This is a genomic window from Rhodobacter sp. 24-YEA-8 (genome assembly GCF_900105075.1).
Taxonomy (GTDB): Bacteria; Pseudomonadota; Alphaproteobacteria; order Rhodobacterales; family Rhodobacteraceae; genus Pseudogemmobacter.
On the sequence record NZ_FNSK01000001.1, the window covers coordinates 277,373 to 380,000 of the forward strand.

Genomic DNA, 102,628 nt, shown 5'->3' on the forward strand with positions numbered 1-102,628 from the left:
GATAGCCAAGGCAGATCACGAAATCGGTGATGCCGTGATGGGCATAGATTTTCATGATATGCCACAATATCGGGCGGCTGCCGATCTCGATCATCGGCTTGGGTTTCAGATGGCTTTCTTCGGAGATCCGGGTACCAAAGCCCCCTGCCAGGATAACAGCCTGCATGTCCACCCTCATATCCGTCGCCCGCTATGTACAATATCGCGGCCGCGGATGACAACCTCCGGCGCAGGCAGGGGCGATGTCGGCGGCGGTCCTCAGCTTTTCCGGGGGGAGGCCCCCGTTCATTCGATTGGTAAGCCGGTCGGCGGATATGCGATAGCGTGAACTGGCCTGACCGGATGGGGCGGCCAGGATGGCAGGAGAGGCTCTGATGGGCGCAGTACAAAGACAGGGCATGGCGGCGCTGATCACCCTGATGAGCCTCGCGCTCGCCGCGGGGCTGGCGCTCTGGCTGCCCTGGGGGATCGCCGGGACCGCCGGGTTAGGTGCGTTTTGCATCCTGATGTGGGCAAGCGGCGCGGTGCCGGAACATCTCACCGGGCTTATCTTCTTCGCGGTGGCGATCCTGAGCGGACTGGCAGTGCCCGATGTGGTGCTGGGGGGCTTTTCCTCCTCGACCTTCTGGCTGTTGTTCGGAGGGATGGTGATGGCGGCCTCGATCCGCTTTACCGGGCTCGGGCGGCGGCTGGCGCCGCTTCTGGGGCGGCTGACGGGGCAGAGCCTTGGCGGCATCGTGGCGACGATCGTTGCGGTGGGGGTGGTGCTGTCTTTCGTGCTGCCCTCATCGATGGGGCGGATTGCGCTCTTGCTGCCTGTGGTGGCGGCGCTGGCGGATCACCTCGGATATACGCAGGGGCGACCGGGACGGATGGCCATGCTGATGGCGGCCACGTTCGGGGCCTGCCTGCCGGCCTATGCGATCCTGCCCGCCAATCTGCCGAACATGATCCTTGCGGGCAGTGCCGAAAGCCTCTGGCAATATCACATCGGCTATTTCGACTATCTCTGGCTGCATTTTCCGGTGCTGGGCGCGCTGAAGGCAGCGTTGCTGGTGGTGGTGATCCTGCGCCTTTATCCCGATCAGCCGCCCGGGCGTCCGGAGCAGCATGAGGCGCCATCGGCCATGAGCCGGGCCGAGATCGCGCTTCTGGTGGTCATCCTTGCGATGCTGGGCCTGTGGCTGACCGATGCGCTGCATCACATCTCGCCGGGCTGGATCGCGCTGGCGGGGGCGGTGATCTGTCTCTGGCCGGGCGCGGGGCTGACCGGGCCGAAATGCCTGAATGAAGAAATCGGCTACGGGACCTTGTTCTTCGTGGCGGCGATCATGGGGCTCGGGGCGGTGATTGCGACCAGCGGGCTGGGCGAATGGATCGTCGGTCAGGCATCCCGGCTGATCGGGCTCGCGCCGGGTCAGCCGCTGCGCAGCACCCTGGCGCTTGGCGCGATCGCGACGCTGGTGGCGCTGGTGACCAATCAGCCCGGCGTGCCGCTGGTGATGACCCCCGGCGCCGGCCATCTGGCAGAAGTGACCGGCCTGCCGCTGGCCACGGTGCTGATGACCCAGGCACTTGCGTTTTCCAATGTGATGCTGCCGTTTCAGGCGCCGCCTTTGATCATGGCGGCGCAGACCGGCAATCTGCCGATGCGCGAGATGACCCGGATCTGCCTCATCCTTTTCGGGCTGACGCTTCTGGTGCTGACGCCGCTTGATCTGGTCTGGTGGTGGTGTCTCGGCATGTTTCCGCTATCGTAACCACGATGGATATCCATGAGCTGCGCAGTTTTATTGCCGTGGCGGCGGCGGGCAGTATCACCCGCGCCTCGGAACAGCTTTGTCTGAGCCAGCCGGCGGTCAGCGCCCATATCAAAGCACTGGAGGAGGAGCTGGGCCTCGTGCTCTTCCGGCGCAATCCGCGGGGGATGGGGCTGACCGATGACGGCGCCCGGCTGCTGGCCCAAGCCGAAGCGATCCTGGCGGCGCATCGCGATTTCCTCGCCGGGGCACAGCGGTTGCGCGGAAGGCTCTCCGGCCCGCTGCGGATCGCGGGTGGCGGCAATTCTGATCCGGAGCCGCCCGGCCGGCTGGTCAGCACGCTTTCCTCCCGGCATCCGGAGATCGCGGTGACCCTGGTGCAGGCGAGCAGCGGCGAGGTGATTCGCGGGCTGCGGGAGGGCAGTTTTGACGCAGGGTTTTTCAACGCGCCCGCTCCGGACCGTGCCGGGGAGGATCTGAGCGATCTGACGCAGCGGGTGGTGGGACGGTTCAGCGTCTGGCTTGCGGCACCGAAAGGCATGGTGGCGGATCCGTCCGATCCCGACTGGCAGGCGCTGGCACAAAAGACCTGGATCCTGCCCGACGAGAGCCCGAGCTGTTGCGGCCAGGCCGCCGGGGCGCTGTTCCTGCGCCACCAGTTCCGTCCGCGCCAGGTGATCGGGATCGACCGCGAGGCCGCCACCCGCAGCCTGATCGCAAGCGGGGCCGGTCCGGGCTTTCTTCACGACAAGGCGGCTTTTGCCGCGCGAGACCAGGGCGAGCTGGAGCTGATCTGCCAGGCCGGACAGGGGGGTGATTTGGTTTTCGCAACCCTCGCCAGCCGGGCGGAAGAGCCGCTGATTGCCGCCACGGATACAGTCGCGGCTGATCTCTGGCCATGATCGCGCGCAGCGGCCAGGGCCCGAAACAGATCAGAAATGAAAAAGGCCGGGACATGATCCCGGCCTTTTTCCATAGTCACGACGCTTTGAGGCCGGGCGCTCAGAGGCTGCGCTGGATCTCTTCGCGTTCGAAGATCTCGATCACGTCGCCCTGACGGATATCCTCGTAGCGCTCAAACGCCATACCGCATTCGGTGCCGGACTGGACCTCTTTGACCTCGTCCTTATGGCGCTTCAGCGTTTTCAGCGTGCCTTCATGGATCACCACATTGTCACGCAGCAGGCGCACGCCAGCCGAACGGCGGGCAATGCCTTCGGTGACCAGACAGCCTGCGACATTGCCGGTACCGGTGATGCGGAAGACCTCGAGGATCTTCGCATAGCCGATGAAATGCTCGCGGATCTCGGCCTTGAGCATCCCCGAAGCCGCCTGCTTCATTTCATCCAGCAGATCGTAGATGATCGAATAATAGCGGATCTCGACGCCCTTTTGCTGTGCCGAAGCACGGGCGGTCGCGTTGGGACGCACGTTGAACGCAAGGATCGGCGCGCCCGAGGCATCGGCCAGGCCCACATCCGAATCGGTGATCGCACCGACGCCGTAATGCAGGATCCGGATCCGGACCTCGTCATTGCCAACCTTTTCCAGCGCCTGGACGATGGCTTCCGCCGAGCCCTGCACGTCGGCCTTCACGATCACCGGCAGCACGGCCACATCCTTGTCAGCCTTGGCTTTCGCCATCAGCTGTTCCAGCGTGGTCGCGGCACCAGCAGCCGCACGTTTGTCCTTGGTCGCTTTCTCGCGGTAATCGGCGATCTCGCGGGCCTGAGCCTCGGAGGCCACAACGTCAAGCGTGTCGCCAGCCGAAGGCGTGCCATCAAGGCCAAGCACTTCGACAGGAACCGACGGGCCGGCCTCGAGCACGGTCTCGCCCTTGTCATTCACAAGCGCGCGGACCTTACCCCATTTCTCGCCGACGACGAAGATATCGCCCTTCTTCAGCGTGCCGTTCTGCACAAGAACCGTCGCCACCGGGCCACGGCCGACATCCAGCTTGGCCTCGACCACGGCCGCACGGGCGGCCCGGTTCGGGTTGGCTTTCAGGTCAAGCACTTCGGCCTGGATCGCGATGGCTTCCAGCAGGTCGTCAATGCCCTGGCCGGTATGGGCCGAAACCTCGACATCCTGCACATCGCCCGACATCGCCTCGACGACGATCTCGTGCTGCAGAAGATCGGTACGCACCTTGGTCGGATTGGCCGAAGGTTTGTCGATCTTGTTGATCGCCACGATGATCGGAACGCCCGCCGCTTTCGCGTGGGAAATCGCCTCGATCGTCTGCGGCATGACCGCATCATCCGCCGCGACCACCAGCACCACGATATCCGTCACCTGGGCACCACGGGCGCGCATCGAGGTGAAGGCCGCGTGGCCGGGCGTGTCGAGGAAGGTGATCAGCTGGCCGTTCGGGGCTTTCACCTGATAGGCACCGATATGCTGCGTGATGCCGCCGGCCTCCCCGCTTGCCACGGTGGCCTTGCGGATCTTGTCCAGAAGCGAGGTCTTGCCGTGGTCGACATGGCCCATGATCGTTACAACCGGCGAGCGGGTGATCAGGTCATCGGCTTTGTCGACAACAGTGTCGATCGACTGTTCAACGTCAGCATCCGAGACGCGGACAGCACGGTGGCCGAATTCCTCGATCACCAGTTCAGCCGTATCGGCATCAATGGACTGGTTCATCGTGACCATCATGCCCATTTTCATCAGCGATTTGACGACATCGGCGGCACGTTCGGCCATCCGGTTCGCCAGTTCGCTGATCACAATGGTCTCAGGCAGCTGCACATCGCGGGCCTGCTTCTCGGGCTTCGAGAAGCCCATAGCCTTCTGACGTGCCTTTTCCTGCTTGCGCTTCATCGCAGCAAGGCTGCGCTGACGTCCGCCTTCTTCATTGGTCGCAGCCGAGAGTGTCAGCTTGCCGGCACGGCGGTCGCCTTCGCCGCGACGTGCGGCGCCGCGATCGGTATCGCGATTCTCACGCTCGCGCTCGGTCTTGCGCGGCGTGGTGGCCGGGCGCGGGCCGGTGGCGTCGGTTGCACCGGGGCGCGGACGGCTCTGGCCCGCGCCGCGATCTGCGGGCACGCCCGGATCGGCTTCGGCTGCGGTCTTTGCAGGTGCTTCGGGGGCTGCGGGCTGACGGCGCTGCGTGCCAAGCACATCAGCCTTGCGGGCTGCGGCCCTGGCCTTTGCCTCTTCCTCGGCCTCGCGCTTGGCGCGCTCTTCCTCTTCGGCTTTCGCCCGGAGGGCAGCCTCGCGCTGGCGATCCTCGCGCTCTTTCGCCTCGATTTCCTCGCGGCGGCGCTGGCGTTCCTCTTCGCGTTCTTTTTCCTCGGCAGCCCGTCTGGCTGCATCTTCCTGCTCGCGTGCTTTGGCACTGCGCAGAGCGTCGAGGCGGCGCTGCATTTCGGCATCAGAGATGCCTGCGGGCCGTTTCGACGGGTCGCCCAGATGCGACGCGCCGGCCCCGCCGGCAGCCGTACCGGGCTTTGCCTGGGCAGGCACCACAACGCGCTTGCGTTTGGTCTCTACGACCACCGCATGGGTGCGTCCGTGCGAGAAGCTTTGCTTCACCGAACCGGAACGTGGGCCACCACCGCCAAGCCCGAGGGGTTTTTTGCCGTCAGTATCGCTCATACGTCTTACATATCCTTCCCGGCGGATATCCCGCCGACATGCTCTGCGTCCGGTTCGCCCGATGGCGCCCTGAAGCCGGAGAGCCTTGCCGCTTCCTCTACTATGCGTGGACTGAGTCCACCAGCGGCAAGCGCCGCGTGTATTGCACGTTCACGACCGAATGCCAAACCCAATTCCCCTGCCGAAAGCCAGGAAATCAGGGTGTTTTTGCCTTCCGGGGGCCGCAATTTGCTTTTGCCGCGCTCCGAGCCGTCTTCTGCCTGGATCAGAACGCGTGCGGTTCCCTTCACCAGCCATTCTTTCACCTTCTCATATCCGGTGATCGCATCGCCGGATTTGCGGGCCAGCGAGATCAGTTCGATCACCCGTCTCGTCAGCAGATCATGGACCGTATCCGCCAGGTCTTCCGGTGCCTTCACAGGGGCGCGCGCCGCCCGGGCGAAGAGCCCCTTCTTCGCGGCTTTCGTCACCAGATCCCGGTCGGCCGAGACCCAGATCCCCCGGCCGGGCAGGCGTTCCAGAATATCCGGAACGATTTGCCCGTCAGGTCCGACGACGAAACGGACGAGGCCGGTTTTCGACCCCGTCTCGCCGGAAGCGATACATTTGCGCTCCGGCTCGTCCCTTGATTTATCCCGGCCACCGCGCGTCATCGCGGAAACTCCCGAGGCCTGAGATCAGGCCCCGGTCTCCTCTTCGCCGGTTTCATCTTCTTCGGTCTCTTCTGCCTCTGCCGGCATCATTTCGGTCGGGTCAACCCAGCCCAGCATAACGCGCGCGGTCATGACCAGGTTCTGTGCATCATCAAGCGACACGCCGAATTTCTCGAGCAGGCCATCGTCCTTTTTGCGCTGGCCGTTTTCCGTGGTCCAGCCGCCGGCCAGTTCCCAGTCGGCGCAGGTTGCGAAATCTTCCAGCGTCTTCACGCCGTCTTTACCCAGCACTTCCAGCATCTGGGGAGTGAGGCCCTCGAATTCAATGAGGCTTTCCTCGACACCCATCGCGCGGGCAGCTTCCAGAGCCTTTTTCGCCTGCTCTTCCAGGTAGTCACGGGCGCGGGCCTGCAATTCGTCTGCGGTGCCTTCGTCAAAGCCGTCGATGGACAGAAGCTCGTCCTGGTCGACATAGGCGACTTCTTCGAGATTGGTGAAGCCTTCGGCTACCAGCAGCTGCGCCATCATCTCGTCCACATCCAGCGTCTCCATGAAGAGCGCGGTGCGGGCGGCGAATTCGGCCTGGCGGCGGGTCGATTCTTCGGCTTCGGTCAGGATGTCGATGTCGAGCGCCGTCAGCTGGCTTGCCAGACGCACGTTCTGACCGCGACGGCCGATGGCAAGCGAGAGCTGCTCATCAGGCACCACGACCTCGATCTTGCCGCCTTCATCATCGAAGACAACCTTGGAGACCTGGGCCGGTTGCAGCGCGTTCACGAGGAAGGTCGCCTGGTCCTGGTTCCACGGAATGATGTCGATTTTCTCGCCCTGCAGCTCGTTCACGACGGCCTGGACGCGGCTGCCGCGCATACCGACGCAGGCGCCGACCGGGTCGATGGAATTGTCATAAGAGATCACAGCGATCTTCGCGCGCGAGCCGGGGTCACGGGCCACGGCCTTGATCTCGATGATGCCGTCATAGATCTCCGGCACTTCCATCTTGAACAGTTCCGCCATGAATTGCGGATCGGTCCTGGACAGGAAGACCTGCGGGCCACGGACTTCGCGGCGCACGTCTTTGATATAGCAGCGGATGCGGTCGCCGATGCGATACGCTTCGCGGCCAATTTTTTCATTGCGGCGCAGGATGCCTTCGCCACGGCCGATATCAACGATGACATTGCCGTATTCTTCGCGCTTGACGGCGCCGTTGATGATGGTGCCCTTGCGATCCTTGAATTCGTCGAACTGACGGTCACGCTCGGCCTCGCGGACGCGCTGCAGGATCACCTGTTTCGCCGATTGCGCCGCGATGCGGCCCAGATCGACCGGGGGCACTTCGTCAACGATCTCGTCGCCGATGGCCGGGTCTTTCAGGTAGTCTTTCGCCTGTTTGACAGTCAGCTGGGCGTGGTAATTCTCAACCGCATCATCCTCGACCACGGTGCGCACGCGGGTGAAGGAAGCGCGGCCCGTCTTGCGGTCGATGGCGACACGGATGTCCATATCTGCGCCGTAACGCGATTTCGCCGCACGGGCGAGGCTGTCTTCCATCGCCTGGATCACCAGATCCGGGTCAATCATCTTCTCGCGCGCAACGGCCTCTGCGGTCTGCAAAAGCTCAAGCTGGTTGGCCGAGGTAATCGCCATTTGGGTCTCTCCCGCTCTCGTGTCAGGTTCTGGAAGTCAGAATTCGGTCGCGTCAGTGTTTCGTTTCGGGCGTGTCGGAAATGTCTTCCTCTTCGCCTTCGATTTCTTCGATCTCGTCAAAGCCGCCCTCTTCGGGCAGCGCGACTTTGCGCTGGCGCAGCATCTCTGCGATCAGCTCATCCGTCAGGATCAGTTTCGCGTCCGAAAGCCAGTCGAATTGCAGCCCGATGATCACAAGCTGCCCGTGCTGTTCGATCTCGATCAGGATCTCGCCATCCTCGACGCCTTTCAGCTCGCCCTTAAAGCGGCGCTGGCCCTCGATCAGCTCGGTCGTCTCGATCCGTGCTTCCCAGCCGGCCCAGGCTTCGAAATCCTTTTCCCGCGTCAGCGGGCGGTCGATGCCGGGCGAGGAGACCTCAAGCACGTAATTCTCTTCGATCGGGTCTTCGACGTCGAAAACCGCCGATACCGCAGTCGAGATCTTCGAGCAGTCTTCGACGCCGATGCCGCCCTCGGGCCTGTCGGCCATGATCTGGAGGGTGCGCTGGATCTTGCCCTGGCCGCCCATCAGACGGATGCGCACCAGTTCATAGCCGAGCCCCTCGATCACCGGAGTGGCGATTTCGGCGAGGCGGCGGTCAATGGCGGTTTTTGCGATCAGGTCGGACATGGCGGGCTCGGATATGCCTTTCGGGCTAAGGGTCAGGTGCTGAAACGACAGGGCGGGGCGTGAAACAAAAAAGCGGGCTCAGCGGCCCGCTCATCTTTTCGGTAGCCCCGGGTTTGGACCCCGGCGCAGCTGTTGGAGCCTTATATAGGGCCAGAGGCGGTTTCATGCAAGCGCTCTGTGGTCCGGCCACTGGTGGTGGCGGTGTCCGGGCGGCTCTGCTCAGCAAAACCAGGGCCTTAGCTGCCAGGATCGCGATGCAGCACCGGTGCGGTGGCCGCGAATCGGTGTGACGGTCGGGCAATCGCGCCGGGCAGGGCAGGGGAACAGTTTGGGATAAGCCTGCCACAACACGCTAAATCTGTGGTTCTCCGGTTGCTCTTGGCCAGGAATTGACGATACTTGCCCCGTTGGCGGAGGGTGATGTTTTGCGTAGCTTTTTTCCAGGACTCCCAGGGCGCCGGCTGGCGCGCGTCACGCTGATTGCGGGGGGTATTTCCTGCGTCGCGCTTGAGCCCGGCCAGGCGCTGGACGGGGTCGCGTTTGACGTGGTGGGCGAGAACAAGGATCTCACCAGAACCCTGCGGCAGTCGTCGCTTCTGGTGGCGCAGGTGTCTGAAAAACAGACCGAGGCCGAAGACCTGTTTACCGCCGCGCGGGCCGATTACGGCCGCATCCTTGCCGCGCTTTATGCCGAGGGTTATTATTCGGCGGTGATCCGCATCACTATCGACGGACGCGAGGCCGCGAATATCCCGCCGCTTGATGCGCCATCCTCGGTCGGCGCGGTCAGCGTCTGGATCGATCCCGGCCCGCGTTTCGAGTTTTCCGATACAGTGATCGCCCCGCTGGCCAGTGACACGGTCCTGCCCGAGGAATTCGCTCGCGGCGAGGTTGCCCGCGCCGGGGTGGTCGAGGAGGCGGTCTCGGCCTCGATCCTGCAATGGCGCGAGCGCAGCCATGCGAAAGCCAGGGTCGAGCGCGAGGATATCACCGCCGATCACCGCAACAATACGCTCTCGGCGCGGATCGGGATCCAGCCCGGCCCGTCGCTGCGGTTCGGCACGGTGACCGTCAAAGGCGCCGAACGGATGCGGGTGCAGCGCATCCTCAAAATTGCGGGTCTGCGCGAGGGCGAGAAATTCAGCCAGACCGAGCTGGACCGCGCCGCCAACCGGTTGCGGCGGTCCGGCGTTTTCTCGGCAGTGACGCTGACCGAGGGCGAGACGCTGCAAAATGGCGGTCTCCTGCCCATCGAGATCTCGGTCACGGAACAGAAGACGCGGCGCTATTCCATCGGGGCCGAGCTGTCTTCGGTCGACGGGGTCTCGCTGACCGGCAACTGGATGCACCGCAACCTGCTGGGCGGCGGTGAGCGGCTCAAGGTCGAGGGCGCGATCAGCAATATCGGCTCGGGCGACAGCGGGGTGGATTACGAACTGGGAGTCACCATCGACCGCCCCGCCACGCTGACCCCGGACACCACGGCCGGGCTTCTGGCAAGGGTCGGCCATCTTGATGAGGTGGATTATTACGCCGATTACGCCGAATTCGGCCTGACCTTCACACAGTATTTCTCGGAACAGGTGACATTCCGGGGCGGGCTTTCCTTTGAATATGTGCAGGGTGCGGATCCGACCGGCGATTTCCGCTACCGCAATCTCTCGCTGCCGCTGGGTGTGACCTGGGACCGCCGCGACAGCAGCACGGATGCGCGGAAGGGCTTTTATATCGATGCGACCGCCAAGCCGTTTTACGGGCTCGGCACGACCGGCTCGGGCGCGCGCCTGACCGCCGATATGCGCGGCTATCGCAGCTTTGCCGATAAGAAATACACCATCGCGGCACGGATCCAGGGGGGCGCGATTGTCGGCAGCGAGCTCTTGGAAACGCCGCGCGATGATCTGTTCTTCTCGGGCGGCGGCGGTACAGTACGCGGCCAGCCCTATCGCTCGCTCGGGATCAACACGCCGGACGGCTCCGGCGGCACCTATCTGATCGGCGGCACCGAATTCGCCGCCGCCTCGATAGAGCTGCGCGCGCGGTTCGGCGAAAGCTGGGGAGGCGTGGCTTTCGTGGATGCCGGATATGTCGGCGCCGATGGCGACAGCGAATCCCATGCCGGCGCCGGTTTTGGCGTGCGCTACGAGACGGGCTTTGGCCCGATCCGCTTTGACGTGGCGGCTCCGGTCAGCGGCAAGACCGGCGACGGCGTGCAGATTTACATCGGTCTGGGGCAGGCATTCTGATGCGCTATATTCCTCTTATTTTCCCGGTTGTTGCGCTTACGGTGCTGCCGGGCGCCCCGATCCATGCGCAGGACAGCGCTGCTGATGATCGCGGCTGGCTGACCGCCATGCTGGAAGACAGTCTTTCGGGGGCCGGGCGCAAGGTGACGATCACCGGGTTCGCCGGGGCTTTGTCCTCGCGCGCGACGATCCAGAGGCTGACCATCGCCGATGATGACGGCATCTGGCTGACCATCGACAATGCAGCACTTGACTGGAGCCGCACCGCGCTTTTGTCGGGCGAGGTGATCGTCAACGAGCTTTCCGCCACCTCGATCGTGCTGGACCGTATTCCGGCGGGCGACCCGGATGCGGTGTCGCCCGAGGCGGGGACCTTTGATTTCGCGCTGCCGGATCTGCCGGTCTCGATTGATATCGGCAAGGTTCAGGCCAACAGTATCGTGCTTGGGGAAAGCGTGCTCGGCCAGCAGCTTACCGGTACGCTGGCGGCGGAGCTGCACCTTGCGGGTGGCGCCGGTACCGCCGATGTGCTGATCGAACGTACCGATGACGGGCCCGAGGCGAAGATCGCGCTGAAAGGCAGCTATTCGAACCAGACGAAACAGCTGGCGCTCGACCTGGATGCGCGCGAAGGCGCGGGCGGGCTGGTCGCCACCGCGCTTGATCTTCCGGGCAAACCCGCAGCCGGGCTGAGCGTCAAAGGGCAGGGCACATTCGACGATTTCGCCGCCGATTTCCGGCTGGAAAGCGATGGCGAGGAACGTCTGGCCGGGCCGGTTACGGTGAAAACCATCGAGACGGGCACGGGGTTCGAGGCGCGTCTGACCGGCAATCCGGCGCCACTGTTCCTGCCGGAATATGCTGAATTCCTTGGCAGCAGCCTGTCGCTTGACGTTGCAGGCATCAGCCTTAGCAGCGGCGAGCTGGATCTGGGCGAGGTCTCGCTGAAAGCGCGTTCGCTGAACCTTGACGGCAAGCTGAAGCTTGATGCCGGGGGCATGCCGTCTCTGATCAATCTCACCGGCACTCTGGCCAGCCCCGATGGCAGTTCGGTTCTTCTGCCGATCTCGGGGCCGGTGCCGACACGGGTGCAGGATGCGGCGCTCGGGCTGCAATTTGACGCGGCGCAGGGCTCCGGCTGGACCATGCAGCTGAGCATGACCGGGCTCGACCGCGATGACCTTTCGCTGGCCCGGGCCGGGCTGATTGGCGGCGGCACGCTGGACCGGCAGAACGGCAAGCCCGGGATCGAAGGCACGCTGATGTTCGACGCCGAAGGCATCGGGCGGCTTGACCCCGCGCTGATCACGGCGATCGGCCCGAAAGTCACCGGTCGCACCAGCTTCAAATGGCGCGAGGGCGACCAGTCGTTCAGCCTGCCGGAAATCTCCCTCAACGGCAGTGATTACGGTCTGACCGGCACGGTCGACATCGCGGGGATCGGCGACGCGCTTTTGACCAGGCTTGATATGGTGGTGAAAGCCGGGGATCTGGGGCGCTTTTCGGGGCTCGCGGGGCGCCCGCTTGCCGGTGTGGCCGAGGTCGGGCTGAAAGGCACGGTGACGCCGCTGACCGGGGCGTTTGATCTTGATCTGAACGTGCTGGGCCAGGGGTTGAAATCCGGCATTGCTGAGGCCGACCGGCTGCTCGCGGGGCGTTCGGTCATCACAGCCTCGGCCCTGCGCGATACCACGGGCACCACGCTGCGCAGCTTCTCGGCCCAGGCGGCATCACTGAATGTCAGCGGCTCTGGCAAGCTGACCAGCCAGGGCGCTGATATCAAAGCCGATATCGACTGGAGTAACCTTGCCGATATCGGGGCGAATTATGGCGGCGGGCTGAAGGTCAGCGGCACCTTCACCGGTGATGCGGCCAATGGAACCGCAAGTTTCAGCGGCGAAAGCCAGGGGCTGCGCATCGGCCAGGCCGAGGTCGACCGGCTGATCTCGGGGCGCTCGGATATCAGGGCGACGGTGGCTCTGGTCGGCGGCGCGCCGATCCTGCGGGCGCTGAACCTCACCTCTCCCCATGTCACCGCCGAGGTGACGGGCGAGGGGGATGCCGGAGCGATGCGGGTCTCGGGGCGGCTGAGCGATCTTGGCCTGCTGGTCGCGGAATTCCCCGGACCGGTGACGCTTTCGGGGCGGCTGACGCCGGCGGGAGGCGCGGATTTCGACAGCGACCTGCGGGTCCAGGGCCCGGCGGGGATCGATGCGCGGCTGACGGGGCGTATCGGTCCGGTGCCGGATCTGACGGTCACCGGCAGTGGCGAGGCAGGGGTGGCCAACCCCTTCACCGACCCGATCACCGTGGCGGGGCGGCTGGGCTATGATATCCGCCTTCAGGGTGGCTGGGGTGTGACGAATGCCGCCGGTCGGGTCACGCTGTCAAATGGCCAGCTGGCCGTGCCGGCGCGGGGGATCTCTTTCGAGCGGATGGCGGCGACGGGGGATCTCTCGGGCGGGACCGTGCGGCTTTCGCTGACGACAGATGTGACGCGGGGAGGGCGGATACGGGTCGACGGACCGCTGGCGCTGGCCGCGCCATTCAACACCGATCTGACCATTCAGGCCGACCGGGTCCATCTGCGCGATGCCGAGCTTTACGACACAACGCTTGATGCGGCGCTGGCACTGAGCGGCCCGCTGATGGGCGCAGCGCGGCTTTCGGGCACGGTGCAGATCGGTGAGACCGAGTTGCGCGTGCCTTCGACCGGCTTTGCTTCGGCCGCCGATATGGAAAAGATCCACCATGTCGGCGATACGAGCGCGGTGCGGGCCACCCGCGACCGGGCAGGATTGGGGGCAGTGCCGCCTGGCGGTGCTGCGGCAGAGGCCGGCTCTGGTATGCCGCCCTGGGGGCTGGACCTGTTGATCCAGGCGCCGAACCGGATTTTCGTGCGCGGTCGCGGGCTTGATGCCGAACTTGGCGGGCAGCTGCGCGTTGGCGGCACGCTGAACAATATCGTCCCCGCCGGCAGTTTCGACCTGATCCGGGGGCGCCTCGACATCCTTGGTAAGCGTCTTGTGCTGGATGTCGCGTCGCTGACGATGGAAGGCAGCCTCGTGCCCTATATCAATTTCCAGGCGAGCAACGTTTCGGATGAGGTGACCAGCACCGTGACTGTCTCGGGTCCGGCCAATGACCCGGAAGTGACCTTCTCCTCTGACCCGGAGAAGCCACAGGAAGAGGTTCTGGCCTGGCTTTTGTTCGGGCGTGGGCTGGATACGATCTCGGCCTTCCAGGCGGCACAGCTGGCCAATGCGGTGGCGACGCTGGCGGGGCGCGGTGGCGAGGGGATCGTCAATAAATTGCGGCGCGGCTTTGGCTTTGACGATCTGGATGTCTCGACCTCGGCGGACGGGAATACATCGGTCAGCGCCGGGAAGTATATCTCGGAAAAGGTCTATACCGAGGTCGGCGTTGACCAGTCCGGCAATACGCGGGTCAATCTTAACCTGAGCCTGCGGCCCGGCGTTACGGTCAAGGGCAGGGTCGACAGCGATGGCAGCAGCGGCATCGGTATCTTCATGGAGCGCGATTACTGAGGCCGGCCAGGCCAGCACTGGCGGCCGGAAAGGTCGGGCCGGTGAAAACGGAAAAGGGCCACCCTGCAGGGTGGCCCTTTTTCTGTCCGGCCTCGCTGCGCTACAGGGCAAAGCTGAAGGAGATGCGGCAAAAAAAAAAGAGCCAGCTCGAAGGCTGACCCTTTTAAATTCCTGCGCGAGTTATGCGCAGTTGGCTCAGCTGTCGCTGCCGCAAGCAACGGCGCAAAGAACCGCAGCACCGATCAGCAGCGGGACGAGAACGCCACCGGTGCTCGAGGTGCGCTCGGTAACAACTACCGGTTCAACGTCGTCAATGACGACAACCGGGCCACCAGCGAAAGCAGCCGAGCCCACGAGGGACAGTGCGACTGCAGCAGTCATGACTTTCTTCATCGGAAACCTCCAGAACGACTCCATCTTCGGGATAGCATTTTTCTGCTCAGGACAAAAGCTAATCTCACGCGGTGAGCGGAAACTGTGGCAGCGGTGCAATGAATTCGCCCTGCGGATGCAGAGATCCGCCAATCCTGTCGGGTATTACCCTGAAAATGATGCTGTTTGCGGCCGAAAACGTGGAATTTGCGGGGGCGCTGTTAATCATTGCAAGGCAAAGCCAGGGGGCAGCGGCGTCTGGTCACCAAAACCGGCAGAATCAGGCCTGTGATTGCGGGTATTCCGGGGGCCGGAGGTCAGAATATATGCCGCAATCCCCGAAAACCTGTGATGTGTCGGTTAAAAGAAAGGTATTGTGGGCGAGGCAGGGGCAATTCCCCGTCCCCCCTTCGCGCTTTTGCCCGCGAGCGATCAGTCGACCACGCGTTCGAATTCGATCTGGCCGATGCCCGGGCTGACCCATTCGCGTGATTTGCGGACCTTGCCGCCTTCCAGCCAGTAGTGATTGGTAAGGCGCCCGCCCTCGCGTTCACAGGTCTCGCTGATCTTGCGGGTACTGTGACCGCGCCCGTAGATCGTCACTGTCTCGGACCCGTCGGTGGTGACGATGCAATTGTAATCGCGCCGTCCGGTCTGGTCATCGGCATCCATGTAGAAATACGACCGCCGATAAGCGCCGCCCGAGGCGATCTGGCCGGCCTGGGGCGCAGCAGAGGACATCAGATCAGCGCCAAGCCCCCGGGTCTCGATCAGGACATCGCCACGGAACGAGAACAGCATCCCATCCGCCGAGAACCACTGTGTCACATCACCACGACGGTCGCGGATGGTGAGGAAGGTCTCGATCCCGCGCGAGGGGACGCGCAGTTTCATCACCGGCTCGCGCGATTTCTCGATCGCGGCGCGGCTGACATTGCCGATCGGTGCCAGCTGGCCACCGGCTTCGCCGCCCGTCAGGTCCTTGACCCCGGGGATGAGCTTTTCCAGCTTGCCGCAGCCCGCGAGCGTGGCGAGCAGCACCAGCGCGCCGGTGGTGGTTTTCAGCGCCATACGCGGCTCCATTGGTCATCGACCCGGTCAGAGTGATAATCGCGGATCGTGTCATAGAGCCTGCCCTCGACATCGACACGCGCGCCGCCGTCGCGTTGCAGCGGGCGGATGGTCTGGCTGATTTCCTGGCGGGACGGGTTGCTGAGCATCCAGTTCATCGGGATGGTGATGCGGATCCCCTTGTCGAACCGCCCTTCGCCGACCGCTGCCGCGCTGGCATCGGTCAGAGTGGCAAAAGCGCCCACTTTCCAGCCATTGGCGAATTCGCGGTCCAGCGTCAGCGTCGCGCCGACATCGCCCGCAAGATAGCGCCCGACATCAAGCTGGCCGAGATAGCCATTGCCGAAATCGTAATAGGCCGAGAGATAGCCGGTCGTGATGGCATAGTCATAATCGCCAAAGCCCAGCATACCATCGGTGTCGCGCTGTTTGGTGTAATTTACCTCGACCCCAAGGGCGAGCGGGCTGTCGGCTGGTTTCCAGAGCACCTCACCCGAGACGCCGCCATGCATCCGTTCCAGATAACCGACGGTGACGCGGCTGTAGAAATTCGGGGCGGGGTGGGCATACCAGGCCAGCGTCGCGCGTTCGAACGCGAAATCGGAATCCTCGTTATATTTGCGCGTGTCCGACCGGACATGGGGCAGGGTGCCGCCTTTGGGGACCAGATGCGCTTTCTCGGAATTGCCGGCGATCTTCTGATAGATGGTGCCCGAGGCAACCCAGCCGGGGGCCAAATCATAGCTGGCCGATGCGCGGATACCGACATCGCCATGCGCCGGCGACGTCACGCGAAAGCCCGGCAGGATACGCCAGCGGAGCTTTTGATACATATCCTCTTCGGCGCCCGCGCCACCGGGGATCATCTCGCCTGCATCGGCCCAGGTGACACGCTCCCGCAGGGTCGCGGCATTGTTGGGCGTATGTTCCAGCCGTTCCAGATCCGAACGGCGGATGGTGACTTTCGACACGCCCATGCCTTTGACTACCGGCACGATCTCGAACGTCTCGACCGAGGCCGGCATCACGGCGGCAAGTGCGCGGGCGGTGCGGCCGATGGCCTGGGCCGGCGCGTCAAGCTTGTCATTGCGGATGCGGATCTGCACGCGGTCGGCTGTATAGGCGAAATCCTCGATGCGGATTCCGTCTTTTTCCAGATAGCGGTTCAGGTTCTTGCGCAGGAGACCATTGGCATCGGCCTGAGTAACCCAGCCGCCGTCATATGCATCCGGGTTCGAGGCACGTGACGGGCGGGTGATCACCGGGATCGGCCCGGAACCCAGAACGCCGATGGTGCCGGGGCGGTTTTTCGGATCCATCACCAGATGGAAGGAAAACCCGAATTCGGACCCGTAAAGCGAATAGGCGCCGATGCGGACATTATCGCCCCAGGCATATTCGACGCCGATATTATAGGGGTTCTTGCGCTCGAACACTTTCCGGTCGCCGGATTCCAGATTGTAATTGTCGCTGGAATACTCGGCCTTCACCGTCCATTTGTCGTTGATCTTATATTCAAGGCCGCCAAAGAGTGCGGCCGGGCCGCGAAACCAGTTATCGGCGTTCAGCTCGGAGCCGAGGCCGGTGCTGGAATCCCAAGTGTCGCGCACGCCGCCGAACGGGTTGCCAAAGGACTGGTAGCTGCCATAACGCCCCCAGCCGATGCCGGCAGTGACTTTCAGCCTGTCGTTGAAGGTCTTGGTCGCCACCAGATATTCGGCAGAATTAAAGCCTGTCCCGAGAAAATCCTGCAGCCCGAGGGTAACGGCGGGCATCCATGCGCCCTCTTCCGCGAGGCGAAAGCGCAGATCGAAGCTGCGGTCATTATAGGTCGAATAATCATTCGGGTCAGGCAGAACATCGTTCCATTTGCCGGTCGCCTGCAACCGGAAACTTGCGGCCATCCAGGGGGTGATCTGGAAGCTGAGTGTCGCGCGAGACACCGCGCCAAATTTGGAAACCGAGAGGTTGAAGGTGCCGTCCGGCATCGTATCGCCCGAGGGCATATCAATAAGGCCGGGCACGCCGCTGAAGCTCAGCGTCGGTTTCATCTCTGCCTTCGACTCTCGCACAAAGGGGAACGTCATCACCGATGCACAAACCGTCGCAAGCAGCAGGCTACGTGTCTTGCTTGCCAAAACTGACCCTCCGTTCGCCCCATCTATGCGAAAGCCAGCACCGAACGGCAAGCCCTGCTGTGCGAAGGTGCCCACAGATTGGCAGGAACCGCGTCACTGCGACATCATTGCTGCATTGGGATCCGGCCTCGCCTCGCCAGTGCTGCAGGCGACGCTGATCGCAAGTTCACGGGCTTCCTCGGCATCGCCTGTGGCGGCAATCCGGCCAAGCCTTTGCAGCAGAACCGGAATTTCCAGCCGGGTTTCGTCTTCTTCACTCGCGCGCAGGATCTTGGGATGCGGCGTGCGCAACAGGCCGTCGCCGATCAGCAATTCCTCATGCAATTTTTCGCCGGGCCGCAGCCCGATGACTTTGATTTCGATATCGCCGGTCGGGTTGTTCTCATCGCGTAAGGTATAGCCCGCCGCTTCGATCAGCTGGGCCGCAAGATCGCGGATCCGGACCGGCTTGCCCATATCAAGCACGAAGACATTGGCGCGGCCGCGTGTCGAGGCATCCTCGAACGAGCCCGCCAGCAGCACGAGGCGCGTCGCCTCGGCAATCGTCATGAAATAGCGGGTGACGTCTTCATGGGTCAGCGTGACCGGCCCGCCATGGGCGATCTGATCCTTGAAGAGCGGAATGACCGAGCCCGAAGACCCCAGCACATTTCCGAACCGCACGATTGAGAAATGTGTGCCCTGGTGGCGATGCGCCATGTCCTGGATCACCAGTTCGGCCAGCCGTTTGGAGGCGCCCATCACATTCGTCGGCCTGACCGCCTTATCGGTCGAAACCAGCAGGAAGCGCTTCACCCCCGCTTCGACGCAGGCATCGGCAAGCGCTCTGGTGCCCAGCACATTGTTCACCAGACCCGAGATCGGATTGGCCTCGACCAGCGGGACATGTTTATAGGCGGCGGCATGCAGCACCACCTCGACGCCGTTTTCATGTATGGTGCGGCGCAGGGTGCGGGCATCGGTTACCGATCCCAGCACCGGTTCGATATGGATGTCCTGCGCGCCGGGCATCGCGGCGAGTTCGCGCTCGATGGTGTAAAGCGCCAGTTCGGACATCTCGAACAGAACCAGCCGCACCGGTCCGCAGGACAGCAGCTGGCGGCAGAGCTCGGACCCGACAGACCCCCCGGCGCCCGAGACCATGACCGAGCGGCCGTAATAGGCGTCTGTCCCGTCCGGCAGGCCGACATCAAGCCGGTCGCGGTTCAGGAAACGCCCCGGCGAAACCGATTTCAGCGTATCGACGCGCATCTCGGCCCCGGCGAGCTGCTCGAACGAGGGCAGCACCTGCACCTCCAGCCCAAGCGCCTGCATCTGCCGCACGATCCGCATCTGTTTCGGTGCCGACAGCGACGGGATCGCCAGGATCACCCGGTTGATCTCATGATTGCGGGCAATATCGGAAATCCACTCGGGCGAGAGGATGCGCAGCCCGGCAATGCGCTGGCTGGACAGGTTCGGGTCATCATCCAGGAAGGCGACAACGCGGATCGTCTCATGCGCTTTAAGGGCCGAGGCGAGGCGCAGCCCGGTGGTGCCGGCGCCATAGATCAGCACCCGTACCGGCACTTTGTTATAGCGCAGCGCCGAGAGGTAAAGCTGCAGCAAGATCACCCGCGACCCGATGGCGGACAGAAACAGGATAAGCGCGAAGGCAAGCGTGCCGACCACCGGGAAATAGAGCCCCGGCAGGCTGGTGACGAAAAAGGCGCCGGTCGTAACCATTGCCGCATAGGGGAAGATCCCGATGGTGCCGAAGGTCTCATAGCTTTTCAGCTTGACCCGCAGCAGCCCGAGGGCGATCGAGGCAAAGCCGCCAAACACCGCCAGCAGCGGAAATACCAGTGCCAGCCGCGCAAGCTGCTCGGAGGGCCAGATTGTATTATACGTGAAAATGCAGGCCAGCAAAAAGCTGAATGGTGCGAGGGAGACATCGAGCAGCCAGATGGCCAGTTGCTTGTGCTGCCTGGTCAGAGATTGGGAGATCCAGAACAGCGTCTTGCGAAAAGATGTCATTGTCAGAAAGATCACCAGGTAATTGAACACAGAATGATCATATGCCACCAACCCGGCAAGCATAACATACAAGGCAGAGTATCAGTGGCGCTTACCTGCCTATTTCCGCCGTAAGACCTGCCCGAATGTGCGGCCAAGTATGACAATATCGTAACAAAGACTGCGCTTCGCGCGGTAGATCAGGTCGAGATGCGCCTTTCTGGGTACGCAGCGCCGACGGTAAACCTCGTCGGTCTCAGATGCGTCACGGCATTGCGCAAGCAGCCATGCCTCGTGACGGTGGAAGTGCAGCGTAGCGAGGCCGGTGAGACCAGGACGGCATTGCAGCACCTCGCGGTAAAGATCGGGGAAGGCCTCGGTATATTGCGGCAAGGGCGGGCGCGGGCCGACAATGCTCATATCACCTTTGAGGATGTTCCAGATCTGCGGGATCTCATCAAGCCGGTAGCGCCGCAGGATACGACCTTCGCGGGTGATGCGCGCGCTTTTGTCGCCGCCCGAAACGCCGGTATCGGTGCGGTCCACCGTCATGGTGCGAAATTTCCACAGCCGGAATGGCTGGTCAGGGGTCTTCATCCGCTCGGCAAGGTAGAAGACCGGCCGGCCGGAACGGATCAGGATCCAGATCGCGATGATCAGCGCCGGCAAAGCCAGCAGACAGGCTGCCACCAGTGCGAGCACAAGGTCAAAGAGGCGTTTGCCGGGGGTCATGGTTTATGGCTCCGGCAGGGCGCGCAGCGCCTGGATTTCCGCGATGATCTGTGCGGGTGAGGCAGAAGGCAGCGGCAGCAGCGCGGCAAGCGCTGCATTGTCCTGGGTCGCGATATGCACCACCTTTGGATTGGGCGCGGCCCAGCCCCAGGCGAGGTCCGAGGCGCGCAGGAGATCGGCCATGCCCAAAGGCGGTGCCTGCACGATGTTCAGGACTGGCGGCAGGGTTTCGCCCGCCGCAATCCGCCCCAGCAGCGCGGCCAGTGCCTGGGCGAAGGTGAGGGGGCCGATCCAGGACCGTAATGGCCCGCCCGGCATATCTGCAACCGGGTCCAGTCGGATGTCCTGCCCGGGCGGGCGCGGGGTCAGCAGGGCATCGGCCCCGGCCAGATTGCCAAGCCGCAGGATGGTCAGCGGCAGGCCCGATGCCACAAGCAGACGCTCGGCCTCCAGCTTGGCCGCACCATAGGGGCCCGGCGGCGCAGGCGGGTCGCTTTCGCGGGCCGGCACCGGCCCCGGCGCATAGACGGCCGCAGTCGAGAGACAGACCAGATGGCGGACATGATTTTGGCGACAGGCTTTCAGCACCGGCGGGATCACGCCCGGATTGGCACCCGGATCCCTCGCGCCGGTCGTGCCGGCCAGATGCAACAGGATCGCATCCCGCGGCCAGGCCGGGGCAGGGCCCGCGCCGATCTCCCAGCGGATCCCGGGTGCCGCCTGCCGCGAAGACCACAGAAACTGCAGCGCCGGCGGTGGCGCTGCCGTCCAGACCCGCTTCAGGATCGAGCCAACCCGGCCTGCCGCGCCGGTTACAATAACAGTGGTATCTGACAGAGTTTCCCCCAGGGTTTTTGCGCCGCATTCCCGCCAAATCGTCCGGGCCAATGTCACAGGCAATTGACCGTAGCCGACCAGAGCTTATGGTCCCGGGGGTCGGACTGTCCATATATGGGGATATGCGGACAGGCACGATGCCGGAATTCCAGGGCTGCCGCCGGAGATTTGTATGCGTTCCTCGTCTGTCGTCAGGCTGCTTGTTGCAGCCACTGTCTCTGTGTCACTAGCCGGCTGTACCGCGCCGAGAGGGGCGGGGAAGGCGAGCGAGATCCTGCGCGGCGCAGATGCCGAAGACGCAGATTTCCAGGTGGTGACTGTGTCGCGCGATACTGTGGGGCGGGTCTCGGGCTGGCCCGGCATGGGCGGGGGCGCCGCCACCTCGGGCTGGCTGACCAAAAAGCGCGGGCCTTCGGGCAATACGATCCAGGCTGGCGACAAGATCGATCTGACGATCTGGGAGACCGGGGATGTCACGCTCCTGTCGCAGCCGGGACAGAAACTCGTGGCACTGCCGGGGCTTACCGTCTCGCCCGATGGGTCGATCTACCTGCCCTTCGCCGACAAGGTCTATATCGGCAATATGACCCCCGACCAGGCGCGCGAGGCGGTACAGAAAAAAATCGAAACGATCATGCCCTCGTCGCAGGTGCTGGTCGCACATCAGCCGGGACATAAATCGACCGTCGATCTGGTCTCAGGCGTCAATTCTCCTGGCAGTTACCCGATGCCCTCGCGGGACTTTACCGTCCTGGGTCTGCTTGCCATGGGCGGCGGTATCCCGGCCGCGACGAAGAACCCCTATGTGCGGCTGATGCGCGATGGCAAGCTCTACGGCATTTCTGCCGACCGGCTGCTGAAAGACCCGGCGCAGGACACCACGCTGCGTGGCGGCGACAAGGTCTATGTCGAATCGGATGAGCGCTATTTCATCGCGCTGGGCGCCTCGGGTGCCGAATCGCAGGTGCCCTTCCCGCAAGAGCGGGTGACTGCGCTGGAGGCTTTGTCCCTGACCGGCGGACTGAACGATACGCGCGCCGATGCCAAATCGGTGCTGGTCCTGCGCAATTATCCGGCGACTGCGCTGCGCGCGGCGAACAGTGCGGCTGGCGTGGGCCCGGACAAACAACGCGTGATCTTTGCCATCGATCTGACCTCGGCAGATGGGCTGTTCTCGGCCGGACAGTTCTACATCCAGAACAAGGATGTGGTTGTGGTGGCGGAAAGCCCGATCGGCTCGGCGGCCTCCATCATCGGCCTCGCGGCGGGTGTGATGGGGATCGGGCGCGCGGCCCAGGCGATATCAAACAACTGATTGCGGGACTGAGGCGGCGGGAGGGCGTTCAGCCCTCCTGTTCCAGCCTTGCCCGCATCTCGCGCAGGACCGGCAGGACGGCGCGCACCCGGTCCTGGCCAAGTGCCTCGACCACTTCGGCAATCATCGGCGTCACCGCCTGGACGGCGGCATCGCGGGCGGCGCGTCCGGCGGGGCTGATCGCCACGAATTTCCGGCGCGCGTCATCCCAGTCGGGGCGGATATGGATATGCCCGGCCCATTCCAGCCGCGACAGCGTGTTGGTCATCGCGCCACGCGTTACATGGAAGGCGCGCGCGAGCTGCGCCGGGCTGCGTTCATCCTGCACCCGCGCGAGGTGGTTCAGCACCGAGAACTGCGAGAGTTCCATGCCCTTGGGCAGTGCTTTCGAGATGCGGTTGCGCGCCAGTTGATCGGTCATGAACAATTCGCCAAACAGCGCGACGGCAATGTCTTCGGTGCGATCCTGGCTCATAGGGGTGTATCCGGCCCGCTGAAATCGCGATCATGGGTCAGCGCCGGAACCCGGCCCCTTGCGCGCGCGATCTCGGAAAGGTCGAGATCGGCCAGGGTGACGCCGGGCTCGGTGCCGCCATCGGCAATCACCTCGCCCCAGGGCGCGATGGCAAGCGAATGGCCCCAGGTGCGCCTCCCCCGGCCATGCGCCTCGCGGTGAAATCCGGTCTGGGCAGGGGCGAGAACGAAACAGCCATTTTCAATGGCGCGGGCGCGCAGCAGGGTCTCCCAATGGGCGCGCCCGGTGGTGTCGTTGAAGGCCGCCGGCACGGTCAGGATCTCTGCGCCACCTTTTGCGAGGCGACGGAAGAGATGCGGGAACCGGAGGTCATAACAGACCGCCATGCCGACCTTGCCGAAGGGCGTTTCCGCCACCACCGCGCGGTCGCCGGGCCGATAGCCCGCGCTTTCACGGTAAATCTCGGTTTCCGAGACATTGACGTCGAACATATGAATTTTGTCGTAACGCGCGAGGATGTCGCCATCCGGCCCGATCAGGAAAGAGCGGTTCGCGAACCGCCCATCAGCATCCCCGGTCAACAGCCCCAGCGAGCCGATCAGCAGATGTTTCCCCGCCGCCGCTGCGGCTTCGCGCAGAGCACTGAGTGTCGGGTCGTCGGCCTCATGGTGGTAGACGCGGCTCTGGTGATCGCGCGATGAGGACAGGCAATTGGTCATCTCGGGCGTCAGGATGAAATCCGCGCCCGAGGCCACCGCTGTGCGAATCATGCCCTGGACCGAGGTGAGATTCTCAGCCGGGTCATCCGTCACATTCAGCTGGATCAGAGCCGCGCGCATCAGCCGGCCAGCAGGGGATCAAGCCTGCCCTCATGCTCCAGCGCATGCAGATCGTCCGAGCCGCCGACATGGGTGTCGCCGATGAAAATCTGCGGAACCGAGCGCCGCCCGCCGGCGCGATTGGTCATCGCGATCCGCAGATCGGGGTCACGGCTGACGTCAATCTCGGTAAAGGCCACGCCCTTTTTCGTCAGAAGCCGCTTTGCCGCGAGGCAATAGGGGCAGGTAGGGGTGGTGTAGATCTCGACTTTACGCATGGCTGGTCCCTTATTCCGGATGGAACTATAGGGATTTAACCATTGCGTGCAACGCGTGCGAGGGCGAGAACAGATACCGGCCCTGCGCCTGCTGCATGACAGGCGGCAGTGGCTGCGGAAAATGTCGCACCCGAGGTCATCACATCATCGACCAGCAGCACCGGACGCCCCCGGATCCGCGCGGCCTTGCGCGGTGAAATGCGGATCGCGCCGTCCAGCGCGGCAAAGCGCGCCTCGCGTGAGCGGCCCTCCTGGCTGCCGGTGGCGCGCGGGCGGGTCAAGAGGTCGGGCAGATGGGCGAGCCCGGTCAGCCGGGCCAGCTCCTGCGACAAAAGCGCGGCCTGGTTATATTGCCGCCGAAAGAGCCGCCAGCGGTGCAGCGGCACCGGGGCGATAACCATGCCCTCGGCCAGCAGGGGCCGGGCGGCGCGCGCAAGCCACTCGCCCATGGGGCGCGCCAGATCCAGCCGGTCGCCATGTTTCAGCGCCAGCACGAGGCAGCGCCCGACCGCCTTGTACAGCATCGCCGCGCGCCCGGCCGCCCAGGGGCGGGGGGCGGCATGGCACTCCTCGCAAAGGTGGCCCCCGCCGCCAGCTGCCCCGGAAGCATCCGGATCTGCGGGCACTTCCAGGCCGCAGGTGCTGCAGCAGGCGCCGGTGATAAACGGCGTGTCACGCCAGCAGCAGCCACAAAGCCCGAAATCCGACGAGACCAGCCCGCCGCAGGCAATGCATTGCGGCGGAAACACCGCGCGGATCAGCCCGAGCCCCAGTGTTTTCGCAAGCAAAGCAGGCCGGCCGGACGGCGCCCCGATCACCTTATCTTCGCTTGCATCTTTGCCTGCGCCCCCTATTTTCCGCCATCATGTCCGCACCTGTCCTGACCGATCGCCACGCCCTTTCGCTGCACCGCCGCCGCGCGGTCGCCTCGCCTGATCCGGCCTTCTTTCTGCTTGAAGAAGCTGCCGATGAGATCAAGGAAAGACTGCTTTCGGTTAACAGGAGGTTTACGGCGCCGGTTCTGATCAGCGGTTTCCCGGATTTCTGGGCCGATGCGCTGCCGGATCTGCCGCAATCCCCGGATCTGCCGCTGCTGGACCTGGCCCCCGGCAGCCAGGATGCCGTAATCCATGCAATGAGCCTGCATTGGGCGGATGATCCGGTCGGGCAGATGGTGCAGGGGTTTCGCGCCCTGAAACCCGACGGGCTGTTCCTCGCCCTTTTGTTCGGCGGCCAGACCCTGCATGAGCTGCGCGCCTGTCTCGCCGAGGCCGAGGCCGAAATAAGCGGCGGTCTCTCGCCCCGGATCCTGCCGATGGCCGAGATCCGCGATCTGGGTGCGCTGTTGCAACGCGCCGGATTCGCGCTGCCGGTGGCGGACAGTTTCACCCGCAAAGTAGCCTATCGTGACATTTTCCACCTGATGTCGGATCTGCGCGCCATGGGCGAGACCAATGCGCTGGCAGCCCGGTTGCGCCGCCCGACCTCGCGCGCGCTCTTCCTCAGGGCGGGCGAGATCTACCGGCAGAATTTCCCGGCGGCCGGCGACCGCATCGAGGCCACATTCGAGGTGATCTGCCTGACCGGCTGGACCCCGCATGAAAGCCAACAAAAGCCTTTGCGCCCCGGATCGGCACGCGCGCGGCTGGCGGATGCGCTTCATGCGACGGAACACCGCTTGCCCTGAGGCGGCCTGGCGCTTGACCCCACACGTCAAGCCTGTATCCCGGATCCGCAACCAGAAGAGGGAGCGGCAGGCATGACTGACGCGAGAATCAGCGCGGCGAACGGGCTTCCCGAAGGGCATCCGGTGACGGGCAGCAAGAAGATCGGCGTGCTGATCGCCAATCTCGGCACGCCTGACGGCTATGATTACTGGTCGATGCGCCGCTATCTGAACGAGTTCCTGTCAGACAAGCGGGTGATCGATATCCCGGACTGGAAATGGCAGCCGCTGTTGCAGGCGGTGATCCTGTCGAAACGTCCTTTCACCTCGGGGGCGAATTACAAGCTGATCTGGAACGAAGACCTGAACGAATCGCCCCTTATGACGATCACCAAGGCGCAGACCGCGGCGCTGGCGGCGTCGCTGAAGGCGCAGTTCGGCGACCGGGTCGAGGTCGATTTCTGCATGCGTTACGGCAAGCCCTCGACAGAAGAAAAGCTGAAAGCGCTGATCGCGAAGGGCTGCACGAAGATCGCCTTCCTGCCGCTTTATCCGCAATATGCGGGTGCGACGGTGGCAACGGCGAATGACCAGCTTTTCCGCGCATTGATGCAGGAAAAGCGCCAGCCCTCGGTCCGGATCGTACCGGAATATTACGACAACCCGGCCTATATCACGGCGCTGGCGGGGTCCGTCACCCGGGCCTATGCGGGGCTTGATCACCGCCCCGACCTGCTGGTCGCAAGCTATCACGGGATGCCGAAGCGCTATGTCGAAGAGGGTGACCCCTATTTCTGCCAGTGCCGCAAGACCTCGCGTCTGCTGCGTGAAAAGCTCGGCTGGGAGGCTGCAGAGCTGCATACCTCGTTCCAGTCGGTTTTCGGCACCGAGGAATGGCTGCGCCCCTATACGGTCGAATATGTGGCCGAGCTGGCGAAACAGGGGAAAAAGCGGATCGCGGTGATCGCACCGGCTTTTTCGGCCGATTGCATCGAGACGCTGGAAGAGATCCAGGGCGAGATTCAGGAGGCCTTCCTGCATGCCGGCGGTGAGCGCTTCACCTATATTCCCTGCCTCAATGACGATCCGGCCCATATCGAGGCCCTGACCGGCATCATCGCGGCGAATCTGGCCGGCTGGGTCTGAGCCGGCGCGGCAACTTCCGGGCCGTTCTGCGGGGTGATTCTGACGGCTACTTCCGGCAGGGCGGTCTGGGTTCACCCTGCCTTTCATTGGCGCATCTGTCGCCGGGAGCCGACACAGGCAGAAGGCAGGGGCATTCACGCATCGGCACAAATGAAAAGGGACGGCAGAAACTCTGCCGTCCCTTTCCATGAATTGCTTCAGTGATCAGCTTGCGGCAGCTGCTGCGATCACAACGAGCACCAGCAGCGGAACAAGGATGCCGCCCGAGGACGACGTCGTTTGCTTCACGACTTCCGGCTCCATATGGGGTTCAACAACACCACCTGCGAAAGCCGACGAAGCGGCAACCGAGAGAGCAGCGGCAAGCGCGATTTTTTTCATCTTAGAATCTCCAGTTACAGCATGCCGTGGTATTGCAGAGGTCACGACATGCACCCAAGTGTCCTCGTATCCGTTTGTTAATCAGGAGCCCCTGGAAAATGCAATTCGCTGTAAGCGGGTGCTGTATGTAGGGCTAAAGTGTCGTCAAATTAGCAACACTTGTGTGCCAATTTGCGCCATATCGTAAAGTTCCTGCACGTGTTCATTATACATGCCGATGCAGCCATTGGACGATTTCCGCCCGATCTTGCGCGTGTCATGCGTGCCGTGGATCCGGTAATAGGTCCAGCTCAGATACATTGCGCGGGTTCCAAGCGGATTGTCCGCAGCGCCGCCTTCAACCACATCCGGCCATTCCGGATTGCGCTCTTTCATCGAGGGCGTCGGGCGCCAGGACGGATTGACGACTTTTTGCACCACTTCGGTCCGGCCCAGACGGGTCAGATCATCCGAGAGCGGCACCGAGGTCGGGTACAGCCGGTAGACCGACTGGTCTTCCGACCAGAAATGCAGCGCCCGCGAGGTGATATCGACGAGAATCGCCCCTTTGCGGGTGTTGTCGAAATAGCCCCGCCAGTCCAGCATCCGGAAGCTGGAGGCATTGTTGCGCGGAGTATCCTGGGCCATTGCCGGCGTCAGCCCGGTGCCGAAAGTGGCGGCTCCGAAGGCAGAGGCGCCAAGTGCGGCGGCCCCCAACGCGGCGGCATTGCCAAGCACCCTGCGGCGATTCAGGTGGTCAGCGGACATTTCGTTACTCCTGGAATGGGTATTTTTGTGCGGAACCTAGTGTTTTCCGGCGTCATGCGCAAATCAAACGGTTGTAACTTTCGTGCATGGTGGCGACCTGCGCTGTGCAAAGGCGCGAAAGCGGGCCGGGGCGATGTCTGCAGGCCCCCGTGCATCTTGACCCGGGGCCGCCCGGCGCCTGCGTCACGCGTAGCATTTGCGCCTGCGCCGCAGAACGGATAAAAGGGGTAAAACACCGAAACGGGCAGTAGTTGGTGAGAACATGAACAGACGAGCATTCCTGGCCCTGGGGCCGGCACTTTTGCTGGCGGCATGTGTGGGGGCGGGAACCGAACCGGTGCAGCTTGGTGCGGATGGCAAGCCGTTGCCGCGCATCTATCGCATCACCCCGGCCATTGCCGAACAGATCCCTTATCGCTTCCTCGACAGCGTCAATACGATGCGGCGGGCAAAGGGTGCGCAGCCTCTGGCCTTCAGCGCGGCGCTGAATGCGGCGGCAGAGACCCATTCGCGCGATATGTCGGTGCAGAACCGCCCCTGGCATTTCGGCTCTGACGGCTCTTCGCCGCTGACGCGGGTGCAGCGCGCGGGCTATAACGGGCGGCTTCTGGGCGAGAATATCTCGGAGACCTATCAGACAGAGCTGGAGACGCTCTCGGTCTGGATGGCGGCCAAGGATCAGCGCGATGTGATCCTCGATCCGAATGCGCGCGAGGCGGGCTTCGCCTGGTATCAGGAAGAGGGCGGAAAGATCTGGTGGACGCTGGTAACAGGCGGCTGATCCGGCCGCGGAACCCCGGCGAAAGCAAATGACCAAAGCAAAACGGGCGGCCTGTGCAGGGCCGCCCGTTTTGCTTTGTCTGTTGGCTATGGGGGGAAATTCAGGGCAGGATGTGGATCGGTGTGCCCAGATTGACCATGGAATAGACCTCTTCGATCTGATCATCGGTCACGGCGATACAGCCCTCTGTCCAGTCCCGCACCGAGACTTTGTTGCGCGGCCCGCCATGGATGAAGATCTCGCCGCCGGGTTTCTTATTCTGCAAAAGCGCGAATTCCTTGTCGATGACATTGGGATAATTCACGTAAAGCGACAGATGGTAGCGCGAGTTCGGGTTCTTGAAGGTCATGTAATAGGTGCCTTCGGGCGTCTTGCCGTCCCCTTCGAACTGCTTGTGGCCGACCGGAGCAAAGCCGAGGCCCACATCATATTTCTTCAGCACTTTTTCATTGTGCAGAAGATACATGATTCGGTCGGTCTTTTTGATGACGACCGAAGTGACCTCCGGGCCCTTATAGGTCCGGAATTTGGTATCCTTCTTGCCGCAGGCTGCCAGCGTCACCGCAAGCGCCAGGATAATAAGAAGTCTGAATGCCCGCATGGAGTGTTTCCGCTCGCCTGTTTTTTTACCGGATAGCGGAATCACCTTGCTGAGGCCAGCATTCCCGTCGCCATCCGGTCTCACGGATGCGTTATTTTCAACGCGAAAAACGGGCTGCCAGTTCGATATGGACCGACCAGCGGAACTGGTCGACGACCTGAACATGGTCGAGCCGGTAGCCGGCCTGGATCAGGATCTTTGCGTCGCGCGCAAAGGTGACGGGGTTGCAGGACACCATCGCGATCACCGGCACCTCTGACGCCGCAAGCCTCTGACATTGCGCCTCGGCTCCGGCACGGGGCGGGTCGATCATGACCGCGTCAAAGCCCTTCAGCTCATCGGTCTCAAGCGGGCGGCGGAACAGATCGCGGGTCTCGGTGGTGATCTTTTTCAGCCCCGGCGTGTTGCGCGCGGCTTTTTCAAGCGCGCCTGTAAGGGCAGGGTGGCCCTCCACCGCATGGACCGACGCCTCTGCCGCCAGCGGCAGGGCGAAAGTACCAAGCCCGCAGAACAGATCCGCAATACGCTTCGCGCCCCCGACGGCGGTTTTCACCGCGCTGACCAGTGCCGCCTCGCCCTGGAATGTCGCCTGCAAAAAGGCGCCGGGGGGGAATTCGACCCGCGCCGTGCCCAGCCGGATCACCGGCGCCTCGCGTTGCGAGATGATCTCTTTATCCCAGGTCAGCCGCGCGATGGAGAACCGCTCGGCAAGCCGAGCAAGCTCCATCTGCGCCGGGCCGTCCAGCTTTTTGCCGCCGGTCACAACCACATCCGGCCCCGCGAGGCTTTGCGTTACCTGAAGCTGGATCTCGGATGTGCGCGAGCCCCCGAACTGCACCAGCGCCTCCAGCGCGGGCAGGGTGGCCATCAGGTCGGGATGCAGCAGCTTGCAGCCCGGCATCGCGATGATCAGTTCCTGGCCTTTGGCGTGAAACCCCAGCTGCACACCGCCTTTGGTGCGCCGCCCCGACAGGGTCGCGCGTCGCCTTGTGGCCGGTGGCGAGGTCACAACCCCGGGCAAAAGCGGCGCCTCGATCCCCTGGAGACGCAGCGACTGGGCGACCACATCGCGTTTCCAGCCGGCCACGAATTCGTCCGAGGCATGTTGCAGCTGACAGCCACCGCAGCTTTTCGCATGCTGGCAGGGCGGTTTTACCCGCGCAGGCGACGGCGTCACGATCCGCGCGCCGGTCATACGGTCGCCCTGCAATATGCCTTCGACCTCTTCGCCGGGCAGCATCCCGGCAACAAACACCGCACCATCCGGGCCGGACGCAATCGCGTCGCCCAGATGCCCCAGCCGGTCAATGACCAGCCGAACCGTTTCACCCATTCGCTTCTTCCTGTTCGGTGACGATGAAGCCGCCCGACTGGCGTTTCCAGTACCGCGCATAGCGCCCGTCCTGTGCCAGCAGCGCCTCATGGCTGCCTTCTTCGACAATCTCGCCCTTTTCCATCACGATGATGCGATCCATCGCCGCGATGGTCGAAAGCCGATGCGCGATGGCAAGCACGGTCTTGCCCTGCATCACGCGTTCCAGCGCCTCCTGGATCGAGGCCTCGACCTCGCTGTCAAGCGCCGATGTCGCCTCATCCAGCACCAGAATGGGCGCGTTTTTCAAAAATGCCCGCGCCAGTGCGATGCGCTGCCGCTGGCCGCCGGAAAGCTTGACACCGCGCTCGCCAAGGAAGGCGTCATAGCCCCGGCGCCCCTGGTGATCGACCATGGAGGAGACGAAGTCATGAGCCTCGGCGGCCCGCGCAGCCGCCTCGATCTCGGCCTGCGAGGCTTCGGGATTGCCATAAGCGATATTGTCGCGCGCGGATCGGTTGAAGGTCGCGGTCTCTTGCGTGACCATACCGATCTGACGGCGCAGGCTTTCCTGCGTCACACCGCGCAGATCATGGCCGTCAATGGTGACCGAGCCCTTTTCCGGGTCGTAAAGCCTGAGCAACAGCGAAACCAAAGTCGATTTCCCGGCGCCCGAAGCACCGACAATGCCGATCTTCTCGCCCGCCATGATGGTCAGGCGGATGTCGCGCACCCCGCCCCGGCCTTTCTCATCGGTGCGACCATAGGCAAAGGTCACGTCATTATAGCCGATCTCGCCGCGAATCTGCGGCAGCTGCGCCGCATCTTCAGCATCGGCCAGCGTATGGGGGACAGAGAGGGTCTTCATCCCGTCCTCGACCTCGCCGACCGAAGTATAGATCCCCATCAGCGTGAACGAGACCCAGCCCGACATCTGCGCGATGCGGATCGCGACCGCGCCGGCGGCAGCGATATCGCCGGCAGTGGCCAGCCCTGCCTGCCATTGCAAGAGCGTGCCCCCGATCAGCAGGACCGGCAAAAGCCCTGACAGCGCCATCAGCGAAAAGCGAAACCAGGTCGAGATCTCGCCGAATTCAAGCGAGGCTTCGCGGAAGCTTTCCATCGCTTTCAGCGCGACCTCATCTTCGAACCTGTGATGGGCGAACAGCTTGACCGTTTTGATATTGGTAATGGTGTCGACCACCTGGCCCGAGACCATGGCGCGGGTCGCGGCGCGGGCGGCAGAATTTTTGCGCACCCTTGGCATGAAGAAGCGGATCATCAGCACGTAGAAGATCAGCCAGCCCAGAAGCGCCAGCGCGACCAGCGGGTCAATCGCCAGCAGGAAAATCGCCGACCCGATCACCGAGGCGAGCGCGAAACAGACGGTGTTGATGATCTCGGTCGCGGTATCGGTGACGGCGCGGGCGGCCTGCATCTGCTTGGTGGCGATGCGCCCCGCGAAATCATTGTCAAAGAAGGTGACCGGCTGGCCAAGCGTCCAGCGATGCAGTCGCGACAAGACCAGCGGCATCACATTCGGCCCGATCACCACCGAGTTCGAGGCCGATGACAGGCCGAACGCCATCGGTCGCAGCACGAGGTAGAAGATCAGGAAGATCAGCAAAAGCCCCATATGGGCCTGGAAAAACGCCTCCGGCCCGGCATTGACCGCCGCATCCACCACCCAGCCGAGGATCACGGCACTGACCACCTCGGTCGCGCCGGCAATCGAAGAAATCACGCCTGCGACGATCATCCATGGCCAAGCGCCGCGCAGGCACCAGCGCATGAAGGCGCCCAGGTTTTGCGGCGGCGGCCCATCCGCCGGGCGAAATGCGTCGATCCGTGCTCCGAGCCAGGCGAAAATGCTCATTGCGGCTGATCCTCAGACTGGTCTTCAAGGCCGATGAAGCCACCAGACTGCCGCGCCCAGAACCGGGCATAAAGCCCGTTCTGGGCCAGCAATTCGGCATGGCTGCCCTGTTCGGCCACGCGGCCATCATCCAGGACGACAATGCGGTCCATCTCGGCGATGGTGGAAAGCCGGTGCGCAATCGCGATCACGGTTTTCCCCTGCATCACGCCGTAAAGCGCGGCCTGGATCGCGGCTTCCGCCTCGCTGTCCAGTGCCGAAGTGGCCTCGTCGAGGATCAGGATCGGGGCGTCTTTCAGGATCACCCGCGCCAGAGCCACCCGCTGCCGCTGACCGCCAGAAAGCTTTACGCCACGCTCGCCGACATGGGCGTCATAGCCGCGGCGCCCGGAGGGATCTTCCAGGGTCAGGATGAACTCATGCGCATCGGCGCGTCTGGCGGCCGCGATCATCTCGTCTTCTGTCGCATCCGGCCGACCATAAAGGATATTGTCGCGGACCGAGCGGTGCATCAGCGAACTGTCCTGCTGCACCATGCCGATCAACCGGCGCAAGGAATCCTGGGTGACTTTGGTCACATCCTGGCCGTCGATCAGCACCTCGCCGCCTTCGGGGTCGTAGAACCGCAGGATCAGCTTCACCAGCGAGGATTTCCCCGCACCTGACCGCCCGACCACACCGATTTTCTCGCCCGGACGGATCACCAGATCGATGCCCTGGATGCCGCCCGCCTCGCGCCCATAATGGTGGCGCAGGCCTTTCAGCTCGATCAGCCCCTCGCGATAGTCCAGCGGTTTCGCGCCGGTCGCATCGGTCAGCTGAATGGGCTGGGTGATGGTCTGCATCCCCTCCTGCACCACGCCCAGAGCCTGGACGAGGCCGGAAAACGCCCACATGATCCAGAAGGTCATGTTGTTCAGCCGCAGAACCAGCGCCGAAGCTGCGGCCACGGTTCCGGTCGAGGCCTGGCCCTGAACCCAGAGCCAGACCGCCCAGCCGATGATCGCGATGATCAGGAACCCGTTCAGAAGCGTCAGCGCGAGATCCATCCTGGTGATGATCCGCATTTCCTTCTGGAAGGTTGTACGGGCGTTTTCGATCGCCTCTTTCGCATAGAGGATTTCGCGGTCGTGATGTGCGAAGAGCTTGACGGAATGGATGTTGGAATAGGCATCGACCACCCGCGCGGTCACGGCGGAACGCGCATCCGAGCTTGCCATCGCGGCCGGTCCGGCGCGGCGGATCGTCCAGCGCACCAGCGCCATGTAAAGCGCGAACCACAGGACCAGCGGCACCAGAAGGCGCGGATCGGCCTCGGCCAGCATAAGCCCCGCACCAACCACCGTGACGGCGGCAAAGGCCACCGCGTCAAAGGTCTGGAACACCGCGTCACCGGCGGCGGGCGGGGTTTGCATGATGCGGTTGGCGATGCGGCCGGCGAAGTCGCTCTCGAACCAGCCGACGGGCTGGCGCAGGACATGGCGATGGGCGCGCCAGCGGATCATGGTGCCGAAATTCGGCAGGATCGTATTGTGCAGCAGCGCCACGCTGCCGACCTGGATCATCGGGCGTACCACCAGGACCGCCAGCGCGATCAGCGCGACTTCCAGGCCGTGCTCGGCGAAAAAGGCGGCAGGGCCCGACGTCACCATCAGGTCAATCAGCCGCCCGAGATACCAGATCAGCGCCACTTCGATGAAGGCCGAGGCCACCGACAGGGTGCCGGTGACCGCAAAGACCTTGCGGAAGGGGCGGATATAGTCCCTCAGCCAGGGCCAGAGCTTGCGCGGCGGGGTATCCGTTTCGGAATAGGCGGTATACGGGTCGACGAGACCCTCGAAAAAGCGAAACATTTCAGCACCCGGAATTGTCCGGGGTGTCTATACGGTTTTGCGGTAAAAGGAAACTGCGGCTCAGGGCAGAGCCAGCAGTGCGTCTCTGCCGAGGGTCAGATCCGAGGCGAGCCAGGCCTCTTTCAGCACTGCCAGCCGCCGGCCAAGCGCAGGGCCGCTGAAATCCGTCATCAGGTCTGCAGCGGTGACGGGGAAAGGGGCGGCGGCACCGCGCGCGACCGCGTCTTCCCAACCCGGCGGCGGCGGACTTTCGATCAGCGCCGCGCGGGCGAGGATGGCATCGGTGGCCGTTTCGCTGCCGAGGACATGACCCAGTCGCGCAGGGGCGCCGCCTTCCAGGGTGGCGTCGCGCAGGCGGGTGATCTCTGCGCTTTCGGCGCGTGAAAGGCGCAGGGTCTCGGGCAGGCTCTCGCCGACCATGACCGCAAGGCGGCGGGTCCAGCGCGGGGTACGGCCCGCCTCGAAATGGACCAGCACTGCGATCTGGCGCGCATCCGCCCCTGGCAGCGTGGCCGCAAGGACGCCTGCGGCCTGCATCGCCGCCAGCGCAGGCGCCGGGTCGGGGGCCGCGAGGAGCTTTTTCAGTTCGGCGCCGACCCTTTCGCGTGACAGCGTGCCGATCCCGTCGGCAAGCGCCGCGCAGGCGCCGAGGCTGTCCGGGTCCGGGCCTTCATCCGGGTCGCCATACCAGGCGTAAAAGCGGAAGAAGCGCAGAATGCGCAGGTAATCCTCGCGGATCCGCGCCTCTGCCGCGCCGACAAAGCGGATATGGCGGGCCAGGGCATCTGCGAGGCCGGTGCCCAAAGGGTCGGTCACGGTGCCATCTGCCCGGGCGTAGAGCGCGTTCATGGTGAAGTCGCGCCGCATGGCATCGTCTTCGATCCGGTCGGAAAAAGCCACCACGGCGCGGCGGCCATCGGTTTCGACATCGCGCCGCCAGGTGGTGATCTCATAGGGCTCGTCCCCGATGATCACGGTGACTGTGCCATGGTCGATCCCGGTCGGCACGGCGCGAAGCCCTGCCGCGCGGGCGAGCCCGATCACCCGGTCGGGATGCGCATCGGTCGAGATGTCGACATCGGCGACAGGCGCGCCGATCAGCGCATTCCTGACGCAGCCGCCCACTGCCAGGGCCTGATGGCCCGCGGCTTCCAGCAGGTGAAACACCTGCTGGCTTTCGGCGCGGGTGAGCCAGTCGCCGGTAATCTTCATACTGCGGCGCTCTTCATGTTCCGTCCCGCCCGGCAGCGCGCCCGGCAAGGCCGCGCAGGATGCGGGCGGTGGCGCCCCAGATATACCACGGCCCCCAGGGCACTGTGTAATAGCGCCGCCAGTCGCCGCGCCACATCCGCCGCTCGATCGAGTAATGCGGGATCGACAGAAGATGCGCCAGCGGTACGGTGAAAACCTCTGCGACCTCACCGGCCTCGGGGCGCGGGGTAAACGGGGCCGCGATCAGCCCCAGAACCGGGGTGACCTGAAAGCCGGTCACCGTCTCATGGTCCGGCAGGCGGCCAAGGACCTCGACCGCGCCGGGGGCAAGGCCGGTTTCCTCCCATGCCTCGCGCAGGGCGGTGGCCTCGGGGCCGGCATCCCCCTCGTCGGCCTTGCCGCCCGGGAAGGCGATCTGGCCGGGATGGTGTTTCAGCTGCGACGAGCGTTTCGTCAGCATGACCCGCGCACCACCCTGCGCCAGCAGCACCGGGATCAGCACGGCGGCGGGGCGCAGTTTGCGCCCCTCGGGCAGGCGGATGCCTGGATTCAGGTCGTAATCCGAGGATGGCCGGGCGGCCCCTGGCACAGCCAGGAGCTGCCGCAGCGTTTCGGGCGAAGGGTCAGCCGTCATTGCCGGTGGCGCTGGCCGCAGCTGTGCCCTCAAAGCCGAGCGTGGCCGGATCCATCTCGTAATGCGCGCCGCAGAACTGGCAATCGGCGGTGACCCGGCCCTCCGGCGTCGTCATATGGGCGATGTCTTTCTGGCTGTAGATCGAGAGCGTGTTGCGCACCTTTTCTTCCGAACAGGAACAGCCGAACCGCAGCGGCTGAGCATCAAATACCCGGGGCTCTTCCTCATGGAAGAGCCGCACCAGCAGTTCCGTCGGCGCGACATTGGGGCCGATCAGCTCCAGCGTCTCGACAGTGTCGAGAAGGTGATTGGCACGGTTCCAGTCTTCGGCCGGTGCGCCGGAAAGAATATCGGCATGGGTCAGAAGCCCGCCTTCGCCCGAACCCTCTGCCGCCGCCACACCGCCGGTTTGCGGCATATGTTGCAGCATGATGCCGCCCGCGCGCCAGCCGGCCTCACGCCCCGGCTCGTGGCTTTTGCCAAAGCTCAGTGCAAAACGGGTCGGGATCTGTTCGGATTGCGCGAAATAGGTTTCGGCACAGGATCTCAGGCTGCCACCGGCGATGGGCGTAAAGCCCTGATAGGGCAGCATCCCTTCCCCCTGGTCGAGCATGACCGCAAAATACCCTTCGCCGATCAGCGAAAAGGGGTCATCGGTTTGAGAAACCCGGTCAGCGTCATAGCTGGCATAGGCGCGGATGCGGGCGGGTTCGCCCTCGGCGGTCGGGCCGTAATAATCGGTGGCGATCAGCCGGGCCGCACCATTGCCCCGGATCTGCAGCGAGAGCTTCCAGCGGAGTTTGATCGTCTGCCCGATCAGCGCGGTCAGAAGCGCACATTCCGCCACCAGCGCCTCGATGGCGGGCGGGTATCTGTGTTGCGAAAGGACCTGGTCAAGCACCCCGTCCAGCCGCGCCACCCGGCCACGGATGCCACTGAGGTCAAGCTGGAAGGGAAGGACGGTGTCATCCCACGCGATTTTGGAGCCGATCTGGGTCCCGGTTGCCATAGATTTATCCTCGGGCGCGGAATTTGCGCATGTCTTAAGGGCGGAGACCCGGGCAGGGCCTGGGCTCTGCACGCGCATGCCATGAGCCTTGCCCATCAGGGCGGGCTCTGGCAAGGCTGAAGGCAGAACGGCGCCCTGGCCGGGACTGGGTTCGACGGCCTATATAGGCGCGACAGGGCGGGTGACCAAGGGGGGCCGTTTATGGGGCGCTTTGTGGGGATGCGATGATCAGGCGGTATGGCGAGGCGGTGAAACCCGGGCAGCAGTATCGCCGGCGACCAGGGGCCTATGCGGTTCTGTGGCGCGCGGGCCGGATCCTGACCACCTTCCAGCAAAGCCCGGTGCCGGAATTCCAGCTGCCGGGCGGCGGGATAGATCCGGGCGAGAACCCGCTCGCGGCGCTGCATCGCGAGGTCTTTGAGGAGACCGGCTGGAAGATCGATGCGCCGCGACGGATCGGGACCTATCGGCGCTTCACCTTCATGCCGGATTACGACTTCTGGGCCGAGAAGGTCTGCACGGTCTGGCTGGCGCGGCCGGTCCTGCGGCACGGGCCGCCAGGCGAGCCGGGCCATACGGCGGTCTGGCTGACCCCCGGAGAGGCGCTGGAGCTTCTGGGCAGTGAGGGTGACCGCGCCATGCTGGCACGGGTGCTGGCTGGCCGGTGACGGAAGCGGGGGGTATCTCCCTCCGCATCCCCGGTAGTATTTCGATCAGGAGGCAGGGGCGATCAGAGCCCGGCCTCATCCTCGGTCAGCAGGTCTTCCGCGACGAGACGACGGGCGAGGCCTTCCCAGCTTTCGACCTGATGGGTGCGCCAGCCGCGCCTGGCGGCGGCGGTGATATTGTCGGCGCGGTCATCGGCAAAGAGCAGCCGGTCGGGGGCGATGCCGCAATCCGCCTCGACATGGGCGTAGAGCGCGGGGTCCGGTTTCACCAGCCGCAGGCGGCCCGAGATATAGAGCCGGTCGAAATCGGCGAGGAAGCCGTAGCGCAGCAGGGCATGGTCCCAGGAACCGTCGCCGAAATTCGTCAGAGCAAAGACCGGGATGCCTTTGGCGCGCAAAGTGTCGCGCAGCCGGATTGCTCCGGTGATCGGCGGCGAGGCGAGATCGTGCCAGCGATCATGCCAGAGCATGATCTCGGCCGCCCAGGCCGGATGATGTGCGGCGAGATCCTCGATCGAGGCGCGGAAAGGCGCGCCGGCGTCGATCGCGTCATTGACTGCCATGAGGCCGGTCTGAGCAAAAAGCGCGCGGCGGCGGTCCTCGCCGATTTCGCGGTCATAAAAGCCCTCCGGATCCCAGCGGAGCAGCACATTGCCGATGTCGAAGATGACGGCTTCGGGTTTCACGTCTTTTTCCTTTTGCCGATGATCGCCTCGCGCCAGACGATATAGATACCCGAGCCGCAGATCAGCGCGATGCCGCCCCAGGAGGTAAGGTCGGGCCAGGTGCCGAATATGGTGACGCCCCAGAAAATCGCCATCGGCATCCCGGTATAGTCGAAGGGGGCGAGGATGGCGGCTTCGGTGGTGCGATAGGCCTGGGCAACCATAAGCCCGCCGGTCACCACGCAGCAGCCGGTCAGCAAGAGCCAGGGGATATCGGCAAGCGGCGGCCAGATCCAGGGGCGCAACAGAAAGCTCCAGAGTTCATCGCCGGTGTCGAACCGGCCATCACCGCAGATCAGACCCATAAGCGATGACAGGATGATGAAACCCGAGATGACATAGAAGGAAAATGTCATCGCCGTCTCGGTTTCGCGCATCGAGCGGGTCATCAGATTGCCGATTGCATAGAGCAGCGAAGACAGGAGCACGAGGAGGGCGGCGACCTGGATGACCCCGGCGCCGGGGCGCAGGATCAGGATGGTGCCGATCAGGCCGAGGAATACCGCGAACCAGCGTCGCGGCCCGACACGTTCATGCAGCGCAAGGACGGAAAGCGCCGTCACCATCAGCGGGCTCGTATAGGACACCGCCGCCGCATCGGCCATCGGCATCACTGCGAGGCCCGTATAATAGACCGAGTTCGAGATCAGGATGACGAAAACCCGGATCAGGTGGCCCAGTGGCCTTCGGGTGCGCAGCTGGGCAAAGCCGCGCGAGGAGCGCGCGATCAGGAACAGAAGGACCGTCATCCCGATCAGCGAACGGATCAGGATGATCTGATGCAGCGCATAGCCGCTCGAAAGCTGCTTGATCGCCATATCATTGACCGAGTAAAGCGCGGTTCCGCCTGCCGCGAGCAGGATGCCGGTCAGAACCGGCGCGGGGCCGGACGGGCCGGCATGGTGTATGGGCTCAGACATAATGGCAGCAGTTTCAGCCTGCTTTCCCGCCCGCGTCTGTCCTGCCCGCGACATCGGCGCGGCGCATCACGCGATCCAGCGCTTCCAGAAACCGCGAGCGGTCGGCTTTCGAGAAGGCGCGGCCCCCCCCCTGGCGGAACGGATCGGCCGAGCGCAGGTCTGCCATCAGATCGCGGGTGGCCAGAACCGAGCCGATATTGCGCTCATGCAACTCTTCCCCATTGGGTTTGACGACAAAGGCGCCGCCTTCGATCACGCGCGCGGCCAGCGGGATATCCGAGGTCACCACCACATCACCGCGCCCCGCGTGGTCCGCAATCCAGCGATCAGCCTCGTCCAGGCCCTGACCGACATAGACCGAGGAGACCAGCGGATTGGCCGAGGGCCGGATGCCGCCATTCGAAACCAGCACCATCGGCTGGCGCAACCGGGTTGCAACCTGTTCGGCCTCGGCTTTCACCGGGCAGGCATCGGCGTCGATATAAAGCGTCATCGGGCATTCCTGACATGCATTGTCATCTCTGGCCGGCCGGGGAAGCCTCCGGCGGGGATATTTAAGGACAGATGAAACACGGATATTTTCATCTGTCTCTAAATATCCCGGGGGAGAGGCCCTGAAAGGGCCGAGGGGGCAGGGCCCCCCTCTTTGTCTTCAGCCCCTCAGCGCGTCGACATGGAAGGAGATGTGATCTTCGATGAAGGAGGACACGAAGAAATAGCTGTGGTCATAGCCTTTCTGCATCCGGAAGGTGCCGCCCTGGCGGCGTTCTGTCATCGCGGCGGCAAGGGCTTCGGGTTTCAGCAGGTCGATGAACTGATCAGAGGTGCCCTGGTCGATCAGCACCGGCCCGTCAAAGCCACGTTTGCGCATCAGCGCCGAGGCGTCATGCGGCGCCCATGTGCTCTCATCCGCACCGAGATAAGCGGTGAACTGTTTGCGGCCCCAGTCTGACGCCATCGGGTTGCAGATCGGCGAAAAGGCCGAGACCGAGGAAAAGCGGCCCGGGAGGCTCATCGCGATGGTCAGCGCGCCATGGCCGCCCATCGAATGTCCGGTGATCGCCTGAAGGCCTTCCTCCAGCGGGAAGGCGCGGAATACGAGGTCCGGCAGCTCATCCGTCACGTAATCCCACATCCTGTAGTGTCTGGCCCAGGGGCCTTCGGTCGCATTCACATAGAAGCCGGCGCCCTGACCCAGATCATAGGCCTCATCATTGGCGACCGCCTCGCCGCGCGGGCTGGTATCGGGGAAGATCAGCGCGATGCCGGCCTCGGCTGCCCAGCGTTGCGCGCCGGCTTTCACCATCGCATTCTCATGCGTGCAGGTCAGGCCCGAGAGATACCATAACAGCGGCACCGGCCCGTCTTCGGCCCCTTCCGGCAGGAAAAGGCCAAAGGTCATATCGGTCCGCGTGGTCTCCGAGGCATGGCTATAGACGCCCTGCACCCCTCCAAAGCAGCGGTTTTCCGAAATCGTCTTCATGGTCTCTCCTCCTTCGTCTCCGGATGGGGCGGATCCCGGCCCCCTCCGGCTTTGGCGCCACCATGGAGTTATTGCCGCGCCGGAGCAAGGGGCGCGGGCGCACCTAGCCGCCGCCGATCAGCACACCGGCGGCAAAGACCAGTGCGCCGCCCAGCACCACCTGGAAGGCCGCGCGCAGGAATGGTGTCTCCATATAGCGGTTCTGGATCCAGGCGATGGCCCAGAGTTCGAAGAACACCACGATCATCGCAATGGAGGTGGCCAGGTGGAAATTCGGGATCAGATAAGGCAGGGCATGGCCAAGCCCGCCAAGGGCCGTCATCACCCCGGTCGCGATCCCGCGTTTGATCGGGCTGCCGCGCCCCGAGATCCGGCCATCATCGGCCGCGGCCTCGGTAAAGCCCATCGAGATCCCGGCGCCGACCGAGGCGGCCAGCCCCACCAGAAAGGTCGTATGGGTGTTTTGCGTCGCGAAAGCCGTGGCGAAGATCGGCGCGAGGGTCGAGACCGAGCCATCCATCAGCCCGGCAAGGCCTGGCTGCACCCAGGTCAGGATGAACTGGCGCTTTTCCGTCTGGCTCTCGGCCGCACTGGCATCGTCGCTCAGATGGGTTTCTGTCAGCTGATCGGCCGCCCGTTCATGGGCTGATTCCGCCTGGGCCAGATCGCCCAGCAATTTACGCGTTGCCGCATCGGTGATATGGGCGGCGGCGCTTTCATAAAAGGCGCCGGCCTCGCGTTCCATCTTGGCCGCCTCGGCCCGGATTACGTCCAGCGACATCTGCGCCTTCAGCCAGACCGGCCTGCGCATATGGAACCCTGCCACATGTTCGCGCCGGATCAGCGGGATCACCTGGCCGAACCGGCTTGTGAAAAGGTCGATCAGCGCGCGGCGATGGCCGTCTTCCTCAAGCGCCATCCCATCAAACACCGCCGCGCTGGCGGGGTATGCCTCCCGGAGATGGTCGGCGTAATGGCGGTAAATGCGGGCGTCATCTTCTTCTGACGAGATCGCCAGAGCGAGGATCTCTTTCTCCGAGAGGTCCCGGAGCCGGCGGCGGGATGAGAGCGCGGTCAACATCTCGGACCTCCATCACAGCGGCATCACTTAAGCCCCCCGGCACAATCTTCGCGCGACAGGCTGCATAGCGGCCAGCTAGCCTGCTGCGCCGCCGGAAGGCCAGCCGGAAATTCCGGCCCGGGGGCGAATTGACAAGCCTCATGGTTGCCAATGGCCCGACCGGCGGCCATGATGCTGCTGTTATGACATGTATTTCCGACTCCGAGGTCCGCAGAGGCCGAAAATTTGATCAGGTTCAGGAAGGCGCATTGCGTGTTTTCCTGCGCGATGGGTTTGAAGGCGCATCGGTCGATGAGATCGCCCGCGAGGCCGGGGTTTCCAAGGCCACGCTCTATTCCTATTTCCCAGACAAACGCGTGATGTTTGCCGAAGTGTTCAGCGTTGAATGCCAGCGCCAGGCCAGGTTTGCCGAGGCCGATATGACGCAGACCCCCCCGGCGCGCGAGTTTCTGGCCCAGTCCTCGCGGCGGGTGATCCGCTTTGCGCTGTCGGATTTCGGGCGGCAGCTCTTCCGGCTTGTCGTCGGCGAAGTGTCGCGCTTTCCCGAACTTGCGCGGCAGTTCTATGTGAACGGGCCGGGGATCGTCAGGGGGCGGCTGGAGACCCGGCTGCGCGAACTGGCGGCACGCGGCGAGCTGGAAATCGCGGATTTCGACCTTGCGGTGGATCAGTTCGTGCAGCTGGCGAAATCGACGGTGCATGACCGGGCGATGCTGAACCTCGTCGATGACATTCAACCCGAAGAGATCGAGCGCGCGGTCGAGGCCACGGTGGAGATGTTCATGGCGCGCTACGGCGCGAAAGGCTGAGGCGCCTGTCCCCGGGTCGGGTACGCTTTCGGGTCATCAACCCTATGGCCTTAATTCAGCGCAGGGGACGGGCAGACAGAAGAGTGGCCCCTGACGAGATCGGTTCTGCCAGAGGGCAAAGGGGGCGGGTGGTCTCCGGGCGACCCATGGGCCGGTCATAATCGGCAGTCAGGCCCGCCCCGCCGCCGCTGGGCGCGGCGATCTGTCAGCCGCAAAGCGTCCGGGCCGCCATCACCTGAGTTACACAGGGTTGCGCTTACGCAGTATTACAGGCCTGGCCTGGGTGCCGCTCAAGGTGACGGGATCCCGCCCGACTCAAGCAGCACATAATCCTGACCATTCGCATGGCCGTCACCGGCCTGCGTGAACTGATTTGCCCGATAGAACGCAAGTGCCGGGGTGTTCAATGCGACGCATTTGAGACGGTAGCGGGCAGTCGGCCAGCGAGGCAAGGCCCGGAGAAGGGCTGACCCGATGCCACGGCGTGGAAGGTCTGGGTCAACATGCAGGTGATGGATGAAACTGTCGGCTTCCCAGACCGAGATGAAACCCAGAATCCGACTGGCCTCCACAGCGACAAATTTCAACTCATCGACTGTCTGGAGGTCGAAATCCTCGGCACGCAGCGAGGACGGTTCCTCCCAGACGAAGGCCGAGCGTCTGGATCGCAGGAACAGGTCTCGCAAGGCTGGCACGTCTCGGGCGTCGGCAATTCGCGTTATCAGGTTCGCACCCTTTCCTGGGCTGATGGCTGTGTCCGGTCCTTTGATCAGTCAATCCGACCAATGGCACCCGACCCCCGTTAAGGAGCCTGAAGACCCGCCCGGCAATTATGCACGGACGGCAGGCGTGCATCCGCTGCGGCCGAACAGCGAAACGGTCCTCAGGCATTGATATTCTGCAAAGAAATGGCCGGGCGCCTGGCTCAGCCATTCTCCTTGAGGATCTGCCCCGCGAGATAGAGTGAGCCGCAGATCAACACCCGTGCCTCAGGCGCCCGGGCGGCGATCTCGTCAAGTGCAGCCTGGACCGACCCTGCAACCGCGGCAGGGATCCCGGCGGTTGCAGCTGCATCGCGCGTCGCCGTGGCCGGCAGGGTGTTCGGCTCGCCCGGGATCTCGACCGCGATCAGGCGCCGCAGCGCGGGGGCAAGCGGGCGCATATAGCCCGTCACATCCTTGGTGTTGAGCATGCCGCAAATCGCGTAAGTATCGCGCGCGGGCATGCGGGCAAGCGTTGCCGCCACCGCATCGCCGCCTGCCGGATTGTGACCCCCATCAAGCCAGAGCTCGATGCCCGGCGCCGATGCCGCAAGCGGGCCTTGCGTCAGGCGCTGCATCCGGGCGGGCCAGACGGCCTGGGTGACGGCAGCCTCGCAGGCGGCTTCATCCCGGCCCAGAAGGCGCAGCGCGGCAATCGCAGCCCCGGCATTCTGGATCTGATGCGGCCCCGGCAGATTGGGCAAAGGCAGATCCAGCAGGCCGTTTTCGTCCTGATAGACCATGCGGCCGCGCTCTTCGGCGATCTGCCAGTGCTGGCCAAAAGCGAAGACCGGTGCGCCAAGACGGGCGGCCCTGGCTTCGATCACCGCGAGCCCCGCCTCTTCCTGGGGGCCGACCACGACAGGCACACCGCGCTTGATGATCCCGGCTTTCTCGCCGGCGATCTCGGGCAGCGTCTCGCCAAGATATTGCTGATGGTCGACCGAGACCGGCGTGATGATCGTGAGACGCGGCTGTTCCACGACATTGGTGGCGTCGAGCCGCCCGCCAAGCCCGACTTCGAGCAGCGTGAAATCCGCCTGCACCCGCGAAAAAGCGAGCATCGCCGCCACGGTGGTGATCTCGAAAAATGTGATCGGCTCGCCGCCATTGGCGGCAATGCATTCATCCAGCAGCGCCATCAGCGCCGGTTCCGAAATCAGCTCGCCGGCCAGCCGGATCCGCTCGTGGAACCGCGCCAGATGCGGCGAGGTATAGGCATGGACATTCGCACCCGAGGCCTCGAGCCCGGCGCGGATCATCGCCTGGGTGGAGCCCTTGCCATTGGTGCCCGCGAGATGGATCACCGGCGGCAGGCTGCGCTCGGGGTGGCCGAGAGCCGTCAGCAGGCGATGTACGCGGTCAAGCGTCAGGTCGATGATCTTTGGATGAAAGCTCATCATCCGCTCAAGGATCGCATCCGATCCGGTGCTGTCTGGCATGGTCATGTCAGAGCGGCGCGCGCGTGATGGCGGACAGCGCGTCATTCACCGCAAAAGTATGCGCGACAATGCCGGTGATGCCGAATGCCGCGAGCCGGGCCGAATGTTTCACGCGGTACGCCTCTGCCGCGTCAGCCGTGGCGAAGAGGTAGATCCCGCCTGCGCGGCTGTTGTCCTGGTTCTCGGTCCAGATCTTCCACAAAAGCCCCGGCTCTCCGGCGATATCCTGTGCCAGGTCCTCCATTGCCGCAGTCATCCCGGCCCCCCAGGGGCCCGTGAAGGGGAAATCGAACTGAAGAAGTGTGACAGACATCATGAATGCCTTTCCTGGCTCAGCTTTAGGGCGTTTCGGGGGCCGGAGCACTGGTCGCGACCGGGGCCGGCTCGGGGGCGGCAAGATCGGCGCGGATCGCCGGGGGCTGGCCGGTGAGCATGCGCAGGATGGTGATCAGCTCTTCCCGCATGGATTTGCGATGGGTCACGCGGTCAAGCATGCCGTGATCCAGCAGATATTCGGCGCGCTGGAACCCCTCGGGGAGCTTTTCGCGGATGGTCTGTTCAATAACGCGCGGCCCGGCAAAGCAGATCAGTGCATTGGGTTCGGCGATCTGCACATCACCCAGCATCGCGTAAGACGCCGTGACGCCGCCGGTGGTCGGATGGGTGAGGACAACGATATAGGGCAGCCCTGCCTCTTTCAGCATCTGGATCGCCACGGTCGTGCGCGGCATCTGCATAAGGGCAAGGATCCCCTCCTGCATCCGTGCGCCGCCGGCGGCGGAAAAGACCACGAAGGGCTTTTTCATCTGAACCGCGCGCTCGGCACCGGCGATGAAGGCATTGCCGACATACATCGACAGCGATCCGCCGATAAAGGCGAAATCCTGCGCGGCGGCGACGATGGGGGTGCGGCCGATCTCGCCCTCGGCCACCAGCATCGCCTCTTTCTCGCCGGTCGATTTCTGCGCGGCTTTCAGGCGGTCGGGATATTTCTTCTGATCGCGGAAATGCAGCGGATCGGCGATGGGTTCGGGAACCTTCACCTCGGTGAAAATACCACCGTCGAACAGTGCGGTGAAGCGATCCCGCGGGCTGATCGCCATATGGTGATCACAATTCGAGCACACATTGAGATTGGCCTCGAGCTCACGGTGGAACAGCATCGTTCCGCATTCCGGACATTTGGTCCACAGGTTCTCGGGCACCTCGCGCCGCGAGAAGAGCGAGTTGATCTTCGGGCGGACGTAATTGGTGATCCAGTTCATATGCAGGCCTTTCCACCGGGGACGTTTCGGGGGTCTGAGGTTTGGTCTCCGAGATAAGGCCACGGCGCCCTGAATGCAATGCAAAGGCCTGTGGCCGGCGGTGAAGAGGGGGCCAGCCCCCTCGCGGCTTTGCCGCTCACCCCCGGGATATTTAGAGACAGATGAAATTGGTAAGTGAGAGTGGTTTTCAGCTGTCCTTAAATATCCCCGCCGGAGGCATCCGCAGCCGGCAAGAGGCCGCGGGGTTCAGAGTTTGCGCCGCGCCCGCAAGGCGGCTCCGAGCGTGCCATCGTCGAGATGGTCAAGCTCGCCACCGACCGGCACACCCTGGGCAAGGGTCGTGATCTGCGCTGTTGTCACCGTCAGGGCATCGGCGATATAATGCGCGGTGGTTTGTGCATCAATTGTGGCGCTCAGAGCGAGGATCACTTCGGTGATATTTTCATCCGAGACCCGTGCGACGAGGCGCGGAATTCCGAGTTCCTCGGGGCCAAGCCCGTCAAGCGCCGAAAGCGTGCCGCCGAGAACCTGGTAGCGGCCGCGAAACACGCCGGCGCGTTCCAGGGCCCAGAGATCGGCGACATCTTCGACAACGCAAAGTTCTCCCGTCGCGCGGGCGGCATCCTGACAGATCGGGCAGATGTCTGCGGTCGAGATATTGCCGCAACTCTGGCAGTCGCGGGCGTTCAGCGCCACTTCGGCCAGCGATTGCGCCAGTGGGGCCATGACCTGAGCGCGGCGTTTCAGCATGGCCAGCACCGCACGCCGGGCCGAGCGCGGGCCAAGGCCCGGCAACCGCGACATCAGCTGGATCAGTGTTTCGATACCGGTCTCGTCAGAAGTGCGCGTCACTGGGGCGCCGGCATCAGAACGGGAGTTTCATATCGGCCGGCAGCCCGAGCTGTTCGGTCAGGCGGCGCATCTCGTCTGCGGATTTCGTGGCGGCGCGCGACTGCGCATCGCGGATCGCGGCGAGAATCAGATCCTCCAGCACTTCCTTTTCCGAAGGCACCAGGATCGACGGGTCGATATCAAGCCCGGTCACATCGCCCTTGCAGGTCGCGCGCGCCTTCACGAGGCCGGCGCCGCTCTCGCCCACCACCACGCTGTTTGCGAGGCTTTCCTGCAGGTCGGCCATTTTCGTCTGCATTTCCTGGGCGGCTTTCATCATTTTGGCCATATCGCCAATCCCGCCGAGACCACCAAGACCTTTGAACATCGGTTTCTTCCTTTGTGTTTACCGCTGACTGCTGCGCCCGGGGCTGTGTGCAGGGTTATTCCTCGAACGGGTCCCAGTCATCGCCATCGGCCGCTTCGACCTCGGGCAGTGCCTCAAGCGCGGCCTCCGCCTCTGCAGAGCTCGCCGTTCGGATATCGGTGATTTTCGCTTTCGGGAAGGCCGTCAGCACGGCTTTCACCAGCGGGTTTTGCAAAGCGCCGGTTTCGGCCTCGCGCCGTTCCTCTTCGCGGATCTCGGCGATGGTGGGGGCGCCGCCGCTTGCGACCACCGAGACGCCCCAGCGGCTGCGGGTCCAGCCCTGAAGGCGTTGCGAGAGTTTGGCCGCCAGATCGCGCGAAGCACCGGGGGCGGGTTCGAACTCGATCCGGCCGGGCGCATATTGCACGAGCCGCAGCCCGGTCTCGACCTCGACCAGCAGCTGCATATCGCGTTTCTCGCGGATCAGCGCGACGATCTGATCAAAGGAGGTATAGATCACCTCCGGCTGGCCATTCAGCGCGGGCGCCGCCGCCATCATCGCGCCATGGGCCGGGCCGCGCGCCATGGGGGCAAAGCGCATCGCGCCATGCATCGCACCGCTGCCGGCCGGGGCGCCGCCCGCCATGCCACCACCGCCGGGACCACCCGCGGCAGGGCCATCCGAAGACGGGCGCGGCCCGTCATTCAGGCGCCGCATCAGCGTTGCGGGGTCGGGAAGCTCGGCCACATGGGTGAGGCGGATGATCGCCATTTCCGCCGCCATCATCGCATTGGGGGCCTGGCCGACCTCCTCCAGGGCTTTCAGAAGCATCTGCCACATCCGGGTCAGCGCCCGCATCGGCAGCTTTTCGGCCATTTCAAGGCCCCGGCTGCGCTCGTCCGGCGGCACAGTCGGGTCTTCGGCGGTCTGGGGCGTGACCTTGATCACCGAAATCCAGTGTGTGATCTCGGCCAGATCGCGCAGGACGGCCATCGGATCGGCGCCTTCGGCATATTGCTGTGCGAGTTCCGCCAGAGCCTCGGAGGCCTGACCCTTCATCACCATGTCAAAGAGATCCAGCGTGCGGCCGCGATCGGCGAGGCCCAGCATGGCGCGGACGGCGGGCGCGGTCGTCTCGCCCTGGCCATGGCTGATCGCCTGGTCGAGGATCGAAGTCGCGTCGCGGGCAGAGCCCTCGGCTGCGCGGGTGATCAGCGCCAGCGCATCCTCGGAAATGTCAGCACCCTCAGAACCCGCGATGCGGCGCAGGAGGGCCATCATCACCTCGGGTTCGATCCGGCGCAGATCGAACCGCTGGCAGCGCGACAGGACGGTGACCGGAACCTTGCGGATCTCGGTGGTGGCGAAGATGAATTTCACATGGGCGGGCGGCTCTTCCAGCGTCTTCAGGAGCGCGTTGAAGGCGTTGACCGACAGCATGTGTACTTCGTCGATGATGTAGATCTTGTAGCGCGCCGAGGCCGCCCGGTAATGCACCGAATCGATGATCTCGCGGATATCGCCGACGCCGGTATTCGAGGCGGCGTCCATCTCCATCACATCGACATGGCGGCCTTCCGAGATCGAGACGCAATGCTCGCATTTGCCGCAGGGCTCGGTCGTGGGGCCGCCGGTTCCGTCTGGACCGATGCAGTTCAGCCCCTTGGCGATGATACGGGCGGTGGTGGTCTTGCCGGTGCCGCGGATGCCGGTCATCACGAAAGCCTGGGCAATGCGGCCGGCGGCGAAGGCGTTTTTCAGAGTGCGGACCATCGCCTCCTGGCCGACAAGATCGGCGAAGGTCTCGGGGCGGTATTTGCGGGCGAGAACCTTATAGGCCTGCGGCGATTGGTCGGACATCTGGCCTCCTGTGGCTCTGGCTCAATCTAAGCACCGGCGTCGCTTTCGGCAACCGGCTGCCGCTGGCGCCGGAATTCGTGACGAATTCCGGTCCGGTTTCTTGATGAAGAAACCGGCGCCCGTTACGGGCGGGGCGCGGCGGCCCGGCGCAGGCGATCATTGATGGCCTGGCCAAGACCGGTTTCCGGGATCGGCGCAAAGGCGATGCGGCCTTCTGCACCTGCAAGCACATCGGCTTCGCGCAGGATGTGAAAGAGCCGCGCCGCAGCCTCCACGAGATCACCATGCTCGGACAGGGTCAGATCGCCTTTTACCTCGCCGAAGCCTATGAGGATCTCGCCGGTTTCGGCTGCTCTTGCTTCAAGCCGCACCAGCGCGCCCGGCGCGTAATGCGACCCGAGCTGGCCGGGCGCCGTTGGGCGGTCAGGCGCTTTTGGCGTCATATGCGGTGCGATCCGCTGACCCAGCACGGTTTCCAGGGCCTCGACCGGTACGCCGCCGGGTCGCAAAAGCTGTACCCCGTCGCCGAAGCCCAGGATTGTCGATTCCACCCCGACCTCGCAGGCGCCGCCATCCAGCACCGCCGCGATCCGGCCTTCCAGCCCGTCCATCACATGCGAGGCCCTGGTCGGCGAGACCCGGCCCGATGGATTGGCCGAGGGCCCTGCCAGCGGGCCGCCGAAGGCGCGCAGCAGCGCCCGCGCCACCGGATGCGCCGGCACCCGGACCGCAAGCGTTCCCAGCCCCGCCGTCGCCAGCGGCGAGATCCCTGCGCCGGGCCTGAGCGGCAGCACCAGGGTCAGAGGCCCCGGCCAGAAATGTTCCGCCAGCAAAAGCGCCTCTGGCGTGAAGGTCACATAATGCTCTGCCGCCGCCAGATCCGGCAGATGCGCGATCAGCGGGTTGAAAGAGGGCCGCCCCTTGGCCTCGAAAATCCGCGCGACTGTGCTGTCGAGACGCGCATCCCCCCCGAGCCCGTAGACCGTCTCGGAGGGGAAGGCGACCAGTTCGCCCTCGCGCAGGAGCCTGGCTGCGCGGGCGATACCGTGATCGGTGGCAGCAAGGAGTTCGGTCTGGCGCATTCCTGATCCTGGCATGTGACGTCCGGCGATTGTGACGCAGCGTCTGTCTTGCGGGTGAGGGGCATTTGTTATGCTTTTGCGCATATTGGACCTCGACAGATCAGACAAGACCGTTCCCGGGCCCCGGCCCCGGCGCAGCGGCCCGCCGGAGACCAGAATATGAGCCATGCACCCGCAGCGGATCACCGATTTATCCTGGATCACATCATTGATTTTACGGATATTTCCGGGACGGATCGCTTTGCCGAAGCCTCGCCCGACATGGTGAGCGCGATCCTTGATGGTGCGGCGCGGCTTTGCGATGAAGTGGTGGCACCGGTGAACCGCGATGGCGACCTGACACCCGCGCGGCTGGAGAACGGTGTGATGCGCGCCTCGCCCGGCTTTGAGCGCGCCTACCATGCCATTGCCGGGGGCGGTTGGGTCGGGGTCTCGGCCAGTGCGGACTATGGCGGTATGGGGCTGCCGCATGTGCTGGCGACCTGCGTCAACGAGATGCTTGCCGGCGCCTGCCTGTCCTTGCAGCTGAAACCGCTCCTGAGCCAGGGGCAGATCGAAGCGCTGGAACATCACGCTTCGGAGGCGCTGAAAGCGCTGTATCTGCCGAAGCTGATTTCGGGCGAATGGTCGGGCACGATGAACCTGACCGAGCCGCAGGCCGGGTCGGATGTCGGTGCCCTGACCACCCGCGCGGTGCCGGCAGAGGATGGCAGCTACCGGATCAGTGGCCAGAAGATCTTTATCACCTGGGGCGATTCGGATCTGGTGTCGAATATCTGCCATCTGGTGCTGGCGCGGCTGCCGGATGCGGCGCCGGGGGTGAAGGGGATCTCGCTGTTTCTGGTGCCGAAATACCTGCCGGATGCGGCGGGAAATCCGGGGCAGGCGAATAATCTGCGGGTGGTCAGCCTGGAACATAAGCTCGGCATCCATGGCAGCCCGACCTGCGTGATGGAATTCGATCAGGCCACCGGCTGGATGGTGGATGGGCCGGGCAAGGGCATGGCTGCGATGTTCACCATGATGAACAACGCCCGCCTGGGCGTGGGGATGCAGGGGGTCGGCGTGGCCGAGGCGGCGCTGCAAAAGGCCGTGGCCTTCGCGCAGGAGCGGGTGCAGGGCAGGACGCCGGATGGCTCTGCCACGATCATCGGCCATGCCGATATCCGCCGTATGCTGACTGAGGCGCGCGCCAAAATCTTTGCGGCGCGGGCGATCGGCCTCACCTGTGCCAAAGCGATCGATATGGCCAGCGCGACCGGCGATGCTGCCTGGGCGGCGCGGGCAGCGTTCCTGACGCCCATCGCCAAGGCTTTCGGCACCGATATCGGCATCGAGATCGCCGATATGGGGGTGCAGGTTCATGGTGGCATGGGCTTCATCGAGGAAACCGGCGCCGCGCAATATCTGCGCGATGCAAGGATCACCGCGATTTATGAAGGCACCAATGGCATCCAGGCGATGGATCTGGTCGGGCGCAAGCTGGCCGATGGCGGCGCGGTGGCCTTTGAGCTGATCGACGGGATCATCGCCCGCGCCGTCGCGGCGGAGGAACACTGGCCGGAGCTCGCGGCGATCCTCGGCACGGTGGCGAGATCGTTGCGGGGGGCGACCGGCACGCTGCTTGCGATGGAGATGAACGACCGTTTCGCTGGCGCGGTGCCCTATCTGCGCGCTTTCGCGCTGGTGCTGGGGGCGGATGCACATCTGCGGGCCGCGCAGGCCGATCCGGAGCGGCTGCCACTGGCGCGGGTGATGATCACCCGTCTTACAGAGGATGCGCTCTTCCTGCTTTCAGCGGCGCGCCGGCGCGCGGCGGATCTTTACGCGGTACCGGTCGCGATGCTCGGCTGAGCCCTATCCGGCAAGGTGGCGCAGCCCCTGGGTCACATCTGTTCTGACGGCAAGGCGCAGCCCCGGCTCGTCACCGGCTTTCAGCGCCGACAGGATCATCCGGTGATAGGGCGGGGCCTCGCGCCGCCGCAGACGCGCGTAAAGCGCCCGCATCGTCGGGCCAAGCTGCAGCCAGACCGTCTCGCACATTGCGAGCATCGCGGGGGCCTGGGCGCGCAGATACAGGGTACGGTGAAATTCCAGATTGGTCCGGACATAGGCGACCGCATCGTGGCGCGCGACGGCTTCGGTATTGGCGGTGTTGATCGCCGCCAGCCGCTCGATCAGCGCGAAATGCGCGCGGGGCAGGGCGCGGGCGGCCAGTTCCGGCTCCAGCATGGCGCGGATTGCAGCCAGTTCCTCGATCCGCTCGGGTGTCAGCTCCGGCGTGGACACCCGCCCCGAGGAGGACAGCGTCAGCGCGCCCTCGGCCACAAGACGGCGCAACGCCTCGCGCGCGGGCGTCATCGAGACGCCGAAATCCTTCGCGAGCCCGCGCAGTGTCAGCGACTGGCCGGGCGCCAGTTCGCCATGCATCACCTGCTGGCGCAGGACACGGTAAAGCCGCTCATGCGCGGCGGCATTGGGGTCGGGCGGACGGGGGCCGGCAGGAATGATCATGGCGGGCATCGGAACATGCTGGGCAAAGCGGGGTCAACCGGTATCGGAGTGGGAATAAGGGCGGGCATGATGCGTTCAGCCCGCAAAACTGTAGCGGTGCAGCGTCTGGCCGTCGCGTTTCAGCCAGTCGCGCTCGGCCTTCCAGCCGGGGCGGATCTTCGAGACCACCGCCCAGAAATCAGCGGAATGGTTCATCTCGACCAGATGCGCGACCTCATGGGCCGCGACATAGTCAAGCACCTCGCGCGGCGCCATGGCAAGGCGCCAGGAATACATCAGCGTGCCGTCATGGCTGCATGATCCCCAGCGGGACCGTGTGTCGCGCAGAACAAGCCGCGTATAGCTGCGCCCGACAAGGCCCGCGTAATGAGTTGAGCTATAGGCCAGCCGGTCGCGCGCCAGCGCCTTGAGCCAGGCCGCCACTTTTGCACCGGCCTGATCCGGCCGCCCCGGCACGAGGAGGCTGTCGCCTTCGACCCGGACGCCGCGCCCTTCAGACGGAATGAGGCGCATCATCCGCCCCAGAACCGGCAGTTCGGCCCCGTGGGTAACCGGCACCAGCCGCGCCATTGGCATCGAGGCCAGCACATTCCTCAGCCAGCCTTCCTGATCGCGCAGAAAACTCAGCGCGTCGCGGTCTTTTGCGCGCGGCGGCAGCGTCAGCGTCACCTTGCCATCGAGTCGCGAAACACGCAGCGAGAACCGCTTTGCCCGGGCCGAGCGGCGCATATTGATCTCGACCGGCGGCGGTCCGGGCAGCAACAGCATCAAATTCTCGTTCCAGAGGCCAGAATTCACGTGCCGTCCGGCTTGATTCCGCGCTGGTAAAGGCGCATCTGACGGCTTACGCAAAAGGCTTTGACAGCCGCTCCGGCCTGTGGCAAGGGGCAGCGTTCGGATTACCCTGTCATCAGGGCGAAAGTGAAGGGACAACCCATGGCCAAGGAAGACTGGGGCACCAAGCGTCTGTGCCCGACGACCGGAAAACGGTTCTATGACCTGAACCGGACGCCGGTGGTCAGCCCCTATACCGGCGAGGTTGTGGATATCGAATCGGCCCGCCGCAAGCTGGCGGCTGCGGTGATCTCGCGCGTTTCGCCCGAGAAGGACGATGAAGTTCTGGTCGACGATCTCGAAGCCGAAGAAGATCTGCTGGAAACGGCAGAAGGCGGCGATGACGATATCGACGATGATCTGCTTGAAGATGATGCCGATGACAATGTCTCGCTCGACGAGCTGGCCGATGTGGCCGGCAGCGACGAAGAGGGCTGAGACAAGCCTGCAAGGCCTTGCTCAGCATAGCCCCGTGAAACAGGAAAAGACCCGCCTCTGGCGGGTCTTTTTCGTTTCGTCTGGCGGGGGAGGAGGCTCAGGCCGCGCAGATCCCGTCGGGCGCTTTTCCGGGTCCGGGCAGGATCGGCCCGGCGCTGGTCCACCAGGCGGGATTGGAGTGGGCGATCAGCGGCAGGGCGGCACGGGCCGCAGCCTCATCGGCAAAAAGCGCGAAACAGGTGGCGCCCGAGCCGGACATCCGCGCCATCAGCGCGCCGGGAAGGGCTTTGAGCTGGTCAATCACCTCGCCGATCACCGGGGCGAGCTCGCGTGCGGGCTTTTCCAGGTCATTGCGCTGGTCCCGGGCCCAGGCCGCGAGGGTGGCGATATCGGGCCAGGCGGGAAGGCGTGCGGGCAAAGGCGGGTTCTCGCGGCGTGTCAGAGCGCGAAACACTGCCGGAGTGGGGACTTCGACACCAGGATTGACGAGAAGAATGCCCCCTGACGGAAAGCCGGTCAGCGGTTCGATGATTTCGCCGATGCCGCGCATCCTGGCGGGGCCGGGGCTCAGGCAGACCGGTATATCGGCACCAAGCCGGGCCGCGATACGGACAATCTCTGCCGCGTCAGGCCGCGTTCCGGGCGGGACCAATCGCAGGGCGGCGCGGATGGCGGCTGCCGCATCCGAAGATCCGCCGCCAATGCCGGAGGCCGGTGGCAGATGCTTTTCCAGTCGGAACGCCAGGGGCAGCCCCGGGAATATCGCGGCGGCGGCGCGCGAGACAAGGTTTTCGGTGCCACCGGGCAGTGCCGGTCCGAAAGGGCCGGTCAGCTCCAGCGAGGGGGCTGCGGCCGGCGCCGCATCGAGCCAGTCGCCGATACCGGCAAAAATCACCAGGCTGTCCAGCAGGTGATAGCCATCATCCCGCCGCCCGGTGACATGCAGGCAGAGATTGACTTTGGCAGGTGCGAATTCGCGGATGGAATCAATCCTCGGCAGGGGCGTTCTCCGGCAAGCTGCCCTCACTGTCGCCACCGGCATCGGGCGCGTCGGCAGTGCCGTTTTCCGGGGCGGGTGCCGCTGCCGGAGCGGGGGAGGCAGTAGGAGAGGCGGGACGCGCCGGGGGGCGGGCAGCCTCTTCCGCCATGACCGCATCGAGGCCGATATCCAGCTTGCGCCGGATGCGGATTGCATCGGCGGCATCCGGCCCGTAAGACAGTGCCCGGTGCCATTGGAATTCCGCTTCGCGCTTGCGGCCGTTCATCCAGTAGATATCGCCCAGGTGATCGGTGATCTCGGGCTCAAGGGGTTCCAGCAGCGAGGCCTGTTCAATCGGCTGCAATGCCTCCTGATAGCGGCCGAGCATGAAATAGGCCCAGGCGAGACTGTCAAGGATCATGCCCGAATCGGGCGCACCGGCCACGGCCTGTTTGATCATAGCCAGCGCTTCATCAAGGTCCTGGCGCCGTTCCAGCAGGCTGTAGCCGAGATAATTGAGCACTTCCGGCTGGCCCGGATTGATGCGCAGCGCCTCGCGGAAATCGAGATCGGCGCCGGTATGGAGGTTCTGACGTTCCCGCATCGCCCCCCGGCTGAAATAGAGCAGCCAGGCCGCGCGCGGGGGCGGATCGGGCAGAAGGCCGATTGCCACGCTGTAAGCCGCCTCTGATTCGGCCCAGCGTTGTTCATTGCGCAGCATGTCGCCAAGCGCGACCTGGACCACCAGCAGCTTGCCATGGCTGCGGGTCAGCTGTTTCAGCACTTCGATCGCCGCCTCTTTGCGACCGGCGGAATAAAGCGCATTGGCGCGGCCGAGCTGGGCATCATACCAGGACGGGTGTTCGGGCGAGAATTCATCATAGGCTGCTTCAGCCAGATCGTATTCGCCCATCTGGTCGAGCATCGCAGCCCCGAGCAGGATCGCATCGTCATGATCGGGTTTCAGCGCCACGGCGATGCGGCAATTCAGCTGGACAAAAGCGGGCTCGGCCTCGCCGCTGAGCAGGGTGGCCAGCGACCAGAAAACCTCGGCCATGCCCTCGCGCGCGTCTTTCACGGTGTCAAAGGGGATGGTCTCGCCTGCGACAAGCCGGGCGCGCAACACCTCGGCCAGGGGCTCGGGCGTGGTGCCCCAGGTCTTGTCGATCAGCGCGATGGCGTCGTCATTGCGTTCAAGCTGCGACAGGATCTGCACATGCGCCAGCACCCCGCGCCGGTTCAGCCCCAGACCGGGTGCCGACAGCGCCTTGTCGGCGCCCTCGAAATCGCCTGCCAGTGCGAGCGCCAGTGCTTTGTGATAGATGCCATGCGCCTCGAGCCCGCGGCGTTCGGCAATCTCGTCAAATTCGCCCAGAGCCTCGGTCATGCGGCCCTGACCGATATCGGCCCAGGCGCGGGCAAGTCCATCGACCAGCGGGCCAATCGATTTCCCGTCATCCAGCGCCGATCTGATGGCGGCGAAATCGCTGTTCAGACCAGCCTGGCTGATCTGCGCCAGATCGGCGAGCTGGGCGGGCTGGTCGCCCTCTTGCATAAGGGCGTGGCGATGTTCGGCGATGCTCGCCGCATCGGCGATCTTGCCAAGGCTGAGCAGGGCGAAGATCGAGCCGTCCATCAGCAGCCGGTTGTCAGGGTCAACGCTGAGCGCCTGGGTGAACCAGGCGGAGGCGGAGCGGAAATCACCGGCGGTTTCGGCATTGCGGGCGGCAAGGAAAGCGCCTGAATCGACGGGAGTTTCGGTCGTGACATCAGCGGGTTGCGCTGCGGCAGAGGCCTCTTGCGCGACCACCGGTGAAAGCCCCGAAAGGCTGAGACCAAGCGCGGTGGTCAGCGTAAGGAGAGAACGGATCATTGCGGAATACCCCCTGGACTGCCTCTGGCGGAGCCCGTCTGACCTGGCCCACCCCCGCCGGGCTTTTCGGACGCGCCCATGCTGGGACCGAAGCTAACGCCCCGTTTTGCAACACGCAATGCAGGGCGGAGCGGTTCGGGGTGAGGATTGCCTGTCATAGTGGGCTGGCGGGTGAACTCTTCGTGAAACGGTGTTCACGCCATGAGCCGGAAAAAAGAAACCGACTGCCAGGAATTACACCACAGCCTTGCAGGAGGTCCGCATCATGACGGCCCTGTTGTGCAGGCGAGGCTCTTTACAAGTCTGTGCGGCGGATAAGGGGCGGCGGTCAGGCGAGGATTTCGGCTTCGCTGACCGCAGCCCCCGGTCCTTACATATTCGGATAGTTCGGCCCGCCCCCGCCCATCGGCGTGGTCCAGTTGATGTTTTGCGACGGGTCTTTGATGTCGCAGGTTTTGCAATGGACGCAGTTCTGGAAGTTGATGCGGAAGCTGGCATCCTGGCCTTCGCCCAGCACCTCATAGACGCCGGCCGGGCAGTAGCGCTGCGCGGGCTCGTCATATTCGGGCAGGTTGACGCGGATCGGTACCGAAGGATCTTTCAGCCGCAGATGGGCGGGCTGGTTCTCGTCATGGTTGGTGAAGCTGTAGGACACATTGGTCAGCCGGTCAAAGGAGAGAACGCCATCCGGTTTCGGATAGTCGATCTTTTTGTAATCCTTGGCTTTCCCGGTCGAATCCGCATCGTTCTTGCCATGTTTCAGCGTTCCGAACAGCGAGAAGCCGAGCGTGTTGGTCCACATATCAAGCCCGCCGAGGGTGAGCGAGGCCTTGAGACCCCATTTCGACCACATCGGTTTGACATTGCGGACCTTTTTCAGATCCTTCCCGATGGCGCCGGCCCGCACCTCGGTTTCGTAATCGGTCAGCTCATCGCCCTGGCGTCCCGCGCTGATCGCCGCATAAGCGGCCTCTGCGGCGGCTTTGCCTGAGAGCATCGCGTTATGGTTGCCCTTGATGCGCGGCACATTGACGAGACCGGCCGAGCAGCCCAGCAGCGCCACGCCCGGCGCCACCATTTTCGGGATCGACTGGAAGCCACCTTCCGAGATCGCCCGCGCGCCGTAAGCCACGCGTTTGCCGCCTTTCAGCAGTTCCGCCACCATCGGGTGATGCTTGAAACGCTGGAATTCCATGTAAGGGTAAAGGTGGGGGTTCTTGTAGTTCAGGTGAACCACGAAACCGACATAGACCTGATTGTTTTCAAGATGGTAGATGAAGGAGCCACCGCCCGCATTGCCACCCAGCGGCCAGCCCATCGTATGGGTGACGGTGCCCTCGCGGTGCTTTTCGGGGTCAATCTCCCAGATCTCTTTCATGCCGAGACCGAATTTCTGCGGGCAATGGCCCTGCGAGAGGTCGAACTTCTGGATCACCTCTTTCGCGAGGCTGCCGCGCACGCCTTCCGAGAGGAAGACATATTTGCCGCGCAGCTCCATCCCGGGCTCATAGGCAGGGCCGGGAAGGGCGGTTTCAGGGTCAAGGCCGAATTCACCGGCAACGACGCCGGCGACCCTCTTGCCATCTTCGGACCAGACCAGCTGCGAGCAGGCCATGCCGGGGAAAATTTCGACGCCGAGACCCTCGGCCACACCCGCCATCCAGCGGCAGACATTCGCCATCGAGACGATGTAATTGCCGTGATTGTTCATCAGAGGCGGCATCGGGAAATTCGGGATGCGGATCTTGCCGGCCGGGCCGAGGATATAGAAATTATCCTCTTTCACCGGCACCCTGACCGGTGCATCCATCTCGCGCCAGTCGGGCAGCAGGGCATCGAGACCGGCGGGATCCAGCACCGCGCCTGAGAGAATATGCGCGCCGACTTCAGAGCCTTTTTCCAGCACGACCACGCTCAGATCGGGGTCAAGCTGTTTGAGACGGATCGCCGCCGAAAGACCCGAAGGCCCTGCGCCCACGATCACAACGTCATATTCCATCGACTCGCGGGTGATCGCTGTGTTGGGATCGGTCATCGGCTTTTTTCTCGCTCCTTGCTGCGGTCTGACGGCGCCGCAAATTCTGGCTGGGAAGTCCTGTTGGGCCCCGATTGGCCGGGCGTCTCGTGATTGCCCTATGGGCAGGCGCGCGTCAACCATGCTGCAGCATCATCCCATAGGGGCGCAGCCCGCGGCACTATTCTTGCCGTTAAGCGACAGGACGCGCATGCAGCACGCCATGGCCCTTGCTTTTTCTTTGCCCATCGGGTGAGGTTGCCGGAACACGAGGCGCGAAGTCATGACCCGGGTGACCGGTTCGTGGCTTCTGTTTTTTTAAAGTGACGACAGCGATATGGAAAAAATTCCGGTTACGAGGCGCGGCTTTGAAGTGCTGGATGCGGAACTGCGGCAGTTGAAAAGCGAGGCGCGTCCCGCGATCATCCGCGACATTGCCGAGGCCCGGGCGCATGGCGACCTTTCGGAAAACGCCGAATATCATGCGGCGCGTGAAAAACAGGGCTTTATCGAGGGCCGGATCAAGGAACTCGAAGGCATCATTTCGCTTGCCGATGTGATCGACCCGACTTCGCTGTCGGGCGCGATCAAATTCGGGGCGACGGTCACCGTGGTCGATGAAGACAGCGATGAGGAAAAGACCTGGCAGATCGTCGGCGAGGTCGAAGCCAATATCGAGCTCGGGCTTTTGAACATCCGGTCCCCGATTGCGCGCGCGCTGATCGGCAAGGAAGAGGGCGACAGCGTTGATGTCACCACTCCGGGCGGGCAGAAAAGTTACGAAATCCTGTCGGTGCGCTATATCTGAGCCGGAGCCGCCATGGCGAAAGATCCTGAGGACATGCCCGAGGATATGAATGCAACAAAGTCGTGGGCGGGGGCCCTCGGCGGCTCGCCGGTGACCGGGATCGCCGCCGGGGTGATGTCGGGGATCTGGGTTGTGGCGGTGCTGGCCTGGGTCTTCACCGTGCCCGAAGGCGCCGAATCGCGGGTGCCAGGCCTTGTGATGACCCTCTTGATTCTGTTTCTGCCGCTGGCCCTGATCTGGGTCGCGGTGGTGACATTGCGGCTGGTCGCCGATCTGCGCTCTGAAGCGGCCAGCCTGAAAGCCGCCATTGACGGCATGCGGGGCTCTTTCCTCGAGGCGCGCCAGGAGATCCGCAGCGTGATCACCCGCCCCGAGGCGCCGGTTGCGGCTGCGCCAATGGCAGAGCCTGCGGGAAGTGCGATGGCCGGACCCGCCAGTTTCTCGTCGCGCCGCGATCAGTCGCTTTCGGTGCCTTCGGCAGATCGCAAGGTCGCGCTGACGCCGGCACGCCCGGAACCCGAGGCCGAACAGCCGGCCCTCGCACTTGGCACGCCGGGCGATATGGCGCGCCAGCCGCTCTCGATCGAAGATTTCATCACGGCTCTGCAATTCCCCGAAAGCCCCGATGACAAGGCCGGTTTCCGCGCCCTGCGCCTTGCGCTTGAGGATCGCGAGGTCGCGAAGCTGATCCGCGCGGCCCAGGATGTGCTGACGCTTCTGAGCCAGGAGGGCATCTATATGGATGACCTGCGGCCCGAGCTTTGCCATCCCGATATCTGGCGCCGCTTCTCGGCCGGCGAACGCGGGCGCGGCATTGCGGCGATCGGCGGCATCCGGGATCGCTCGTCGCTGGCACTGGCTGCCGGACGACTGCGCGAGGACACGATTTTCCGCGATGCGTCGCATCATTTCCTGCGCACCTTTGACCGGGTCTTCCAGGTGTTTGAACAAAATGCCAGCGATAATGAGCTGATCCATTTCGCCGATACCCGTACCGCGCGCGCTTTCATGGTACTGGGACGTGTGGCCGGGGTCTTCGACTGATCACCCGGGCGCGGGGCCTAATCCGCAGGGAAATCGTCGAGCTGCCGCACCATGGTCGTTGCGGCGGCAAAGCCAAAGGCAAAGCGCAAAAGACCAAGCTGATCAGTATGGGTCGCTGTAAAGCCCTCGCGCTCGTAAAGGGCGCGGGCGCGGGGATTGCCCTCGATCACCTCAAGGCGCACGGAAGGGTAGCCCCGCCGCTTTGCCTCGCGACACAAAGTGGTGATCAGGGCGGTACCGACACCCAGACCGCGTGCCTGTGACGCCACGGCGATTCCATCGATCAGGAAGCGCTCGTTATCGACCTCATGGCTCAGGAGCCGCAACAGACCTGCGCGCCAGGCCGATCCGAACATGCCGTAAACCCGCCGCAGATCGCGCCTGGTGCCGCCCGAAAAGCTGCCCTGCACCGATTTGAACCCGGCAAGCCCGATCAGCCGGCCGGTATCGTCTTGCGCGGAAAAGCAGTGATCGGGCCTGAGCCCGCGTGTCAGGAAAGCCAGCGCCCGGTCGTCAGGTCCCATGACGCGGCCGAGTTTGGCACCGAAAGCCTCCCAATAGATGCAGGCGGCCTCGTCGCGCTGGTCCATGGGAAAGCCGCGCCGGATGGAAAAGCTCTCAGGGCGCAAGCCCGGAATCCTTCAGGATAAACGTGGCAATTGCCTCTGCGTCATTCAGGTCGAGCACCGGCACGCTCAGCCCGTTCAGCGCGGCGTCTGAGGCCACCGCACGCACCAGCGGATCGCCGGGCTGGATCATCGGGCGGTCGGCCACGCCCGCGCGCCAGACTTCGATCTTCGGATGGGTATCGCGCTTGTACCCTTCGACCAGCACCAGATCGACCGGGGCGAGGCGGGCCAGCACCTCTGTCAGTTCCGGTTCGGGGCCGCGATGTTCGCGCAGGATGGCGAAGCGTTTCGCAGAGGCCAGCACGACTTCCTGCGCGCCGGCTTCGCGGTGGCGCCAGGTGTCCTTGCCGGGCTGGTCGAGATCGACATCATGATGCACATGTTTGACCGTCGAGACCGACAATCCACGCTGTGTCAGGGTGGCGACCAGGCGCTCCATCAGCGTGGTTTTGCCGCTGTTTTGCCAGCCGATCACACCATAGATCTTCATACGGGGCGGCCTTCACTGCGGATATTGGCGCGGGCGAGGTCTTCGGGCGTGTTGAGATTGTCGAAGGCACCCGTATCGGGGAAATCGACGGGGCAGGCGCCATGGTGCGCCGCGAAATCGGCGATTTTCGGTTTCGCGCCCGAGGCGAGGAAACCGGCCAGCGCATCCGCGAGTGTGACCGGCCAGATTGCTGTCGCATTGTGGTCGCGCCCACCGGCCCGGGCAAATCCCGGCCCCGGCAGCGCGGTGGCAAGGCGTGTGATCAGATTATCCGGCAGGAAAGGCGCATCAACCGGGACAGAGATCAGCGCGGTGGCGCCTGCCGTCTTTGCCGCGCGCAACCCGGCAAGGATCCCGGCCAGCGGCCCGAGTGACGTTTCATCGGGCAGGACCTCAAGCCCGGTAAAGGCAAAGCGCGCCGCATCGCCATTGGCCGAAATCAGCAGGCGACCGGCCTGGGGCCGCAGCCGCGCGATCACATGGGCGATCAGCGGCTGACCGGCGAGCGTCAGAAGCGCCTTATCCGCCCCGCCCATCCGGCGCCCCTGTCCACCTGCGAGAATGACGGCAAAGAGGCTCACGCGCGAATGCACCTTATGCGGAAATGGAACTTTGCCGGTGCAGGCGGATCAATTGACCCGTCTGCCCTTTTTGTCGACGAGGATCACGCCATGCCCGGCACCGGGATTGTCGTTTTCTTCGGTTACGATACGGGTGGTGACGCCCGGCAGCTCTGCGAAGGACGCATCCAGCCTTTTCGGGAAGTAAGTCGAGGACACGCCCTCAAAGCCCGGAACCGAGCGCAGGATACCGGCGATCGAGCTTGCACAATGGGCCTTGGCCACTGCGCCATTCGACATGGCTTTTTGCAAGATCGCCTCGGCCACGGCGGGCGAAACCTGCAGCTTGCGCTCGATGACGTGGAACTTCTCTGTTTCAGAGTCGCGCGCATGGTAATCGAGGTAGAAATTCACCATCCGGTCGGTCATGCCGAAATGCACGTCATTGCGTTCGGGCGCGGCATCATGATGCCAGGTCCCGGCCGGATCAAACAGCACACGTTGCGAAGCATTGATCAGCAAAGCCGAATGCGATCCCGATCCGGTGCGGTCATTGATGGTGGTCAGAAGCGTGATTTCGGTCGGCGGTCCGGCGACATAGCTGGCACGTGAGACCTGGTCGTCAGGCGCCCAGACCGGTTCTGCACAGGCCGAAAGCGTCAGCAGCACCGCGAGCGCGGCAAGAAGGCGATACATGTAACCTCTCCCTGCCCTGTGCCGGCCCGCAGGGGGGCCGGTTTCAGGGCGGCAAAATCACGTCCGGGCGAGGCCGAGGAAAACGAGAACCACGACGCAGACAACGACAGTCCAGGTCGCGACCCTGATGAAACCGGCAAAGGTTTTTTCCTGAGTGCGGATATCCATGCTGCCATGCGTGTGATCGCCATGCTGATGATCGGCCATTCTTCATTCCCCGGGAACAGATGCTTTTCCGCCTGTTAGCCGATTCAGCGCCCGCTGTCACCCATCGGGCGCGGCCCGGCATGCACGAAGATGCCATGGTGATGTATCTTTCCCGCGCCAGCGCCCAGGTCTGCGGGGGAGGTGCTCAGTCGCCCGCGACCGGCCAGACCGATGCATCCCCGGATTCGCCGCCATCCCATCCCTGCAAGAGCCGAAAGCCGATACGGACCGGCGGCGCTTCGGGGGCAAGCTTCGGCACCGCGCGCAGCAAAACCGAAAGCTGGCTGACATGCTGCACCATCTGGGTGCGGATGCCATCTTCATCCCGGCCAAAGAAGGTGAGCAGATCCGGGGCCGACCAGCCCAGCCCCTCGATCCGGAGCACCCCGGCAGCGCTGCCGGTAAAGCCCATGGCGATCTCCTGGCTCTGATCGAGCTGGCTTTCGAACTGGCGGATATAGATCACCAGACGCTCGCAGGCCGATTCGGCCGGGGTCTTTTGCGCCGCTGCCTTCCTGGTCGTGGTCTTCGGTGCCGCTGCCGCAGGGCTGCCGGGAACAATGGCCGCAGCCTTCGCCGTCATTTTGCGTTTCGCGGGGGCTGCGGTGCTGCCAGCGGCGGCGGCTTTGGTCAGGGTTTTCTCGGTCATGTCTTTTGCCAGAGCCATGCCCCATCGGGGCCGGGGGAACGGGTGATCTCGCCCCGGTGCAGCAGGTGGTTCAGATGCGCCACCGCCTCGACCAGCGCGAGGCCAAGCTCGCTTTCGCCGATCCTGCGGCGGAAGAGCATCGGGAAGCAACCCACTGCCGTATTGGGCACGGTGAGGAAATCGCGCAGCCGGTCCAGGGCCGAGAGGTGGTTTTCCACCATCTGACGCAGCCGGAACGGCAGGCCGGTGAAAGGGAGCTTATGGCCTGGCAGCACCAGCTGATCCTCGCGCGCGAAAGCGCTGAGGCGGGTGCAGCTTTCCAGCCATTCCCCAAGTGGGTCGGCCTCGGGTTCCGCCGGATAAACGCCGATATTGGCAGAGATCCCGGGCAAAAGCTGATCGCCGCCAAGAACGAGGCCGTCTGTCCAGAGCGTCGCATGCGCGGGGGCATGGCCATGACCGATGCGGATCTGCCAGTCGCGCCCGCCCAGCCGCAGGGTCTGGCCCTCGCTGATCCGGGTAAAGCCCAAAGGCAGCGGCGCCATACAATCCGACGAGTTGAACGGGCGCTCATTCATCCGCCGCTCCAGATCGGAGGGCAGCATGCCTGCGCGTTTCCAGAAGGCGACCGTCTCGGGAGAGGGGCGTTCTTCGGCTGTGTTAAACAGCATCCTTGCATAAAGCCAGGCGGTGCGGGTGATCAGAAGGGCTGCGCCCTGTTCGATGAACCAGCCCGCCATACCGATATGATCCGGGTGATGATGGGTGACGACCAGCCGCTTTACCGGCCTGCCGGCCAGCGGCCCGGCCAACAAAGCCTGCCAGGCCGCAAGGGCGCGGCGCGATCTGATGCCAGTATCGATCAGCGTCCAGCCATCGCCCTCGTCGATCGCATAGACATTCACATGGTCCAGCGCCCAGGGCAGCGAAAGCCGCATCCATAGAACACCCGGTGCGACCTCGGTCGCGGAACCGGCTGCGGGTGCATCGGGGAAGGGGTGGCGGATCTCACTCATGGGGTGTTTCATGCCGGGAACGCGCGGCGCGGGCAAGCTGATGTTCATGGGAGCGGGTTCGGGAGCAGACGATATCGCGGATGCGCCTGCCTTCGGGCTTTCGCAGTGGCCTCATATCGGGGGTTTGTGGGATTGGACCAAATTCGGCACTTTTTTCGGGGGGCGCTGGTGATTGCTTTCCTGTTGTGGCGCTGACCTGGCAGGACAGGTCGCGCGCCGGGGGCACCAGGGTGGAATGCGGGGCTCACATCGCGGGGCAGTCGCACGGGGGAACCTCAGGATAAAACCCGGGTAAAGCCTGCGGTAACCTTTGTTAACGCAGGCGCTGGACAAAGCCGGTGGCATCGGCCAGGCCCGTCTGATGTCCGGTCTCATTCTACAGCTTGTCTTCGTAACTTCTGTTGCCGCCGCGCCGTCGATCTCGGGCGCGCCCCAGGTCAGTGATGGGGATACGCTGCGGTTCGGACCGGTTGTGGTACGGCTTCATGGCATCGACGCCCCGGAATCCGGCCAAAGCTGTGCCAGTGCCGGTGGAGGCAGCTGGCCCTGCGGTCTGGCGGCGACGAGGCGGCTGGAGGCACTGATCGCCGGCAACACCGTGACCTGCGAGGTGCTGGCCCGCGACCGCTATGGAAGGGTGGTTGCGCGCTGCGCGGCCGGCGGCGAGGATCTCGGCGCTGCGATGGTCTCGGATGGCCTCGCCTGGGCCTATATCGCCTATTCCGATGCCTATCTGCCGCAGCAGACCCTTGCGCAGGCAGCCGGTCGCGGCATCTGGGCCGCACCGTCACAACCCGCCTGGGAGTTTCGCGCCGCGCGCTGGATGGCGGCTGATCAGGATACGCCGCTTGAGGGCTGCCCGATCAAGGGCAATATCTCGAAATCGGGCGAGCGGATCTACCACCTGCCCTGGTCACCGGCCTATGCAAGGACGGTGATCCGCGAAGATCAGGGCGAGCGCTGGTTCTGCGACGAGGCCGAGGCCCGGGCCGCAGGCTGGCGCCCGGCGCGCGGGAAATAGCGCCGGGGCGCGCAGACCTGGTACAGGTCTGCTGCCAGCCTCAGATATCGAGCTCGTCGGTATTGGCGAAACGGGCCTTTTCCTGAATGAACTGAAAGCGCAGCTCCGGCTTTTTGCCCATCAGGTCATTGACCAGGGTTTTCGTCGATTCGCGCTCTTCCTCATTGATCGAGACCTGGATCAGCTTGCGCGTTGCCGGGTTCATCGTGGTGTCTTTGAGGTCCTTGGCATCCATCTCGCCCAGCCCCTTGAAACGCTGCACATCGATCTTGCCGCGCCCGCCCAGACCCTTGGCCAGCCATTCCTCTTTCTCGGCATCATTCGAGACATAGAGCCGCTTCGGCCCCTGGGTCAGGCGGTAAAGCGGCGGGCAGGCGAGGTAGAGATGCCCTTTCAGAATCAGCTGCGGCATCTGTTCATAGAAGAATGTCATCAGCAGCGAGGCGATATGGGCGCCATCCACATCGGCGTCGGTCATGATGATGATCTTGTCATAGCGCAGATCGTCGATGCGGAAGCGATCTTTCATGCCAACGCCAAGCGCTTCGCAAATGTCGCGGATCTCGGCATTGTCCGAGAGTTTGCTCGCGGCAGCCCCCAGCACATTGAGCACCTTGCCGCGCAAGGGCAGCAGCGCCTGGAATTTGCGGTCGCGCGCACCCTTGCCGCTGCCGCCGGCGGAATCGCCCTCGACGAGGAACAGTTCGGTGCCGGAGCGGTTCGAGGCAGAACAATCGACCAGCTTGCCCGGGAGGCGTAGTCGCTTGGTCGCCGTCTTGCGCTGCGTTTCCTTTTCGGCGCGGCGCTTCAGCCGTTCCTCAGCGCGCTGCACCAGGAAATCAAGGATCGCGCCGGCAGATTTCGGATCACTGGCCAGCCAGGTGTCGAAATGGTCGCGGACGGCGTTTTCCACCCATTTCGCCGCCTCTTCTGTCGCCAGCCGGTCCTTGGTCTGGCCGACAAATTGCGGTTCCCGGATAAAGACCGAGATCAGCGCGCAGCCGCCGGTCAGCATATCCTCGCGGGTGATCTGATCGGCTTTGCGGTTCTTGACCCGCTCGCCATATGCGCGGATGCCTTTCAGGGTCGCGGCCCAGAAACCGGCCTCATGGGTGCCGCCCTCAGGGGTCGGAACCGTGTTGGTGTAGGACGAGATGAAACCGTCGCGCATCGGCGTCCAGTTGATCGCCCATTCGACCGAGCCGGGCACGCCGAACTTTTCCCTGAAGCTGACTTTGCCCGCGAAAGGCCGCTCGGCATAGGTCTGATCGGATTGCAGCTGTTCTGCCAGATATTCACCAAGGCCACCGGGGTAATGGAAGGTCGCTTCCAGCGGCATATCGCCGTCCGGAATCGCGGATTTCCAGCGGATCTCAACGCCGGAATAAAGATAGGCTTTGGAACGGACCATCTTCATCAGCCGCGCCGGGCGGAAGGTCTGATGGCCGAAAATCTCGGCATCGGGGTGGAAGATCACCGTGGTGCCGCGCCGGTTCGGCGCCGGGCCAATTTTTGCGACCGGTCCCCGGGGCTTGCCACGCGAGAATTCCTGGACGTAGAGTTCTTTGTTCCGCGCCACCTCGACCCGCATATGGTCGGACAGTGCATTGACCACAGACGAGCCAACGCCGTTCAGCCCGCCCGAGGTTTCATAGGCGTCGCCATTGAACTTGCCGCCGGCATGCAGCGTGCAGAGGATCACCTCCAGCGCGGATTTGTCGGGGAATTTCGGATGCGGGTCGACGGGAATCCCGCGCCCGTTATCCCTGATCGAAACCGAGCCATCGGCCAACAGCTCGACCTCGATCCGGTTGGCGTGGCCGGCGACCGCCTCGTCCATCGAATTGTCGAGAATCTCGGCGGCAAGATGGTGATAGGCGCGCTCGTCAATGCCGCCGATATACATGCCGGGCCGCATCCGCACCGCTTCAAGCGGTTCAAGAACCTCAATCGAGGAGGCGTCATAGGTCTGCTGGTTCGGCGCGGCGAGAAGATCGCCGGAATCATTCGGGGCCATGCGCTGCTCTTATGGTTTGTAGCACAGCATTAGACCACCCGGAGGGGGAGGCGCGCAAGATCCAGGGGGGATTTTCCTGTGGACGCGCGCAAGGGGGGCGCTGCCCCCGTCTCCTGGCGGAGACTCCCCCGGGATATTTAGAGACAGATGAAAAGATCTTCTGCTGATTTCATCTGTCCTTAAATATCCCCGCCGGAGGCATCCGGCCCCGTAACGGGGCCGGACGTCTTTTCTCAGCGCCAGCCAAGCGCCGGGGCGACATGTTTCAGGATATTCTCGATCACATGGGCGTTGTACTCGACGCCCAGCGTGTTCGGCACCGTCAGAAGCAGGGTATCGGCCTCGGCGATGGCTTCGTCCTGGCGCAGCTCCTCGATCAGCTTTTGCGGCTCGGCGGCGTAAGAGCGGCCGAAGACCGCGCGCTGATCGTCGATCACACCGACCTGGTCCTGGTCGGGGCGCGATTGCCCGAAATACATCTGATCCTGCGCTGTGGTGATCGCGAAGATCGAGCGGCTGACCGAGACGCGGGGCGTATGCTTATGACCCGCTTCTTTCCAGGCCGCGCGGTATTTGCGGATCTGGTTAGCCTGCTGCACATGGAAAGGCTCGCCGGTCTCATCCCATTTCAGGGTCGAGCTTTGCAGGTTCATCCCCAGTTGCGCCGCCCAGATCGCGGTCTGATCCGAGGCTGCGCCCCACCAGATGCGGTTTCTCAGCCCTTCGGAATGCGGCTCCAGCCGCAAGAGGCCCGGCGGGTTCGGGAACATCGGGCGTGGATTTGGCTTTGCGAAGCCCTGGCCTTCGAGGAGGCTCAGGAAGGTCAGTGCATGTTCACGGGCCAGATCCTGATCGGTCTCGCCCTCTTCCGGCGCATAGCCGAAATGGCGCCAGCCATCGATCACCTGTTCGGGCGAGCCGCGCGAGATCCCCAGCTGCAGCCTGCCGCCGGAGATCAGATCGGCAGACCCTGCATCCTCGATCATGTAATGCGGGTTCTCATAGCGCATATCGATGACGCCGGTGCCGATCTCGATCTTCTTCGTGCGGGCGCCGATGGCGGCCAGAAGCGGGAAGGGCGAAGACAGCTGGCGGGCGAAATGGTGAACCCGATAATAGGCGCCGTCAGCACCAAGCTCTTCGGCGGCTTCGGCCAGTTCGATGCTCTGGAGCAGCACATCCTGGGCCGAACGGGTGGCCGAACCCTGCTGGGTCGACCAATGGCCGAAAGACAGAAAACCGATTTTCTTCATGGTTCAAATCCCCTGATCCTGAGATCCGGGCCGGGCCAGTGGCCGCGCCGGATCGTTTGACGGAAAGATGGGGCGATCGGCGCGCCAATGCCAGAAGCAGCGGCGCGCAACCACTGTGCGCAGGTGCCCGTTCCCGGGGTCAGGCCGGCTCTGCCTCGCGCCTGGCCCAGAAGGCCTGGAACGCCGGCCGGGCCTGGCAGCGGGCGAGCCAGTCACTCACATGCGGGTATTCCGCCAGAAGCGCGGGATAGCCCTGGGCATAGCGCAGGCATTCGGCAGTATTGATATCGGCGGCGGTAAAGCGGTCGCCCACCAGCCAGTCATGTGCGCTCAGGTGCCGTTCCAGCCGGTTCAGCGGCCGGCGCAGTTTCTCGGCGCTGACCCGGATCGCGGCGCGGGTTTCGGGCAGGGTGTCGCCACCGGATTCGACGGCGAGCAGGATCTCCAGCGCCGGCGGCTCCAGTGAGGTTGCCGCGTAAAGCGCCCATTGCTCCATCAGCGATTGCTCGGATGCGTCGGCCGGGCCAAAGCCGCCCCCATGGCGGCGCGCGATATGAAGGGTGATCGCCAGCGACTCGGTCAGCAAAAGCCCGTCATCCTCCATCGCGGGGATCTGGCCCTGCGGATTGACGGCGAGATAATCGGGCGAGGCGGTGTTCAGCGCCGCGTCTTCGGCCTTCGCATCCCTGAGACGATAGGCCTGGATCACCGGCACATGGGTGAAATCGCAGCCGATTTCGCCAAGGAGCCAGAGCGGGCGCGAGGCGCGTGAACGATAGACGCCGTAAAGGGTGATCATGTCGGGGTCCCCAAAGCCGGGCAGATACTGCCTGAAATAACCCGGCCCCAATAGCAGAAGCGGGAAGAAAATCCACTGGCTGCCGGGGCCGCTCACCCGATTGGGAAAAGATTTCCTGCGAGCGTCCGCCAGGCAGGAGGGTTTTTCGCACTGGTGGGGCTTGCGGGGAAAGGCGGGGGGCTCCGCCCGGGCTCTGCGGCTGACTTTGCCGGTCTCTCCTGGTATGCAGGCCTGACCGCGCGCCGCGTTTGTCCAGGATCAAGGTCAAATGCGGCGGCCAGGATTATGCTCTGGCCGGCCCCTTTCGGTCCGGCGCGCGCGCAGCCCGGACAAGACGGGCGTCGTTTTGCATTATGGTGAAGGAGTTCCTCATGAGCACAGATTTGCATGTCAGCGGCAACGAAAAACCGTCTGAGCCAGAAGCCGTCCCGGGAGATAGCCCGACCCCGCCGGTGCTGCCGCCTGAGACCGGCGACACTCTCGCGCCGCCGCGCCATTTTCCTGCAGTGACCCAGGACGAGATTCGTGAGGCCTTCGAAAGCGGGCGCTACCCCTATGGACGCCTGATGGGGCGCGTCGCCTATGAGCGGGAAAAGGCGCAGCTTCAGGCCGAGCTTTTGAAGGTACAGATCTGGGCGCAGGAAACCGGGCAGAAATTCGTCCTTCTGATGGAAGGGCGCGATGCGGCTGGCAAGGGCGGTACCATCAAGCGGTTCATGGAACACCTGAATCCGCGATATGCGCGTGTGGTGGCGCTGACCAAACCCTCGGACAAGGAAAAAGGCGAATGGTTCTTTCAGCGTTACATCCAGCATCTGCCCACCGCCGGCGAGATCGTCTTCTTTGACCGGTCCTGGTACAACCGGGCCGGGGTCGAGCGGGTGATGGGCTTCTGCACCCCGCCGGAATATCTCGAATTCATGCGCGAGGCGCCGGAGCTGGAACGGATGCTGGTTCGTTCGGGCATCCGGCTTTACAAATACTGGTTCTCGGTCACCAGGGGCGAACAGTTCAAACGCTTCAGGGCGCGCGAGACCGATCCTCTGAAAATGTGGAAGCTCTCGCCCATCGACAAGGCGAGCCTCGACAAATGGGATGACTACACCGAGGCCAAAGAGGCGATGTTCTTCTACACCGATACCGCCGATGCGCCCTGGACCATTGTGAAGTCGAATGACAAGAAACGCGCCCGGCTGAATTGCATGAAGCATTTCCTCGCCTCGCTGGACTATCCCGGCAAGGATCATGCGCTGGTGATGCAGCCTGATCCGCTGATCATCGGCTCGGCGGCGCAGGTTTTGCGGGGGGCGGCGCACATCCCGGGCAGCACCACACATCCGGCTGTGCGGCATGGCTGAGATGCCGCCTCTCGCGGCATATTGCCGCTAATTTGATCAAAGGATAGACCATGCGGCATGGATAATTTGTCGCAGCCCGCCCGTCCGTTCACATTCGCCAGGCATCTGCGTGAGACGCTGCGGCTTGGTCTGCCGCTGGCGGGGTCCTCCATCGCGCAATTCTCGCTGCATGTGGTCAATACCGCTATGGTCGGCTGGTATGGCGTGGTGCAGCAGGGCGCGCTGGTGATCGCGGCGTCGAGCTTTTTCATTCTCTTCGTCGTGGGCTCGGGTTTTGCACGCGCGGTGATGCCGCTGGCCGCGAGCGCAAGGGCGCGTGGCGATGATACGGAGCTCCGGCGTGCGGCTCGGATGGGGCTCTGGTTGTCCATCGGCTTTGGCCTGCTCGTGTACCCGATATTCTGGTTTGCCGGGCCGATCATGCTGGCACTTGGACAAAAGCCCGAAGTGGCGGCCGAGGCGCAGTACTACCTGCGCATCGCCGGTATTGGCATGGTGCCGACGCTTGGCGTGGCAGTATTGCAGGCCTGGCTCGCGGCGCTCGGGCGGACGCAGATCGTGCTCTGGGTCACGGTGGCGGCAGTGGTGGTCAATATCATCGTCAACTGGTTCCTGATCTTCGGCAATGACGGCGCGCCCGAGATGGGGGTCGGGGGCGCAGGCGTGGCAACGCTCGTGGTGCAGGTCTTTTCGCTGCTGGGGCTGGGGCTTTATGCCGGGCTGTTGCCAGCGCTGCGGCAGTTTCAGCTCTTCCGCCGGTTCTGGCGCATCGACGTGGCGGCGCTGCGCGAGGTCTGGCGGCTGGGCCTGCCGATCGGGCTGACCGGGCTTGCGGAAAGCGGGCTCTTCCAGGCCAGCGCGCTCATGATGGGTTGGATCGGCACCCGTCAGCTGGCCGCGCATGGTATTGCACTGGAAATCACGGCGCTGGCCTTCATGTGCCATGTCGGCCTGTCGAATGCCGCAACGATCCGGGTGGCCGAGGCCTCGGGGCGCGCGGATCCGGCGGGGATACGGCTGGCCTCCGGCGCGGCGCTGCTGATCTCTTTCCTCGTCGCGGTTGTGGTGATCATCGTCTTTCTGAGCGTTCCGGAATTGCTGGTGCGGCAGTTCCTCGACCTCGAGAAACCGGGGTCTGATTTTGTGCTGCAATTCGGGATGACGCTGCTGGCGCTGGCGGCCTTGTTCCAGCTCGCAGATGCGATGCAGGTGATGGCGCTTGGCCTGTTGCGCGGTATTCAGGATACGGCAGTGCCGATGTGGCTCGCCACCATGAGTTACTGGGTGATCGGTATTCCGGTCAGCTATGTGCTGGCTTTCCCGCTGGGCTTTGGCGGGGTAGGCCTCTGGTCGGGGCTGGTGATCGGCCTGGTCGGGGCGGCGGTGAGCCTGATGATCCGCTTCTGGCTGCTAGCGCCAAAGCCGGGCATGGCTGGCAAAGCGGCCCTGTAATTTCGCGATCAGCCGGTTGATGAGGCCGGGATGCGGGATGGTGCCGCTGGCCAGCCGGTCAAGTGCGACCTCAACCGGGCAGGGGCGACGCGAGACCGGATCCCAGTAGCGCGGATAGGCGATCAGGCTGGCATGGACCAGCTGCGCCAGATCGGGCCGGGGAAGCAGCGCGCCATCGGGGCGACGCAGGCGGCGTTCCGGGATATCGCCCAGGTCGCGGGTCAGCCCCCAGCCGGCATAGAAAGGCGCACCGAAGGTCGTGACCGCCTTGCCCCGGATCAGGGCCTCGAACCCGGTGAGGGAAGTCATGGTCCAGACCTCATCCACCTCATTCAGCGCGGCCGCCATACTGGCATGGGTCAGGACCAGATCGGCCAGCGGTGCAGTCTGATCGGCGGGGATCATCCCGGGGCGCAGACCGGCCTCGACATCGGGATGCGGCTTATAGAGGATCAGCGCGTCCGGGTTGGCTGCGCGGGTGACTTTCAGCAGGTCGAGATTGGTCCGGATGGCACCGGCGCCGCTCAGGATCGAGGCGTCATTTTCGACCTGGCCCGGAACCAGAATGCGGGATCTCTGGTCGGTCTCCCGGTCGGGGAGCGCCGGAATGGCACCTTCAATGTTGTATTTGGTCAAATTGGCCGCGCGCAGCCTTTCGATCAGCCGCGTCGCGCGGGCATGGCCGCCCGGGGGGAGAGGCGCCTTGATCAGCTCTTCCAGCCGCGAGGGATGCGCTGGGTCGTAATAGATCCCGAGGTCATCGGCGACCAGCGACAAAGGCGGCACCAGCTCGGCCCCTAGCCCGCGTGAGCGCAGGAACCCATCCTCAACCCGCAGCGTGCCCGATGGCAGGATAGCCGGCGCTTTCCCGGCCCAGACCAGCAGGCTTTGCCCCTTCGCCTGCGCAGCCCCATCGATAAAGCGCAGCGGCTTTTCCCGTCCGAAAAACGCCTGCAACCGCCCGCGTTTCCACATGCGCATCCCCATCGCCATATGGCCATGGCGATCCTGACGAAAGGCGCGCAGCTCGGCCTCCAGCTGATCAACCACCTCTTCAAAGCTGCAAAGCCGGTCGCGGCAGGGGTCATACCAGCGGGGCGCGATGATCATCACGCCGGCAAAGAGCTGCGCCCGTGTCAGCTTGCGCTTACGGCGGGACGGCGGCGTGCGGTCTTCGGTCAGCCCCCAGCCGGCATAGAAGGGCAGCCCCCAGACGCGGGGGCGATGCCCGGCAAGGATCGCCTCAAACCCAAGCTGCGACGACACGGTATAGACCGCCACCGCACCTTCAAGCAACGCGTAGGGCGGGATCGCGGGATCGGAAAAGCTGATCCCCGGCCCCTCCGGGTCGCGCAGATGCTCGGGCCCGAAATGACCGGGGCGCAGCCCTTTCGCAGTTTCAGGATGCGCGCGGATCAGGATGGGCAGATGTGGCCAGTCGCGGCGCGCGGTTTCGAGCATTTCCTCGAAAGACCCCCGATCCGCACCCGAAGCCTGCAGCGAGGCATCGTTCACCGTCTGATCAACCACCAGCACATAGCCCGGCGGTGGTGACGGCAGGGAAATGTCGTGCAGATTGTATTTGGACAATTCAAGCGCGCGAAGACGGTCGATTCCGACCTTTGCGCGGCTCAGAATGTTCGAATTATCTAAGGGATCGGTTGAGAGAATCCGCTCGGTCAGCGAGATATCCGACGGGTCGAAATGGATGCCTTCTGCATCGATCAGCAGGCCGAGCCCGGGCTCGCCCATCCGCCCCGGCCGGATCGAGCGCAGAAACGCATCCTCCAGCCGCACCAGCCGCACACCGCGTTTTGCCGCCACTTTCTCGCCGCGCCAGGCGGTGGGGCTGGCCCCCCAGACCACGACGCCGTCGCCCGGTTTCGGCAGGCCGAAGCGCAGTTCATGCCCGGCGAGGGCGAGGATCCGCTTCAGCCGGCGGTCGCGCAGGAAGGACAGGTTCTGATGGAAAAGCCGCCGTGGGATCACCACGGCGGCCTCTGGTTTCGGATCGCGTTCGACGGCCAAGGCGGCCTCAGTTGCCGGCGGCGGAGTTGATGCTCGCCGCGGCTCCGGCAGATCCCGTCAGCACAGAAAGCGATTTCTGCCACTGAACATAGGGCGCCTCGGTCACATAGACGGTGTCGCCATCGCGGACGAGGAAGTCACGCGCCTCGAACATGCCGGTCGGCGCGGTCAGGTCGAGCACATAGACCACCCGCTGATCGCCCCTGAGATCGCTGCGGCCGAGCACGGCATTGGCGATGGCTTCGGGCTCGTTGCGGAAGACGAAGACGCCGGTCGGATCGGCGGCCATGGTCTGCAGCCCGCCCACTGTGGCCAGGGCCTCGATGGCCGAGAGACTTTCGCTCTCGAATGGGACCACGGTTTGCGTGCCGGTGGCGCCAAGGGCGGTAAACTTGCGTTCATCTTCTTCGATCACGATCCGGTCGCCGGGACGCAGCGCGATATCCATTTTCGGATTGGCCCAGAGATCTTTCAGCCAGATCTTGCCGGTCTGACCGCCACGGGTCACGCGCACAAGCGCAGTTGAGGGGTCGATCACGACGCCGCCGGCACGGGCCAGCATGGAGGCCAGCGTGCGGGTTGGCTGTTCGATCGGGAAGACACCCGGGGTAGAGACCGAGCCGTTGATCGTCACGGTCGAGCCGTCACCGGCCACGCGCGCCACCTGGACCTGCGGATCCGGCGTTTGCGCATCAAGCTTGCGGGTGATGGCCGAGCGCACGGCCTCGACCGAAGTTCCGGCGGCTTTGATCCGGCCGGCATAGGGGATGAAGACAAAGCCCTGTCCGTCGACCTGGACTTCGGTCAGCTGCGAGACGCGCTGGCCGGTATTGCCCAGAAGCGGGTCGTCGCGGACGTTTTCAAACACGGTGATCGACAGGAGGTCGCCATTCGAGATCGTGTCAGATCCCATCTTGCCGGCCTTCTGGAAGCTGTCTGAAAACCCGAAAGAGGGCAGCACGGCGGTGGCGCGCGTGACCCTTGGATTGACGCTGACGATAAAGGCATCGCCCTCTTTCAGGACCGAGCCTGCAAAGATCTCTTTCTTGTTCGGTCCCGACCGCGGCAGGCCGCAACTCGCGGTCGCGGCGACAATGGCGATCAAGGCCAGGGCTTTCGCCCCCCTCGTGGTATGTCCGATCACTGCTCGGGCTCCTTTAGCGGATTTGCCTCAAGTTTTGACCGCAACAATACGGAATATCACGGAAATTGAAAGTCTTTGGTTTTCGGAAATTCAGGTCACCAGCCGCAACTGTTGCCTTGGTGCCGCGTTTCCGCTGGTCAAAGCGTCGTAAGGATCCTGCCCGGAAAGCAGCATATCCACAACTTGTCGTAGTAATTCACGCCGCCCACGCGAGGAGTAGAAGCCACCGGCGACCTGACTGGTCTCAAGCAAATAATGCCGGTAATCGCGATAGGCGCGGGTATCGGGGCGTTTTCCTTCGGCGAAAAACTGCGCGGCAGGCTGTGACGAGACAAATTCCGGCTTGGAATAGACCGCGCGACCAAAGGTGCGCAGCGGCAATCCGCGCCAGAGCGCCTGTTGCCCGGCGGTCGAATTCACCGTCACCGCAGACCGCGCATGGTTCAGCAAAGCGGCGAGTTTGCCGCCGCGCACGAAATGCACGCGTCTGGCCACACCAAATTGTTGCGCCAGCCGCCGGATGGTCGATTTTACCGCGATACGCCCGTCTTCCAGCGGATGCGCCTTGAAGACGAGGTGGTGGTGTTTCGGCGCGCCTTCGGCAAAGCCCTGGATCACCACATCGAGAAACTCGCCCATGGTGGTGAAGGGCGAATGGTCGCGGAAGCTGGCATCATGTTCCAGCTGCAGGATCGCCAGATGATAGGGGAAACCGCCATAGCGGATGCGCCAGGTGGCAAGGCGGCGTTCCAGCGCGTGGAAGGGCAGGAGGCAGAGCCGTTTTACATAAAGCAGGAATTCCTGGCGCACGGTAAGGGCGCGATGCGGGCGGAAATTGCGATAATCCCAGAACCCGGCCCAGACGAACCAGTGATAGAGCGCGCCCCAGAACATATGCTGGCGCATATCGCCCCACCGTGCCGGAGCATCGGGCAGATCGGTATCGGTGCGTGCGAGGGCGGCACGCATCTCATCGACGCTCGTATCCATCAGCCGGGAATTGCCGTTCGAGCCATTGCGCTCATAGGTCACCCAATAGGGGCGCAGATAGCCTTCCTCGAAGACATGTATGGTCACCCCCATCGCGCGCGCGACCGCGATCGCTTTGGCGTGATTGGGACGGGTGTCGCCATAAAGCACCAGATCGGTGATGCCCTTTTCCTCGATGATGGCGGCTACCCCTGCCGGCCAGTCTTCCGGGCGGCCGCGCCAGGGAATATAGCTCGCGCCATCATGCCAGAGCGCGCGGTCGCCCCGGTTGAAACCGACGCGCCAGACCTTTGCCCCGGAATGGCTGAGCATCTTCCCCAGACGTGAGAAGAAGGGGCCATGGGGCCCCTGCAGCAACAGAAAATGTTTGGTCTCTTCCGGTTTCATACCCACCAGTCATCTGTGAACTGCGCCGCCGCTCCGGCCCGGATATCCGGTGTTGCCGCACTTGCCTATGGGGCAATTCTACCGGTGCTTGCGGCAGGATTAGGGCGCGGCCTGGGCCATGCCGCGGTCACGGTCGCAGCAATGGGCCGAAATCGCTGGTCGCAGTCGCGGGGCTTGCCAGCGGGAAGCCGGCGGGGATAGACCTGCAGTCAGGGTTTAAGCGGCAAAGAGGGATGGCGATGTTCACCGGAATCGTGACCGATATTGGCGAGATTATCGAGCTGGAGCAACGCGGTGATCTGCGTGCGAGAATCGCGACCGCCTATCCGGCTGCGGGAATCGACCTTGGCGCATCAATCGCCTGCGAGGGCGTCTGCCTGACGGTGATCGAAAAGGGAACAGAACCGCGCAACTGGTTCGATGTCGAAATCAGCGCCGAGTCGGTGTCGAAGACCAATCTCTCCGGCTGGCATCTGGGGAAACGGCTCAACCTGGAACGGGCGCTGAAAGTGGGCGATGAGCTTGGCGGGCATATCGTCTCCGGCCATGTCGACGGCGTGGCCGAGGTGGTTCGGATGACCCCGGAAGGCGACAGCCTGCGGGTGACCTTCCGCGCGCCGGAGGTGCTGGCGAAGTTCATCGCGCAGAAAGGCTCGGTTGCGCTGAACGGCACGTCGCTGACGGTGAACGAAGTCGAGGGGCGCGATTTCGGGGTCAATTTCATCCCCCATACGCGCAAGGTCACGACCTGGGGCCAGCTGGCCGAGGGCGATCTGGTCAATCTCGAGGTCGATACGATGGCGCGTTATGTTGCCCGGCTGGCAGAGTGGCGTTGAAACGGGGCAGGGTGGCATAGCTTTCCGCCAGGCCCCGGTTTCTTTCCAGAAACCGGCCCGAAATCTGTACAGATTTCGGCGCCCGCGTGATTGAACCATGCGATTGAAAACGGCGGCCCCGGATGAGGCCGCCGTTTTGCATGTCTGCGTGATCTCAGTCCGAGAGGTCAGGCCGCGCGCGACACCAGGACTTCTTCGACTTTCTTCTGCGCGCCGGCCTCGTCAACGCCCGAAACGGCGGCGACTTCGCGGGTCAGACGCTCCAGCGCGGCTTCATAGAGCTGACGCTCGGAATAGCTTTGCTCGCGCTGATCATCGGTGCGGTGCAGATCGCGCACCACTTCGGCAATCGCCATCAGATCGCCCGAGTTGATCTTTTGTTCATATTCCTGCGCGCGGCGCGACCACATGGCGCGCTTCACCCGGGCCTTGCCCTTCAGCGTTTCCAGTGCCCTGGTCACCACATCAGGGGCCGAGAGGGCGCGCATACCCACATCGGTCGCCTTATTGGTCGGAACCCGCAGGGTCATCTTGTCCTTTTCAAAGGTGATGACGAAGAGTTCCAGTTTGAAACCGGCAATCTCCTGCTCTTCGATAGAGATGATCTTGCCAACACCATGAGCAGGGTAGACAACGAACTCGTTGGGGCGGAAATCAGGCTTCTTCGACTTGGTCATTCAGACACTTCCTCGGTCAGATACAGGTTTTCCGCGCGCACAGCCGTTCATAGGGACGAACAAGACCCTTCCCAGGCAGCGCCCGGTGTCGGGGGCCTGTGGTGAAGGGCACTATTGTCACAAGAATAGCTGTCTCAGGCGAGCAGTCCTGAGGCAGAATCAGGCATCCATGCTGGTTTATGAAAAAACCATAACACAGAATCACCACGATTCCAACCGTCGTGAGCGGACACGCCTGTGCCACATGTCGCGAGAAGGGCAGGACTTACCCGAATTTCACGCTATTGGGATATGATGTGAGGGTGTGGGATGAGGCGCGGGTTAACCCGGCCTCTCAGCTGCCTTCGCCCGGTGCCGGATCGAAGTATTTCTCCAGCTTGCCGGCCTCGCCATCGCGCTCGGCATAGCCGGGCAACGGATCGCGCTTCTCGGTGATCACCGGCCAGATTTCGGCATATTTGCGGTTGAAGGCAACCCATTCCTCCATATCCGGTTCCGTATCGGGGCGGATCGCATCTGCCGGGCATTCCGGTTCGCAAACGCCGCAATCGATACATTCATCCGGATGGATGACCAGAGTGTTCACGCCCTCGTAGAAACAGTCCACCGGGCAGACTTCGACGCAATCGGTAAATTTGCAGGCGATGCAATTGTCGGTGACGACATAGGTCATGGGACGGTTCCGGAACACTCTCTGAGGCGTCAGTTAAGCCAGTGGGCCGGATCATTCAAGGCGTTGAGGTGTCACGACAGGGGCATCGAGATCAAGAAAGAGCGCCTGTGCCTCTGAGGCCGGTCCGCGGCGAACACCCGTTCCCAATACACGGATCAGGCGGATATTTCTTCCCTGAGGGAAAGTCAGTACATCCCCGGGCCCGACCTCGCGCGACGGGCGCGAGACCGGGGTTCCGTTCACCCTTATATGGCCTTCTTCAACCACCAGCGCTGCCAGGGTCCTGGTTTTGAAGAATCGGGCCTGCCAGAGCCATTTGTCGAGCCGCAGTTTCGGCTTGCTTCCCGCTCTGATCCCGGAGGCCGGAACGGTCGAAGCCGGAGCGTTTCCGCCCCGGCCTTCTTTCGCTTTGCCGGCACCCGATCTGCCGCCGCCGGTTTTTGCCAAGGCTCAGACCTTGCCCTTCAATGCCAACAGCGCGGCGAAGGGGTTGTCGGGGTCGATCGGCTTGTCTTTGCGGGGCGGGCGGGCCTCGAAGGATTTGGCGCCTTCGTGACGTTGCGCCGGTTTGCCGTGCTTGCCGCCATGCTTGCCGCCACGAGTGTTGTCACGGCCGCCTTCACGATTGCCGAACTCCTTACGGGGGCCACGCTCACCGGATTTCTCACCGTCACGGCGCTCACCCTGGGGGCGGTCCCGACGTTCACCCTGGGGGCGGTCGCGGCGTTCGCCCTGCGGACGATCCCCTTGCGGGCGGTCCCCGCGCGGCGCACCACGTTCAGGGCGCTGGAAGCGCGGCTTCGGCGCCCAGGTGAAGGTGTAGAAGACCTCCATCTCGGGGGGCGCGGCTTCGGCCGATGCCTCACCTTCTGCCCCGGCTTCCGCTTCGGGGGCAGGTTCCGGCTCAGGCGCGGGCGCCAGCAGCGAGACCTCTTCCGGGATCGGCTGGCCGGAGGCAATCGCGGCCTCCAGCGCGGCGGCCACCTCGGCTTCCGGCGCCACGGCAGGCGTTGCCGCCTTTACCCGCGGGCGCTCGCCCTTTTCGGCCTTATAGCCCAGGCCGCCCATCAGATCCGAAAACTGCTCCAGCGTCATGCCGGTGATCGAGAGCATGTCCGGCACCGCTTCAAAACCTGCGCGGCTGTCTTTCTGGCGCAGGATATCGGCGAGGCGTTCCAGCATGTCGATGCGGATGGCGCGGGTTCCCGCCGGGCGGTAGCCCGAAAGCGCATAATGCTCTTTCGGCACTTCGGCGATGTTCGGAATGGTCACGAGGCCCGGGGGCGGGCTTTCGGGGAATTCCGAGAGACCGTTCCACAAGGACCACAGAACCAGCCGCAGCCGGGTCGGCGCGGGTTTCAGCAAAGCCTGCTGGAAGATCGTATACTGGCCGAACCGGATGCCGTGCTTGCGCAAAGCACCACGGGCTTCCTGGTCAAGTTCCTTGACCTCGGTTGCGACCTGCTCGCGCGGGATGACGCCAAGCGCCTCGGTCAGGCGGAAGGCAAAGCCCCGCGCCAGCCCGGTCAGCGTCTCGTCACGGCCAAGCGCCAGCAACGGCTCATACAGGGCGGCCACCTTGCGGTCGATGAAATGCTGCAACCGGCGGCGGACCTTTTCGATCACGTCATCGCCGGCTTCCTCATCGACGAAAGCCTCGACTGAGGGCTTCAGCGGATCGGCACCCTTGACGAGCTTGCCCACCGCCGAGCTGCCCCACATCAGGCCACCCTGTTCGGTGAAATCCATCTCGGTATCGGGCGCGTTGTAGAAGCGGTCCGCGCGCAGGCTGAATTCAGGCCTCAGCGCCTGGATTGCGGCCTGACGGAGGGTTTTGCCCTCATCTGCCGATGCGCTTGCGTCCTGCTGGAAGCGGAACCCTTCGAGCTTGCCGGTGAACTGGCCCTCGATGGTCACTTCGCCTTTGTCATTCACCTCTGCCACGAGGTCCTCCTTCTGCTTCAACCGGCGAAGCAATACGCTTGTCCGCCGGTCGACAAATCGTTGCGTCAGCCGCTGGTGCAGCGCATCTGACAGGCGGTCTTCTACCGCGCGGGTCTCGCCCCGCCAATGGGATTCGTCATCCACCCAGTTTTTGCGCTGCGCAACGTAGGTCCAGGTGCGGATATGTGCCAGGCGGCGCGAAATCTGGTCGATATCGCCATCGGTTTTGTCGATCCGGGCCACGGCTTTCGCCAGCCAGTCCGACGGGATGCGCCCGCCACCAATGCCGCGCCCGACAAGAAAGTCGAAGATCCGCGCCAGCAATGTGTGGTGATCGGTTTCCGAAATATTGCGGAAATCGGGGATGCGGCAGACATCCCAGAGAAGCATCACGCGTTTCGGATTGGTCAGCTTGTCGGCGACCTCTGGCATGGCGGAGAGCGCCTTCAGCGCCACGACATCATCTGCATCACGCGCGCGGCTCAGCCAGTCGTTGAAGGTTGGCTGCTCCAGCGAGCGGATCAGATGGCTGGCGGATCCGAAATCGAGATCGGCATTGCGCCACATCAGTTTCTTGACCGGTGCAAACTTATGCGCCTCGATCTGGTCGATCAGTTCCGAGGAAAACGGCCGCGCCTCGCCGGTGACGCCGAAAGTGCCATTCTCGGTATGGCGCCCGGCGCGGCCCGCGATCTGGGCGATCTCCTGCGGCAGAAGTGCCCGCATCCGCCGCCCGTCGAATTTCGAGGTCGATGCAAATGCCACATGTCTGATGTCGAGGTTAAGCCCCATGCCGATGGCATCGGTCGCAACCAGGTAATCGACATCGCCATTTTGATAAAGTTCGACCTGGGCATTGCGGGTGCGGGGGGAAAGCGCCCCCATCACCACCGCGCAGCCGCCCTTCTGGCGGCGGATCAGTTCGGCAATCGCATATACATTTTCAACAGAAAAGCCGACGATTGCCGATCTTTCCGGCATCCGGCTTATCTTTTTCGAACCAGACCAGGTCAAAGTCGAGAAACGGTCGCGTTTGACGTAAGAGTGGTTCTGCACCAGCCCGGCAATCGCGCCGCGCATGGTGTCTGACCCCAGAAACAGCGTCTCATGCAGACCGCGCGCATGGAGCAGGCGGTTGGTGAAGACATGGCCGCGCTCGGGGTCGGAGGCCAGCTGGATCTCATCGATACAGACGAAATCGGCGCCGATCTCGAGCGGCATCGCCTCGGTCGTGGCGACCCAATACTGGGTGCGATCCGGGATGATCCGTTCTTCACCGGTGACCAGCGCGACCCGGCTGACGCCGGCTTTGGCCACGACGCGTTCATAGACCTCGCGCGCCAGCAGTCGCAGCGGCAGGCCGATCACACCGGTCCGGTGTGTCAGCATCCGCTCGATCGCGTGGTGGGTCTTGCCGGTATTGGTCGGGCCGAGCAGCGCCGTCACGCGGCCACGCTCGTCTTTGCTACGGGCATCCATCAGATCAGGTTTCCCGCAGTCAGAGGGCCTGGCCCTCGAGTTGTTTTTCCAGCCGGCCGATGGCGCCTTTCACCTCGGGGATATGCGGGTGAATGGCCGCAGCCGACCGATAGGCGGCAAGGGCGCGTTCCGGCATATTCGATTCCTCAAGGATGGTGCCAAGGATGGACCAGGCCACGAAATGGCGTGGCTCATGTTCCAACACCCAGCCGAGATCTGCAATGGCCGGTCCGATCTCGCCATCGGAATAATAGGCCATCGCGCGGGTGGCGCGGGCCTCGATGAAATCGGGCGCGTGATCGACAGCCGCCGTCAGGTGTTCGATTGCGGCGGAGCTGTTGCCGGACTCCAGCGCTTGCGAGCCGCGACGCATCAGGATGTCGATGGTTGCCGATCCCGATTTGCCCGATTCGGTGAAGATCTCACCTTCGATCCTGAGGGCGGCGCCCTCATCGGCGTCCTTCAGCCGGTTATAGAGGTCGTCAAGCTTGTCTGCGTCCTGGGCAAAACCGCTTTGGGCCGCGAAAAGCGACAGGACCAGCGGAAATATTGCCGCAACGATATGATTGTGAAACCGGAACTGCGCTTTCATATAGGGGATCGTAACCGATCGGTGGCGAAATGCCAGCGGTCTCCGGGTAACGAAAGGGAGACGTGACATGAGCGACCTCATCGACAAGGCTGTCGAAAAGCTGGCAGCGAAACTGTCGGGCGGGTTCGATGGCGTGGCGAAATTCGTCATTACGGGCGAGGGGACGATCATGCTGGACGGCCAGGGTGTGCGGGCGGGCGATGAAGAGGCGGATGTCACGCTGACCGCCAGTGCCGAGACCTTCCGGGCGATTCTCGAAGGCGACATGAACCCGACCATGGCCTTCATGACCGGCAAGCTTTCGGTTGACGGGGCGATGGGCGTGGCGATGAAGCTCGGATCCGCCCTGTCATGACCGAAGCCGCGCCGCTGTTCGACAGTCTTGCCGATGGGCCCGAAGGCGGGCGCGCGGTCTGGCTCCGGACATCGGACGGGGTGCGGATAAGGCTTGGCTATTGGCCGGGGGGGACGCTGGGCACCGTGGTCCTGCTGCCCGGCCGCACCGAATATATCGAGAAATACGGGCCCGCCGCGCGCGAGATGCACCGGCGTGGCTGGTCGATGGTCACGCTGGACTGGCGCGGCCAGGGCCTGTCGCCGCGCGCGCTGCCCGATCCCATGCTGGGCCATGTCGAGCATTTTACCGATTATCAGCGTGATCTGGATGCTGTGCTGAGCTGGATTGCCGCAGAGGGTGCAGAGCTGGGTGTGAGCGGCCCCCTGATGCAGATGTCGCATTCGATGGGCGGGCTGATCGGGCTCCGGGCGCTGACGCGTGGGCTGCCGTTCCGGGCCACTGCCTTTTCGGCGCCGATGTGGGGGATTCGCATCCCGGTCTGGGGCAAGCCGCTGGCCGGGCTGATGCAACGCCTGCCGCTCGCTTTGCCGCAGGATCGCGGCTATGCGCCCAGCACTTCGGCGCAAAGCTATATCCTGCGCACAAGTTTCGAGAAAAATCACCTGACCGGTGACGCGCCGACCTGGTCCTGGCTGCGCCGGCAGCTGGAAACCGAGCCGGGGCTGCGGCTTGGGGGGCCATCGCTGGGCTGGTTGCGCGATGCGTTGCGGGAATGCGCCCGGATGACGCGGATCCCTGCGCCGGCTTTGCCCTCGCTGGTGGCGCTTGGCAGCCGTGAACATATCGTTCTGCCCGGCCCGATCCTTAGGCGGATGCGGGCCTGGCAGGGCGGGCGGCTGGATCTGTATCCGGGCGCCCGTCATGAGGTTCCGATGGAAACACCGGAGCATCGCGCGCGGTTTTATGACAGCGCGCATGACCTGTTTTCAGCCGCGCTCGGCTGAGGTCAGGGCGGTAAGATCAGCCGCCGCAGGTATCGCAGACCAGTGATTTTGACCCCGGATCACGGGAAAATTCCAGGCTGCTGTCATCCGGCCCGGTCAGAACCAGCGTCTCGCCCCGGATTTCGGCGCCGGTCATTGCGCCAAGGGCGGTCAGATAGGCATGTTCATCTGCCATGCGGTCACAGGCCATGCGTGTCGAGGCAATCGCGGTCAGCGCGAGCGCCGGCAGCTCGGCCTGGTTCGGCCCGAAATAGCGGTTGCAGGGCGCCTTGCCGGAGATCTGGCCGTCGGCATCAATCGCAAAGCTGGCCTCATAGCTGACGCGCACACCGTCCTGGGCGATCACAAGCCATTCGCCGCCGGAAATGGTTTCGGCGGATCTGGCAGCGCCTGCGGCGCAAGCAAGGGTGGTGGCCAGGGCTAGGGACAAGGCAGTGGAGCGGCGCATCTGATCTCCTTCCGGGTGATTCCCGGTCTTGTGACAGGAGCCAGCTTTGCACGAAGTGCCCGTTCCTGAAAGCCCGGGCGCGCGATCAGAAGGACGCGGGCTTTGCCTCACGCGCCATATGGTCAAGGACTGCATTGACGAAAGCCGGCTCGCGGCCTTCGGGGAAGAAAGCACGGGCGATGTCGACGAATTCGTTGATCACCACTTTTGGCGGCGTGTCCATCTGGGTCAGTTCGGCCCCGGCGGCGCGGAACAGCGCCCGGATCACCGGATCAATCCGGTCAATCGGCCATTTCGCCACCAGCGCGCGGTCGGTCATCTGATCGACCAGCGCCTGCCAGTTGACCGCATGTTCGACGAGGCTGCGGAACAGATCGGTATCGCCTTCGGCGAAATCGCCCTCTTCATAGCTGGCGCCGAAGCGATGGGCTTCAAACTCGCGGCTGACGGCTTTGACCGTCTGGCCAGAGATCTCCATCTGGTAGAGGGCCTGAACCGCGTAGAGCCTCGCGGCCGATTTCATCTGGCGTTTTTCTTCGCGCGAGGTCATGGGGCCGTTCCGCTGTTCATTTGGCTTCTTAACACAGGCGGGTCATTTGCGCCAATGTGGGCGCAGACGCAAGAGCCAGCGCGGTTGTTCTCGTGGCGTCAGGCGAAGACCGCAAGGCTGGCGGCAAAGGCCAGCTGCTGACTTGCGCCAAGGATATCGCCGGTCTGACCGCCAATGCGTCGTGCCGCCGAGGCGGCCAGCAGCCCGCAGATGACCAGCACCGCCGGCAGCGCGGGGAGTGCCTGACGCCCGCCAATCGCCAGCGCGAGCCCGCACCCGATCACTACCGCCATCAGCGCCGTGGCAAGCCCAGGACGGCCGCTCGCTGCCGAAAGCCCGGTCGGGCGTGCCGACGGCAGCGCCGCCATGATCGCCGCCATCGGCGCGCGTGACAATGCGGCGGCCACCAGCAGCGCCGGCACGGCCTGCCCGGTGCGGATCAGCGCGGTGAGCGCCGACCAGGCGGCCAGCGTTACCAGCAGCAGCGCGAGGGTTCCAAAGCTGCCGATATGGCTGTCCTTCATGATCTCGAGCCGGCGTTCCCGCGTGCGGCCTCCGAAAAGCCCGTCGGCGGTATCGGCGAGCCCGTCTTCATGCAGCCCGCCGGTGACCATCGCCATCACGCCCATCGCCATCGCGGCGATCACACCGGGCGAGAGCCTTGCCGCCTCTCCAAGCCAGATCACTGCCACGCCGATCGCCCCGCATATGAGGCCGACCAGCGGCCAGGCCCAGGCGCTTGACGCGCCGCTGTGGCGATGCGCCGGAACCGGCAGCCGGGTCAGCAGCGCAAAGGCCGAGGGAAGATCCTGGAGGATGCGCCCGGCGGGGAAGCGCGCGGGTTGCGGGCTGTTTTGGGTCATCTGGGCTTTCCGGCTGGAACGGAGCATCGTCATGGGGTAACCGCTGGGCGCGGCGGGATCAACTCCCGCCCCTGTCCTGCGCCTTTTCCGGCGTCTTGTAATGGCGCCGCTTTCCCGGAGAACTCCATGCAAAGCCCGGATCCGGTCACCCTCGCTGAGTTTCGTGCCCTTTGTGCCGCACTGCCGGCCCCGGATGCGGGCGCCGTCGCGGCGGCCAGGGCGCGTGATGCCGTTCTGACCAAACCCCCCGGCGCGCTTGGCCGGCTGGAAGAGATCACCCGCTGGCTTGCCGCATGGCAGGGCCGGGCAGTGCCCGAGGCCGGGAGGGTGCAAATCACGGTTTTTGCCGGCAATCACGGTGTGACGGCGCGCGGTATTTCGGCCTTTCCGGCCGAGGTGACGGTGCAGATGGTCGAGAATTTCCGCCAGGGCGGGGCGGCGATCAACCAGCTCGCCCGGACCTTCGGCGCAGAGCTTGAGGTGATCGCGCTGGATCTGGACCGCCCGACCCGGGATTTTTGCGCAGCCCCTGCGATGGAGGAGGCGGAGCTTGTCGCGGCGCTGCGGGCTGGCTGGCAATCGGTGCGCCCCGGCACCGATCTTTATATCGCGGGCGAGATGGGGATCGGCAATACGACATCGGCGGCGGCGCTGTCAGCGGCGCTTTTCGGACATGATGGCGGGACTGCGGGCTGGTGCGGTCGCGGCACCGGGCTGGATGATGCCGGGTTGCGGCGCAAAGAGACGGCGGTTGCACTGGCGCTTGCTTTGCATGACGGGCATCTGGCAGACCCTTTCGAAGCGCTGCGCCGGCTTGGCGGGCGGGAGGTCGCGGCGATGACCGGTGCCGTGCTGCATGCCCGGGTGCTGCGGGTGCCGGTGCTGCTTGACGGGTTTATCGCCTGTGCAGCGGCGGCGGTGCTGGAGCGCGCGCAGCCCGGCGCGCTCGATCACTGTATGGCCGCCCATCAAAGTGCCGAGGGGGCCCATGGCAGGCTTTTGCAGGCGATTGGCAAAGAGCCGCTGTTGTCCCTGGGCCTGCGGCTCGGCGAAGGTTCGGGCGCAGGGGTCGCGCTTGGCCTGGTGCGGGCGGCGCTGGCCTGCCACTCCGGCATGGCGACCTTCGCCGAGGCCGGAGTCAGCGGTGCCTGAGCTTGCCCTTTTCGAACATCTGACATGAAAAAGGGGCCGGATGATCCGGCCCCTTTTTCAGTTCTTAAACAGTCTGGCGCTCTCAGCCTTTGGGCATTTCCAGCGCGACCAGCCGGCCACCTTTCTGATAGCGCACCTCATTCTGGGTGATCGCCCTGACCTGACCGCCGTCGATCCGGTCGCCGACCGAGACCTTGTGATATTTGCCATTCGCGGTCCGCACTAGGGCGTAGCGTTTGGAGGGCTGGCCATAGACGCCGATCAGATTGATTTTCGACAGATTGATCGCCTTGGCATAGGTTGCCTGTTTCGCGACGCTGGCCTTGGTCGGGATACTCGGTGCCGGGCCGGATGCGACTTCCGGCTCGTCAATCTCATCATGCTCCTCGGGTTTCGCGGCGGCCTTGCCCTTCGGCGCCGGCTGGGGCGCAGGGGCAGAGGCGATCTCGACCGGTGCGGGCGCGGGCTCCGGGGAACGAACGGCTGCGGCAACAGCCGCCTCGATGGCCCGGCTGAAATCCTGCGGGCGCGCGGCGGGGCGCCGCGAGATTGTCATCAGCGACGGATTGGCCAACTCGGCCGCGCTGAGCCCGGCTGTTGCAGGGACAGTGGCCGAGGCAAGCTGGACTTCTTCTTCATTGGCAAGCGAAGCGGCAGCCGTATCGGCACGGGCCTTTGCACTTGCAGCTTCGACAATGGCGGGGCGCTGCCGGGGGCGCAGACCGGCGAAATCAACCGGAGCAGTTGCAGGTTGCAGGGCCGCGTCATCATCGGTCGCGGGCCGGTCAGGACGGGCGCGGGGGCGCCGGTCGGCAAGTTCGGGATCGGGCTGGGCTACGGGTTCCGTCGTGGCGGCGGTGACGGTTGCCGGGGCGGTGCCGACAGCCCCTCCGGCCAGAGACGGATTGCCCGTCGCTCCCGCGGGGGCGGCAGCGGTCTCGCCCGCCGAAGCGGCGGCGGAGCCCGGCGCGGTTCCGGAGGAGGCTTCCGGTGCAGCCGCCGGTGCAGGGGGGGCTGCAGGGGCAGAGGCTGCTGCTGTGGCGGCAATGGCGGCTTCGGTGGCTGCGGCACTGCGCGGCGGTGGCACGCGCGGCGGCTTACCCTCGAAAAGCATATAACCGCCGGGGGTTGGCAGCCCCGCAGCGGTTGGCATCAGCATCTGGTTTTCGTCATACCGATAAACAGTGCCAAAAGGCGGCGGCGGCATCGGCGCCCCCGGTGGCGCTTCGGCCGAGGTGTCAGGTCCGGGAAGGGACAGTGCATCAAAGGCGGGCGGCGGCGCATCCGAGCTGGAGAGGAAGATCTCATCCTCGGCATCAAGCAAGGCAACCGCTGCGGGACTTTCGCTCTCCAAAGCGGTTTCGGGCGCCGGATCCGTCGCGGCATCAGGCATGTCTGCCGCATCGGAATTGGTCGCAACCTGTTGCGTCGTCTCGCCTTCTGCCTCGGGGTCAAGCCCGTCAGCCAGCATCTCGTCATCCACGCTGACCGTTGAGCCCTCGTCTGCGGTGGTGGCGGCAAACTGGGTCTCTTCCTCGCCCGAGGTGCGGTTGGACGAGAGGTAGAAGGAGGACCAGGCCGCAACAAGAGCGAGGCAAAGCAACAGGATCGCGGTCAGGATCAGACCCAGGAAGCGAGGCTTGCCCCTGGTATTCCGGGTTGCAAAGGGCGACTGGCTGAGGCTGCGGGCGGCGTCATCGGTGCCATCGGCCGCGCGGGGCCTGGCGCCGGCCGGCATCTGGCCTGCGGCGACAGATTGCGCGCGGGTCTTGCGGGTGCCGGGGATGGACGGCGCGGTGATGAGGCCGGCAAGGCCGCCAGCACCGCGTGCGGTCCTGGCCGCAGCGCCTGCAGCGCCGGCGTTGCGGGCTGGCGCCGCAAACCCGGCCGGCGCGCCCGGTGTCGCAGTCGATGTTGCCGTCGGCGCCGGAGCAGCCCGCGCGTCATCACCGGCCGTTGCCTGCGGAGCGGAAGCCCTGGCGGAATGCGGCGCTGTGATCTGGGCACCCCTGCCAGAACGGCTATAGGCGGCAAGCGTTGCAGCCGAAGGCGCGGGCGGCAGGTCGTCGTCGGGCTCCCCGATCAGATCCGCGGTCTTGCCGGCCGCAGCGGTCTGAACCGCCGGTTGCACGCGTGGGGCGGAGGCCGGGCCAGAAGCCTGGTTCAGAGCCGAGGCCCGCGCAAGAGGCCCGGGCGCGGCTGGTTGTCCAGCCGCCGGCGTAAGCCCGGCCATGCGGCGCGCCAGATGCGGCAGCGGGGGCAGATCCGGGGCCTCGTCGGCCTCGGGGAAGGTCGTGCTATCCGGCACATGTGCGAAGGGCGCCTCATCCGGGTCCGCCTCGACAGGAGAGGCTGCAGGTGCGGCCGGGACCGCAGTCGGGGCCGGGACTGTTGCGGAAACGGCTGGCGAAACGGGGGCCTGGACCACTCCGGCAGTCAGGTTTACCCGCGGCGAAGTGGCAACGGGGGCGGGCGGCGCGACCGAAGGCTCGGCGGCGGGGGCCGCTACGCTGCCAAGCGGCGTGATTTCTGTGATCGTGACGCGCGGGCCTGGCGCCTGAGCCACGGGGGCGGCGGCAGGTGCCGGCGCGGCCGTTCGGGCAAAGGGGGCTGGTTCATCGAAGCCATTGTCAGCATGCAGCGGCAATTCAGCCTGCGCCTCGCGTGCGGCCGTCGGAACAGCCGCTGCAGCCAGAGTTCCGCCAGGGGCGACTTCCGGTGCCTCTTCCACAGATGGGGAGGCCCTGGCCTCATCCGGGGGTGATTCTGCTGCCGGTTGCGCCGCAGGCTGCTGCTCTGCTTCGGCGGTTGCGGTCGCGCCGGTCGCAGGCCAGTCCTGTGCAGCGGTGGCGGCATCATTGCTTTCCGCTTCGGCTTCGGGATGCGATTCGCTCTGGCTTGCGGCTTCGATCTCGGCCTGGCGTGCGGCTTTCGCGCGGCGGCGGGCGGCGCGGGCCTCGTCGATCAGCAAAATGGCGGCACTGTCGCGCTCGATCTCCTCGCCATCCGCGAGGAAATTGCGGGCATCTGCGGCTTCGCCAAACCAGGGTTCGCCGTCGAATTCGCTCTCGTCTGGGATAGCAACGAAGGCGACAGGGCTGAATTTATGAGTGGTTGCAAAGGCTTCCGCCTCGGCCAGGGTTTCGCGCGCCACGGCGGCAACCCGGGCGGTGCGACCTTCGCCCCGCAGCCAGTCCCAGACGATTTCATCCGGGCGGTACGGCGTCCGCGACACAAGCGCATTGGTGATTTCCTGCGCGGTACGGGCGTCATCGCCGCCAGAGATATCCACCTCGGTATAGAGAATCTGCGAAGCGGGAATCACCAGCTTGGTCGTGAAGCCGCCCGGCGAGAGGCCAAGAGCGGTCTTGCGCATGTAATCAAGCGCATCCTCAAGATCGGATGCGTCGAAGGGTGTTTCACCAATCTTCAGCCAGCCCTTCGCCGTCCGGTGCAGAAGCGCGATGCTGGTATCGGTGAAATTGAGGGCAAAATCTGGTTTCATTCCACAGGCCTAGCACAGGACAACTGGGCGCGGAAACGCGCCCGGACGGGATCACTCCTACCTATAGCAGCTTTTCGCCGAATAAAAGAAAAAGACCCGTGAGCAGACCAGGGAATGGTCTTCGACATGCGTTAATGTTCTGTAAGCAGTCGCAGTGATAAGGAGTCTTCCATGCGTATGCGGTCTTTGTTCAAAACCTCTCTTTCGGCCGCGGCCTTTGGCGCGGCGCTGATCGCGGCTTCGCCGGTGCTGGCCGACGGCAAGGCGATCATCACCGTCAATGGTGAGGCATCGGTGTCAAAGGCGCCTGATATGGCGACGATTTCGGTCGGGGTCACCTCGGTCGGGGAGAATGCGGGTTCGGCGCTGAAGCTGAACTCTGCCGAGATGGAGAAGGTGATTGCGCGCCTGAAAGAGCTGGGCGTGGCCGAGGGTGACATGCAGACCTCGGGCCTTTCGGTCAATCCGAACTGGTCGAATTCCTATTCGTCTTCGGGCACACAGAAGATCGATGGCTTTACCGCGATGAACTACCTGACGGTGGGGATCCGCGACCTGGATAAGCTGGGCGCGACCCTTGATCAGGTTGTGACCGATGGGGCGAATACCCTTAACGGCGTCACCTTCGCGCTGGTCGACCCGCGCCCGGCGCTGGATGAGGCGCGCAAGCTGGCCGTGGCCGATGCGCGCGCACGGGCCGAGCTCCTGGCAGAAGCGGCCGGGGTCAAGCTGGGCGATCTGGTCTCGCTGACCGATGGCGGCGGCTATAGCGGTGGCCCGGCGCCGATGTTCAAGGCGGATGCCGCTTCGGTCCCGGTGCAAAAGGGCGATGTCAGCTATCAGGCGACCGTCACCATCACCTGGGAAATCGGCGGCTGATCCTGTCGAATATCCTGCGGCGGGGATAACCCGCCGCAGGGCTTTACCTCAGCGGCTTTTGCCGGTGGCGGCGGTGATCGCCTGATCGAGATCGGCGATGATGTCATCGGCATTTTCGATTCCGATCGAGACCCGCACCACATTCGGGGCAGCGCCCGCCTTGACCTGCTGTTCTTCGGTCAGCTGGCGATGCGTGGTCGAGGCCGAATGAATGATCAGCGACCGCGTATCACCGAGATTCGCCACATGGCGGAACAGCTTCAGGTTGTTGATCAGGCTGACACAGGCGTCATAGCCGTCCTTCAGCGCGAAGGTGAACAGCGCCCCGGCGCCTTTCGGCGTGATCTTCTTCACCTTCTTATAGGAGGGCGAAGATTTCAGCCCGGCCCAGGTGACGAATTCGACGCGGGGGTCAGCCTCAAGCCATTCCGCGACCTTTTTCGCATTGGCGACGTGACGCTCCATCCGCAGACCCAGCGTCTCGATCCCCATCAGTGTGTAATGCGCGCCCTGCGGGTTCATCGTCATGCCCAGATCCCTGAGCCCGACCGCAATGGAGTGGAACGTATAGGCCATGCCGCCCAAAGTCGGGTGGAAGACGAGGCCATGATAGGCGGGCTCGGGCTGCGAGAGCGAGGGAAACTTGTCGCTTGCAGACCAGTTGAACTTGCCCGAATCGAGGACGATACCGCCGGTGACGGTGCCATTTCCGGTGAGGTATTTCGTCGCCGAATGCACGACCAGAGTGGCGCCAAGCGCAATCGGGTTGCACAGGTAAGGCGTCGCGGTGGTGTTGTCGATGATCAGCGGGATCCCTTTGCGGTCGGCGATCTTCGCCAGTGCAGGGATGTCGGTGATATAGCCGCCGGGATTGGCAATCGTTTCGGCAAAGATCGCGCGGGTGTTCTTGTCGACGGCCTTCGCCACCGCGCCCAGATCATCGGTGTCTACGAATTTGGCCGACCAGCCAAAGCGTTTGATGGTCTGGCTGAACTGGGTGATGGTGCCGCCGTAAAGCCTTGTCGAGGCGACGATATTTTTTCCTGGCCCCATGAGCGGGAACAGAGCCATGATCTGTGCTGCATGGCCTGAAGAGCAGGCGATCCCACCCACAGCGCCTTCCAGCGCCGCGACCCGGGCGACCAGTGCCGAGACGGTCGGATTGGTCAGGCGCGAATAGATATAGCCGATCTCTTCCAGGCCAAAGAGCCGCGCCGCATGGTCCGCATCTTTGAACTGATAGGCCGTGGTCTGATAGATCGGTGGGTTGATGGCGCCCGTCACTGGGTCCGGGGTTGCACCGGCATGAACTGCCAGTGTGTCGAAGCCATGCGGCTTCGGCTCGGTATTTTCGGTCATATGGTCCTCCCATGCTCCGGTCCGGCGCGAGGTTAGGCAAAGCCAGCGGGCGCGGCAATGTCTGGTTGCGGTCAGGATCTCCGCAGTTTTCATAAGGATCGTGCAAATATGACATGCTGCCCGGTCGGGCGAGTGGCTTTGCACCCGTGTCACAGGGCCCGCCCTCAGGCGCGGTCATCCTTCGGGCTGCCCATCACGACATAAGAAGTGACCGAACGCACCTGGGGCAATGTGCCAAGGATCTCGGTATGCCAGTGCTTGTAACTAGCCAGATCCCGCGTCTCGACCCGCAGCAGATATTCCACCGCGCCGGTGACATTATGACATTCCCGCACCTGCGGCGCGAGGATCACCGCGCGCTCAAACGCCTCCTGCGAGGCCTTGGTATGGGTGTTCAGCCCGACGGTGATATAGGCGATGAACCCGATCCCAAGCTTTTCCGGGTCCAGCACCGCCCGATAGCCCCGGATGACGCCGATGCGCTCCAGATCCTGTACCCGACGCAAAGTGGCTGAGGGCGAGAGCCCGATCTTTGCCGCCAGCGCCAGATTGGTCAGTCGCCCGTCTGCCGTCAGGGCGCGCAATATCTTTTCGTCTATCTGGTCAACACTCGTCATAAGTTGCAAATATTGCCATTCAGGTCGCATCTTTGCAATCAGATTGCGGCGGATCCGGGCAATGTTTGCGCCATGACATATGAAGCTTTCCTCGCCCTTCTGGGCTTTGCCATGGCCACGACCTTCACCCCGGGGCCGAATAATATGATGCTGATCGCCTCGGGGGTGAATTTCGGCTTTCGCCGCACCATCCCGCATATGCTGGGGATCTGCCTCGGCGTGGTGAGCCTCGTGCTCCTGACCGGGCTGGGCGTTGCTGGCCTGTTCCGCCTCTGGCCGCCCGCGCTGAACGTGCTGAAAGGGCTGTCGGTCGCCTATATGCTCTGGCTCGCCTGGAAGATTGCCATGTCTTCGGCGCCCGGAGAGCGCGGCACCGGTGCGAAACCGATGACGCTGATACAGGCGGCGGCGTTTCAATGGGTGAACCCAAAGGCCTGGGCGATGGCTCTGGGCGGGGTTGCCGCCTATGTCCCGCATCCCGATGCGGGATCGCTCGCCCTTGCCGCCATTGCCTTCGCGCTGGTCTCGATCCCGTCCACATCGACCTGGGCCGCAGCGGGGCAGGGCTTGCAGCGCTGGCTTTCACATCCTTCCCGCCTGCGCATCTTCAACTGGACGATGGCGGTGCTGCTGGTTCTGTCCCTCTGGCCGGTGATCACGATGAAACTGGCACAGTAAGGCAAAGGGCCAGGAAGGGCGGGGCCAGCTCAGCCCGTTCTGCCTCCTGGCCCCTTTATGGCGGGGGTCTGCCCCCGTGTGCTCAGCGGTTGCGAGTGTCCACCGGATAGGCGGTCGTGAACTTCATCCGCTCCATCGCGAAATGCGAGGTCAGGTTCTTGATCGGCACAGCATCGGTCAGCCGTTTGTACAGCTGGTCAAAGCTTTCCATGTCCGCGACCGAAACCCGCAACAGGTAATCCATCTCTCCGGCCATGCGGTAGACTTCCATCACCTCGGGGAACTGCCCGACAGCCCGCGAGAACGTATCACGCCAGGTCGCCGAATGATCGGGCGCCTCAATGCCGATGAAGACCGTCAGGCCAAAGCCCAGCCGCGCCGGGTTTGCCAGCGCCACCCGTCCGGTCAGGACGCCATTGGCCTCGAGTTTCTGGATACGCTTCCAGCAGGGCGTCTGCGACAGGCCGACCCGGTCCGCGATCTGCGCCACGGGCAGTGTCGCGTCGCGCATCAGTTCGGCCACGATCTTACGGTCGATCAGATCGAGATTGTCCATCTGTTGCTCCTGCATTCGGCAGTGGGTTCGTTCTCATTCTGGTCGCATAAATACAATTTTGTCTACTGGTTAAATCGTCTTTAATGCTATCCAGGGAAACTGGCCCGGAATCCCTTGTTTTTCGCGGGCAATCATTCCAGATGAACCCGTCGAACGGGGAAAACCTCGCTTTGCCAGATTGATTCGCGCAGACTGTGTCCATAGGCTTATCCGTATGATCACCCAGAAAATGAAATATGCCCTCAAGGCCCTTCTCGTTCTTGGTGACGAAGCCGGCAAAGCTGAGCCCGTGGCGCTGACCATCGAAGAGATCGCGCGCCGCTCGGGCACGCCGAAACGATTCCTCGAACATATTCTGCTTGAGGTCAGGAATGCCGGGGTGATTGCGTCGACGCGCGGGCGCTCGGGCGGCTATTCGCTGATCAAGAAACCGGTCGAGGTCTCGATCTCAGAGCTGTTGCGGCTGATCGACGGGCCGATAGCGCCGCTGCCCTGCCTGTCGCGCCGTGCCTATCAGCGGTGCGAGGATTGCACCGATGAGGCGAGCTGCCGCATCCGCAAGATCTTTGCCGAGGTCTTCTGGTCCTATCTGGTGATCATCGAATCACTGACGCTTGCCGACATGCTGCGCTCGGACAAGGTGGCCGAACAGGTTCTGGGCGGCTGACCCGGCGGCCTGGCCGGCCGAAAGGCTGGTCGCGGCAGTTTCGGCCAGGGGCAGTATCGGAAGCGGGTGGACTGCATCTTATAGTGACAGAGCGCATCCGATAGCGGCGCCCTGTTCCTGGTCGGTTATCGTTACCGGCCGGAGAAAAGGCCGGTCTGCGGCCCGCGATTCCCCCTGACCTGATCCTTCTGTGAAACCAGCCCGCCGCTGGAACGATGGTTTCTGGCTGCGATTTGCGCGAGGCGTAGAATTTTCTTCTCTCTGGGCGGGGTATTTCACCAGAAACATTCCTTTGCAAATAACGAGTAATCCTGTCGTTATTATGTTTATTGGCTGGCATGGTGCCGGACAGGACAAGTGCAGGAGAGTGCAGGATGACCGCAGCATTCGCTTTCGGAACGCCCGCAACGGGCAACGCTTATACCCCCATCGGCCGCCCGGCCCAGGGTCAGGGCATGTCCGGCACCTGTGTCGTTCGCCTGATCGACCGCCGCACCGGGATGACGCATCGCGTCAATGGTACGCCGCTGGTGATCTTCACCCGGCGCCCGTCCGAGGCGGTAGCCGAACTGCTTTCCGGCCGCGACCGGTCGGTCTGGGAAGCCCGCATCGACCCGATCGAACCGTAAGGAGGGCACACCCATGACACATCAGACCCTTTTCGGCCTTGTGCCCTTCCTGCAGCTGCCGCGCAGCCGGGACGCACAGGGCAACAAAACCACCTTGCAGGAGACAGATATGACCATCCAGGCCCCCCGCATCGACACCCCGCGCGAGACCCGTTCGACGATCCTTTCCGGCTTTCGCAGTCTTGAGGGCTGGCCGGTTTCGCGGCTGATCCGCGGTGCCGTGGCCGGGATCGCCCTGGTCGTGGCCGGCGCTCTCGCCGCGCCCGTCCAGGCGGAATCGCTGCTGAACGTCTCATATGACCCGACCCGCGAGCTTTACCGCGAGTTCAACGAGGCTTTCGCGAAATACTGGGTCGCCGAAGGAAATGAAGCGCCGGAGATCGAGGTCTCGCATGGCGGCTCCGGCGCGCAGGCCCGCGCAGTGGTCGAGGGGCTTGACGCCCAGGTGCTGACCCTTGCGCTTGGCGGCGATATCGACCGCGTGGCCGAGACCGGCAAGCTTCCGAAAGACTGGCAGACCAAACTGCCGCATAATTCCTCGCCCTATACTTCGACCATCGTGTTCCTCGTGCGCGAAGGGAACCCCAAGGGGCTGAACGACTGGGGCGATCTGCTGAAAGACGGCGTCGAGGTGATCACGCCGAACCCGAAAACCTCGGGCGGGGCGCGCTGGAACTACCTCGCCGCCTGGGCCTGGGCCGAAAAGAACGGCAAGGATCCGAAGGACTTCGTGAAAGCGCTGTTCGAACATGTGCCGGTGCTCGATACCGGGGCGCGCGGTTCGACCACCACTTTCGTCCAGCGTGAAATCGGCGATGTGCTGCTCGCCTGGGAAAACGAGGCCTATCTTGCACTGCAGGAGATCGGCGAAGACAGTTTCGACATCGTCGTGCCGAGCGTCTCGATCCTGACCGAACCGCCGGTCGCCCTGGTCGAAGGCAATATCAAGAATGAAGAACAGCGCAAACTGGCCGAGGCCTATCTGAACTATCTTTACAGCCCCGAAGGCCAGGCGATTGCGTTCAAGAACTTTTACCGGGCCTGGGACACATCGGCCGCCAATCCGGAAGATGTGGCACGTTTCCCGAAGCTTGATCTGGTGACCATCGCCGATTTCGGCGGCTGGGAAAAAGCCCAACCCGAGCATTTCGGGGATGGCGGTACCTTCGACCAGATCTACGTAGCAAAGTAAGGATCCGGGATGGGCAGGCCTGTCGTCCACAGATCTCCGATGCCGGGCCTCGGCCTGTCGATGGGGATCACCTTCACGATGCTCTCGATTGTGGTTCTCCTGCCCATCGGCGCCCTGCTTTTGCAGGGCGTCAGCTATGGGGCCGAAGGGATCTGGGCCACGGTCAACCGCGAGCGCGTCTGGAAGGCGCTGTATCTTTCCTTCCGCCTGTCCTTCTACGCGGCGGTGTTCAACCTGATCTTCGGGGTGATCCTCGCCTGGGTGCTGGCGCGCTATCGTTTTCCGGGCCACCGGATCCTTGATGCGGCCGTCGATCTGCCCTTCGCGCTTCCCACCGCCGTTGCCGGGATCGCGCTGACCGCGCTTTACGCGCCCAATGGGTTTTTCGGCGCAAGCTGGACCCATACCATTGCGCCGGTGCTGAATGCGGGCCTCGCCTGGCCCGAGGCCGCGCTGAATCTGCTGGTGACCGGCCTTGGGTTTGAACCCTGGTCGCTGCAGGTGCCACCGCGCATTGCCTATTCGACAATGGGGATCTTCATCGCGCTGGTTTTCGTGGGCCTGCCTTTCGTGGCCCGCACCGTGCAGCCGGTGATTCATGAAATCGAACGCGAAGTCGAAGAGGCTTCGGCAACGCTGGGTGCCTCGCGCCTGCACACGCTGCGTCATGTGGTCTGGCCGATGCTTTTGCCGGCGGCGCTGACCGGTTTCGCGCTCTCGCTGGCGCGGGCGGTGGGTGAATACGGCTCGGTCATCTTCATCGCGGGCAACAAGCCGCTTGTGACCGAGATCGCGCCACTCCTCATCGTCATCCAGCTTGAAGAATTCAGCTATGATGGTGCCGCCGCCATCGGCATTGCGATGCTGGTGATCTCTTTCGCCATGCTCCTGGTGATCAACCTGATCCAGGTCTGGAGCCGCCGGAGAATTGGCTATGTCTGACCTGAGCCACGCAACCCCCGCCCGCCGTTTCCGCGCCCCGACCGAAGAGGCCCCGCTGGCACGCTGGCTGCTGATCGGTTTCGTGACGCTGGCGCTGGCGGTGCTGGTCTTCGCACCGCTGATCGCGATATTTGTTGAGGCGCTGTCAAAAGGCTGGGAAGCGGCCTGGAAGAGCCTTTTCAGCCGCGAGGCCCTGCCGGCGATCAAACTGACGCTGACGGTTGCCGCCATCGCGGTGCCTTTGAACGCGGCTTTCGGCATTGCCGCCGCCTGGTTCATCACCAAATTCGACTTTCGCGGCAAGGCCTTCCTGATCACGCTGATCGATCTGCCTTTCTCGGTCTCGCCGGTTGTTGCGGGTCTGTGCATCGTGCTGCTGTTCGGGGCCAATACCGCAATCGGCGCCTGGCTGGTGGCACATGGTTTCCCCATCGTCTTTGCATTGCCGGGCATCGTGCTGGCCACGGTCTTCGTCACTTTCCCCTTTGTCGCCCGCGAGTTGATTCCGGTGATGATCGAACAGGGCCGTGCCGAAGAAGAGGCGGCGCTGACCCTGGGCGCTTCGGGCTGGCGGACCTTTCTGACCGTCACCTTGCCGAATATCCGCTGGGCGCTGCTTTACGGTGTGCTGCTCAGCAATGCCCGCGCGATGGGTGAGTTCGGCGCTGTCGCCGTGGTTTCAGGCCGGCGCGAATCTGCAACGACCATGCCGCTCAAGATCGAGATGTTCTATAATGAGTACCAGGGGGCCACCGCTTTTGCGATGGCGGGTCTGCTTGCCTTCCTCGCGTTGCTCACACTTCTCCTCAAGACCTGGCTCGAAAACCGCCATGCCGGAGAGCTCTCCGCCAACCGGCGCGGACATTGATTTCCCCTTGATCTGAATACTCCCGGGTGTGGGGCAGAGCCCCACCGCCAGCAGCCACAGGAGCCGCCCTTGAAAATCGAAATCGACGAAATCTCGAAAGCCTTTGGCACCACCGCCGCGCTTACGCCGGTTTCTCTCTCGATCCCGTCGGGCGCGCTGGTGGCATTGCTGGGCCCGTCGGGTTCAGGCAAGACCACGCTTTTGCGGATCCTTGGCGGACTGGAATTTCCGACTTCGGGGCGGGTGCTGTTTGATGGCCAGGATGCGACCGGATTGACGGTGCAGCAACGCCGTGCGGGCTTTGTGTTCCAGTCTTATGCGCTGTTTCGCCATATGACGGTGTTCGAAAACATCGCATACGGGCTCAGGGCGCGGAAACGTGCGGTTCGTCCGCCAAAGGCGGAAATCACCCGGCGGGTAACGAAATTGCTGGAGCTGATCCAGCTTCCCGAGATCGGCGCGCGCTATCCGAGCCAGCTCTCCGGCGGTCAGCGGCAGCGTGTGGCCCTTGCGCGGGCGCTGGCGATCGAGCCCAGGATGCTCTTGCTGGACGAGCCCTTTGGTGCGCTGGATGCGAAAGTGCGCAAGGAATTGCGCCAGGGGCTGCGCGATATCCATGACGAGACCGGGCTGACCACAGTCTTTGTAACCCATGACCAGGAAGAGGCGATGGAACTGGCCGATCTGGTGGTGGTGATGTCCGGCTCGCAGACCGGCGGGCGGATCGAACAGATCGGCAAGCCTGCCGATATCCGCGCCCGTCCCGCGAGTGATTTCGTCCGCAGCTTTATCGCGGCCTGATCACGCCCCGGGCCGGCCGGGCCATGGCCGGGGTTGAGATCCGCGAGACTACCAGCCCAGCCGGATCGCGCCTTCGGTGATGTCGCAGGCAAGGCTCAGGCCGCGCGCCCGGATCTCTGTAACGGCGAGTGCGAATTGCACATGCGAGGCGGCAATCGGTGTGCCTTCGCAGTCTCTGGAAGGCAGCCCGGCGAAGGCGGGGCTGAACATATCCCAGAAACGCGGCTCAGCCCGCATCCGTGCGGCTTCCGCGATGATCTGCCAGCCGCCAGAGGCGTGACCGCCCTCCTTTTGCGCGGCGCTGCTTTGGACGGCGCGGATGGTGCCGCCATAGGGCAGGGCGCTTTCCAGACATTGCAGCAGCAGGAAGGCCAGTTTGACATCGCGCCGGTCAAGATCGGTGCCGCTGGACCAGTCCAGTTTCAGCCGGCCGCCGCGCGACATGGCCGAAAGAATGCCGGTGACTTCGCTGCGCGCGATGCGCTGATCGGTGCCAGCGAGGCCGAAGGCCACCCGGAAGAACCGGATCCGGGCATTCGCGCTTTCGACACTTTCGGCAATCAGCGCCAGTTCAGGCGAAGCGGCGCTGCGATCCATCATCATAAGCTCGACCCCGTTGCCGATCGCGCCGATTGGGCTGATAAGGTCATGACAGATCCGTGATCCGATAAGCGCCGCGAGATCGGTTTTGTCTTGCATCTGATAACCCCGGGAAATTGCTAAATGAATTCTCTCCTGGAACCTGGTATGTTCGTGAGCTGCCCGTCGCGTCCCGATTGGGGGCTGGGGCAGGTGCAGTCAAATATCGCAGGACGGGTAACGGTTAACTTTGAACACGCGGGAAAGCAGGTAATCGACAGCAGGTATGTGGATCTGCGTCCCGAATTCGGTATCTGAAAAGCGTGGAGTGTTTTTCCAGAATTATCAAGGATTAACGGCATTGTGACCGCAACGGGCAGCGCACGCCGTGGCGACTGGATCGCGTCAGACCAGTCATTTCCGCCAAATTCGCGCCCTCGTGGCAGAACTCTGATCACAGAGCTTTAGATTGCAACAAGACTGTTACATGATTAAGTCAGGAAGAGAGCCGGAACAGTGTGGCACGGGGGAGACCCGGTGCCACCAGCGCCAGAGACGTCCCTCATAAAAAGTCGCCTCCTGACGATATGCTTGCCGAAGAACCCAACTATACGCTCCGCCTCGCGACGGAAGTGGTCGATATTTTCGCAGCCCAGCGTTTGCGATACCTGGTCTTTGTCGAGGAGCTGGGCGCCAGCGGCGGCATGATCGATCATGAACGCCGGATCGAGACCGATGCCTTTGACGCGATCTTCGACCATCTCGTGCTGATCGATAAACGCATCCCGCCCGAGACCGGCGATCATGTGGTCGGGGCCTACCGGCTTTTGCCCTGTGATCGGTTGCCCGAGGGCGGGCGCTTCTATTCCGAAGATGAATATGACCTGGCGCCCTTGCGCGCGACGGGGCGGCGCCTGCTGGAACTCGGTCGAACCTGTGTTCATCCCGACCACCGCGGCGGGGCTGCGA

General features: G+C 63.9%; 99 protein-coding genes (2 of these 99 cut by a window edge). 31 read left to right on the top strand and 68 right to left on the bottom strand.

Annotated features, from left to right (window positions below; translation table 11 throughout):
* A protein-coding gene (gene rfbF, locus BLW25_RS01415) for a glucose-1-phosphate cytidylyltransferase (protein WP_092895692.1) crosses the window boundary here: on the bottom strand, nucleotides 1-166 show its 5' portion. 605 nt of this gene lie to the left of the window's left edge; 166 of the gene's 771 nt are visible here — the first part of the coding sequence; its start codon is at nucleotides 164-166; its stop codon lies off the left edge, out of view.
* A gap of 208 nt (nucleotides 167-374) precedes the next feature.
* On the opposite strand from rfbF, the gene BLW25_RS01420 reads away from it, so the two are divergent.
* Nucleotides 375-1,760 (top strand): SLC13 family permease, encoded by a 1,386-nt coding sequence (locus tag BLW25_RS01420; RefSeq protein ID WP_216279310.1) that lies wholly within the window; start codon nucleotides 375-377, stop codon nucleotides 1,758-1,760.
* Nucleotides 1,761-1,765: 5 nt separating this feature from the next.
* The gene (locus BLW25_RS01425; RefSeq protein WP_092895694.1) at nucleotides 1,766-2,662 is read left to right on the top strand and encodes a LysR family transcriptional regulator; all 897 of its coding nucleotides are present in this window, start codon (nucleotides 1,766-1,768) and stop codon (nucleotides 2,660-2,662) included.
* A gap of 100 nt (nucleotides 2,663-2,762) precedes the next feature.
* On the opposite strand, the gene infB is transcribed toward BLW25_RS01425, so the two are convergent.
* Genes infB through rimP form a run of 4 tightly spaced genes read right to left on the bottom strand, consistent with a single transcriptional unit; the run spans nucleotide 2,763 to nucleotide 8,333 of the window.
* Complete coding sequence (gene infB / locus BLW25_RS01430; protein ID WP_092895696.1) at nucleotides 2,763-5,360, bottom strand: translation initiation factor IF-2; 2,598 nt, start codon at nucleotides 5,358-5,360, stop codon at nucleotides 2,763-2,765.
* A gap of 5 nt (nucleotides 5,361-5,365) precedes the next feature.
* Nucleotides 5,366-6,013, bottom strand: coding sequence for an RNA-binding protein (locus tag BLW25_RS01435; protein WP_092895698.1), 648 nt, complete (start codon nucleotides 6,011-6,013; stop codon nucleotides 5,366-5,368).
* Nucleotides 6,014-6,037: 24 nt separating this feature from the next.
* Nucleotides 6,038-7,663 carry a transcription termination factor NusA gene (nusA, locus tag BLW25_RS01440; protein WP_092895700.1) on the bottom strand — a complete coding sequence of 542 codons (1,626 nt, stop codon included), beginning with the start codon at nucleotides 7,661-7,663 and terminating at the stop codon, nucleotides 6,038-6,040.
* Between the two features lie 52 nt (nucleotides 7,664-7,715).
* Nucleotides 7,716-8,333: a ribosome maturation factor RimP gene (gene rimP / locus BLW25_RS01445; protein ID WP_092895702.1), complete on the bottom strand. Its 618-nt coding sequence runs from the start codon at nucleotides 8,331-8,333 to the stop codon at nucleotides 7,716-7,718.
* 425 nt (nucleotides 8,334-8,758) lie between these two features.
* Here rimP and BLW25_RS01450 point away from each other — a divergent pair, with 425 nt between their 5' ends.
* Nucleotides 8,759-10,579, top strand: coding sequence for an autotransporter assembly complex protein TamA (locus BLW25_RS01450; protein WP_253188150.1), 1,821 nt, complete (start codon nucleotides 8,759-8,761; stop codon nucleotides 10,577-10,579).
* On the top strand, nucleotides 10,579-14,127 hold the full coding sequence (locus BLW25_RS01455) for a translocation/assembly module TamB domain-containing protein (protein ID WP_092895704.1): 3,549 nt from the start codon (nucleotides 10,579-10,581) through the stop codon (nucleotides 14,125-14,127). The genes BLW25_RS01450 and BLW25_RS01455 overlap by 1 nt, the downstream gene beginning before the upstream one ends.
* Nucleotides 14,128-14,322: 195 nt before the next feature.
* On the opposite strand, the gene BLW25_RS01460 is transcribed toward BLW25_RS01455, so the two are convergent.
* The 6 genes from BLW25_RS01460 to BLW25_RS01485 form a co-directional block, all read right to left on the bottom strand.
* Entirely contained in the window at nucleotides 14,323-14,520 is a 198-nt protein-coding gene (locus BLW25_RS01460; RefSeq protein WP_092901287.1) for a hypothetical protein, read from the bottom strand.
* Between the two features lie 411 nt (nucleotides 14,521-14,931).
* Nucleotides 14,932-15,570, bottom strand: coding sequence for a YjbF family lipoprotein (locus BLW25_RS01465; protein WP_171909452.1), 639 nt, complete (start codon nucleotides 15,568-15,570; stop codon nucleotides 14,932-14,934).
* Nucleotides 15,561-17,621 carry a YjbH domain-containing protein gene (locus tag BLW25_RS01470; RefSeq protein WP_253188151.1) on the bottom strand — a complete coding sequence of 687 codons (2,061 nt, stop codon included), beginning with the start codon at nucleotides 17,619-17,621 and terminating at the stop codon, nucleotides 15,561-15,563. The genes BLW25_RS01465 and BLW25_RS01470 overlap by 10 nt, the downstream gene beginning before the upstream one ends.
* A gap of 180 nt (nucleotides 17,622-17,801) precedes the next feature.
* Nucleotides 17,802-19,754 (bottom strand): polysaccharide biosynthesis protein, encoded by a 1,953-nt coding sequence (locus BLW25_RS01475; RefSeq protein WP_253188152.1) that lies wholly within the window; start codon nucleotides 19,752-19,754, stop codon nucleotides 17,802-17,804.
* Between the two features lie 69 nt (nucleotides 19,755-19,823).
* Nucleotides 19,824-20,435 carry a sugar transferase gene (locus BLW25_RS01480; RefSeq protein WP_092895708.1) on the bottom strand — a complete coding sequence of 204 codons (612 nt, stop codon included), beginning with the start codon at nucleotides 20,433-20,435 and terminating at the stop codon, nucleotides 19,824-19,826.
* A 3-nt stretch (nucleotides 20,436-20,438) separates the two neighbouring features.
* The gene (locus BLW25_RS01485) at nucleotides 20,439-21,323 is read right to left on the bottom strand and encodes an NAD-dependent epimerase/dehydratase family protein (RefSeq protein ID WP_171909453.1); all 885 of its coding nucleotides are present in this window, start codon (nucleotides 21,321-21,323) and stop codon (nucleotides 20,439-20,441) included.
* Between the two features lie 121 nt (nucleotides 21,324-21,444).
* On the opposite strand from BLW25_RS01485, the gene BLW25_RS01490 reads away from it, so the two are divergent.
* A complete protein-coding gene (locus BLW25_RS01490) occupies nucleotides 21,445-22,587 on the top strand; it encodes a polysaccharide biosynthesis/export family protein (RefSeq protein WP_092895712.1) in 1,143 nt (380 codons plus the stop codon).
* 28 nt (nucleotides 22,588-22,615) lie between these two features.
* Here the strand turns inward: BLW25_RS01490 and BLW25_RS01495 are convergent, their stop codons facing one another.
* The 4 genes from BLW25_RS01495 to BLW25_RS01510 are packed head-to-tail and all read right to left on the bottom strand — an operon-like array spanning nucleotide 22,616 to nucleotide 24,976.
* Nucleotides 22,616-23,062, bottom strand: coding sequence for a MarR family winged helix-turn-helix transcriptional regulator (locus tag BLW25_RS01495; RefSeq protein WP_092895714.1), 447 nt, complete (start codon nucleotides 23,060-23,062; stop codon nucleotides 22,616-22,618).
* Nucleotides 23,059-23,901, bottom strand: coding sequence for a carbon-nitrogen hydrolase family protein (locus BLW25_RS01500; RefSeq protein WP_092895716.1), 843 nt, complete (start codon nucleotides 23,899-23,901; stop codon nucleotides 23,059-23,061). The genes BLW25_RS01495 and BLW25_RS01500 overlap by 4 nt, the downstream gene beginning before the upstream one ends.
* A complete protein-coding gene (gene grxC / locus BLW25_RS01505) occupies nucleotides 23,901-24,158 on the bottom strand; it encodes a glutaredoxin 3 (protein ID WP_092895718.1) in 258 nt (85 codons plus the stop codon). Before grxC ends, BLW25_RS01500 begins: the two co-directional genes overlap by 1 nt.
* A gap of 35 nt (nucleotides 24,159-24,193) precedes the next feature.
* On the bottom strand, nucleotides 24,194-24,976 hold the full coding sequence (locus BLW25_RS01510) for a ComF family protein (RefSeq protein WP_394328417.1): 783 nt from the start codon (nucleotides 24,974-24,976) through the stop codon (nucleotides 24,194-24,196).
* 47 nt (nucleotides 24,977-25,023) lie between these two features.
* Here BLW25_RS01510 and BLW25_RS01515 point away from each other — a divergent pair, with 47 nt between their 5' ends.
* The gene (locus BLW25_RS01515) at nucleotides 25,024-25,845 is read left to right on the top strand and encodes a methyltransferase domain-containing protein (RefSeq protein ID WP_092895720.1); all 822 of its coding nucleotides are present in this window, start codon (nucleotides 25,024-25,026) and stop codon (nucleotides 25,843-25,845) included.
* A gap of 72 nt (nucleotides 25,846-25,917) precedes the next feature.
* A complete protein-coding gene (gene hemH, locus BLW25_RS01520) occupies nucleotides 25,918-26,970 on the top strand; it encodes a ferrochelatase (RefSeq protein WP_092895722.1) in 1,053 nt (350 codons plus the stop codon).
* A 204-nt stretch (nucleotides 26,971-27,174) separates the two neighbouring features.
* Here hemH and BLW25_RS24195 read toward each other — a convergent pair whose 3' ends face one another.
* Together BLW25_RS24195 and BLW25_RS01530 are read right to left on the bottom strand one after the other, a co-directional pair.
* Nucleotides 27,175-27,351, bottom strand: a complete 177-nt coding sequence (locus BLW25_RS24195; RefSeq protein WP_092895724.1) for a hypothetical protein — start codon at nucleotides 27,349-27,351, stop codon at nucleotides 27,175-27,177.
* Nucleotides 27,352-27,495: 144 nt separating this feature from the next.
* Nucleotides 27,496-28,098 (bottom strand): L,D-transpeptidase, encoded by a 603-nt coding sequence (locus tag BLW25_RS01530; protein ID WP_092895726.1) that lies wholly within the window; start codon nucleotides 28,096-28,098, stop codon nucleotides 27,496-27,498.
* A gap of 262 nt (nucleotides 28,099-28,360) precedes the next feature.
* Here BLW25_RS01530 and BLW25_RS01535 point away from each other — a divergent pair, with 262 nt between their 5' ends.
* A complete protein-coding gene (locus tag BLW25_RS01535; protein ID WP_092895728.1) occupies nucleotides 28,361-28,879 on the top strand; it encodes a divisome-associated lipoprotein DalA in 519 nt (172 codons plus the stop codon).
* A gap of 100 nt (nucleotides 28,880-28,979) precedes the next feature.
* On the opposite strand, the gene BLW25_RS01540 is transcribed toward BLW25_RS01535, so the two are convergent.
* The 7 genes from BLW25_RS01540 to BLW25_RS01570 all read right to left on the bottom strand — a co-directional run bounded on the left by BLW25_RS01540 (nucleotide 28,980) and on the right by BLW25_RS01570 (nucleotide 37,376).
* The gene (locus BLW25_RS01540; protein WP_092895730.1) at nucleotides 28,980-29,480 is read right to left on the bottom strand and encodes a L,D-transpeptidase family protein; all 501 of its coding nucleotides are present in this window, start codon (nucleotides 29,478-29,480) and stop codon (nucleotides 28,980-28,982) included.
* A gap of 97 nt (nucleotides 29,481-29,577) precedes the next feature.
* Entirely contained in the window at nucleotides 29,578-30,813 is a 1,236-nt protein-coding gene (locus tag BLW25_RS01545) for a class I SAM-dependent RNA methyltransferase (RefSeq protein WP_092895732.1), read from the bottom strand.
* Nucleotides 30,806-32,668, bottom strand: a complete 1,863-nt coding sequence (locus BLW25_RS01550; protein WP_092895734.1) for an ABC transporter ATP-binding protein — start codon at nucleotides 32,666-32,668, stop codon at nucleotides 30,806-30,808. Before BLW25_RS01550 ends, BLW25_RS01545 begins: the two co-directional genes overlap by 8 nt.
* Nucleotides 32,665-34,521 (bottom strand): ABC transporter ATP-binding protein, encoded by a 1,857-nt coding sequence (locus tag BLW25_RS01555; RefSeq protein ID WP_092895736.1) that lies wholly within the window; start codon nucleotides 34,519-34,521, stop codon nucleotides 32,665-32,667. Before BLW25_RS01555 ends, BLW25_RS01550 begins: the two co-directional genes overlap by 4 nt.
* A gap of 60 nt (nucleotides 34,522-34,581) precedes the next feature.
* Nucleotides 34,582-35,733 carry a CCA tRNA nucleotidyltransferase gene (locus BLW25_RS01560; protein WP_092901298.1) on the bottom strand — a complete coding sequence of 384 codons (1,152 nt, stop codon included), beginning with the start codon at nucleotides 35,731-35,733 and terminating at the stop codon, nucleotides 34,582-34,584.
* A 13-nt stretch (nucleotides 35,734-35,746) separates the two neighbouring features.
* Nucleotides 35,747-36,367, bottom strand: a complete 621-nt coding sequence (locus tag BLW25_RS01565) for a CoA pyrophosphatase (protein ID WP_092895738.1) — start codon at nucleotides 36,365-36,367, stop codon at nucleotides 35,747-35,749.
* A complete protein-coding gene (locus BLW25_RS01570; protein ID WP_092895740.1) occupies nucleotides 36,357-37,376 on the bottom strand; it encodes an Hsp33 family molecular chaperone HslO in 1,020 nt (339 codons plus the stop codon). Before BLW25_RS01570 ends, BLW25_RS01565 begins: the two co-directional genes overlap by 11 nt.
* A 224-nt stretch (nucleotides 37,377-37,600) precedes the next feature.
* Here BLW25_RS01570 and BLW25_RS01575 point away from each other — a divergent pair, with 224 nt between their 5' ends.
* Entirely contained in the window at nucleotides 37,601-38,044 is a 444-nt protein-coding gene (locus tag BLW25_RS01575) for an NUDIX hydrolase (protein WP_092895742.1), read from the top strand.
* 62 nt (nucleotides 38,045-38,106) lie between these two features.
* On the opposite strand, the gene BLW25_RS01580 is transcribed toward BLW25_RS01575, so the two are convergent.
* The 5 genes from BLW25_RS01580 to mbfA form a co-directional block, all read right to left on the bottom strand.
* The gene (locus BLW25_RS01580; protein ID WP_092895744.1) at nucleotides 38,107-38,730 is read right to left on the bottom strand and encodes an HAD-IA family hydrolase; all 624 of its coding nucleotides are present in this window, start codon (nucleotides 38,728-38,730) and stop codon (nucleotides 38,107-38,109) included.
* Entirely contained in the window at nucleotides 38,727-39,689 is a 963-nt protein-coding gene (locus tag BLW25_RS01585) for a DMT family transporter (protein ID WP_092895746.1), read from the bottom strand. Before BLW25_RS01585 ends, BLW25_RS01580 begins: the two co-directional genes overlap by 4 nt.
* Nucleotides 39,690-39,702: 13 nt before the next feature.
* The gene (locus BLW25_RS01590) at nucleotides 39,703-40,182 is read right to left on the bottom strand and encodes a YaiI/YqxD family protein (RefSeq protein WP_092895748.1); all 480 of its coding nucleotides are present in this window, start codon (nucleotides 40,180-40,182) and stop codon (nucleotides 39,703-39,705) included.
* A 159-nt stretch (nucleotides 40,183-40,341) separates the two neighbouring features.
* The gene (fghA, locus tag BLW25_RS01595) at nucleotides 40,342-41,172 is read right to left on the bottom strand and encodes an S-formylglutathione hydrolase (protein WP_092895750.1); all 831 of its coding nucleotides are present in this window, start codon (nucleotides 41,170-41,172) and stop codon (nucleotides 40,342-40,344) included.
* Nucleotides 41,173-41,275: 103 nt separating this feature from the next.
* Nucleotides 41,276-42,253, bottom strand: a complete 978-nt coding sequence (gene mbfA / locus BLW25_RS01600; protein WP_092895752.1) for an iron exporter MbfA — start codon at nucleotides 42,251-42,253, stop codon at nucleotides 41,276-41,278.
* A gap of 248 nt (nucleotides 42,254-42,501) precedes the next feature.
* On the opposite strand from mbfA, the gene BLW25_RS01605 reads away from it, so the two are divergent.
* Nucleotides 42,502-43,062, top strand: coding sequence for a TetR/AcrR family transcriptional regulator (locus BLW25_RS01605; protein ID WP_366267586.1), 561 nt, complete (start codon nucleotides 42,502-42,504; stop codon nucleotides 43,060-43,062).
* 290 nt (nucleotides 43,063-43,352) lie between these two features.
* On the opposite strand, the gene BLW25_RS01610 is transcribed toward BLW25_RS01605, so the two are convergent.
* The 8 genes from BLW25_RS01610 to BLW25_RS01645 form a co-directional block, all read right to left on the bottom strand.
* Nucleotides 43,353-43,748 (bottom strand): GNAT family N-acetyltransferase, encoded by a 396-nt coding sequence (locus tag BLW25_RS01610; RefSeq protein WP_216279311.1) that lies wholly within the window; start codon nucleotides 43,746-43,748, stop codon nucleotides 43,353-43,355.
* Nucleotides 43,749-43,987: 239 nt separating this feature from the next.
* Nucleotides 43,988-45,271 (bottom strand): bifunctional folylpolyglutamate synthase/dihydrofolate synthase, encoded by a 1,284-nt coding sequence (locus BLW25_RS01615; protein ID WP_092895756.1) that lies wholly within the window; start codon nucleotides 45,269-45,271, stop codon nucleotides 43,988-43,990.
* A gap of 1 nt (nucleotide 45,272) precedes the next feature.
* Nucleotides 45,273-45,578 carry a monooxygenase gene (locus BLW25_RS01620; RefSeq protein ID WP_092901304.1) on the bottom strand — a complete coding sequence of 102 codons (306 nt, stop codon included), beginning with the start codon at nucleotides 45,576-45,578 and terminating at the stop codon, nucleotides 45,273-45,275.
* Nucleotides 45,579-45,603: 25 nt separating this feature from the next.
* Entirely contained in the window at nucleotides 45,604-46,530 is a 927-nt protein-coding gene (accD, locus tag BLW25_RS01625) for an acetyl-CoA carboxylase, carboxyltransferase subunit beta (RefSeq protein ID WP_092895758.1), read from the bottom strand.
* A gap of 246 nt (nucleotides 46,531-46,776) precedes the next feature.
* A complete protein-coding gene (recR, locus tag BLW25_RS01630) occupies nucleotides 46,777-47,382 on the bottom strand; it encodes a recombination mediator RecR (RefSeq protein WP_092895760.1) in 606 nt (201 codons plus the stop codon).
* Nucleotides 47,383-47,395: 13 nt separating this feature from the next.
* Nucleotides 47,396-47,749, bottom strand: a complete 354-nt coding sequence (locus BLW25_RS01635) for a YbaB/EbfC family nucleoid-associated protein (RefSeq protein WP_092895762.1) — start codon at nucleotides 47,747-47,749, stop codon at nucleotides 47,396-47,398.
* Between the two features lie 55 nt (nucleotides 47,750-47,804).
* A complete protein-coding gene (locus BLW25_RS01640) occupies nucleotides 47,805-49,589 on the bottom strand; it encodes a DNA polymerase III subunit gamma/tau (RefSeq protein WP_092895764.1) in 1,785 nt (594 codons plus the stop codon).
* A gap of 122 nt (nucleotides 49,590-49,711) precedes the next feature.
* The gene (locus BLW25_RS01645) at nucleotides 49,712-50,671 is read right to left on the bottom strand and encodes an L-threonylcarbamoyladenylate synthase (protein ID WP_092895766.1); all 960 of its coding nucleotides are present in this window, start codon (nucleotides 50,669-50,671) and stop codon (nucleotides 49,712-49,714) included.
* A 159-nt stretch (nucleotides 50,672-50,830) separates the two neighbouring features.
* Between BLW25_RS01645 and BLW25_RS01650 the strand changes: the two genes are divergently transcribed.
* A complete protein-coding gene (locus BLW25_RS01650; RefSeq protein WP_092895768.1) occupies nucleotides 50,831-52,525 on the top strand; it encodes an acyl-CoA dehydrogenase family protein in 1,695 nt (564 codons plus the stop codon).
* Nucleotides 52,526-52,528: 3 nt separating this feature from the next.
* Here the strand turns inward: BLW25_RS01650 and BLW25_RS01655 are convergent, their stop codons facing one another.
* Nucleotides 52,529-53,185, bottom strand: a complete 657-nt coding sequence (locus BLW25_RS01655) for a GntR family transcriptional regulator (protein WP_092901306.1) — start codon at nucleotides 53,183-53,185, stop codon at nucleotides 52,529-52,531.
* A 75-nt stretch (nucleotides 53,186-53,260) separates the two neighbouring features.
* On the bottom strand, nucleotides 53,261-53,953 hold the full coding sequence (locus BLW25_RS01660) for a M48 family metallopeptidase (RefSeq protein ID WP_092901309.1): 693 nt from the start codon (nucleotides 53,951-53,953) through the stop codon (nucleotides 53,261-53,263).
* A gap of 168 nt (nucleotides 53,954-54,121) precedes the next feature.
* Here BLW25_RS01660 and BLW25_RS01665 point away from each other — a divergent pair, with 168 nt between their 5' ends.
* Nucleotides 54,122-54,457: a TIGR02300 family protein gene (locus BLW25_RS01665; protein WP_092895770.1), complete on the top strand. Its 336-nt coding sequence runs from the start codon at nucleotides 54,122-54,124 to the stop codon at nucleotides 54,455-54,457.
* Between the two features lie 97 nt (nucleotides 54,458-54,554).
* Here BLW25_RS01665 and BLW25_RS01670 read toward each other — a convergent pair whose 3' ends face one another.
* The 3 genes from BLW25_RS01670 to BLW25_RS01680 all read right to left on the bottom strand — a co-directional run bounded on the left by BLW25_RS01670 (nucleotide 54,555) and on the right by BLW25_RS01680 (nucleotide 59,344).
* A complete protein-coding gene (locus BLW25_RS01670) occupies nucleotides 54,555-55,484 on the bottom strand; it encodes a 4-(cytidine 5'-diphospho)-2-C-methyl-D-erythritol kinase (RefSeq protein ID WP_253188153.1) in 930 nt (309 codons plus the stop codon).
* On the bottom strand, nucleotides 55,444-57,309 hold the full coding sequence (locus tag BLW25_RS01675; RefSeq protein WP_092895774.1) for a tetratricopeptide repeat protein: 1,866 nt from the start codon (nucleotides 57,307-57,309) through the stop codon (nucleotides 55,444-55,446). Before BLW25_RS01675 ends, BLW25_RS01670 begins: the two co-directional genes overlap by 41 nt.
* Before the next feature lie 370 nt (nucleotides 57,310-57,679).
* Nucleotides 57,680-59,344, bottom strand: a complete 1,665-nt coding sequence (locus BLW25_RS01680) for an electron transfer flavoprotein-ubiquinone oxidoreductase (protein WP_092895776.1) — start codon at nucleotides 59,342-59,344, stop codon at nucleotides 57,680-57,682.
* A 316-nt stretch (nucleotides 59,345-59,660) separates the two neighbouring features.
* Here BLW25_RS01680 and greA point away from each other — a divergent pair, with 316 nt between their 5' ends.
* Nucleotides 59,661-60,131 (top strand): transcription elongation factor GreA, encoded by a 471-nt coding sequence (gene greA / locus BLW25_RS01685; protein ID WP_092895778.1) that lies wholly within the window; start codon nucleotides 59,661-59,663, stop codon nucleotides 60,129-60,131.
* 12 nt (nucleotides 60,132-60,143) lie between these two features.
* A complete protein-coding gene (locus BLW25_RS01690) occupies nucleotides 60,144-61,175 on the top strand; it encodes a hypothetical protein (RefSeq protein WP_253188155.1) in 1,032 nt (343 codons plus the stop codon).
* A 17-nt stretch (nucleotides 61,176-61,192) separates the two neighbouring features.
* Here BLW25_RS01690 and BLW25_RS01695 read toward each other — a convergent pair whose 3' ends face one another.
* From BLW25_RS01695 to BLW25_RS01725, 7 genes are all read right to left on the bottom strand, one after another.
* Nucleotides 61,193-61,804, bottom strand: coding sequence for a GNAT family N-acetyltransferase (locus BLW25_RS01695; protein WP_394328418.1), 612 nt, complete (start codon nucleotides 61,802-61,804; stop codon nucleotides 61,193-61,195).
* Nucleotides 61,794-62,294 carry a molybdopterin-guanine dinucleotide biosynthesis protein B gene (gene mobB, locus BLW25_RS01700; RefSeq protein ID WP_092895782.1) on the bottom strand — a complete coding sequence of 167 codons (501 nt, stop codon included), beginning with the start codon at nucleotides 62,292-62,294 and terminating at the stop codon, nucleotides 61,794-61,796. Before mobB ends, BLW25_RS01695 begins: the two co-directional genes overlap by 11 nt.
* A complete protein-coding gene (gene mobA, locus BLW25_RS01705) occupies nucleotides 62,291-62,875 on the bottom strand; it encodes a molybdenum cofactor guanylyltransferase MobA (RefSeq protein ID WP_092901315.1) in 585 nt (194 codons plus the stop codon). The genes mobB and mobA overlap by 4 nt, the downstream gene beginning before the upstream one ends.
* A gap of 48 nt (nucleotides 62,876-62,923) precedes the next feature.
* The gene (locus BLW25_RS01710; protein ID WP_092895784.1) at nucleotides 62,924-63,550 is read right to left on the bottom strand and encodes a hypothetical protein; all 627 of its coding nucleotides are present in this window, start codon (nucleotides 63,548-63,550) and stop codon (nucleotides 62,924-62,926) included.
* Between the two features lie 57 nt (nucleotides 63,551-63,607).
* A complete protein-coding gene (locus BLW25_RS01715) occupies nucleotides 63,608-63,757 on the bottom strand; it encodes an aa3-type cytochrome c oxidase subunit IV (protein ID WP_092895786.1) in 150 nt (49 codons plus the stop codon).
* 145 nt (nucleotides 63,758-63,902) lie between these two features.
* Nucleotides 63,903-64,406 (bottom strand): DUF6173 family protein, encoded by a 504-nt coding sequence (locus BLW25_RS01720; RefSeq protein WP_092901318.1) that lies wholly within the window; start codon nucleotides 64,404-64,406, stop codon nucleotides 63,903-63,905.
* On the bottom strand, nucleotides 64,403-65,422 hold the full coding sequence (locus BLW25_RS01725; RefSeq protein WP_253188157.1) for an MBL fold metallo-hydrolase: 1,020 nt from the start codon (nucleotides 65,420-65,422) through the stop codon (nucleotides 64,403-64,405). Before BLW25_RS01725 ends, BLW25_RS01720 begins: the two co-directional genes overlap by 4 nt.
* Before the next feature lie 361 nt (nucleotides 65,423-65,783).
* On the opposite strand from BLW25_RS01725, the gene BLW25_RS01730 reads away from it, so the two are divergent.
* Nucleotides 65,784-66,443, top strand: a complete 660-nt coding sequence (locus tag BLW25_RS01730) for a thermonuclease family protein (protein WP_092901320.1) — start codon at nucleotides 65,784-65,786, stop codon at nucleotides 66,441-66,443.
* Nucleotides 66,444-66,483: 40 nt separating this feature from the next.
* On the opposite strand, the gene BLW25_RS01735 is transcribed toward BLW25_RS01730, so the two are convergent.
* From BLW25_RS01735 to BLW25_RS01745, 3 genes are all read right to left on the bottom strand, one after another.
* Nucleotides 66,484-68,460, bottom strand: coding sequence for a DNA gyrase/topoisomerase IV subunit B (locus BLW25_RS01735; RefSeq protein ID WP_092895790.1), 1,977 nt, complete (start codon nucleotides 68,458-68,460; stop codon nucleotides 66,484-66,486).
* Between the two features lie 233 nt (nucleotides 68,461-68,693).
* The gene (locus tag BLW25_RS01740) at nucleotides 68,694-69,713 is read right to left on the bottom strand and encodes an LLM class flavin-dependent oxidoreductase (RefSeq protein ID WP_092895792.1); all 1,020 of its coding nucleotides are present in this window, start codon (nucleotides 69,711-69,713) and stop codon (nucleotides 68,694-68,696) included.
* 139 nt (nucleotides 69,714-69,852) lie between these two features.
* On the bottom strand, nucleotides 69,853-70,512 hold the full coding sequence (locus BLW25_RS01745; protein WP_092901323.1) for a glutathione S-transferase family protein: 660 nt from the start codon (nucleotides 70,510-70,512) through the stop codon (nucleotides 69,853-69,855).
* A gap of 371 nt (nucleotides 70,513-70,883) precedes the next feature.
* On the opposite strand from BLW25_RS01745, the gene ppk2 reads away from it, so the two are divergent.
* On the top strand, nucleotides 70,884-71,870 hold the full coding sequence (gene ppk2, locus BLW25_RS01750; protein WP_092895794.1) for a polyphosphate kinase 2: 987 nt from the start codon (nucleotides 70,884-70,886) through the stop codon (nucleotides 71,868-71,870).
* 57 nt (nucleotides 71,871-71,927) lie between these two features.
* The gene (locus tag BLW25_RS01755) at nucleotides 71,928-73,322 is read left to right on the top strand and encodes an MATE family efflux transporter (protein WP_092895796.1); all 1,395 of its coding nucleotides are present in this window, start codon (nucleotides 71,928-71,930) and stop codon (nucleotides 73,320-73,322) included.
* Here the strand turns inward: BLW25_RS01755 and BLW25_RS01760 are convergent.
* The 3 genes from BLW25_RS01760 to BLW25_RS01770 all read right to left on the bottom strand — a co-directional run bounded on the left by BLW25_RS01760 (nucleotide 73,281) and on the right by BLW25_RS01770 (nucleotide 77,871).
* Nucleotides 73,281-75,350 (bottom strand): capsular polysaccharide biosynthesis protein, encoded by a 2,070-nt coding sequence (locus BLW25_RS01760; RefSeq protein WP_092895798.1) that lies wholly within the window; start codon nucleotides 75,348-75,350, stop codon nucleotides 73,281-73,283. The two genes, BLW25_RS01755 and BLW25_RS01760, sit on opposite strands and share 42 nt — an antisense overlap.
* Before the next feature lie 7 nt (nucleotides 75,351-75,357).
* Nucleotides 75,358-76,494 carry a polysaccharide biosynthesis/export family protein gene (locus tag BLW25_RS01765; RefSeq protein ID WP_092895800.1) on the bottom strand — a complete coding sequence of 379 codons (1,137 nt, stop codon included), beginning with the start codon at nucleotides 76,492-76,494 and terminating at the stop codon, nucleotides 75,358-75,360.
* A gap of 90 nt (nucleotides 76,495-76,584) precedes the next feature.
* Nucleotides 76,585-77,871 carry a capsule biosynthesis protein gene (locus BLW25_RS01770; protein ID WP_092895802.1) on the bottom strand — a complete coding sequence of 429 codons (1,287 nt, stop codon included), beginning with the start codon at nucleotides 77,869-77,871 and terminating at the stop codon, nucleotides 76,585-76,587.
* Nucleotides 77,872-78,110: 239 nt separating this feature from the next.
* Between BLW25_RS01770 and BLW25_RS01775 the strand changes: the two genes are divergently transcribed.
* Nucleotides 78,111-78,707 carry a riboflavin synthase gene (locus tag BLW25_RS01775; RefSeq protein WP_092901326.1) on the top strand — a complete coding sequence of 199 codons (597 nt, stop codon included), beginning with the start codon at nucleotides 78,111-78,113 and terminating at the stop codon, nucleotides 78,705-78,707.
* Between the two features lie 167 nt (nucleotides 78,708-78,874).
* On the opposite strand, the gene BLW25_RS01780 is transcribed toward BLW25_RS01775, so the two are convergent.
* From BLW25_RS01780 to BLW25_RS01800, 5 genes are all read right to left on the bottom strand, one after another.
* Nucleotides 78,875-79,384, bottom strand: a complete 510-nt coding sequence (locus tag BLW25_RS01780; RefSeq protein WP_092895804.1) for a CarD family transcriptional regulator — start codon at nucleotides 79,382-79,384, stop codon at nucleotides 78,875-78,877.
* Between the two features lie 334 nt (nucleotides 79,385-79,718).
* Nucleotides 79,719-80,057, bottom strand: coding sequence for a ferredoxin FdxA (fdxA, locus tag BLW25_RS01785; protein WP_092895806.1), 339 nt, complete (start codon nucleotides 80,055-80,057; stop codon nucleotides 79,719-79,721).
* Between the two features lie 51 nt (nucleotides 80,058-80,108).
* Complete coding sequence (locus BLW25_RS01790) at nucleotides 80,109-80,504, bottom strand: RNA-binding S4 domain-containing protein (RefSeq protein WP_253188159.1); 396 nt, start codon at nucleotides 80,502-80,504, stop codon at nucleotides 80,109-80,111.
* A 3-nt stretch (nucleotides 80,505-80,507) separates the two neighbouring features.
* Complete coding sequence (locus BLW25_RS01795; RefSeq protein ID WP_253188160.1) at nucleotides 80,508-83,480, bottom strand: helicase-related protein; 2,973 nt, start codon at nucleotides 83,478-83,480, stop codon at nucleotides 80,508-80,510.
* Between the two features lie 19 nt (nucleotides 83,481-83,499).
* Complete coding sequence (locus BLW25_RS01800; RefSeq protein WP_253188162.1) at nucleotides 83,500-84,141, bottom strand: tetratricopeptide repeat protein; 642 nt, start codon at nucleotides 84,139-84,141, stop codon at nucleotides 83,500-83,502.
* Here BLW25_RS01800 and BLW25_RS01805 point away from each other — a divergent pair.
* Entirely contained in the window at nucleotides 84,140-84,427 is a 288-nt protein-coding gene (locus BLW25_RS01805) for an SCP2 sterol-binding domain-containing protein (protein ID WP_092895810.1), read from the top strand. The two genes, BLW25_RS01800 and BLW25_RS01805, sit on opposite strands and share 2 nt — an antisense overlap.
* Nucleotides 84,424-85,374, top strand: coding sequence for an alpha/beta fold hydrolase (locus tag BLW25_RS01810; protein ID WP_092895812.1), 951 nt, complete (start codon nucleotides 84,424-84,426; stop codon nucleotides 85,372-85,374). The genes BLW25_RS01805 and BLW25_RS01810 overlap by 4 nt, the downstream gene beginning before the upstream one ends.
* A gap of 16 nt (nucleotides 85,375-85,390) precedes the next feature.
* On the opposite strand, the gene BLW25_RS01815 is transcribed toward BLW25_RS01810, so the two are convergent.
* The 3 genes from BLW25_RS01815 to cobS form a co-directional block, all read right to left on the bottom strand.
* On the bottom strand, nucleotides 85,391-85,822 hold the full coding sequence (locus BLW25_RS01815) for an META domain-containing protein (RefSeq protein ID WP_171909454.1): 432 nt from the start codon (nucleotides 85,820-85,822) through the stop codon (nucleotides 85,391-85,393).
* Nucleotides 85,823-85,907: 85 nt separating this feature from the next.
* Complete coding sequence (gene nusB, locus BLW25_RS01820; RefSeq protein ID WP_092895816.1) at nucleotides 85,908-86,372, bottom strand: transcription antitermination factor NusB; 465 nt, start codon at nucleotides 86,370-86,372, stop codon at nucleotides 85,908-85,910.
* 98 nt (nucleotides 86,373-86,470) lie between these two features.
* On the bottom strand, nucleotides 86,471-87,235 hold the full coding sequence (cobS, locus tag BLW25_RS01825) for an adenosylcobinamide-GDP ribazoletransferase (RefSeq protein ID WP_092895818.1): 765 nt from the start codon (nucleotides 87,233-87,235) through the stop codon (nucleotides 86,471-86,473).
* 126 nt (nucleotides 87,236-87,361) lie between these two features.
* On the opposite strand from cobS, the gene cobT reads away from it, so the two are divergent.
* The gene (cobT, locus tag BLW25_RS01830; RefSeq protein ID WP_092895820.1) at nucleotides 87,362-88,387 is read left to right on the top strand and encodes a nicotinate-nucleotide--dimethylbenzimidazole phosphoribosyltransferase; all 1,026 of its coding nucleotides are present in this window, start codon (nucleotides 87,362-87,364) and stop codon (nucleotides 88,385-88,387) included.
* 82 nt (nucleotides 88,388-88,469) lie between these two features.
* Here cobT and BLW25_RS01835 read toward each other — a convergent pair whose 3' ends face one another.
* The gene (locus BLW25_RS01835) at nucleotides 88,470-91,892 is read right to left on the bottom strand and encodes a hypothetical protein (RefSeq protein WP_092895822.1); all 3,423 of its coding nucleotides are present in this window, start codon (nucleotides 91,890-91,892) and stop codon (nucleotides 88,470-88,472) included.
* A 171-nt stretch (nucleotides 91,893-92,063) separates the two neighbouring features.
* Here BLW25_RS01835 and BLW25_RS01840 point away from each other — a divergent pair, with 171 nt between their 5' ends.
* Nucleotides 92,064-92,771: an SIMPL domain-containing protein gene (locus BLW25_RS01840; protein WP_249498701.1), complete on the top strand. Its 708-nt coding sequence runs from the start codon at nucleotides 92,064-92,066 to the stop codon at nucleotides 92,769-92,771.
* A 48-nt stretch (nucleotides 92,772-92,819) separates the two neighbouring features.
* Here the strand turns inward: BLW25_RS01840 and BLW25_RS01845 are convergent, their stop codons facing one another.
* Nucleotides 92,820-94,130 carry an O-acetylhomoserine aminocarboxypropyltransferase/cysteine synthase family protein gene (locus BLW25_RS01845; RefSeq protein WP_092895824.1) on the bottom strand — a complete coding sequence of 437 codons (1,311 nt, stop codon included), beginning with the start codon at nucleotides 94,128-94,130 and terminating at the stop codon, nucleotides 92,820-92,822.
* Between the two features lie 164 nt (nucleotides 94,131-94,294).
* Nucleotides 94,295-94,747: an Lrp/AsnC family transcriptional regulator gene (locus BLW25_RS01850; RefSeq protein ID WP_092895826.1), complete on the bottom strand. Its 453-nt coding sequence runs from the start codon at nucleotides 94,745-94,747 to the stop codon at nucleotides 94,295-94,297.
* A 72-nt stretch (nucleotides 94,748-94,819) separates the two neighbouring features.
* On the opposite strand from BLW25_RS01850, the gene BLW25_RS01855 reads away from it, so the two are divergent.
* On the top strand, nucleotides 94,820-95,425 hold the full coding sequence (locus tag BLW25_RS01855) for a LysE family translocator (protein WP_092895828.1): 606 nt from the start codon (nucleotides 94,820-94,822) through the stop codon (nucleotides 95,423-95,425).
* 82 nt (nucleotides 95,426-95,507) lie between these two features.
* On the opposite strand, the gene BLW25_RS01860 is transcribed toward BLW25_RS01855, so the two are convergent.
* Complete coding sequence (locus tag BLW25_RS01860; protein ID WP_092895830.1) at nucleotides 95,508-95,981, bottom strand: Lrp/AsnC family transcriptional regulator; 474 nt, start codon at nucleotides 95,979-95,981, stop codon at nucleotides 95,508-95,510.
* Between the two features lie 214 nt (nucleotides 95,982-96,195).
* On the opposite strand from BLW25_RS01860, the gene BLW25_RS01865 reads away from it, so the two are divergent.
* The 6 genes from BLW25_RS01865 (at nucleotide 96,196) to BLW25_RS01890 (ending at nucleotide 101,080) form a co-directional block, all read left to right on the top strand.
* Nucleotides 96,196-96,648, top strand: coding sequence for an RrF2 family transcriptional regulator (locus BLW25_RS01865; protein ID WP_092895832.1), 453 nt, complete (start codon nucleotides 96,196-96,198; stop codon nucleotides 96,646-96,648).
* A 374-nt stretch (nucleotides 96,649-97,022) separates the two neighbouring features.
* On the top strand, nucleotides 97,023-97,277 hold the full coding sequence (locus BLW25_RS01870; RefSeq protein WP_092895833.1) for a hypothetical protein: 255 nt from the start codon (nucleotides 97,023-97,025) through the stop codon (nucleotides 97,275-97,277).
* A gap of 13 nt (nucleotides 97,278-97,290) precedes the next feature.
* Nucleotides 97,291-98,469 carry a sulfate ABC transporter substrate-binding protein gene (locus BLW25_RS01875; protein WP_253188164.1) on the top strand — a complete coding sequence of 393 codons (1,179 nt, stop codon included), beginning with the start codon at nucleotides 97,291-97,293 and terminating at the stop codon, nucleotides 98,467-98,469.
* Nucleotides 98,470-98,478: 9 nt separating this feature from the next.
* Entirely contained in the window at nucleotides 98,479-99,411 is a 933-nt protein-coding gene (locus BLW25_RS01880) for an ABC transporter permease (RefSeq protein WP_092895835.1), read from the top strand.
* Nucleotides 99,404-100,279 (top strand): sulfate ABC transporter permease subunit CysW, encoded by an 876-nt coding sequence (gene cysW, locus BLW25_RS01885; protein WP_092895837.1) that lies wholly within the window; start codon nucleotides 99,404-99,406, stop codon nucleotides 100,277-100,279. Before BLW25_RS01880 ends, cysW begins: the two co-directional genes overlap by 8 nt.
* Nucleotides 100,280-100,348: 69 nt before the next feature.
* Nucleotides 100,349-101,080, top strand: a complete 732-nt coding sequence (locus BLW25_RS01890; RefSeq protein ID WP_092895839.1) for a sulfate/molybdate ABC transporter ATP-binding protein — start codon at nucleotides 100,349-100,351, stop codon at nucleotides 101,078-101,080.
* A 48-nt stretch (nucleotides 101,081-101,128) separates the two neighbouring features.
* Here the strand turns inward: BLW25_RS01890 and BLW25_RS01895 are convergent, their stop codons facing one another.
* Entirely contained in the window at nucleotides 101,129-101,779 is a 651-nt protein-coding gene (locus BLW25_RS01895; RefSeq protein ID WP_092895841.1) for a histidine phosphotransferase family protein, read from the bottom strand.
* Nucleotides 101,780-101,803: 24 nt separating this feature from the next.
* Here BLW25_RS01895 and BLW25_RS01900 point away from each other — a divergent pair, with 24 nt between their 5' ends.
* On the top strand, nucleotides 101,804-101,977 hold the full coding sequence (locus BLW25_RS01900) for a DUF3553 domain-containing protein (RefSeq protein WP_092895843.1): 174 nt from the start codon (nucleotides 101,804-101,806) through the stop codon (nucleotides 101,975-101,977).
* Between the two features lie 269 nt (nucleotides 101,978-102,246).
* Nucleotides 102,247-102,628, top strand: partial view of an L-ornithine N(alpha)-acyltransferase gene (locus BLW25_RS01905; protein WP_092895845.1) — the beginning only. It continues 401 nt past the right edge of the window; only the first 382 of its 783 coding nucleotides appear in the window; its start codon is at nucleotides 102,247-102,249; the stop codon falls past the right edge of the window.

What these genes read in the sequence shown, in the direction of transcription:
- BLW25_RS01755 (WP_092895796.1), top strand. Translation starts at nt 71,928, where the DNA reads ATGGATAATTTGTCGCAGCCCGCCCGTCCGTTCACATTCGCCAGGCAT.
- BLW25_RS01480 (WP_092895708.1), bottom strand. Translation starts at nt 20,435, where the DNA reads ATGACCCCCGGCAAACGCCTCTTTGACCTTGTGCTCGCACTGGTGGCA.
- hemH (WP_092895722.1), top strand. Translation starts at nt 25,918, where the DNA reads ATGACTGACGCGAGAATCAGCGCGGCGAACGGGCTTCCCGAAGGGCAT.
- BLW25_RS01585 (WP_092895746.1), bottom strand. Translation starts at nt 39,689, where the DNA reads ATGTCTGAGCCCATACACCATGCCGGCCCGTCCGGCCCCGCGCCGGTT.
- BLW25_RS01860 (WP_092895830.1), bottom strand. Translation starts at nt 95,981, where the DNA reads ATGGACAATCTCGATCTGATCGACCGTAAGATCGTGGCCGAACTGATG.
- BLW25_RS01435 (WP_092895698.1), bottom strand. Translation starts at nt 6,013, where the DNA reads ATGACGCGCGGTGGCCGGGATAAATCAAGGGACGAGCCGGAGCGCAAA.
- BLW25_RS01470 (WP_253188151.1), bottom strand. Translation starts at nt 17,621, where the DNA reads ATGAAACCGACGCTGAGCTTCAGCGGCGTGCCCGGCCTTATTGATATG.
- BLW25_RS01870 (WP_092895833.1), top strand. Translation starts at nt 97,023, where the DNA reads ATGACCGCAGCATTCGCTTTCGGAACGCCCGCAACGGGCAACGCTTAT.
- BLW25_RS01805 (WP_092895810.1), top strand. Translation starts at nt 84,140, where the DNA reads ATGAGCGACCTCATCGACAAGGCTGTCGAAAAGCTGGCAGCGAAACTG.
- BLW25_RS01460 (WP_092901287.1), bottom strand. Translation starts at nt 14,520, where the DNA reads ATGAAGAAAGTCATGACTGCTGCAGTCGCACTGTCCCTCGTGGGCTCG.
- BLW25_RS01725 (WP_253188157.1), bottom strand. Translation starts at nt 65,422, where the DNA reads ATGAGTGAGATCCGCCACCCCTTCCCCGATGCACCCGCAGCCGGTTCC.
- BLW25_RS01880 (WP_092895835.1), top strand. Translation starts at nt 98,479, where the DNA reads ATGGGCAGGCCTGTCGTCCACAGATCTCCGATGCCGGGCCTCGGCCTG.
- mobB (WP_092895782.1), bottom strand. Translation starts at nt 62,294, where the DNA reads ATGAAGATCTATGGTGTGATCGGCTGGCAAAACAGCGGCAAAACCACG.
- BLW25_RS01680 (WP_092895776.1), bottom strand. Translation starts at nt 59,344, where the DNA reads ATGACCGATCCCAACACAGCGATCACCCGCGAGTCGATGGAATATGAC.
- BLW25_RS01645 (WP_092895766.1), bottom strand. Translation starts at nt 50,671, where the DNA reads ATGCGCCAGACCGAACTCCTTGCTGCCACCGATCACGGTATCGCCCGC.
- BLW25_RS01535 (WP_092895728.1), top strand. Translation starts at nt 28,361, where the DNA reads ATGAACAGACGAGCATTCCTGGCCCTGGGGCCGGCACTTTTGCTGGCG.
- BLW25_RS01775 (WP_092901326.1), top strand. Translation starts at nt 78,111, where the DNA reads ATGTTCACCGGAATCGTGACCGATATTGGCGAGATTATCGAGCTGGAG.
- BLW25_RS01545 (WP_092895732.1), bottom strand. Translation starts at nt 30,813, where the DNA reads ATGGGTGAAACGGTTCGGCTGGTCATTGACCGGCTGGGGCATCTGGGC.
- BLW25_RS01490 (WP_092895712.1), top strand. Translation starts at nt 21,445, where the DNA reads ATGCGTTCCTCGTCTGTCGTCAGGCTGCTTGTTGCAGCCACTGTCTCT.
- BLW25_RS01420 (WP_216279310.1), top strand. Translation starts at nt 375, where the DNA reads ATGGGCGCAGTACAAAGACAGGGCATGGCGGCGCTGATCACCCTGATG.
- BLW25_RS01665 (WP_092895770.1), top strand. Translation starts at nt 54,122, where the DNA reads ATGGCCAAGGAAGACTGGGGCACCAAGCGTCTGTGCCCGACGACCGGA.
- fghA (WP_092895750.1), bottom strand. Translation starts at nt 41,172, where the DNA reads ATGAAGACGATTTCGGAAAACCGCTGCTTTGGAGGGGTGCAGGGCGTC.
- BLW25_RS01425 (WP_092895694.1), top strand. Translation starts at nt 1,766, where the DNA reads ATGGATATCCATGAGCTGCGCAGTTTTATTGCCGTGGCGGCGGCGGGC.
- BLW25_RS01550 (WP_092895734.1), bottom strand. Translation starts at nt 32,668, where the DNA reads ATGAGCATTTTCGCCTGGCTCGGAGCACGGATCGACGCATTTCGCCCG.
- BLW25_RS01900 (WP_092895843.1), top strand. Translation starts at nt 101,804, where the DNA reads ATGAATTCTCTCCTGGAACCTGGTATGTTCGTGAGCTGCCCGTCGCGT.
- BLW25_RS01715 (WP_092895786.1), bottom strand. Translation starts at nt 63,757, where the DNA reads ATGGCCGATCATCAGCATGGCGATCACACGCATGGCAGCATGGATATC.
- BLW25_RS01850 (WP_092895826.1), bottom strand. Translation starts at nt 94,747, where the DNA reads ATGACGAGTGTTGACCAGATAGACGAAAAGATATTGCGCGCCCTGACG.
- fdxA (WP_092895806.1), bottom strand. Translation starts at nt 80,057, where the DNA reads ATGACCTATGTCGTCACCGACAATTGCATCGCCTGCAAATTTACCGAT.
- BLW25_RS01455 (WP_092895704.1), top strand. Translation starts at nt 10,579, where the DNA reads ATGCGCTATATTCCTCTTATTTTCCCGGTTGTTGCGCTTACGGTGCTG.
- BLW25_RS01495 (WP_092895714.1), bottom strand. Translation starts at nt 23,062, where the DNA reads ATGAGCCAGGATCGCACCGAAGACATTGCCGTCGCGCTGTTTGGCGAA.
- BLW25_RS01675 (WP_092895774.1), bottom strand. Translation starts at nt 57,309, where the DNA reads ATGATCCGTTCTCTCCTTACGCTGACCACCGCGCTTGGTCTCAGCCTT.
- BLW25_RS01590 (WP_092895748.1), bottom strand. Translation starts at nt 40,182, where the DNA reads ATGACGCTTTATATCGACGCCGATGCCTGCCCGGTGAAAGCCGAGGCC.
- BLW25_RS01635 (WP_092895762.1), bottom strand. Translation starts at nt 47,749, where the DNA reads ATGTTCAAAGGTCTTGGTGGTCTCGGCGGGATTGGCGATATGGCCAAA.
- BLW25_RS01745 (WP_092901323.1), bottom strand. Translation starts at nt 70,512, where the DNA reads ATGATCACCCTTTACGGCGTCTATCGTTCACGCGCCTCGCGCCCGCTC.
- BLW25_RS01795 (WP_253188160.1), bottom strand. Translation starts at nt 83,480, where the DNA reads ATGGATGCCCGTAGCAAAGACGAGCGTGGCCGCGTGACGGCGCTGCTC.
- grxC (WP_092895718.1), bottom strand. Translation starts at nt 24,158, where the DNA reads ATGCGTAAAGTCGAGATCTACACCACCCCTACCTGCCCCTATTGCCTC.
- BLW25_RS01895 (WP_092895841.1), bottom strand. Translation starts at nt 101,779, where the DNA reads ATGCAAGACAAAACCGATCTCGCGGCGCTTATCGGATCACGGATCTGT.
- BLW25_RS01730 (WP_092901320.1), top strand. Translation starts at nt 65,784, where the DNA reads ATGTCCGGTCTCATTCTACAGCTTGTCTTCGTAACTTCTGTTGCCGCC.
- cysW (WP_092895837.1), top strand. Translation starts at nt 99,404, where the DNA reads ATGTCTGACCTGAGCCACGCAACCCCCGCCCGCCGTTTCCGCGCCCCG.
- BLW25_RS01740 (WP_092895792.1), bottom strand. Translation starts at nt 69,713, where the DNA reads ATGAAGAAAATCGGTTTTCTGTCTTTCGGCCATTGGTCGACCCAGCAG.
- BLW25_RS24195 (WP_092895724.1), bottom strand. Translation starts at nt 27,351, where the DNA reads ATGAAAAAAATCGCGCTTGCCGCTGCTCTCTCGGTTGCCGCTTCGTCG.
- BLW25_RS01835 (WP_092895822.1), bottom strand. Translation starts at nt 91,892, where the DNA reads ATGAAACCAGATTTTGCCCTCAATTTCACCGATACCAGCATCGCGCTT.
- mbfA (WP_092895752.1), bottom strand. Translation starts at nt 42,253, where the DNA reads ATGTTGACCGCGCTCTCATCCCGCCGCCGGCTCCGGGACCTCTCGGAG.
- BLW25_RS01865 (WP_092895832.1), top strand. Translation starts at nt 96,196, where the DNA reads ATGATCACCCAGAAAATGAAATATGCCCTCAAGGCCCTTCTCGTTCTT.
- BLW25_RS01655 (WP_092901306.1), bottom strand. Translation starts at nt 53,185, where the DNA reads ATGATCATTCCTGCCGGCCCCCGTCCGCCCGACCCCAATGCCGCCGCG.
- BLW25_RS01565 (WP_092895738.1), bottom strand. Translation starts at nt 36,367, where the DNA reads ATGACGGCTGACCCTTCGCCCGAAACGCTGCGGCAGCTCCTGGCTGTG.
- BLW25_RS01615 (WP_092895756.1), bottom strand. Translation starts at nt 45,271, where the DNA reads ATGACCATGCCAGACAGCACCGGATCGGATGCGATCCTTGAGCGGATG.
- BLW25_RS01640 (WP_092895764.1), bottom strand. Translation starts at nt 49,589, where the DNA reads ATGTCCGACCAATCGCCGCAGGCCTATAAGGTTCTCGCCCGCAAATAC.
- BLW25_RS01810 (WP_092895812.1), top strand. Translation starts at nt 84,424, where the DNA reads ATGACCGAAGCCGCGCCGCTGTTCGACAGTCTTGCCGATGGGCCCGAA.
- rimP (WP_092895702.1), bottom strand. Translation starts at nt 8,333, where the DNA reads ATGTCCGACCTGATCGCAAAAACCGCCATTGACCGCCGCCTCGCCGAA.
- accD (WP_092895758.1), bottom strand. Translation starts at nt 46,530, where the DNA reads ATGAACTGGATCACCAATTACGTCCGCCCGAAGATCAACTCGCTCTTC.
- BLW25_RS01855 (WP_092895828.1), top strand. Translation starts at nt 94,820, where the DNA reads ATGACATATGAAGCTTTCCTCGCCCTTCTGGGCTTTGCCATGGCCACG.
- BLW25_RS01720 (WP_092901318.1), bottom strand. Translation starts at nt 64,406, where the DNA reads ATGACCGAGAAAACCCTGACCAAAGCCGCCGCCGCTGGCAGCACCGCA.
- BLW25_RS01780 (WP_092895804.1), bottom strand. Translation starts at nt 79,384, where the DNA reads ATGACCAAGTCGAAGAAGCCTGATTTCCGCCCCAACGAGTTCGTTGTC.
- cobS (WP_092895818.1), bottom strand. Translation starts at nt 87,235, where the DNA reads ATGACCCAAAACAGCCCGCAACCCGCGCGCTTCCCCGCCGGGCGCATC.
- BLW25_RS01800 (WP_253188162.1), bottom strand. Translation starts at nt 84,141, where the DNA reads ATGTCACGTCTCCCTTTCGTTACCCGGAGACCGCTGGCATTTCGCCAC.
- BLW25_RS01500 (WP_092895716.1), bottom strand. Translation starts at nt 23,901, where the DNA reads ATGCGCGCGGCTCTGATCCAGCTGAATGTGACGGATGACCCGGCTGAG.
- cobT (WP_092895820.1), top strand. Translation starts at nt 87,362, where the DNA reads ATGCAAAGCCCGGATCCGGTCACCCTCGCTGAGTTTCGTGCCCTTTGT.
- BLW25_RS01555 (WP_092895736.1), bottom strand. Translation starts at nt 34,521, where the DNA reads ATGTTTCGCTTTTTCGAGGGTCTCGTCGACCCGTATACCGCCTATTCC.
- BLW25_RS01650 (WP_092895768.1), top strand. Translation starts at nt 50,831, where the DNA reads ATGAGCCATGCACCCGCAGCGGATCACCGATTTATCCTGGATCACATC.
- BLW25_RS01530 (WP_092895726.1), bottom strand. Translation starts at nt 28,098, where the DNA reads ATGTCCGCTGACCACCTGAATCGCCGCAGGGTGCTTGGCAATGCCGCC.
- greA (WP_092895778.1), top strand. Translation starts at nt 59,661, where the DNA reads ATGGAAAAAATTCCGGTTACGAGGCGCGGCTTTGAAGTGCTGGATGCG.
- BLW25_RS01660 (WP_092901309.1), bottom strand. Translation starts at nt 53,953, where the DNA reads ATGCTGTTGCTGCCCGGACCGCCGCCGGTCGAGATCAATATGCGCCGC.
- BLW25_RS01465 (WP_171909452.1), bottom strand. Translation starts at nt 15,570, where the DNA reads ATGGCGCTGAAAACCACCACCGGCGCGCTGGTGCTGCTCGCCACGCTC.
- BLW25_RS01575 (WP_092895742.1), top strand. Translation starts at nt 37,601, where the DNA reads ATGATCAGGCGGTATGGCGAGGCGGTGAAACCCGGGCAGCAGTATCGC.
- BLW25_RS01840 (WP_249498701.1), top strand. Translation starts at nt 92,064, where the DNA reads ATGCGTATGCGGTCTTTGTTCAAAACCTCTCTTTCGGCCGCGGCCTTT.
- BLW25_RS01710 (WP_092895784.1), bottom strand. Translation starts at nt 63,550, where the DNA reads ATGTATCGCCTTCTTGCCGCGCTCGCGGTGCTGCTGACGCTTTCGGCC.
- BLW25_RS01815 (WP_171909454.1), bottom strand. Translation starts at nt 85,822, where the DNA reads ATGCGCCGCTCCACTGCCTTGTCCCTAGCCCTGGCCACCACCCTTGCT.
- BLW25_RS01690 (WP_253188155.1), top strand. Translation starts at nt 60,144, where the DNA reads ATGGCGAAAGATCCTGAGGACATGCCCGAGGATATGAATGCAACAAAG.
- nusA (WP_092895700.1), bottom strand. Translation starts at nt 7,663, where the DNA reads ATGGCGATTACCTCGGCCAACCAGCTTGAGCTTTTGCAGACCGCAGAG.
- nusB (WP_092895816.1), bottom strand. Translation starts at nt 86,372, where the DNA reads ATGACCTCGCGCGAAGAAAAACGCCAGATGAAATCGGCCGCGAGGCTC.
- BLW25_RS01515 (WP_092895720.1), top strand. Translation starts at nt 25,024, where the DNA reads ATGTCCGCACCTGTCCTGACCGATCGCCACGCCCTTTCGCTGCACCGC.
- BLW25_RS01560 (WP_092901298.1), bottom strand. Translation starts at nt 35,733, where the DNA reads ATGAAGATTACCGGCGACTGGCTCACCCGCGCCGAAAGCCAGCAGGTG.
- BLW25_RS01735 (WP_092895790.1), bottom strand. Translation starts at nt 68,460, where the DNA reads ATGGCCCCGAATGATTCCGGCGATCTTCTCGCCGCGCCGAACCAGCAG.
- BLW25_RS01570 (WP_092895740.1), bottom strand. Translation starts at nt 37,376, where the DNA reads ATGGCAACCGGGACCCAGATCGGCTCCAAAATCGCGTGGGATGACACC.
- BLW25_RS01540 (WP_092895730.1), bottom strand. Translation starts at nt 29,480, where the DNA reads ATGCGGGCATTCAGACTTCTTATTATCCTGGCGCTTGCGGTGACGCTG.
- BLW25_RS01770 (WP_092895802.1), bottom strand. Translation starts at nt 77,871, where the DNA reads ATGAAACCGGAAGAGACCAAACATTTTCTGTTGCTGCAGGGGCCCCAT.
- BLW25_RS01845 (WP_092895824.1), bottom strand. Translation starts at nt 94,130, where the DNA reads ATGACCGAAAATACCGAGCCGAAGCCGCATGGCTTCGACACACTGGCA.
- BLW25_RS01875 (WP_253188164.1), top strand. Translation starts at nt 97,291, where the DNA reads ATGACACATCAGACCCTTTTCGGCCTTGTGCCCTTCCTGCAGCTGCCG.
- infB (WP_092895696.1), bottom strand. Translation starts at nt 5,360, where the DNA reads ATGAGCGATACTGACGGCAAAAAACCCCTCGGGCTTGGCGGTGGTGGC.
- BLW25_RS01620 (WP_092901304.1), bottom strand. Translation starts at nt 45,578, where the DNA reads ATGTCTGTCACACTTCTTCAGTTCGATTTCCCCTTCACGGGCCCCTGG.
- ppk2 (WP_092895794.1), top strand. Translation starts at nt 70,884, where the DNA reads ATGAGCACAGATTTGCATGTCAGCGGCAACGAAAAACCGTCTGAGCCA.